Source organism: Aquipseudomonas alcaligenes (assembly GCF_003205495.1).
Taxonomy (GTDB): Bacteria; Pseudomonadota; Gammaproteobacteria; order Pseudomonadales; family Pseudomonadaceae; genus Aquipseudomonas; species Aquipseudomonas alcaligenes_B.
On sequence record NZ_QJRX01000005.1, the window covers coordinates 1 to 110,680 of the forward strand.

Here is a 110,680-nt window from a genome sequence, read left to right on the forward strand (position 1 = left end):
GCTTCGCCATCGTGTTCGGCAAGCAGCTGTATGGCGGCCTCGGGCAGAACCCCTTCAACCCGGCCATGCTCGGCTACGTGGTGGTGCTGATCTCCTTCCCCATCCCCATGACCAGCTGGCCGGCGCCGCACAGCGTCGGCGCCTGGGAGGGCGTGCAGCAGATCCTCGGCCTGGCCGCCCTGCCCGACGGCTGGAGCCAGGCCACCGCCCTGGATGCGCTGAAGGTCAACAAGAGCCTGACCATCGACGAGCTGTGGGCACAGAACCCGGCCTTCGGCAGCTTCGGCGGCAAGGCGGTGGAATGGGTCAACCTGGCCTTCCTGCTCGGCGGCCTGCTCCTGCTCTGGAAGAAGGTCATCGGCTGGCACGCCCCGGCCGGCATGCTCGGCGCCCTGTTCGTCATGAGCCTGCTGTTCTGGAACGGCTCGGGCTCGGACTCCAACGGCTCGCCGCTGTTCCACCTGCTGACCGGTGCCACCATGCTCGGCGCCTTCTTCATCGTCACCGACCCGGTCAGCGGTGCCACCAGCAACCTGGGGCGGATCATCTTCGGCGCCGGGGTCGGCATCCTGGTCTACATCATCCGCACCTGGGGTGGCTACCCGGATGGCGTGGCCTTCGCCGTGCTGCTGATGAACCTGGCCGCCCCGACCATCGACTACTACAGCCGCCCGCGCACCTACGGCCACCGCAAGGTCGAGCGCGGCTTCAAGCTGGGAGAATGAGCGTGCTGCCGGAAATCTCCCGTTCCATGCTGAAGAACGCCCTGGTGCTCGGCCTGTTCGCCGTGGCCACCGTGGGCACCGTGGCCGCCATCCAGCAGGGCACCGCCGAACGTATCGCCGCCGCCGAGCGCGAAGCCAGGGTGCAGGCCCTGGCGCAGATTCTGCCGGCCGGCAGCTACGACAACCATCTGCTCGACAGCAGCCGCCTGGTGCAGGACGAGCTGCTCGGCAACAAGAGCCCCACCCCCGCCTACCTGGCCACCCTCGGCGGCCAGCCCAGCGCGGTGATCCTGCAGGTCACTGCGCCTGACGGCTACAGCGGCTCAATCCGCCTGCTGGTCGGGGTGCAGGTCGACGGCCGCCTGGCCGGCGTGCGCACCCTGCAGCACCGCGAAACCCCCGGCCTGGGCGACAAGATCGAACTGGCCAAGAGCCCGTGGGTCCGCAGCTTCGACGGCACCTCCCTGAGCGACCCGGACGAGGCCGGCTGGGCAGTGAAGAAGGACGGCGGCCAGTTCGACCAGTTCGCCGGCGCCACCATCACCCCGCGCGCGGTGGTCAAGGCAGTACACAAGGCGCTGCAATACTTTGACAAGCACAAGGCCGAGTTGCTGGCCCCCGTGGAGACTCCGAATGGCTAGTTACCGCGAAATCGCCATCAACGGCCTGTGGAAGAACAACCCGGGCCTGGTCCAGCTGCTCGGCCTGTGCCCGCTGCTGGGGGTGAGCAACTCGGTGGTCAACGCCCTCGGCATGGCCATCGCCACCGCCCTGGTACTGGCCTGCTCGAACGCCGCGGTGGCGCTGATCCGCCGCCAGGTCACCGATGCCGTGCGCCTGCCGGCCTTCGTCATGATCATCGCCGCGCTGACCACCTGCATCGAGTTGCTGATGCAGGCCTTCACCTACGAGCTGTACCAGATCCTCGGCATCTTCATCCCGCTGATCACCACCAACTGCATCATCCTCGGCCGTGCCGAGGCTTTCGCGGCGAAGAACAGCGTGGCCCACGCCAGCTTCGACGGCCTGATGATGGGGGCCGGCTTCGGCGGCGTGCTGCTGGCCATCGGCGCGGTGCGCGAACTGCTGGGCACCGGCATGCTGTTCGCCAACATGCAGCTGCTGTTCGGCCCCATCGCCGCCGACTGGCAGCTCAACCTGCTGCCCGGTTACCAGGGCTTCCTGCTGGCCATACTGCCGCCGGGCGCCTTCCTCGTCCTCGGCCTGCTGATCGCCCTGAAGAACCGCATCGACGAGCAGCTGGCCGAGCGCGCCAAGGCCGTGGAGCCCGCGGCACCGGCCGCTAGCCGCCGCGTGCGGGTCACCGGGGTGATCGAATGAACGCCGCCAAACGCTTCGAGATCTTCAGCCGACTGCGCGAGGACAACCCGGAACCAAAAACCGAGCTGGCCTACAGCACACCCTTCGAGTTGCTGGTCGCGGTGACCCTGTCCGCCCAGGCCACCGACGTCAGCGTCAACAAGGCCACGGCCAAGCTGTTCCCGGTGGCCAACACGCCGGAGGCCATCTACGCCCTGGGCGTCGAAGGGCTGTCCGAGTACATCAAGACCATCGGTCTGTACAACAGCAAGGCGAAGAACGTCATCGAAGCCTGCCGCATCCTGATCGAAAAGCATGGCAGCGTGGTACCGGATAACCGCGAGGATCTGGAAGCGCTGCCAGGGGTCGGCCGCAAGACCGCCAACGTGGTGCTCAACACCGCCTTCCGCCAGCCGGCCATGGCGGTGGACACGCACATCTTCCGGGTCAGCAACCGCACCGGCATCGCCCCCGGCAAGAACGTGCTGGAGGTGGAGAAGAAGCTGCTCAGGTTCGTGCCCAGGGAGTTCCTGCTGGACGCCCACCACTGGCTGATCCTGCACGGCCGCTACGTGTGCCAGGCGCGCAAGCCGCGCTGTGGCAGCTGTCGCATCGAAGACCTGTGCGAATACAAGGCCAAGACTTCCGACGATTGATTGGCCATTGATCCAGCCAATATCACGATTGAAAAAATCTTTTTTACCGGCCCTGGCTTTGTCGCTATAAGGTGCGCCATCAGCATTCCGCAATCTGGAGTGGGCCCGATGAGCACAGTCAAAGAAGACCTCGAACTCGACGAAGACCTGGTCGTGGAAGAAGCCGACGACAGCGGTGAGCGCGTGGTGGAAGTCGCCAAGACCAACCTGACCAAGCGCCGCATCATCGACAACTACCTCGAAGAGCGTCGCCTGCAGAAGCAGCTCAACGACTACGACTTCGACCTCTGAACCAGCCCATGAAAAAGCCCCGCCAGTGCGGGGCTTTTGCTTTCAGCCTACCGCCTGCAAGCGGTGACGCTCGAGCTTGTTGGCATACATGGCGGCATCGGCCTGGGTGAGCAGACTGTCCAAACCCTCCCCATGCCGCAACGAGGATTCGGCCAGGCCGACACTCAGCGACAGCTGTCGACCGGTGTTGCGCTGAAACATCCGCAGCGCTGCCTGCAGGCGCTTCAGCACATCCTCGCCACTGTTGTAGTCGCTGGCCAGCACGACGAACTCGTCGCCACCCAGGCGCGCCACCACATCGGTGCTGCGGAACAGCGAGCGCAGCAGCTGGGCGGCATCGATCAGCATGGCGTCGCCAGCGGCATGACCGAAGCGATCATTGGTCAGCTTCAGATAGTCCAGATCGGCATACAGCAGCAGGCAGCGCCCCTGGCGACGACGCGCCGCCTCCAGTTCGCGCTCGGCCAGCAGGAGGAAGCCGCGCCGGTTGTACAGCCCGGTCAGTTCGTCGGTCAGCGACAGCTGGCGCACCGCCTGCTCGGCCAGCTCGCGCTCGCGGATCTCGCGCTGCAGGCGACGATTGGTCTCAGTCAGCTGCGCGGTGCGCTCCGCCACCCGCTGCTCCAGTTCGGCATAGACCTGAATGTTCTCCAGGGCGATGGAAGTGGAATCGGCCAGCGCCTGCAGCAGCTCCACCTGGGCGTCACTGGCCTGGTGCCAGCTGGCCCAGTAGGTGCCGATGGCCCCTATCGGGTCGAGGGTGCGGATCGGCACCATGACCAGGCTCTTGACGAAGGTCGGCCGGTAGGCGTCCTGGGGGACACGTGGGTCCTGGTAGATATCGGGAATGACCGTGGCCTGGCGGTGCTGCATCACCCAGCCGCTGATGCATAGCTCCAGAGGAAAGCGCTGCCCCTTCCACAGGGGCGAGATGGCATCCTCGTCGCGGTAGTGACAGCAATCGCCATCGCGCAGGACGAAAGTGGCGCCGTCGGCGCCGGTCAGCCCGCGGGCCGCCTGGCGGACGATCTCCGCCACGCGATCCACATCCCTAGCCATCGACAGCTCCTGCACCGCCCGGATCAGGCGGTAGGCATGCTTGTCAGTAGCCATGAGCAACTCCTGAGAGTCCACTCGATTGATAAGCCATTACTTGAAGCCTAGCAGTTTTCAGTCGCTGCGCTTGGGCGACAGCAGCTCGATCTTGTAGCCGTCCGGGTCCTCGACGAAGGCCAGGATGCTGGTACCGTGCTTCATCGGCCCCGGCTCGCGGGTGATCTTGCCGCCACGCGAGCGGATGTCCTCGCAGGCCTTGTAGACGTCTTCCACTTCCAGGGCGATGTGGCCGTAACCGGTGCCGAGCTCGTACTGGTCGACGCCCCAGTTGTAGGTCAGCTCGATCACGCTGTTCTCGGCCTCGTTGCCGTAGCCGACGAAGGCCAGGGTGAACTGGCCGTCCGGGTAGTCCTTGCGGCGCAGCAGGGTCATGCCCAGCACTTCGGTGTAGAAGGCGATGGAACGGTCCATGTCGCCGACGCGCAGCATGGTATGCAGCAGTCTCATCAGGTTTTACCTCTTCGTAAAAACAGAACCCCGGCTCGTGGCCGGGGTTCGTCTGGCACGGGCGTTCAGCTTATCAGAACAGCTTGCGGCCCTTGCCGGCGGCGATGCGCATGCGCAGGGCGTTGAGCTTGATGAAGCCGGCCGCGTCCGCCTGGTTGTAGGCGCCGCCGTCTTCCTCGAAGGTCGCGATGTTGGCGTCGAACAGCGAGTCGTCGGACTTGCGGCCGACCACGATGACGTTGCCCTTGTACAGCTTCAGGCGCACCACGCCGTTCACGTTGGCCTGCGAGGCGTCGATCATCTGCTGCAGCATCAGACGCTCCGGGCTCCACCAGTAGCCGGTGTAGATCAGGCTGGCGTACTTGGGCATCAGCTCGTCTTTCAGATGGGCCACTTCGCGATCCAGGGTGATCGACTCGATGGCGCGGTGGGCGCGCAACATGATGGTGCCACCGGGGGTCTCGTAACAGCCGCGCGACTTCATGCCGACGTAGCGGTTCTCGACGATATCGAGGCGGCCGATGCCGTTGGCGCCGCCGATGCGGTTCAGCTCGGTGAGCACCTGGGCCGGGGTCATTTCCTTGCCGTCGATGGCGACGATGTCGCCCTTGCGGTAGGTCAGCTCGATATAGGTCGGGGCGTCCGGGGCCTTCTCCGGGGAGACGGTCCACTTCCACATGTCTTCTTCGTGCTCGGTCCAGGTGTCTTCCAGCACGCCGCCCTCGTAGGAGATGTGCAGCAGGTTGGCGTCCATGGAGTACGGCGACTTCTTCTTGCCGTGGCGCTCGATCGGGATGGCGTGCTTCTCGGCGTAGTCCATCAGCTTCTCGCGCGACAGCAGGTCCCACTCGCGCCAGGGGGCGATCACCTTCACGCCCGGCTTCAACGCGTAAGCGCCCAGCTCGAAACGCACCTGGTCGTTACCCTTGCCGGTGGCGCCGTGGGAGATGGCGTCGGCGCCGGTCTCGTTGGCGATCTCGATCAGGCGCTTGGCGATCAGCGGGCGGGCAATGGAGGTACCCAGCAGGTACTCGCCTTCGTAGATGGTGTTGGCGCGGAACATCGGGAAGACGAAGTCGCGGACGAATTCTTCGCGCAGGTCGTCGATGTAGATTTCCTTGACGCCCATGGCCTGAGCCTTGGCGCGGGCCGGCTCGACCTCCTCGCCCTGACCGAGGTCGGCGGTGAAGGTCACCACTTCGCAGTTATAGGTGTCTTGCAGCCACTTGAGGATCACCGAGGTGTCCAGGCCACCGGAATAGGCCAGAACTACCTTCTTAACGTCCGCCATGCCAATCAACTCCACGGGGTTGTACGGAAAACCGGGGATTCTACCGGCCAGGACGGCCGATTTACAGGGGCGCGACAGACACGGGCGACAAAGCGACAGATTTGTTCGTCGGTGCGACTCAGGAGGCGGTCGTCGGTGCCGCTGGAGCGGCCGGTGCCGGCGCAGGCTCGGTGGCCGCCGGCGGGGCCGGTTCGGGAGCCGGTTCGGGCACCGGCTCGCGGGACAGGGTCATGGTCACCCGGCGGTTCTTCGCCCGGTTGGCCTCGCTGTTGTTCGGCACCAGCGGATAACGCTCGCCATGGAAGCGCACCACTATCTGCTCCGCCGGTATGCCATTGGCCTTGAGGTATTCCTCGACGGCCAGCGCCCGGCGCCGCGACAGATCACGGTTGCTCAGGCGGTTGCCGCTGTTGTCGGAGTGGCCGTCGAGCTGGATGCGATTGACGCTGGGATCGGCCTTGATGAAGTCGAGGATGATGTCCAGCTTGGCCTGGGCCAGCGGCTCCAGCGTCGCGCCACTGGGAAAGTCGAGCTGGGTCTGGCGAATCTGGTCGAAGTTGACCGGCAGCAGGCCGGCGGTGCACTTGAGGTAATCGTTGTAGGCCTGGTTGAAGCGCACAGGCAGCAGCCGTACCTCCAGGCTGTCGCCGCCCTGCAGGGTACGGTGGCGCACCAGCGGGCTACGCCCTTCCATCAGCCCGGTGAGCAGTCTTCCGGCCTGCTCCTGGCTGCTGTTGAAAGGTACCAGGCCGCTACCGACACTGAGCGCCCCCAGATTGATATCGCCGCGCCCCGGCTGCCAGGGTGCCGCCGCCGCCAGCAGGGTTGCCGAACCGGTCCCCATCCAGCGCTCGTTCATCTTGACCCGGAAGGTGGCCTGCTCGCCGGCACGGCGCACGAACTCACCACTGCCGAAGTCGGCAATCGGCTGACTCAGGCGGCATTCGAACTGGTCACCCTCGACCTTCCACTCCACCTTCTCCATGCGCGTCTGGAAGGTAATGGCCGCAGCCGGCATGCACCAGGGCAGGCAGGCGAGCAGGCTGAGCAGGAGGAAGCTGGGCTGGCGCAAGGTCGGCTCCGAGGGGAGATGCGGCTATCACAGCCCATATCGGCGGCGGCGCTGGAAACTTGAAAGGCAGAAGGGGGCGCACGAAACGGGAACAGCCACCGAGGCAAAACTGGTAGCATTCGCAGCACGTTTCACCTGCCGGGAACTCCCATGTCCGACCGCCTTACCCTGCTGCGCCCAGACGACTGGCACATCCACCTGCGCGATGGCGCCGTCCTGCAGCACACCGTCCGCGATGTCGCGCGGACCTTCGCCCGCGCCATCATCATGCCCAACCTGGTACCGCCGGTGCGCACCGCCGCCGAGGCCGAGGCCTATCGTGCACGCATCCTGGCCGCTCGCCCGGCCGGCAGCCGCTTCGAGCCGCTGATGGTGCTCTACCTCACCGACAAGACCACAGCCGCCGACGTGCAGGCCGCCAAGGCCAGCGGCTTCGTGCATGCCGCCAAACTCTACCCGGCCGGTGCCACCACCAACTCCGACTCCGGTGTGACCAGCATCGACAACATCTTCCCGGTGCTCGAAGCCATGGCCGAGGTCGGCCTGCCGCTGCTGGTACATGGCGAGGTGACCCGCGCCGAGGTCGACGTATTCGACCGCGAGAAGCGCTTCATCGACGAGCACCTGACTCGCGTGGTCGCGCGTTTCCCGAGCCTGAAGGTGGTGTTCGAGCACATCACCACCGGCGACGCGGCGCAGTTCGTGCGCGAGGCTCCGGCCAACGTCGGCGCCACCATCACCGCCCACCACCTGTTGTACAACCGCAACCACATGCTGGTCGGCGGCATCCGCCCGCACTTCTATTGCCTGCCGATCCTCAAGCGCAACACCCACCAGGATGCCCTGCTGGATGCCGCCACCAGCGGCAACCCGAAGTTCTTCCTCGGCACCGACTCGGCGCCGCACGCCAAGCACGCCAAGGAAGCCGCCTGCGGCTGCGCCGGCTGCTACACCGCGCACGCCGCCATCGAGCTGTACGCCGAAGCCTTCGAGCAGCGCAACGCGCTGGACAAGCTGGAAGGCTTCGCCAGCTGCCACGGCCCGGATTTCTACGGCCTGCCGCGCAACACCGACCGCATCACCCTGGTCCGTGAGGACTGGGTCGGCCCGACCGAACTGCCGCTGGGCGAGCAGGTCGTGATTCCCCTGCGCGCCGGCGAGAAGCTGCGCTGGCGCCTGCAGGAGGACCAGGCATGAGCGAGGAACAGTTCGACGACGAACTCGACGGCAGCCTGCCGTCCGGCCCGCGCCACCCGATGGCGGCACGCTTCCGCGGCTACCTGCCGGTGGTGGTGGACGTCGAGACCGGCGGTTTTAACTGCGCCACCGACGCCCTGCTGGAGATCGCCGCCACCACCATCGCCATGGACGAAGGTGGCTTCCTCTATCCGGACCACACCCACTTCTTCCGCATCGAGCCCTTCGAGGGCGCCAACATCGAGGCGGCGGCGCTGGAGTTCACCGGCATCAAGCTGGATCACCCGCTGCGCCAGGCGGTGAGCGAGGAGCATGCGCTGACCGAGATCTTTCGCGGCCTGCGCAAGTCGATCAAGGCCAATGGCTGCAAGCGCGCCATCCTGGTAGGCCACAACAGCAGCTTCGACTTGGGCTTCCTCAACGCCGCGGTGGCCCGTTGCGACATCAAGCGCAACCCCTTCCACCCCTTCTCCAGCTTCGACACCGCCACCCTGGCCGGCCTCGCCTACGGCCAGACCGTGCTGGCCAAGGCCTGCCAGGCCGCCGGCATCGACTTCGACGGCAAGGAGGCGCACTCGGCGCGCTACGACACCGAGAAGACCGCGGAGCTGTTCTGCGGCATCGTCAACCGCTGGAAGGAAATGGGCGGCTGGGACGAGTTCGACCAGTAGGCATCACCCGTGCAGACAAGAAACCGGCCCAGGCCGGTTTTTTGTTGCCCGCGCCTGGCCGGCCAGCGCTCGCAATCCTGCCCGGAGCGCCCAGGCGCAGTGTTTCCGGAAACAAACGCAATGCGGCAGTGAAGATTTCTCTTCAATCTTTGACAAGCATTCTCATTAACATTAGTATCCTTCGCCAACAGCCATTCCACCTCCTGACTAGAGCCTGCAGCATGTACGTTTGCCTGTGCCACGGTGTGACAGACGGTCAAATTCGCGAAGCCATCTACGAAGGTTGCTGCAGCTATCGTGACGTGCGCGACAGCCTCGGCGTCGGCACCCAGTGCGGCAAGTGCGCCTGCCTGGCCAAGCAGGTGGTGCGCGACACCCTCGGCGAGCTGCAGAGCGGCCAGGCCGCCCTCGCCTGCCAGGCCAGCTTCGTCGCCGCCTGAAGCTCGTACATACGAAAAAGCCGGACCCAGGTCCGGCTTTTTTATGCCCGCAGGAAAACCTCAGACCTGAGGCACGCCACTGTGGAAGCGGAATTCGATATCGGGCGATTCGATCAGCTCACGCTCGGCCTCGCGTACCCGCACGACGACGGCATCGACATCGCGCGCCTCGCCATACTGGTAGGCCAGCTTGAGATAGCCTTGGAAATGCCGGGCCTCGGACTTGAGCAGGCCGCCATAGAACTTGCCCAGTTCCTCGTCCAGGTGCGGCACCAGGGCCTCGAAGCGCTCGCAGCTGCGCGCCTCGATGAAAGCCCCGACCACCAGGGTATCCACCAGCTTGTGCGGCTCATGGCTGCGCACCAGCTTGCGCAGCCCCGAGGCATAGCGCGAGGCAGACACGGGGCGCAGCTCGATGCGACGCTTCTTCATGATGCGCAGCACCTGCTCGTGGTGCACCAGTTCCTCGCGGGCCAGGCGCGACATGAAGTTGATCAGGTCCAGCTGCTGGTTGTACTTGGCGATCAGCGCCATGGCGGTGGAGGCCGCCTTGAACTCGTTGTTCTTGTGGTCGATCAGCAGGGTTTCCTGGTCGGCCAGGGCCGCCTCGACCCAGGCGCCGGGCGTGGAACAGGCGAGAAATTGCGGAATATCGGGCAGAGTCACGGGGAACTATCCACTGCAGAGGATGCTGGCAGGCTGGGCCGGGGCGGGCCATTATACGGGGGAAGGCGCGCGGGGCCAGCGATGCCGTGATGCAGGTCAAGACCGCCGCCAGCGGCCGCCTCTATAGTGGGCTGCATTCAAGCACCTCAAGCACAGGGAGACGCTCATGCAAGCCATACGCAGCATTCTGGTGGTGATGGACCCGCAACATCCCGAAGTCCTGGCGATGAAACGCGCCAAGCTGATCGCCAGCGTGACCCAGTCGCACCTGCACCTGCTGGTCTGCGACAAGAAGGGCGACCACAGCGCCTTCCTCACCGAACACCAGGCGGCCCTGCAGCAGGAAGGCTTCGACGTGAGCATCCAGCAGGCCTGGCACGAGAGCCTGTATCAGACCATCATCGTGGTGCAGCAGGCCGAGGGCTGTGGCCTGGTGGTCAAGCAGCACGTGCCGGACAATCCGCTGAAGAAGGCCATCCTCACCCCCGAGGACTGGAAGCTGCTGCGCTACTGCCCGGGCCCGGTGCTGATGGTCAAGACCGACACGCCCTGGACCGGTGGCGTGATCCTGGCCGCAGTGGATGTCGGCAACAGCGATGCCGAGCACCGTACCCTGCACTCCGGCATCGTCAGCCATGGCTACGACATCGCCAACCTGGCCAAGGGCACCCTGCACGTGATCAGCGCACACCCCTCGCCCATGCTCTCGGCGGCCGACCCGACCTTCCAGCTCAAGGAGACCATCGAGGCGCGCTACCGCGAGCAGTGCAAGGCCTTCCAGGCCGAGTACGACGTCAGCGACGAGCGCCTGCACGTCGAGGAAGGCCCGGCCGATGTGCTGATTCCCTTCACCGCCAACAAGCTCAGCGCAGTGGTCACGGTGATCGGCACCGTGGCGCGCACCGGCCTGTCCGGGGCGCTGATCGGCAACACCGCCGAGGTGGTGCTGGATGCCCTGGAAAGCGATGTGCTGGTGCTCAAGCCGGATGAGATCATCGCCCACCTGGAAGAGCTGGTCGCCCAGCGCTGAGCCGCGCCCCCATGAAAAAAGCCGCCCGCGGGCGGCTTTTTTCATGGCCTCGTCTCAGACCCGGACTTCCACGCCCTCACGCAGGAAGCGCGGCGCTATGTAGCGCTCGTAGTGCGCCTCGGAGAGCAGGAAGAACTCGCGATCGATGGCCTCACGCAGCGCCGGCAGCTCCCAGTCGCGGAACTCCGGCAGCAGGACCAGGCCATAGGCATCCAGGCGGCTGATCAGGCGCGAGGCGCGGGCGATCAGCTGGTAGGCCCAGCAATACTCGGACTGCTCGGGCACGAAACGCACCTGATGCTGCTCCAGCTGGGCACGCAGGCGCTGCGGATCGAATACCTCGACCTTGCCCTGCATTACCTGCACCAGCAGCACTTCCAGGCGCCGCCAGACCGCGCGCTTCTCGTCCTCGCCATAGGCGTTCCAGTTCACCACCTCATGATGGAAACGCTTGCAGCCGCGGCATACCTGGTCGCCGTAGACGGTGGAACAGAGGCCGACGCAGGGCGTCTTGATGCGCTGATTGGACATGGGCGAGGAGAAACGGGCGCTGTGAAACGGCGGTCCATGATAGCGACTCCCCCGGGCAGGGTCACCATGACCCACCAGACCTTTGTCGACTTGCCAGACAAGCGACAAGCAGTAGCCTGGGAACCCGATCGGATCGGGGTTCGCGCTTAACTTTGGCGTCCCGTTCCAGTAGAATCGGGCCGCCTTTCTAGGCGTCGATGTCCGTCAGAAGCTGTTTTCAAAGCGTCACGAGCACAGTTATCCGCCAGGAACGATGTTGGCGCCGGGTTCAGCGGAACCCGCGCCAGCCCTCATCCCTCTCGCTTCCTGCGGCGTAAAACTTTGAAAGCAGCTTCTAGTATGAGGCTGTCGACCCGCCGGCCAGTGCGCTCACAAAGCGCAGCGGCGCGACGGGCGACGGTTTTATGGATGAGCGTTGCGGGCCACCGCGACCACTGATGAGGGTAATAACTGTGCTTGAAGCCTATCGCAAACACGTAGAAGAGCGCGCCGCACTGGGCATCGTGCCCCAGCCGCTGAACGCCGAGCAAACCGCAGGCCTGGTCGAGCTGCTGAAGAACCCGCCGGCAGGCGAAGAAGCCTTCCTCGTTGACCTGATCACCAATCGAGTTCCCGCTGGCGTGGACGAAGCCGCCTACGTCAAGGCCGGCTTCCTGTCCGCCCTGGCCAAGGGCGAAGTCAGCTCCCCGCTGCTCTCCAAGACCCGTGCCGTCGAGCTGCTGGGCACCATGCAGGGTGGCTACAACATCACCACCCTGGTCGAGCTGCTGGACAATGCCGAGCTGGCCACCGTTGCCGCCGAGCAACTCAAGCACACCCTGCTGATGTTCGACGCCTTCCACGACGTCGCCGAGCGTGCCAAGAAGGGCAACGCCGCCGCCAAGGCCGTGATGCAGTCCTGGGCCGAGGGCGAGTGGTTCCAAAACCGCCCTGCCGTTCCGGAAAAAGTCACCCTGACCGTATTCAAGGTCACCGGCGAAACCAACACCGACGACCTGTCGCCGGCCCCGGATGCCTGGTCGCGCCCGGACATCCCGCTGCACGCCCTGGCCATGCTGAAGATGGCCCGCGACGGCATCAACCCGGACCAGCCGGGTTCCGTCGGCCCCATCAAGCAGATGGAAGCGCTGAAGGCCAAGGGCTACCCGGTGGCCTACGTCGGTGACGTGGTCGGTACCGGTTCCTCGCGCAAGTCCGCCACCAACTCGGTGCTGTGGTTCTTCGGCGACGACATCCCCTTCGTGCCGAACAAGCGCGCCGGTGGTTTCTGCTTCGGCACCAAGATCGCCCCGATCTTCTACAACACCATGGAAGACGCCGGCGCCCTGCCGATCGAATTCGACTGCACCAACCTGGCCATGGGCGACGTCATCGACGTGTACCCGTACAAGGGTGAAGTGCGCCGCAACGGCAGCGACGAGCTGGTCACCACCTTCCAGCTGAAGACCGACGTGCTGCTCGACGAAGTCCGCGCCGGCGGCCGTATTCCGCTGATCATCGGCCGCGGCCTGACCGAGAAGGCCCGCGCCGAGCTGGGCCTGGCCCCGTCCACCCTGTTCAAGAAGCCGGAATCCCCGGTCGACAGCGGCAAGGGCTTCACCCTGGCGCAGAAGATGGTCGGTCGCGCCTGCGGCCTGCCGGAAGGCAAGGGCGTGCGCCCGGGCACCTACTGCGAGCCGAAGATGACCACCGTCGGCTCCCAGGACACCACCGGCCCGATGACCCGCGACGAGCTGAAGGACCTGGCCTGCCTGGGCTTCTCCGCCGACCTGGTGATGCAGTCCTTCTGCCACACCGCCGCCTATCCGAAGCCGATCGACGTCACCACCCACCACACCCTGCCGGACTTCATCATGACCCGCGGCGGCGTGTCCCTGCGTCCGGGCGACGGCATCATCCACAGCTGGCTGAACCGCATGCTGCTGCCGGACACCGTCGGTACCGGTGGCGACTCGCACACCCGCTTCCCGCTGGGCATCTCCTTCCCGGCCGGTTCCGGCCTGGTGGCCTTCGCCGCCGCCACCGGCGTGATGCCGCTGGACATGCCGGAATCCGTACTGGTGCGTTTCAAGGGCAAGCTGCAACCGGGCATCACCCTGCGTGACCTGGTCCATGCCATCCCCTACTACGCCATCCAGCAGGGCCTGCTGACCGTCGAGAAGAAGGGCAAGAAGAACATCTTCTCCGGCCGCATCCTCGAGATCGAAGGTCTCAACGAGCTGACCGTCGAGCAGGCTTTCGAGCTGTCCGACGCCTCCGCCGAGCGTTCCGCTGCCGGTTGCACCATCAAGCTGCCGGAAAGCGCCATCGCCGAGTACCTGAAGTCCAACATCACCATGCTGCGCTGGATGATCGGTGAAGGCTACGGCGATGCCCGTACCCTGGAGCGTCGCGCCCAGGCCATGGAAGCCTGGCTGGCCAAGCCGCAACTGCTGGAAGCCGACAAGGACGCCGAGTACGCCGCCGTGATCGAGATCGATCTGGCCGACGTCAAGGAGCCGATCCTGTGCGCCCCGAACGATCCGGACGACGCCCGCCTGCTGTCCAGCGTGCAGGGTCGCAAGATCGACGAAGTGTTCATCGGTTCGTGCATGACCAACATCGGTCACTTCCGCGCTGCCGGCAAGCTGCTGGACAAGGTCAAGGGCGGTATCCCGACCCGTCTGTGGCTGGCTCCGCCGACCAAGATGGACCAGCACCAGCTGACCGAGGAAGGCTACTACGGCATCTACGGCAAGGCCGGCGCGCGCATGGAAATGCCGGGTTGCTCGCTGTGCATGGGTAACCAGGCGCGCGTGCAGACCGGTGCCACTGTGGTCTCCACTTCCACCCGTAACTTCCCGAACCGCCTGGGCGACGCCACTGACGTCTTCCTGGCCTCGGCCGAGCTGGCCGCCGTTTCCTCGATCATCGGCAAGCTGCCGACCGTCGAGGAGTACATGGCCTACGCGAAGGATATCGACAGCATGGCTGCCGACATCTACCGCTACCTGAGCTTCGACCAGATCGCCGAGTACCGCGAAGCAGCGGCCAACGCGAAGATCCCGGTCATCCAGGCCTGAGCCTAGCCGAATGAAGAAGCCCCGCCCCGTGCGGGGCTTTTTCTTGACGCAGCTCAGCCGCTCGCCCCCAGGCCCGGCTAGAGTGATGGATAGCCTCTCCAGCCCAGGAGCCCGCCATGAAACGCACCCTCTGCATCACCCTGCTCTGCCTGTTTGGCCTCGTCGGCTGCGCCAGCGAGTACATCATCACCACCAGCGATGGCCAGATGCTGGTCAGCCACGGCAAACCGGAATTCGACAAGGACACCGGCATGCTCGAATTCGAGGACAGCGAAGGCCGCAAGCAGCAGATCCCCCAGGCCAACGTGAGGCAGATGCTGGAACGCTGACTCGCCCGTGCTCTGCGCAAACCCCGCTTCGGCGGGGTTTTGCGTCTCTGGCATATGGTTTGCAAAGTTGTAGTCAGCAGAACTTTCTCCAACGGCGGAGTCAGTTCACAGACAATGGCGTCGTTTCCGGCCACCGCCCCGCGGCGGCCAGGAACGGCGCCTTTTTGTTCAACGGCGGAACAAAGACATGACCGACAGCAGCACCACCCGAAGCGATGCCCTGGCCTGGGTCGCGGGCAGCGATGCCCCGGAAAAGAGCGCACTGAATCTGGGCTTCATGGCCCTGACCGACTCCGCCTCGCTGATCGTCGCCGCCACGCAGGGCTTCGCCCAGCCCTACGGCCTGACCCTCAACCTGCAGCGCCAGGCCTCCTGGGCCGGCCTGCGCGACCGCCTGCTGAGCGGCGAGCTGGATGCCGCGCAGATGCTCTACGGTCAGGTCTACGGCATCGACCAGGGGCTCGGCGGCCCGGCTACCGAGATGGCCATTCTCATGGGCCTGTGCCAGAACGGCCAGGCCATCAACCTGTCGCAGCCGCTCAAGCAGGCTGGCGTGACCAGTGCCAAGGCACTGGCCGCACGCGTGCGCCAAGGTGGTGCAAAGCTCACCTTCGCCCAGACCTTCCCCACCGGCACCCATGCCATGTGGCTGTACTACTGGCTGGCGGCCCAGGGCATCCATCCGCTGGAGGACGTCAGCACCGTGGTGGTGCCGCCCTCGCAGATGGTCGCCCACCTGCGCGCGGCCCGTATCGACGGCTTCTGCGCCGGCGGCCCCTGGGGCGCCCTGGCGGTCGAGGAAGAGCAGGGCTTCACCCTGGCCACCAGCCAGGACATCTGGGCCGACCACCCGGAAAAGGTGCTGGGCGTGACTCGCGCATTCGCCGAACAGTACCCTAACACCGCCCGCGCCCTGACCATGGCCGTGCTGGAGGCCAGCCGCTTCATCGACGAGAGCGAGGAGAACAAGCGCGGCACCGCGCAGCTGATCAGCGGCAGCGAGTACGTCGACGCCCCGCTCTCGGCCATCGCCCCGCGCTTCCTCGGCCAGTACGAGGACGGCCTCGGCCACGCCTGGCTGGACGCCCATCCGCTGCGCTTCTTCGCCGGCGGCGAAGTGAACATGCCGTGGCTGTCCGACGGCATCTGGTTCCTCACCCAGTTCCGCCGCTGGGGCCTGCTCAGGGACGATCCGGACTACCTCGGCATCGCCCGCCGCATCCACCGTCTGGACCTCTACCGCAGCGCCGCCGAGGCCCTGGGCGTGCAGGTGCCGGAACACGCGATGCGCCGCTCCACCCTGCTCGATGGCAGCACCTGGGACGGCAGCGACCCGGCCGGCTACGCCCGCTCCTTCGCCATTCATGCGCGCGCCGACAGCGCCGCCGCCATCGCCCTGTAACGGATCGAGATAGAAACCAGATGCTACGCATACTCCTGATCAACGATACGCCGAAGAAGGTCGGCCGCCTGAAGAGTGCGCTGATCGAGGCCGGTTTCGAGGTGATCGACGAATCCGGGCTGACCATCGACCTGCCCGAGCGGGTCGAGGCGGTGCGCCCCGACGTCGTGCTGATCGACACCGAGTCGCCCGGCCGCGACGTGATGGAACAGGTGGTGCTGGTGACCCGCGACCAGCCGCGACCGATCGTCATGTTCACCGACGAGCACGACCCGCAGGTGATGCGCCAGGCCATCCAGTCCGGGGTCAGCGCCTACATAGTCGAGGGCATCCAGGCCGAGCGCCTGCAGCCGATCCTCGACGTGGCCATGGCCCGCTTCGAGAGCGACCAGGCCCTGCGTGCCCAGTTGCAGGCGCGCGACGCCCAGCTGGCCGAGCGCAAGCGCATCGAACTGGCCAAGGGCCTGTTGATGAAGATGAAGAGCTGCAACGAGGAGGACGCCTACACCCTGATGCGCCGCCAGGCCATGAGCCGCCAGCAGAAGCTGATCCAGGTGGCCGAGCAGATCATCGCCATGCACGACATGCTCGGTGAATGACCGCCCGGGCGGTACAACTGTACCGCCCGAAAGCCAACTGTTACCCCCGCTGCAATGGCACAGAGACCCACTGTACGGTTACCTGCAGACAACTGTGTATCTGCTGCAACGGCCGGCCACTGGCTATCGTGAAGGCATATCCCAGCCTGTCACGGACCCGCCATGAGCCTTGATGAACGCCAGCTGCTCGCCGCAGCCGACCGCCGCGCCCTCGCCTACTTCGACGCCACCCCCGAGCGCAGGGTCTTCCCCGACGCCGCCGCCATTGCTGCGCTGGGCGCCTTCGACCAGGCGCTGCCACAGCGCGGCCAGGAGCCCGAGCAGGTACTGCGGCAGCTCGACGAAGTCGGCTCGCCGGCCACCGTGGCCAGCAACGGCCCGCGCTACTTCGGCTTTGTCATCGGCGCCACCCTGCCGGCCGCCGCTGCTGCCGAACGCCTGGTTCTGGCCTGGGACCAGTGCGCCTCCTCCTTCGACAACTCGCCGGCCGCCGACCGCCTGGAGAAAGTCGCCGGGCGCTGGGTCTGCGAAGCCCTCGGCCTACCCCGCGAGAGCGCCGTCGGTTTCGGCACCAGCGCCACCGCCTGTACCCTGGCCTGCCTCTCGGCAGCCCGCCGTACGCTGCTGGCCCGCCTGGGCTGGGACTTCGACGCCGACGGCCTGATGGGCGCGCCGGAGATCCGCGTGGTGCTCTCGGAAACCGCGCACATAACCGTGAAGAAGGCCCTGCGCATCCTCGGCTTCGGCATGAACCGCCTGCACTACGCCGCGGTCGATGCCCACGGGCGTATCGACCCGGCGCGCCTGCCGGCGCTGGACGCGCGCACCCTGCTGATCCTGCAGGCCGGCGAAGTCAACACCGGCGAGTTCGACCACTTTGCCGAGCTAATCCCCAGGGCCCGCGAGGCCGGCGCCTGGGTACATGTCGACGGCGCCTTCGGCCTGTGGGCCAGGGCTTCCTCTTCGGCGCACCTGGCCGAGGGTGTGGAGCTGGCCGATAGCTGGACCAGCGACGGCCACAAGTGGCTGAACACCCCCTATGACAGCGCCATGGCCATCTGCCGCGACGCCGACGCCCTGGCCGCGGCGATGAACAGCGATGCCGCCTACGCCACGGCGAGCAAGGATGCGCAGAAGAACCTGACCCTGGAATTCTCCCGCCGCGCCCGTGGCGTGGCGATCTGGGCGGCGCTGGCCAGCCTCGGCCGCGACGGCCTGCGCGAGATGATCGACCGCCATATCCGCCAGGCCGGCGAGCTGGCCGAGGCTCTGCGCGCCGGTGGCTACCAGGTGCTCAACCGCGTGGTGCTCAACCAGGTACTGGTGCGCGGCGACTCGGATGAGCAGACCGTCGCCATCCGCGAAGCGGCCCAGGCCAGCGGCGAGGTCTGGTTCGGCCCGACCATCTGGCAGGGCCGCCCGGCCTTCCGCCTCAGCCTGTCGTCCTGGCGCACCCGGGACGCGGACGTGCAGGCCCTGGCCGATCTGCTGCTGCGCCTGAAGCGACAGCTCTGACGCGGCAACTCCCCTCTCCCACACGTGGGAGAGGGGCTGGGGAAGAGGGAGTTGGCTCAAAGCCCCTCTCCCCAGCCCTCTTCCGTAAACGGGAGAGGGAGCAAAGCGAGCCGTACCTACCCCACTCACTGTTATGGGGATAGGTAAGAAGATCGCAACCAGGCTCTGACAACTGCTCCGCCCCATTGCCGCAGAACTGCTCTGGACAACGGCAGGCCCGCCCCCTTATCTTCGCGCCAGGCCACACGCAGGTGGCCTGCGTCGCTCGGACGGTTCCGGGCGCTTACGTACTTCGAGGACAGCATGGCCGACAACGCCAAGCGCCGCTTTGCGCGCATCGATCGTCTCCCCCCCTACGTTTTCAACATCACCGCCGAACTGAAGATGGCCGCCCGCCGCCGTGGCGAGGACATCATCGACTTCAGCATGGGCAATCCGGACGGCGCCACCCCGCCGCACATCGTCGAGAAGCTGGTGCAGGTCGCCCAGCGCGAAGACACCCACGGCTACTCCACCTCCCGCGGCATCCCTCGCCTGCGCCGCGCCATCTCGCGCTGGTACAAGGACCGCTATGACGTGGAGATCGACCCGGAAAGCGAAGCCATAGTCACCATCGGCTCCAAGGAAGGCCTGGCGCACCTGATGCTGGCCACCCTGGACCACGGCGACACCGTACTGGTGCCGAACCCCAGCTACCCCATCCACATCTACGGCGCGGTGATCGCCGGCGCCCAGGTGCGCTCGGTGCCGCTGGTGCCGGGCGTGGACTTCTTCGCCGAGCTGGAGCGGGCCATCCGCGAAGCCATTCCGAAACCGAAGATGATGATCCTCGGCTTTCCCTCCAACCCCACCGCGCAGTGCGTGGAGCTGGACTTCTTCGAGCGCGTGGTGGCCCTGGCCAAGCAGTACGACGTACTGGTGATCCACGACCTGGCCTACGCCGACATCGTCTACGACGGCTGGAAAGCCCCGTCGATCATGCAGGTGCCGGGGGCCAAGGACATCGCCGTGGAGTTCTTCACCCTGTCCAAGAGCTACAACATGGCCGGCTGGCGTATCGGCTTCATGGTCGGTAATCCGGAGCTGGTCAGCGCACTGGCGCGGATCAAGAGCTACCACGACTACGGCACCTTCACCCCGCTGCAGGTAGCGGCGATTGCCGCCCTGGAAGGTGATCAACAATGCGTACGCGATATTGCCGAGCAGTACCGGCAGCGCCGCAACATGCTGGTCAAGGGCCTGCACGAGGCCGGCTGGATGGTGGAGAAGCCCAAGGCCTCCATGTATATCTGGGCCAAGATCCCCGAGCCCTATGCCCAACTGGGCTCGCTGGAGTTCGCCAAGAAGCTGCTGCTGGAGGCTAAGGTCTGCGTCTCGCCGGGCCTGGGCTTCGGCGATTATGGCGACGACCACGTGCGCTTCGCCCTGATCGAGAACCAGGACCGTACCCGTCAGGCCATCCGCGGCATCAAGGCGATGTTCCGCGCCGATGGCCTGCTCGAGGCGCCCCCTGCCAAACCGAAACGCGCCACCGGCAAGGCCAAGCCTGCAGCGGTGTAAAAAGGCCAAGGCCCCGACACGAGTCGGGGCCTTTTCATTTCAGCCCGAGTAATCCAGCGCCGTCCAGGCCCGCGACAGGTCGCTGGCGATGCTGCAGCCAGGCCGCTCCAGGGCCTCGCCGGCGCCATGCGCCAGGCGCGTCACCTCACCCTCGCCACCGCGCTCGGTCAGCCACTGCAGGCGGCCGCAATTGGGGGTATCGATCACGTAGCTGGCGGCGATGCTCGACTCCTGCCCCGGCAGCTTGACCACGTCGAGCACCCTGCCAGCCTCCTCCACCCGCTTGCCGTCGCGCACCAGCACGGCCCAGGCCGCGCCGCCTTCGATCACCAGGTAGGCACCATTGGCCTTGGGTTGCTCCAGCTGCGGCTGGGCACAGCCGGCCAGCACGGCCAACAGCAGAATTGTCATGAGCTTGTGGTGCATATAAGCGACTCCTGTTCCGACTTCGGTTGCGATGCGCCGACGGCACTTTAGCTGTACTATTATCCAGTAGTGTTTATTTGTACAGCGCTTTTCGTTTACTCTTTTGTGGCCCTGGAACCCGAGGAGATCGACCATGCTGGACGTACTGCAGCTGAAGAACAAAGTGAACCAGATGCCGCTGGAGAGCATCCGCGCCACGGTCGACGAGCTGCGCCTGGAGGGTCTGGTCACCGGCAGCAAGACGCCCTTCAAGCGGGTGCATTTCAACACCTGCTTCGCCGAGATCGAGGCACTGCTGCAGCGCGCCGGCTATCACCGCCCGGTCGACGTGGTCGGCTACCAGGGCCAGGCCTACGCGCTGTTCGACTCCGGCCGCTGGGAAGCGGTGGAAGTGCTGCGCTGGCTCAAGGAATACGTCGAGGAGGCGCAGCGCCAGCGCGTCTGAAGCGCCAGCGTTCCGAACCAAAAGCGTTCACGCCCGTGCAGGCCAGGCTCCTGCACGGTGCAGATCCACCTCCCGCCCCTGCGCCTGCCACAGCCTCGTCCATCCCTCGCAGCATCTCCTAAGCCACTGATTCACAAGCCATCTGCAAGCCAGCGAGGCGCATGACAGGCCCTCCGTTGCCGTCGACCACAGAGCGTGCGGAAAAACTGGCAAGCCCCTTGCAAAAGCCCTGTCAGATTCCAGCGCAGCACACCAACGGCGGTGAGCCGCGGATCACGGACAACGGCGTCCGTCAGAACTCCCTCCCCCATCGGGCGTTCTGGCGTACGCCGTTTTTTATTGCCCATGACAAGGAACACCCCATGAGTGAGCGTGATTCGAAAAAACCGGTCGACAACAGCCGCCGCAATTTCCTCAAGCAGTCCATCGCCATCGCCGGCACCGTCGGCGGCATCGCCGCCATCGGCCTGTCCGCCCCTGGCTTCCTGCGCAGCGCCGCCTACGCCGCCGGCTCCGATGCCCCGGAGAAGGCAGCGCTGAACATCGGCTTCATTCCGCTGACCGACTGCGCCTCGGTAGTGGTCGCCGCCACCCAGGGCTTCGCCGCCAAGTACGGCCTGACCATCACCCCGAGCAAGGAGGCCTCCTGGGCCGGTGTGCGCGACAAGCTCAACACCGGCGAGCTGGATGCCTCGCACGTGCTCTACGGCATGATGTACGGCTCCCAGCTGGGTATCGCCGGCCCGCAGAAGGACATGGCGGTGCTCATGGGCCTGAACCAGAACGGCCAGGCCATCACCCTGTCCAAGCAGCTCAGGGACGCCGGCGTCACCACCGGCGAGCAGCTCGCCGCACACATCAAGAAAGGCGGCACGCCGCTGACCTTTGCCCAGACCTTCCCCACCAGCACCCATGCCATGTGGCTGTACTACTGGCTGGCCCACCACGGCATCAACCCCTTCACCGACGTCAAGACCATCACCGTGCCGCCGCCGCAGATGGTGGCCAACATGCGCGTCGGCAACATGGACGGCTTCTGCGTCGGCGAGCCCTGGGGCGCGCGGGCGATTCACGACAAGATCGGCTTCACCGCCGTCACCACCCAGCAGATCTGGGCCGACCACCCGGAGAAAGTGCTGGGCTGCTCGCGCGAGTTCGTCGAGCAGAACCCCAACACCGCCCGCGCCCTGGTCATGGCCCTGCTCGACGCCAGCCGCTTCATCGAGGCCAGCGCGGAAAACAAGAAGGCCACTGCCAAGCTGATTTCCGGCAAGGCCTACGTCAACGCGCCGGCCGAAGTCATCGAACAACGCTTCCTCGGCAACTACGAGGACGGCCTGGGCAACAGCTGGCAGGACCAACACGCCATGGCCTTCTGCAAGGACGGCAGCGTGAACTTCCCCTACCACTCCGATGGCATGTGGTTCCTCACCCAGTTTAAGCGCTGGGGCCTGCTCAAGGACGATCCGGACTACGCCGCCGTGGCCGCCCAGGTCAACCAGACCAAGCTCTACAGCGAGGCGGCCGGCGCCCTCGGCCTGGCCGTACCGAGCAGCCCGCTGCGCGCCAGCACGCTGATCGACGGCAAGGTCTGGGACGGCTCCAACCCGGCCGCCTACGCCGCGTCCTTCGCGATCAAGGCATGAGGAGGTAAGTGAGCATGAATGCCCCTGTCAAAGCGCCACTGCCGGTGGCCAAAGCTACCGCTCCCAGCCTGCCTCCGCGTCCGGCCTCGCCGGGCGCGGAGGCGCTCGCCGCCCTGTGCAAGGCGGCCATCCCGCCGCTGCTCGGCATCGCCCTGTTCATCGGCCTCTGGGCCCTGGTGGCGGCACGCAGCGAAGGTCTGCCGGGCCCGCTGTCGACCTGGCACGCGGCGCTGGAGCTGTTCGCCGACCCGTTCTACGACAACGGCCCGAACGACATGGGCATCGGCTGGAACATCCTCAACTCGCTCGGCCGGGTCGGCGTCGGCTTCGGCCTGGCGGCGCTGATCGGCATCCCGCTGGGCTTCGCCATCGGCCGCTTCGCCTTCCTCGCCGGCATGCTTGCGCCGATCATCAGCCTGCTGCGCCCGGTCTCGCCGCTGGCCTGGCTGCCGATCGGTCTGCTGGTGTTCGAGGCCGCCGGCCCCGCATCGATCTGGGTGATCTTCATCAGCTCGATCTGGCCGATCATCCTCAACACCGCCGCCGGCGTGGCCAGCGTGCCGCAGGACTACCTCAACGTGGCCCGCGTGCTCAAGCTGTCGGAGTTCAAGGTGCTGACGCGCATCCTGTTCCCCGCCGTGCTGCCGCACCTGATGACCGGCATCCGCCTGGCCATCGGCGTGGCCTGGCTGGTGATCGTCGCCGCGGAAATGCTCACCGGCGGCATCGGCCTGGGCTTCTGGGTGTGGGACGAGTGGAACAACCTCAACGTCGAGCACATCCTCATCGCCATCATCATCGTCGGCCTGGTCGGCCTGGCCCTGGAGCAGGCGCTCCTGCTGCTGGCCAAGCGCTTCGACTACGCGAATTAAGGAGACGCCCATGGACAAGTTCGTCGAGCTGACCGCCGTCAGCAAACACTTCGACACCAAGAAGGGGCGCTTCCAGGCCCTCAGTGACGTCAACCTGAGCATCGCCAAGGGCGAGTTCGTCTCGCTGATCGGCCACTCCGGCTGCGGCAAGTCCACCGTGCTCAACCTGATCGCCGGCCTGCTCGAGGCCAGCGAGGGCGGGCTGATCTGCAACGGCCGCGAGATCGACGGCCCCGGCCCGGAACGCGCCGTGGTGTTCCAGAACCACAGCCTGCTGCCCTGGATGACCTGCTTCGGCAACGTCCACCTGGCGGTGGAGCGGGTGTTCGGCGGCAAGGAGAGCAAGGCCCGGCTCAAGGAGCGCACGCTGGAGGCGCTGAACATGGTCGGCCTCAGCCATGCCACCCACAAGCACCCCAACGAGATCTCCGGCGGCATGAAGCAGCGCGTTGGCATCGCCCGCGCGCTGGCCATGGAACCCAAGGTGCTGCTGATGGACGAACCCTTCGGCGCCCTGGATGCCCTCACCCGCGCCCACCTGCAGGACGAGCTGCTGCGCATCGTCGGCCAGACCCACAGCACGGTGGTGATGGTCACCCACGACGTGGACGAGGCGGTGCTGCTGTCGGATCGCATCGTGATGATGACCAACGGCCCGGCAGCCACCATTGGCGACATCGTCCGCGTCGATCTGGAGCGTCCGCGCGACCGCCTGGCCCTGGCCAACGACCACCAGTACCACGAGTACCGCACGGCGGTGCTGGAATTCCTCTACCAGCGCCAGCAGCGCCCGGCGGCCTGAGTCCGACGGCACGACGAGCCCGGTCCTGTGCCGGGCTTTGTCCGATCTGCCCCTTCTCGATAGTCATGCCAAGCTCTAGGCTGGCACTGCCACAACCTCGCAAGGAAGGGAAACCATGCTCTACAGCCTGTACATCGCCGCCATCCTGGCCCTGCTGCTGATCGGCCTGTCGCTCAACGTCACTCGCCTACGCATGCGTCACCAGGTCGCCATCGGCGACGGCGGCAAGACGGATCTGCTCAAGGCCGTACGCGCCCACGGCAACAGCCTGGAACAGTCGCTGCTGTTCATCGTCCTGCTCTACCTCGGCGAGAGCAGCGGGCGCATCGAAGGCGCTTTGGTGGCCGCCCTCGGCTTCGCCTTCATCATGCTGCGCCTGCTCTACTGCACCGGCCTGTTTGCCCGCCTCCTGCTGCTGCGCCAGGTGAGCCACGGGCTGACCATGCTGGTGCTGCTAGCGGTCAGCCTGCTGCTACTGATCCCGCGCTGAGCCCCTGGCGCAGCCAGCCGTCGATCTGTTCGACCACCGTCTGCGGGGCACGCAGCCAGGCACTGTGCGGGTTCTCCCGCGGCGGCCGGGGCGAAGCCAGCTGCGCCAGCTGCGGTTCGGCCTGGATCAACCGGGCCAGGCCGAGGGTGGAAGCCGGCGGGGCGAAGTGATCGCCCTCGATCTGGATGAACAGCGAGGCCACCCGGCTGCGCGCCGGCGGTGCCAGGGCCAGCCCCAGGTGACGGTAGTCGCCGCTGAAGGCCACCCGCCCCCAGTTGCGCATCAGCGAGCGCGCCTCCTGGCCGCCGAAGGCCAGGCGCCGTCCCGGCAGGTAGCCGAGCACGCTGACGATCAGGCCGAACAGCAACGCCACGCTCGGCGTGAGCAGGCGCCGCGAGCCGGACCAGTGGCGGTAGTGGATATTGCCGCAGGCCACGCCGATCACCGGCACCGGGCTGTCCGGGTTGGCCGCCGCATAGAGGGTGGCGATGTGTCCGCCGAGGCTGTGCCCGAGCAGCACTGGCGCCGCCTCCGGAAAATGCCGGCGGGCCAGGTCGAGCAGCTTGGGCAGGAACTCCTCGACCAGCTGGCGATAACCGTAGTCGTGGCGCCAGCCCGGCCGTGGCCGGCTCTCGCCCTGCCCGGGCCAGTCGGCCACCAGCACGTTGTGGCCGGCCGCCACCAGGCGCTGGGCGAGGCCGTCGTACTTGCGCGCGGTCACCCCCAGCGCCGGCAGCACGATCAGGGTGCGGGCAGCCTGCGGGGCGGCATAGAAGCTGACCGGGCAATGGAACCGGCCAGCGGCGAACTGCAGGGCATCGACCAAGGCGAGCGCTCCTCTGACTGCTATGGCGGCGAAAATAGAGCAAATGCTCTAGCCGCGCCAGCCCCGCCGCTCAGCAGTCGCTCGCGTCGAGAAACAGCTGCGCCAGCTGCTCGATGCCGGCCTGATCCTCGGCGCTGAAACGCGCCAGGTGCGGGCTGTCCAGATCGAGCACGCCGATCAGCCGGCCGTCCTTGATCAACGGCACCACCAGCTCGCTGTTGGAAGCGCTGTCGCAGGCGATATGACCGGGAAAGGCATGCACGTCGGCCACGCGCTGGGTCTGCCGGCTGCTCGCCGCCGCACCGCACACGCCGCGGCCGAAGGGAATGCGCACGCAGGCCACCTTGCCCTGGAAGGGCCCGAGGACCAGCTGCTCGTCGCGGTTCAGGTAGAAGCCGGCCCAGTTCAGGCCCTCCAGCTCATGGAACAAGAAGGCGCAGAACTGCGCGGCGTTGGCGATGAAGTCGCGTTCGCCGGCCAGCAACGCCTCCAGCTGGGCGGCCAGCAGCGCATAGCCCGTGCGCCCGGCTCCGGCCTGCTGCAGGTCGATCATCGCGCCGCCTCCAGCAGTTGCTGGCCGACCCAGCTGCGGGCGAACTGGTAGGCGCAGCGGCCATTGCGGTTGCCCCGCCCCAGCGCCCAGCGGATGGCGAGGACTTCCAGCTCGTGGCTCCACTGCCACTGCAGGCCGGCCTGGCGCGCCAGCGCCGTGATCCAGTGGCGCACCACGGCGAGGAAGTGTTCCTGGGTGAAGGGGTAGAAGGATATCCACAGGCCGAAGCGGTCGGACAGGGCGATCTTGTCCTCGATCGCCTCGCTGGGGTGCAGCTCGCCATCGACCATGCGGCTGTCCAGGTTGTCGCTCTCCTTCTCCGGCAGCAGGTGGCGGCGGTTCGAGGTGGCGTACAGCAGCACGTTGTCCGGCGCGCGCTCCAGCGAGCCGTCCAGCACGCTCTTGAGCACCCGGTAGTCGCCCTCGCCGGACTCGAAGGAGAGGTCGTCGCAGAACAGCACGAAGCGCTGCGGCAGGCCGATCAGGGCATCCACCACCCTGGGCAGGTCGGCCAGATGGTCGCGCTCGATCTCGATCAGGCGCAGGCCGCCACGGGCATGCTCGGCCAGCAGCGCGCGTACCAGCGACGACTTGCCGGTGCCACGCGCACCCCACAGCAGCGCGTGGTTGGCCGGCAGCCCGGCGACGAACTGGCGGGTGTTGCGCGCCAGCTGCTCGCGCTGGGCATCGACGCCGACCAGGTCGTCCAGGCTCAGGTCCAGGCTGACCTTGAGCGGCTGCAGATAGCCGGCACGCCCCTCGCGCTGCCAGCGCGCGGCGATCACCTGCTGCCAGTCCAGCTCGACACGCTCGGCCGGCAGCAGCGGCTCGATGCGCTGCAGCACACCCTCGGCCCGCTGCAGAAAACTGTTCAATCGGGAATCCACGACTCACTCCTCATATCCGCCCTGCCGGCGCCCAGACACGATGGGCTATGCTTGGCAGGCACCCGCAAAGGACCAGAACGCCGCGCCCTATGGATATCTCACTCACCCACCGCCTGTCGTTCAAGCAGGCCAGTCTGACGGTGCTGGTGGCGTTTATCCTGGGAACCCTGCTGAGTCTGATCCAGGTCAGCCTGGATTATGCCAGCGAAGACGCCTCCATCGACCGGGAAATCCATTCCCTGCTGGAAATCAGTCACAACCCGGCGGCGCGCATCTCCTACAACATCGACGCCGAGCTGGCCCAGGAGCTGGTGCTCGGCCTGCTGCGCTCGCCGGCGGTGATGCGCGCCGAGATCATCGATAACAGCGGCCTGGTGCTGGCCTCGGTGGACCGCCCGCCGGAGCAGAGCCGCTACCGGGTGTTCAGCGATTTCCTGTTCGGCGAGCGGCGCCAGTTCGAGGACCCGCTGTTCGTCGACCATGCGCCCAACGAGCCGCTCGGCGTGCTGCGCCTGGAGGTCGACACCTTCGCCTTCGGCAGCGACTTCCTGCGCCGCGCCATGCTCACCCTGCTCACCGGCTTCGCCCGCAGCCTGCTGCTGTCGCTGATCCTGCTCGTGCTGTTCTACGCCATGCTGACCAAGCCGCTGATCGGGGTGATCCGCGCCCTGGCCGACCGCGATCCGCGCCGCGATTTCACTCCGGTGCCCTGCCCGAACGGCCACGAGCAGGACGAGATCGGCACCCTGGTGGCAGTGACCAACCAGCAGCTGACCAACATCCACCAGGAAATCAGCCAGCGCCGCGAGGCCGAGGACCGCCTGACCCAGTACCTGGCAGAACTGGAGAACATCGTCTCGGCACGCACCGCCGAACTGAAGGCCACCAACGCCCGCCTGACCCTGTCCAACCGCGAGCTGGAGCAGGCGCGCAGCACGGCGCTGGAAATGGCCCAGGCGCGCGCCGCCTTCCTCGCCAACATGAGCCACGAGATCCGCACGCCGCTCAACGGCCTGCTGGGCATGCTGGCGCTGTCGCTGGACGGCCCGCTGACGGCCGAACAGCGTCAGCAGCTGTCGATCGCCCACGACTCGGGCAAGGTGCTGGTCGAGCTGCTCAACGACATCCTCGACCTGTCCAAGTTCGAGGCCGGCCAGCTGGAGCTGGAGAGGATTCCCTTCGACCTCGGCGCCCTGGTGGAGGACACCGCCAGCCTGCTGTCGCAGAACGCCGGCCCCAATGTCGAGCTGACCTGCCTGATCGACCCGCTGCTGCCGGCCCAGGTGCTCGGCGATCCGACCCGGGTGCGCCAGGTGGTCAGCAACCTGCTGTCCAACGCCCTCAAGTTCACCCGCTTCGGCCGCGTCGACCTGCGCGTGGCACCGAGCCCGGGCGGCGTGCGCATCCTGGTCAGCGACACCGGCATCGGCATTCCCGAGGACGCGCAGAAACGCATCTTCCAGCCCTTCACCCAGGCCGGTGCCGGCATTGCCCGCCAGTTCGGCGGCACCGGCCTTGGCCTGGCGCTGACCCGCCGCCTGTGCGAGGCCATGCAGGGTCAGCTCGATCTGCAGTCGAAAGAAGGCTTCGGCAGCCAGTTCAGCGCCACCCTGCCGCTGCCCCAGCACAGCCCGCCGACCAGCTGGCCACAGCTGCAGGGCCGGGTCGTGGGCCTCTGCCCACCGGGCGGTGGTCTCGGCGAGCTGCTGGCCAGCTGGCTACCCAGCTGGGGCCTGGACTACCGCCGCCAGGATGACGACCTCGGCCTGAGTGGCCGACCGGCCGACCTGCTGATCTGCGACAACCCGGAGCGCCTGCCCGGCCTGCGCCAGCAGCTGGACACGCCGCTGCTGCTGGTATCGGCCTACGGTGCCTTCATCCCCTCGGCACAGGCCAGCGAGCTGATGCCCTTCGAACAACTGGCCCGGCCGCTGGCCCGTGCCGCCCTGCACCAGGCCCTGCAGCGCCTGTTGCAGCCGCATCCGGCCAGCGCCATGACCGCAACCGAGGCCAGCCAGCCGGCCACGCGCCAGGCGCGGGTACTGCTGGTGGAGGACAATCCGGTGAACCAGATGGTGGCCAAGGGCATGCTGGCCAAGCTGGGCTGCGAGGTGGCCGTGGCCACCCATGGCGGCGAGGCGCTCAACCATCTGGAGCGTCATCCCGTCGACCTGGTACTGATGGACTGCAATATGCCGGTGATGGACGGCTACGAGGCGACCCGACGCATCCGCCAGAGCGGACGCTGGCCCAATCTGCCGGTCATCGCCCTGACCGCCAACGCCCTGCCCGACGAGCGCGAGCGCTGCCAGGCGGCCGGCATGAACGACTACCTGGCCAAGCCCTTCCGCCGCGAGGACCTGGCCAGCCTGCTGGACAACTGGCTGCCGCTCACGGCTGCGACCTGACCAGGCTCAGCAACTGCCCCAGGCCCTGGCGCAGGCCCTCCAGTTGCGCCACGTCGATGCCGCTGTCGCACAGCAGGCGCTCCTTCAACGGCAACACCCGCGCCTTGAGTGCCAGCCCCTGCTCGCTCAGGGCCAGGCACAGCTCGCGCTCGTCGCTGCTGGAGCGCCGCCGCTGCACCAGGCCCAGCTGCTCCAGGCGCTTGAGCAGCGGCGTGAGGGTGCCGGAGTCGAGCATCAGGCGCTCGCCCAGGGCCTTGACCGTGGCCTGCTCGGGCGGTTCGGCCTGCCACTCCCAGAGCACCAGCATCACCAGGTACTGCGGGTAGGTCAGGCCCAGCTCGTCGAGCATCGGCTTGTAGCCACGGATCACCGCGCGCGAGGCGGCATACAGCTTGAAGCACAGCTGGTTGTCCAGCCGCAGCTGCGCTTCGCCGTCGAGGCCCTGGCTCATTTCAGCAGTGCTTCGATCTCGCTGGTGAGCTCCTCGGGCTTGGTGGTCGGCGCGAAGCGCTTGACCTGGCTGCCGTCGGCGCTGATCAGGAACTTGGTGAAGTTCCACTTGATGCCCTGGCTGCCGAGCAGGCCCGGGGCGCGTTTCTTCAGCTGCACGTAGAGCGGGTGGGCAGCGCTACCGTTGACGTCGATCTTCTTGAACAGCGGGAAGCTGACGCCGAAGTTCAGCTCGCAGAACTCGCTGATGGCGCCCTCGTCGCCCGGCTCCTGCTTGCCGAACTGGTTGCAGGGGAAGCCCAGCACCACCAGGCCCTTGTCCTTGTACTGCTGCCAGATGCTCTCCAGGCCATTGTACTGCGGGGTGAAGCCGCACTTGCTGGCGGTGTTGACCACCAGCACGGCCTTGCCGCCGAAGTCCTTGAGGGTCTTCTGCTCGCCCTTGATGGTGGTGACCGGGATGTCGAAAAGCTTGTCGCTCATGGCCTGTGGCTCCGTTGGCGGTAAAGGTGCGGCGAATGTAGCGAGCAATTGAATTGCATACAACTCAATTGCTCGCCAATAAGGCCCGCTGATGGGCGGACCTCGGCCCGGATGCCTGCCCTACCCGCGCGGCACCAGCTTCAGCGCCACCGAGTTGATGCAGTAGCGCAGCCCGGTCGGCCGCGGACCGTCGGGGAAGACATGGCCCAGGTGCGCGTCGCACTTGGCGCACTTGACCTCGATGCGGTGCATGCCGTGGCTGAAGTCCTCCTTCTCGGCGATCACCTCGCCGTTCACCGGCTGGAAATAGCTGGGCCAGCCGCTGCCGGAGTCGTACTTGGCGTCCGAGTCGAACAGCGCCTCGCCGCAGCAGGCGCAGTGATACACGCCGGGCACCTTGCTGTCGTGGTATTCGCCGGTGAAGGCACGCTCGGTGCCGCCCAGCCGGCAGACATGGAACTGGGCGTCGGAGAGCTCGTCGCGCCAGGCTTCCAGGGGTTTCTCGATCTTTTCCATGGAGTACACCTCAGGGGCAGAAAAAAGCCCGAACCCGATCTTTTCCGGGCCACGGGCCGCACGTATCATGCGTCCCTCTTTGGACGCCAGTCTGTCTGCCGCGTTACAGCCGGCCAGGCAGCGCCAGCGGCATCACACATCGGGACACAGCATCATGCAGGTCAGCAAATCGAACAAGCTCGCCAACGTCTGCTACGACATCCGCGGGCCGGTGCTCAAGCACGCCAAGCGCCTGGAAGAGGAAGGCCACCGCATCCTCAAGCTGAACATCGGCAACCCGGCGCCGTTCGGTTTCGAAGCCCCTGAGGAAATCCTCCAGGACGTCATCCGCAACCTGCCGACCGCCCAGGGCTACTGCGACTCCAAGGGTCTGTTCAGCGCGCGCAAAGCGGTGATGCAGTACTACCAGCAGAAGCAGGTGGAAGGTGTCGGTATCGAGGACATCTACCTCGGCAACGGCGTCTCCGAGCTGATCGTGATGTCCATGCAGGCACTGCTCAACAACGGTGACGAGGTGCTGATCCCGGCTCCCGACTACCCGCTGTGGACCGCTGCCGTGGCCCTCTCCGGCGGCAAGCCGGTGCACTACCTGTGCGACGAGCAGGCCGGCTGGTTCCCCGACATCGCCGACATCAAGGCCAAGATCACCCCGAACACCAAGGCCCTGGTGCTGATCAACCCGAACAACCCGACAGGCGCCGTGTACTCCAGGGCGGTGCTGGAGGAGCTGGTGGAAGTGGCGCGCCAGCACAACCTGGTGCTGTTCTCCGACGAGATCTACGACAAGATCCTCTACGACGAGGCCCAGCACATCTCCACCGCCTCGCTGGCGCCGGACGTGCTTTGCCTGACCTTCAACGGCCTGTCCAAGAGCTACCGGGTGGCCGGCTTCCGCTCCGGCTGGGTGGCCATCTCCGGCCCGAAACACCGTGCGCAGAGCTACATCGAGGGCCTGGATATCCTGGCCAACATGCGCCTGTGCGCCAACGTACCGAGCCAGCATGCGATCCAGACCGCACTGGGCGGCTACCAGAGCATCAACGACCTGGTGCTGCCCAACGGCCGCCTGCTGGAGCAGCGCAACCGCGCCTGGGAGCTGCTCAACGACATCCCGGGAGTCAGCTGCGTCAAGCCGATGGGCGCGCTATACGCCTTCCCGAAGATCGACCCCAAGGTCTGCCCGATCCACAACGACGAGAAGTTCGTCCTCGACCTGCTGCTCTCCGAGAAGCTGCTGATCGTCCAGGGCACTGCCTTCAACTGGCCCTGGCCGGACCACTTCCGCGTGGTCACCCTGCCGCGCGTCGACGACCTGGAGCAGGCCATCGGGCGCATCGGCAACTTCCTCAAGACCTACCGCCAATAAGTCCATGGACCTGCAGATCGACGAGTTCTACAAGGATGCCGCCAGCGGCATGCTGCTGCTCTACCAGGCCTTCCCGCGCAAGGTGGCGCTGTACGTGGAAGACTTGATCGGCCGCGAGGAACCCGACGAGTTCGGCCTGCCCAGCAAACGCCACCAGGCCTGCCTGGGCGCCCTGCTGTGGCTGGCCGAGGAAGGCTACATCCGCTTCGACTCGACCATCGCCTACGACGCCCTGGATCAGGCCGTGCTCACCGAGAAGGGTTTCCTGCGCCTGTCGCGCGGCATTGCCCACGCCCTGCCTCAGGGCGATGCCCTGCCGCCCAGCGTGCGGCGCGTGCACGCCACCCTCGCCTGGCAGCTGCGCGAAGCACTCGCCCAGCACAACAGCGAGAAGGTCGCGCGCCTCACTCGCCAGCTGTTCGAAAGCGCTCTAAATCAGGCCAGCGACATAGTTTGAAATAGTGCCTTGGTTGAACCCGCCACGGGCCAACCTTATATAGCTCGCATACTTAGACCGTCTCTCGCCTGAGGAGAAGCTTCACACCATGATGCGCATAGTGTTGTTCGTGGCCACCAACCTGGCGGTCCTGCTGATCGCCAGCGTCACCCTGAAAGTGCTCGGGGTCGATCGCTTCACCGGCCAGAACTACGGCAGCCTGCTGGCGTTCTGTGCCGTCTTCGGCTTCGTCGGCTCCTTCATCTCGCTGTTCCTCTCCAAGTGGATGGCGAAGATGAGCACCGGCACCGAGATCATCACCCAGCCGCGTACCCGCCACGAGCAGTGGCTGCTGCAGACCGTCGAGGAGCTGTCGCGCGAGGCCGGCATCAAGATGCCGGAAGTGGGCATCTTCCCCGCCTACGAATCCAACGCCTTTGCCACCGGTTGGAATCGCAACGACGCCCTGGTAGCCGTCAGCCAGGGCCTGCTGGAGCGTTTCTCGCCGGACGAAGTGCGCGCCGTACTGGCCCACGAGATCGGCCACGTGGCCAACGGCGACATGGTCACCCTGGCGATGATCCAGGGCGTGGTGAACACCTTCGTGATGTTCTTCGCGCGCATCTTCGGCAACTTCGTCGACAAGGTGATCCTGAAGAACGAGGAAGGCCAGGGCATCGGCTACTTCATCGCGACCATCTTCGCCGAGCTGGTTCTGGGCATCCTGGCCAGCATCATCGTCATGTGGTTCTCCCGTCGCCGCGAGTTCAAGGCCGACGACGCCGGCGCCCGCCTGGCCGGCACTGGCGCCATGATCGCCGCCCTGGAGCGCCTGCGTGCCGAACAGGGCGTGCCGGTGCACATGCCCAGCAGCATGACCGCCTTCGGCATCAACGGTGGCCTGAAGAACGGCCTGGCCGGCCTGCTGATGACCCACCCGCCGCTGGAAGACCGCATCGAGGCCCTGCGCCGCCGCGGCTGATCGCAGCCTCCACTGACAAGGGCGACCCCAGAGTCGCCCTTGTGCTTTCTGGGCCACGACCGTTCCACGGATTCGATCACTCAGGCGCAAAACCTGCGTTATTCATCGAAGCCGGACCGTAGGACAATGGTGCCAGACAGAGGAGAACGCCATGCTGCCCAGCCTGTTCATTTCCCACGGTGCCCCCATGCTCGCCCTGGAGCCAGGTGCCAGCGGCCCCGCCCTGGCCGGCCTGGCCGCGGCGCTGCCACGCCCGCGCGCGGTGCTGGTGGTGTCCGCGCACTGGGAAAGCCATGGGCTGCTGGTCGGCAGCGCGCCCCAGCCGCGCACCTGGCACGACTTCGGCGGCTTCCCCGCCGCGCTGTATGCCGTGCAGTACCCCGCACCGGGTGCACCACAGCTGGCGCAGCAGGTTCGCCAGCTGCTGGTCGACGCCGGCCTGCCGGCCGAGCTGGACGAGCAGCGCCCGCGCGATCATGGCGCCTGGGTGCCGCTCATGCTGATGTACCCCGCCGCCGACATCCCGGTCGTGCAACTGTCCCTGCCCAGTCATGCCGGCCCTGCCCAGCAGGTTCGCATCGGCCAGGCACTGCGCGCTTTGCGCGAACAGGATGTGCTGCTGGTCGGCTCCGGCAGCATCACCCACAACCTGGGCGAGCTGGACTGGCGCGCCGGCCCCGAGGTGATCACGCCCTGGGCCGGCGAGTTCCGCGACTGGATGGTGACCAGGCTGCAGCAGGACGACCGCCCCGCCCTGCTCGACTATCGCCGCCAGGCCCCGCACGCCGTACGCAACCATCCCACGGACGAGCACCTGCTGCCGCTGTTCTTCGCCCTGGGAGCCGGCGAGCGTTTCGGGCTGGTCCACAGCGGCTTCACCTACGGCGCCCTGGGGATGGATGTCTACCGTTTCGACTGAACGGCAAGCCACTGAAATAAAAAGGAAATGGCCTTCGTCTAAGCTGCCGGCAATTTTCCAGCAAGGCCGTCAGACATGCGCGCGACACGCACCCTCCGCAAGACCCTCGACCTGGTCGCCAGCCACAACGAGGACGCCGCCCTGGCCGTGATGCGCGCCGCCGAGCGCACCGGCGACGAGGTCCTGCGCCAGCAGTTGCTCAACGTCATCCATCGCCTCAACCAGGACGCCTGCGACCTGCGCAGCGTGCGCGAGCAGCTGGAACTCAGGCGCGCCTGAACGCCAAGGCGGCAACCTGTGCTTCTCCACGGGCACTGGCTAAAGTGGCGGCATGCTCACGAGAAAGGACAGTCGCCATGTTCGCCAAACTGCTGGTTACCGTCGGTATCGTCTTCTATGCCCTGGTGGTGCCGATCTTCGAGATCAATGCCAGCCACGTGTTCAACCCGCACTGGCCACCGCATGCCCGCCTGCACGAGGTCTGGCAGCTGGCCACCAACTGCGCCCTGGGCGCCTTCAGCCTTTGGCTGGTCTGGTTCAGGAGCGAGATTCGCCTGAGCAGCCTGATCACCCTGTTCGTCACCGGTGGTTTCCTCCTCGCCTACGCCCTGCGCGACTACTACGGCGGCTCCATGGTGCTGTCCGACGGCTCGGAAAAGCTGATCCTCGGCATCAACCTGGGCCTGTTCGCCTACAGCCTGGCCATTGCCCTGGCGGCCGTTGCGGTGCTGATCGATCACCGCAGACGCCACTGAGGCGAAAACAAAAAAGCCCCGCATTGCGGGGCTTTTTTCTGGCAGCGGACGATCAGTCCTCGCGATAGCGACGCAGCTTCAGGGCCTTGCCGGCGACGCGGGTATCCTTGAGCTTGCCGAGCAGGCGCTCCAGGCCGTCTTCCGGCAGCTCGACCAGGCTGAAGGTCTCGCGGATCTGGATGCGGCCGATGGCGTCGCGCTGCAGGCCGCCCTCGTTGAGGATGGCGCCCAGCAGGTTCTTCGCGGCGATGCCGTCGCGGGTACCCAGGGCGGTGCGGCAGCGCACCTTGCCTTCGCTCGGCGCGGCCATCGGGCGGCGCTGGAAGTCGCCACGCTCGCCACTGCGCTCGCCACGCTCCGGACGGTCGCCGTCACGCTCGCGACGCTCGCGCGGGGCACCGACGCCCGGCACCAGCGGCTGCTCGCGCTCGACGCTGGCCAGGTCCAGGGCCTGGCCCTTGGTGGCCAGCTTGAGCAGGGCCGCGGCCAGGGCACGCGGGCTGCAGCCGATGTCGCCGACCAGGCGGTCGAGCAGCTCGCCGTGGCTGGCCTCGGCGCCCTCGGTCAGCGGCGCCAGGTTGGCGGTGAGCTTCTTGATGCGGGCATCCAGCACCTGCTGCGGGTTGGGCAGCTTGACCTCGCCGACCTTCTGCCCGGTGACGCGCTCGATCACCTGCAGCATGCGCCGCTCGCGCGGAGTCACCAGCAGCAGGGCACGGCCTTCGCGGCCGGCACGACCGGTACGGCCGATGCGGTGCACGTAGGATTCCGGGTCATAGGGCATGTCGACGTTGAGCACATGGGTGATGCGCGGCACGTCGATGCCACGGGCGGCCACGTCGGTGGCGACCACGATGTCCAGGCGACCGTCCTTGAGCGACTCGATCACCCGCTCACGCTGGTTCTGGGCGATGTCGCCGTTCAGCGCAGCGGCCTTGTAGCCCTTGGCTTCCAGCGCGGCGGCCAGGTCCAGGGTGGCCTGCTTGGTGCGCACGAAGGCGATCAGCGCGTCGAAGTCCTCGACTTCCAGCAGACGGGTCACGGCGTTGATCTTCTGATCGGCATGGATCATCAGATGGGCCTGCTCGATGCGCGAGACGGTCTGGGTCTTGGCCGCGATCTTGACGTGCTGCGGCTCGCGCAGGTGCTTCTCGGCGATGGCGCGGATCGAGTGCGGCAGGGTGGCGGAGAACAGCACGCTCTGGCGGCTTTCCGGCATGGCCTGGAAGATCACTTCCAGGTCGTCCATGAAGCCGAGCTTGAGCATCTCGTCGGCCTCGTCCAGCACCATGTGGCGGATGGTCGAGAGCAGCTGGTCGTTGCGGCTCAGGTGGTCGACCAGGCGCCCCGGAGTGGCGACGATGATCTGCGCGCCCATGCGCAGGGACTTGAGCTGCGGGCCCATGGGCGCGCCGCCGTAGACGGCCACCACGGACACGCCGGGCAGCTGCTTGGAGTAGGTTTCGAAGGCGGTGGCCACCTGCAGGGCCAGCTCGCGGGTCGGCGCCAGGATCAGGGCCTGCGGCTCGCGCTTGGCCGGGTCGATCTTGGACAGGATCGGCAGGGCGAAGGCGGCGGTCTTGCCGGTACCGGTCTGGGCCTGGCCGATCATGTCGTGGCCGGCCAGGATCACCGGGATCGACTGGGATTGGATGGGGGACGGCTCTTCGTAACCCACCGCGGTGATGGCGGCGAGAATGGAGGGATGAAGGCCTAGCTCGGCAAAGGTGCCGGTTACTTCCTGAGTCATGGGTCTGCCTCTAAGTGCATCCGCAAAGACCCAGGAACAAAGGCTGCGCGCGCCGTGAAGGACCTTTTGGGTCACCCTGGCAGCCGATCGACGGGTTTTTGCGAAAACGCGATGGATGAAACGTCAAGGGTAGTTCGCCAGGGCGAACCAGCAGCGAAGCACAGCTTCGTGGAGTATTGACGAGGCCAGTTTTGGCCGGGCGCGAATCATACAGGAAAAGTCTTCCCGTTGGGCAGGTTTTTGCATATGGCGGCCGAACGGTAGAACGAAGGCCGCCCCTCGCCCGGGGAGAAACGGGCGAGGCACTGCGCCCGGAGAGTGGCGCGAATGAACTCCGGGCCGGCCGTTCAGCTGGCCGGGCGCAGCACGTCCAGCAGCGGCTGCAGCGAGTAGCCCAGGCGCGGCGCCAGGGCCTCGGCGCGCGCGGTCACGGCGGCCAGGTCGAGCTGCTGGTCGAGGTCGGCCGGCACCAGCAGGATGACGTTGCCCTCCTTCACCGGAATCTCCCAGTAATGGCGGTGGAACAGGCCGCGCAGCAGGGCGGCACCGAGCGGCTTGCCCTCGTCGTTGCCCCACTGGTTGATCACCAGCCAGCCGCCGGGGCTCAGGCGCTTCTGGCAGTTCTCCAGGAATTTCCAGGCCAGATGCCCGGGCGCGGGGCCGGTATCGGTGTAGAGGTCGACGAACAGCAGGTCGGTGGATTCGGCGCTGTCGAGCAGCTCCAGCGCGTCACCGATGCGCACGAACAGGCGCGGGTCATCGGCCAGTCCCAGATGCTGCATGGCCAGGCGCGGCACGTCCGGACGCAGCTCGATGGCCTCCACATCCTCCAGATCGAGGAACTTCAGGCAGGCCTGGGTCAGGGTGCCGCCGCCAAGGCCGAGGAACAGGGCGTTCTCCGGCGCCTCGTGGCACAACGCGCCGAGCAGCATGGCGCGGGTGTAGTCGTACTCCAGCCAGGCCGGGTCGCGGGTATAGGTGCAGCTCTGCTCGATGGCCTCGCCGAACTCGAGGAAACGGTAGTCGCCGACCTCCAGCACGCGGATCACGCCCCAGGCGTCGCGCACCTCCTCCAGGAGGACTTCCTCGTGCTGCAGATTCATCCTTCAACCCCCTGGCGGTACTGCCCCGGCGTCAGCCCGCTCCAACGGCGGAAGGCCTTGGCGAAGGCGCTCTCGTCGGAGAAGCCGAGCCGCTCGGCCACTTCGGCCAGGCGCGGCTCCTCGCGCAGCAGCTGCTCGGCCATGCGGTGCAGCACCTGCTCGCGCAGCAGCTTGAAGCTGGTGCCCTCCTCGGCCAGCTTACGGTTCAGATGGCGGCCGCTCAGCTCCAGCTGTTCGGCGATGCGTTCCTTGCCCCAGCGTGGCTGGGTCCGCAGCAGCTGCTGCACACGCACCGCCAGGCTGTGGCTGCCGAGGCGTTCGAGCTGGGCATCGGCCAGGGCGCGCAGGTGCTCGCGCATCGGCGCATTGGCTTGGATCAGCGGTACCTGCAGGTCCTCGGCGGCGAAGCGCAGGGCGTACTCGGCGGTGGTGAAACGCAGCGGGCAGGCCAGCAGCTCGGCGTAGCGCGCCTCGGCCTCGCGCGCGGCATGGGCGAAGTGCAGCTCACGCGGGCCGACGCGCTCGCCGGTGATCCAGCGGGTCATGTGCACCAGGCTGGCCAGCACCGCCTCGGCGCGCTCTTCGCGGCGTACCGTGTACAGCGGCCGATAGATCAGGCACACCCCGCCCGCCTCCGCCTGCAGGCTGAACTCGCCGCCCTCGCCGACGATCGGGTAGTAGTCCAGCAGGGCCTCCAGGGCCTCGCCGACGGTCTCGCAGCTCATCAGCAGGGCGCCGACCATGTCCAGGTGCCCCACCTGCAGGGCACTGCCCAGGCGCAGGCCGATCAGCGCATCGCCGGCGGCGGCGCAGAAGGCCTCCCACAGGGCGTCCTGACGGGCCAGGGCGATGCGCCCCTCGCCGCCCAGCGCGCGCAGCTCGGCGGGCAGCGGCAGGGCCAGGCGATCGGCGGCCTGGAGGATGGCCTGGGTGTAGTGAACGGTGACGGAGGGCGTGCTGCTCATGGGGTCCCGAATTAACCGGAAAAGGTCCTGATTGAGCCGTTACGGCGCATGGGCGACTGCCTATGCTGGGCTCTGATAACGAGGCTGTGCGCGACAGGCCCGCGTTGTAACACGCCCACGCAGCGCAGCCCATAGACAAGAGAGCCTTGCATGCATGCCATCATCGGAGCCGGCCCCATGGGGCTGGCCGCTGCCCGTCAGTTACAGCGCCATGGTATCCCCTTCGTCGGCTTCGAGCTGCATGCCGATGTCGGCGGCCTGTGGGACATCGCCAACCCGCACAGCACCCTGTACGAATCGGCGCACCTGATCTCGTCCAAAAGCATGACCCAGTTCGACGAGTTCCCCATGGCGGACAGCGTGCCGCCCTACCCGCACCATCGCCATATCGGCCAGTACTTCCGCGACTACGCCGAGCACTTCGGCCTACGCCAGCACTACCAGTTCGCCACCCGCGTGGTGCGCCTGGAGCGCCTCGATAAAGGTTGGCGTCTGCTCAGCGAGCACGACGGCCAGCAGCGCGAGTGGCAGTTCGACGGCGTACTGATCGCCAACGGCACCCTGCACCGGCCCAACCAGCCGGCGCTGCCGGGCCAGTTCGACGGCGAGCTGCTGCATGCCTCGACCTACAAGAACGCCGAGCTCTTCGCCGGCAAGCGCGTGCTGGTGATCGGCTGCGGCAATTCGGCCTGCGACATCGCGGTAGACGCCGTGCACCGCGCCAGGTCGGTCGACCTGGCGGTGCGCCGTGGCTACCACTTCCTGCCCAAGTTCATCCTCGGCAAGCCCACCGATACCTTCGGCGGCGCGGTCAAGCTGCCACGCCGGTTCAAGCAGCTGGTCGACGGCCTGCTGGTGCGCGCCCTGCTCGGCAAACCCTCGCAGTACGGCCTGCCCGACCCGGACTACCGCCTGTACGAGTCGCACCCGGTGATGAACTCGCTGGTGCTGCACCATATCGGCCATGGCGATATCCAGCCGCGTGGCGACATTAAAGCGGTAGACGGCAAGCACGTGACCTTTGCCAATGGCGAGCGCGCCGAGTACGACCTGATCCTGCAGGCCACGGGATACACACTCGATTACCCCTTCATCGACCGCGCCGAGCTGAACTGGCCGCCGCAAGCCGACGCCCCGCAGCTCTACCTCAACGTCTTCCACCCGCAGCACGACGACCTGTTCATGCTCGGCATGATCGAGGCCTCGGGCCTGGGCTGGCAGGGCCGCGCCGAACAGGCCGAGCTGGTGGCCCTGGCGATTCTCCAGCAGCAGCGCCGCAGCGCCTCGGCGGCGCGCCTGCGCCAGACCATCGCGCAGCGCGCCAGCCAGCGCCTGGACGGTGGCTACGCCTACCTCAAGTTGCCGCGCATGGCCTACTACGTGCACAAGAACAGCTACCGCGCGGCGATCAAGCGGCACATCGCCGAGCTGCGCCGCGACCTCGCCGCGCAGGTCGGCCCGGAGGCCGGCGCACCGCTGGCACGGGAGGTGTGAAATGGATGCCGTACAGATCCAGTTCGACCCGTCCAGCCTGCTGCTGATCAACCTGATCCTGGCGCTGATGATGTTCGGCGTGTCCCTCGACCTGCGCGCCGAGGACTTCCGCCGCATCGTCCGCGAACCCAGGGCACCGGTAATCGGCCTGCTCGCTCAGTTCCTCCTGCTGCCGGCGCTGACCTGCCTGGCCTGCTGGACGCTGGCCATCGACCCGCAACTGGCCCTGGGCATGCAGCTGGTGGCCGCCTGCCCGGGTGGCAGCTTCTCCAACATCATGACCTGGATGGCGCGCGGCAACGTCGCCGTGTCGGTGAGCATGACCGCCGTCTCCAGCCTCGCCGCCGGGGTACTGACACCACTCAACTTCGCGCTCTATTCCTGGCTCAACCCATACACCCGGCCCCTGCTCACCGATATCGCCCTCGACCCGCTCGGCCTGCTGCTGATGGTGCTGCTGGTGCTCGGCCTGCCGCTGGTGCTGGGCATGTTCATCGGCAGACGCTTCCCGCTGCTGACCCTCAAGGTGGAAAAGCCGCTGCGCATCTTCGCCCTGCTGGTGATGCTGGCCTTCGTCGGCCTGGCCTTCGGCCGCAACTGGCAGCAGTTCCTGCAGCACTTCCACCTGTTCTTCTGGCTGGTAGTGGCGCACAACGCCATGGCCCTGCTGATCGGCTACGGCAGCGCACGCCTGTCCGGGCTGCCCGTGGCCGACCGCCGCGCCATCACCCTGGAGGTCGGTATCCAGAACTCGGCGCTGGGCCTGGTGATCATCTTCACCTTCTTCCCCCAGGCCAGCGGCATGCTGCTGATCGCCGCGTTCTGGGGCTGCTGGCATCTGGTCTCCGGGCTGAGCCTGGCCTGGCTCTGGTCGCGTAGCGCGCCAGACGCCCTGCCCGCCGAGGAGGCCACGCCATGAGCGTGGTGCTGATCACCGGCGCCGCCAGCGGCCTCGGCTGGGCGCTGGCCCGGGCCTGCCACGCCCGCGGCGATGACCTGCTGCTCACCGATATCGATGCCGCCGGCCTGGCCGCGCGGGTCGCCGAACTGAGCAGCGCGCGGGTGCAGGCGCTGGCCGGCGACATCACCGACCCGGCCCTGCACGGCCAGCTGGTCGAGACCTGCCGCACGGCGTTCGGCCGCCTCGACCTGCTGATCAACAACGCCGGCATCACCCACCGCTCGCCGACCCTGCGCACCGACCCCGGCGTGTTCCGCAAGGTCATGGCGGTGGACTACCATGCACCGTTGGAGCTGACCCTGGCCGCCGCCGGCCTGCTGCGCGCGAGCCGTGGCCAGGTCGCCGCCATCGGCTCGATGGCCGGCTGGATGCCGGTGCTTGGCCGCGCCGGATACTGCGCGGCGAAGAGCGCGCTGGGCCAGGCCTTCGAGGTGCTGCGCGCTGAGCTCGCGCGCGACGGCATCGGCCTGCTGATGGTCTACCCGAGCTTCCTCGACACCCCGATCGACCGCAACGCCCTGGGCGCCGACGGCAAGCCGGCCGGCCACGCGCGCTCGACCATCGGCAGGATTCGCGGCGCCGACTGGATGGCCGGGGAAATCCTCAAGGCCCTGGAGCAGCGCCGCGAGCGCCTGTTCCCCGACCGCGGCAGCTGGCTGGCCAGCCTGCTCTGGCGCCTGGCGCCGGCGCTGTACTACCGGCAGATGAGCCGGCGTTTCGCCGGGGAGATGGGTTGATGGCCTTCGCTCCCTACGCCCTCGGCGCCTTCATCCTGCTGGCCTACACCCTGGAGGCCATCACCGGTTTCGGCAGCATCGTCATCGCCCTGTCACTCGGTGCCTTGCTGCTGCCCATCGACCAGCTGCTGCCGGTGCTGGTGCCACTGAACATCGGCATGACCGGCTACCTGGTCAGCCGCCACTGGCGCCTGATCGACCGCCGCCTGCTGCTCGGCACCATCCTGCCCGGCATGCTCGCCGGCACCCTGCTCGGCTACTGGCTGCTGCCGCACCTGGACACCCAGGCACTCAAGGCTGGCTTCGGCGCACTGATCCTGTGGTTCGCCGGGCGCGAACTGTGGCGCCTGCGCCATGCCCAGGCACTGCCGGTGCGTCCGGCCTGGCTGACGCGCCTGATCACCCTCGGCGCCGGCCTCAGCCACGGCCTGTTCGCCTCGGGCGGGCCGCTGCTGGTCTACGGCCTGGCCGGCACGGCGCTGGACAAGGCGCGCCTGCGCGCCACTCTGGTCAGCGTCTGGTTCAGCCTCAACAGCCTGCTCACCCTCGCCTTCCTGCTCGACGGCCGCCTGCTGCCAGCCCTGCCGCAGGTGGCGAGCTATGCGCCGCTGCTGCTGCTCGGCGTGTGGCTGGGCGAACGCCTGCACCGACGCTTCGACGAGCGCCACTTCCGCATCGCCATCTACTGCCTGCTGCTGCTCACCGGCACCCTGCTGCTGGCTCCCTGGAGACTCGCATGAGCTACGACATCATCATCAAGAACGGCCTGTACTTCGACGGCAGCGGCGCCCCCGGCGCGGTCCGCCATGTCGGCATCCGCGACGGCCGCATCGACGTGCTCAGCTTCAGCCCGCTGGACGAAAGCGGCTGCGCGCAGGTGATCGACGCCTCCGGCAAGTGGGTCACCCCGGGCTTTCTGGAAATCCACTCGCACTACGACGCCGAGGTGATCGCCGCGCCGGCGCTGAAGGAGTCGGTGCGCCACGGCGTCACCAGCGTGACCATCGGCTCCTGCTCGATCAGCATGGTGCTGGCCGAGCCGGAGGACTGCTCGGACCTGTTCACCCGCGTCGAGGCTGTGCCGCGCGAGTACGTGCTGCCGATCCTGCAGGAGAAGAAGAGCTGGCGCGACGCCGCCGGCTACCGTGCCTTCTACGAGCAGCTGCCGCTGGGGCCGAACGTCAATTCCTTCCTCGGCCACTCCGAGCTGCGCGTGGCGGTGATGGGCCTGGAGCGCGCCACCCAGAAGATCACGCCGAGCGAGGCCGAGCTGGCGCGCATGGAGCAATTGCTGGAGGAAGCGCTGGACGCCGGCTGCATCGGCCTGTCGGTGATGACCACGCGGCTGGACAAGATGGACGGCGACCGCGCCTGGTCCAGCCCGCTGCCCTCGACCTTCGCCAGCTGGAAGGAGTTCTCGCGCCTGTTCGCCATCCTCCGCCGCCGTGGCGCGGTGCTGCAGGGCGCGCCGAACGCGGTGACCAAGGTCAACGTGTTCGCCTTCCTCTGGCAGGCCCACGGCTGGTTCAGAAAGCCGCTCAAGTGCACCATGCTTACCGCGCTGGACCTCAAGTCGCAGCCGCTGCTGCACCGCTTCACCCGCCTCTCCGGCTGGCTGGCGAACAAAGTGCTGCGCGGCCACTTCCGCTGGCAGACCTTGCCGGCGCCCTTCACCCTGCGCCTGGAAGGGCTCAACGTGAACGCCTTCGAGGAGTTTGGCGCCGGCGAGATCCTGCGCAACATCAAGGACCCGGACGAACTCTACGCCAAGGTCAAGGAACCGGAGTTCCGCGCCCTGTTCAAGAAGCAGGTCAAGGCCATCCTCACCAAGGGCCTGTGGCACCGCGACTTCTCCGACTGCTGGGTGACCGAGTGCCCGGACGCCTCCCTGGTCGGCAAGAACTTCAAGCAACTGGGCGAGGCGCGTGGCCTGGACGCGGTGGACGCCTACTTCGAACTGGCCTGCCAGTACCGCGAGGCGCTGAAGTGGACCACCTGCTACGGCAACCAGCGCGAGCCGATCATGCGCCAGCTGCTGGCCAGCCCCTGGACCCACCCCGGCTTCGCCGACTCCGGCGCGCACCTGCGCTCCATCGCCCAGTACAACTTCCCGCTGCGCTTCCTCAAGTACGTGCGCGATGCGCAGCTGGCCGGCGCGCCCTTCATGGAACTGGGCCAGGCGGTGCGCCGCTGCAGCGGCGAGCTGGCCGACTTCATCGGCGTGGACGCCGGCTATATCCGCGTCGGCGACCGCGCCGACCTGGTGATCGTCAACCCCGAGGGCCTCACCGCCGAGCTGGACGCCATCGCCGAGGCGCCAATGGAAATGCTCGGCCTGGTGCGGGTGGTCAAGCGCAACGACGCGGCGGTCGAACTGACCCTGATCAACGGCCGCATCGCCTACCAGCGCGGCCAGGAATACCCGGACGACCTCGGCAAGTCGCAGCGCTACGGCCGCTTCCTGCCGGCCCGCGACGTGCTGCCGCGCTCGGCGCCCGCAGGCACGCTGCAGCCCGCCACCGCCTGATCTAGCCCGGATGCAATCCGGGAGCGGAGCGGCCTGCTTCCCGGATTGCATCCGGGCTACGACGCGTTGATCCGAGCCGAGGAGCCGTCAGCCAACCACGAACCATCCCCTCTCCCGTTCACGGGAGAGGGCTAGGGAGAGGGCCAAGCCCTCGTCATTCACCAGGTGCCGCCAAGAGCACCGCCTCCCGGAACGCTGCCCAGCGCACCGGTTCAGCACCCGCTCGCGGCCGCCCCGCCGGCAGCCGAGTATTCGCCGGCTGGCCGGTCGCAGCGGGTGCCCCTTCCTGTCGATTCAGCCCCTCTATCACGCTTATCGGCTGACCAGCCCCGCTGCGCGGAGTTAACATGCCGCCAGCCCGATGAATCGACCGTGAGTAATCCGATGTCCGCCTGGAGTCCCGAAAGCTGGAGAGGCAAGCCCATCCAGCAGCAGCCGCAATACCCCGATGCCGCCCACCTGGCCCGCGTGGAGCAGACCCTGGCCGGCTACCCGCCGCTGGTGTTCGCCGGCGAGGCCCGCGAACTGCGCCGCCAGTTCGCCGAAGTGACCCAGGGCCGCGCCTTCCTCCTGCAGGGCGGCGACTGTGCCGAGAGCTTCGCCGAGTTCAGCGCGGCGAAGATCCGCGACACCTTCAAGGTGCTGCTGCAGATGGCCATCGTCATGACCTTCGCCGCCGGCTGCCCGGTGGTCAAGGTCGGGCGCATGGCCGGCCAGTTCGCCAAGCCGCGTTCGGCCAACGACGAGAGCATCGGCGGCGTGACCCTGCCGGCCTACCGTGGCGATATCGTCAACGGCATCGAGTTCGACGCCGCCAGCCGCGTGCCGGACCCGGAGCGCCTGCTGCAGGCCTACCACCAGGCCACCGCCAGCCTCAACCTGCTGCGCGCCTTCGCCCAGGGCGGCTTTGCCGACGTGCACCAGGTGCACCAGTGGAACCTCGACTTTATCGCCAATTCAGCCTTGAGCGAGAAGTACCACCAGCTGGCCAACCGCATCGACGAGACCCTGGCCTTCATGCGCGCGGTCGGCATGGACAGCGCGCCGCAGCTGCGCGAAGTCAGCTTCTTCACCGCCCACGAGGCGCTGCTGCTGGGTTACGAGCAGGCCTTCGTGCGCCAGGACAGCCTCACCGGGCGCTGGTACGACTGCTCCGCACACATGCTGTGGATCGGCGACCGTACCCGCCAGCTGGACGGCGCCCACGTCGAGTTCATGCGCGGCATCGAGAACCCCATCGGGGTCAAGGTCGGCCCGAGCATGGACCCGGACGAACTGATCCGCCTGATCGACATCCTCAACCCGGACAACGACCCGGGCCGCCTCAACCTGATCGTGCGCATGGGCGCCGACAAGGTCGAGGCGCACTTCCCGCGCCTGCTGCGCAAGGTCAAGGAAGAAGGTCGCCAGGTGCTGTGGAGTTCCGACCCCATGCACGGCAACACCATCAAGGCCAGCAGCGGCTACAAGACCCGCGACTTCGCGCAGATCCTCTCGGAGGTCAAGCAGTTCTTCCAGGTGCACCGCGCCGAGGGCACCGTGGCCGGCGGCATCCATATCGAGATGACCGGGCAGAACGTCACCGAGTGCATCGGCGGCGCCCGCCCGGTCACCGAGGACGCCCTGTCCGACCGCTACCACACCCACTGCGACCCGCGCATGAACGCCGACCAGTCCCTGGAACTGGCCTTCCTGATCGCCGAGACGCTCAAGCAGGCCAGGGCCTGAGCCACGGCGCCGCCTAGCCGGCGCGGGCCTGGAACTTCTTGCGGTAGGCGGCCGGCAGCAGGCCAACGCGTTGCTGGAACAGGCGGCGGAACGAGTTGCTGTCCTCGTAGCCGACCGCGAAGGTGATGCTGTCGAGGCTCATGCGCGTGGTTTCCAGCAGCTGCTTGGCCTTCTCCAGGCGCAGCGTCTGCACATAGGCCAGCGGCGTGTAGCCGGTGGCCTCCTTGAAGCGCCGTTTGAAGTTGCGCACGCCAAAGCCGAAGCGGCCGGCCAGCTCGTCGATCAGCAGCGGCTGGCCGAAGTGCTCGTCCAGCCAGTTCTGCACCCGCAGGATGTCGGCATCACCGTGGCTCTTCGGCATCGACCACAGCACATAGGAAGACTGCTCGCTGCGCACGTTGTCGATCAGCAGGTAGCGGCTGCACAGCTGTGCCAGCTCCAGCGAGGCGAAGCGCCGCACCAGGTGCAGCAGCAGATCCACCGCCGCGCTGGCACCGCCGCTGCTGATCAGGCGGTTGTCCTCGCAGAGGATCTGCCGTTCGTCCAGCAACGCTTCCGGGTAACGCCGGCGAAATAGCTCGGCGAAGGCCCAGTGCGTGGTGGCGCGGGTGCCGCACAGCAGGCCGGCCTCGGCGAGCATGAAGGTGGCCGTGCACATGGCGGCCAGCACCGCGCCCTGGGCATGCTGGCGGCGCAGCCAGTCGCGGTAGCGATGGAAGCCGGGCAAGGCCTCGCGCAGGGTGAAGAGGAAACCGGGAATCAGCACCAGATCGGTACGCGCCACCTGATCGAGCGCCACCTCGGCCTGCAGCGCCTGGCCGCTCAGCGAAGGCACGGGCAGGCCGTCATGGGACGCCACCACCACCTCGAACAGGGGCTCGCCCCCTTCGCTGAACAGGTTGGCGGCGCGCAGCATCTCCAGGGCCATGGTGGCGCTGGCGGCGGAACAGTGGTCGGCGAGCAGAAGGGTCACGTGCATGGCGGCTTTTGCAGATTTCGCATGGATAAAGTCATTTATCCACCTACCTTAGCGCAAAGCCAGCCCCTAGAGTGCTCCGGTCATCCCGCCAACGGACGTACTCATGAATCTCTGGTTCCGCCTTCTCCTCATGCTCCTGCGCTGTCCCTGGCGCAAGCCGGTCCACGCCCTGTCCACCACCGTCGTGCGCATGCGCGCGTGGCCGCTGGACCTCGACTTCAACCGCCATGTCACCAACGGCCGCTACTTCACCCTGGCCGATGTCGGCCGCATGGACTACGTGCTGCGCAGCGGCGCCTTCCGCGTCGCCCTGCGCCACCGCGCGCTGCCCATCGTCGGCGACACCTGGGGCAAGTTCCGCCGCGAGCTGAAGCTGTTCGAGGCCTTCGAGATCCACACCCGCATGCTCGGCTGGGACGACAAGTGGAGCTTCGTCGAGCACCGCTTCGTCAGTGGCGGGCGCACGGTGGGGGTGATCGTCATCCGCGGCCTGTTCCGCTCTCCGAAAGGCACCGTGCCGCCCGGCGAATTCGCCCGTGCCCTGGGCCTGGACGAGCACTCGCCGGAGATGCCGGCCTGGCTGCGCGAGTGGTCGGCCAGCTGCGACGACATGAGCCTGCAGCTGCGCACCGAGGAAGGGCTGGCCGCCGCGCGATAGTCCGCGAGTCATGACGCGACCCGGGTCACACCCGGGACCGCCCCGCATCGCCGACAATGCGCGCCGGCCGGAGGCCGAATGCCTCAGGGCCACCAGCCCCAACCTTCAAGGACGATGACCATGAAACTGCACCTCCCCCTGTCCACCCTGGCCCTGGCCAGCCTGCTCGCCGGCTGCCAGAACATGAGCCCGGACGCGATGCTCAGCACCGGCCTGCAAGCCATGCAGGCCGCCACCCTGAGCGATGCCGAAGTGAAGAGCATGGCCGACGAGGCCTGCCTGCAGATGGACGCCGAGGCGCCCATCGCCCCGGCAGACAGCGAGTACAGCCGGCGCCTGGAGAGGATCGCCGCCAACCTCGGCGGCCAGGTGGGCGGCACCCCGGTCAACTACAAGGTCTACCTCACCGACGAAGTCAACGCCTGGGCCATGGCCAACGGCTGCGTGCGCGTGTACAGCGGCCTGATGGACCTGATGAGCGACAACGAGGTAGAAGGCGTGCTCGGCCACGAGATGGGCCACGTCGCCCTCGGCCACACCAAGAAGGCCATGCAGGCCGCCTACGCCACCTCGGTGGCCCGTGGCGCCGCGGCCTCCTCGGGCAACAGTGCGGTCTCGGCGCTGTCCGCCTCGCAACTGGGCGACCTCGGCGAGGCGCTGGTCAACGCCCAATTCTCCCAGGCCCAGGAAAGCGCCGCCGACGACTTCTCCTTCGACCTGCTGAAGCAGCGCGGCGTAGCGCTGGACGGTCTGGCCAGCGCCTTCGACAAGCTGGCCCAACTGGGCGGCGGCGACAGCAGCATGTTCGACTCCCACCCGGGCTCGGCCGACCGCGCCGCGCATATCCGCCAGCGCATCGCCGCCGAGCAATAAGCCCTCGCCCCGCTCGCGCAACGCGGGCGGGGCCTAGCCCTGCAACAGCGCTCGCAACAATCCCGCCACCGGCGAGCGGCAGTTCAGCACCACCTCGGCCAACCCCAGCCACTGCGCCAGCGCACGCAGCTGCGCGGCCAGGGCATGCAGTGCCTCCTCGCCCAGCATTACCTCCTCCAGGTGCACGGTATGCACCGCCAGGCGTCCCTGCGCCCGCTCGCTGCGCAGGTCGACGCGCGCCAGCAGGCGCTCGTGGTGCAGGAAAGGCAGCACGTAGTAGCCATACACCCGCTTGTGCGGCGGGGTGTAGATCTCCAGGCGGTAGCGGAAGCCGAACAGCCGTTCGGTGCGCTCGCGCTCCCAGATCAGCGAGTCGAAGGGCGACAGCAGCGCACTGGCCCCGATCCGCCGCGGAATGCTCGGTTCGCCGCGACAGTAGGCCGGCTGCTTCCAGCCCTGCACCGCCACCGGCAGCAGCTCGCCATCCTCCACCAGTTCGGCGAGGCGCAGCTTGGCGTCGGCCGCGTCCAGGCGGAAGTAGTCGCGCAGGTCGCGCTCACTGGCCACACCCAGGGCGTCGGCCGCGCGCAGCAGCAGCTGGCGCTGGGCCTCGGCCTCGTCGAGAGCGGGACGCTCGAGCAGCTCGGCGGGCAGCACCCGCTCTGGCAGGTCGTACAGGCGCTCGAAGCCGCGCCGGCCGGCCACGGTCACCAAGCCTGCGGCGAACAGCCACTCCAGCGCGTGCTTTTCCGCGCTCCAGTCCCACCAGGGACCGGCGCGCTCGCTGCGCGTGCTGAGGCTGCCGGCGCCCAGGGCGCCCTGCTCGCGCACCGCCTGCAGCACGCGCCGGATGAGGCCTTGCTGCTGGCGACCGAACTCGGCCAGCTGGCGGTAGATGCCCTGCCCGTCTGCCGCCCGGCGCATGCGCCAGCGCAGCAGCGGGTAGAGTTCCAGCGGCAGCAGCGAGGCCTCGTGGCCCCAGTACTCGAACAGGCTGCGGCGCTTCGGCGTGCCCCAGGCCAGCTCGTCCAGCAACGCGGGGTCGTAGTGGCCGAGGCGCGAGAAGGCCGGCAGGTAGTGCGAGCGCACCAGGGCGTTGACCGAGTCGATCTGCAGCACGGCAAGCCGCCCGACCTGCGCACGCAGCTGGCGCAGGCCGATGGCGCCACGTGGCGCGCGGGCGAAGCCCTGGGCGGCCAGGGTCAGGCGGCGGGCTTGGGCGAGGGACAATGACAGGCTCATGGCCGCCAAGCCTAGCAGGCGAGCGCTCAGTGCTGGGCGACCGGCTCATCCGGGGCGGCAAAGGCCTGGCGGAAGCTGAAGGCATGGGCCGTGGCGCCATGCTCGCGCAGATGCGCCAGGCGCGCGGCCGCCTCTTCCACGCTCGGCCGATGGCCGGCCGGTACCCACCAGAGCACCATGTGCGCCTGCTCGACCTTGGCGAACCATTCGCGGCGGCGCTTGAGCATCTCGGTGTGGGCGGACGTGTAGACGTAGTCGCTGAGCGATTGCACGTCACGCCAGAGCGACAGGTTGACCAGCACCTCGTCGCCGAAGGGGCGGATGGCGGTGGCGTCGCCGGCCTCGTCCTGCAGGCGCCAGACGTAGCCGGGCGAAGCCTCGGCCAGGGCATTGATGCGCGCCAGGTTGTTGACGAAATCGGCCATGCCGGGCGACTCCAGCGGCTCCTTCATGCTGGCGATATTGAGCTGGGCCAGGTGGTAGCGGGACATCGGAACTCCTTGTTCAGTCAATCTGCCGTACACCGGCGCGCCCGGAAAGCGGCGCCGGCGTGCGGTGCGGGGGCTTCAGCGCCTGAGCGGATCGTCCCAGAACGGCCGCTCGCTCTCCTGCAGGATATCGCCACGGCTCAGGCCGATGTCCTTGAGCGCCGCATCGTCGAGCATGGCCAGCTGCCGGCGCTGCCGGGCCAGTTCGTGCCAACGCTGCAAACGCAGCCGCAGGGCCTGCAGGCCGAGAGCCGGCCAGGCCCGTTCGAAGGATGCCGAGCGCACTAGCGCATAACCTTTCTGACCTTTCATCATCACGCCCTCCCTGTGGGGTTGGCGCCAGTTTCGGTTCGCGCTTAAGATCAATCCAACGAATGTTTCTTATGCAACGCATCTTGGAGATTGATGAATGGCCCACTACCCCAGCATCGATACCGAACTGCTGCGCAGCTTCGTCGCCATCGCCGACACCGGTGGCTTCACCCGCGCCGCCGAGGCGGTCAACCGCACCCAGTCGGCGGTGAGCATGCAGATGAAGCGCCTGGAGGATGACGTGGTGCAGCGCGCGCTGTTCGAGCGCGACGGCCGCCAGGTGCGCCTCACGCCCGAGGGCCAGGTGCTGCTGGGCTACGCGAGGCGCATCCTCAAGCTGCACGGCGAGGTGCTCAACACCCTGCGCGAGCCGCACATGGTCGGCGCCGTGCGCATCGGCACGCCGGATGACTACGTGATGCGCTTTTTGCCCGACATCCTCTCGCGCTTCGCCCAGGCTTACCCGCTGGTGCAGGTGGAGGTGCACTGCGAGACCTCCGGCCAACTGCTGCAACGCCAGGACCTGGACCTGACCATAGTCACCCGCGAGCCGGGCAAGGAGATCGGCCAGCTGCTGCGCCAGGAACGCTTCGTCTGGGCCGAGGCCCAGGGCTTCACGCCCCACGAGCAGAACCCCATGCCGCTGGCCATGTTCAATTCCGGCTGCTTCTGCCGCGCCTGGGCCTGCAACGCGCTGGACGCCATCGAGCGGCCCTACCGCATCGCCTACACCAGCCCCAGCCTGTCGGCGATCTTCGCCGTGGTCGGCGCCGGCCTGGCGGTCACCGCCCAGCTGCAGAGCCTGATCACCCCGGACATGCGCATCCTCGGCGAGGCCGAGGGGCTGCCCACCTTGCCGCTGACCAGCATCGTCCTGCTGCGCCACCCGCAGCGCCAGTCGCAGGTCATCGACACCCTGGCCGAACACATAGTCGAAGGCTTCCGGCTATAGCCCTACTCCAGCGCCAGCAGCACCGCGCAGAGCAGCAGGAAGGCGCAGAACAGCCCCTTGAGCAGGCGTTCCGGCAGCGCGTGGGCCAGCTTCACGCCCCAGCTGATGCTGAGCAGCCCACCCAGCGCCAGGGGGATGCCCATGGCCCAGTCGACATGCCCGTGCAGGGCATAGGTCAGCAAGGTCACTGCGGTACTGGGCAGCGCCAGGGCCAGCGACAGGCCTTGGGCCACCAGCTGGCTGGCGCCGAACAGGTTGGTCAGCACCGGCACCGCCAGCACCGCACCGCCCACGCCGAACAGCCCGCCCAGGGCGCCGGCCGCGCCGCCCAGCACGCCCAGCCAGGGCCAGGGCTGGCGCAACTCTCCGGTCACGGAACTGCTGCGCATAAACAGCCGCAGCAGGTTGTAGAGCGCCAGGGCGACCAGGAAGCCGACGAAGGCCTGGCGCATGCGCTCGGCCTGCAGTTCCACCGCATACAGCGAGGCCAGCCAGGCGCAGATGAAGCCGGAAGCGCTGAGCAGCAGCGCGTGCCTGAGCACGATGCGGTTGCGCTGGTGGTAGCGCCACAGCGCCAACAGCACGTTGGGCACCACCATCACCAGCGCCGTGCCCTGGGCCAGCTGCTGATCGAGGCCGAACAGCACGCCGAGGGCGGGGATCGCCACCAGACCGCCGCCGATGCCGAACAGCCCGCCAAGGGTGCCCATGGCCAGGCCGAGCAGCAGGTTCAACAGGATATCGACGGGATTCATGCGGGCCTCCGGGGCAATGGCGTGCATGCTATCCAGCGCAGCCTGGTAAGGAAACGCACAGCAGCGCACAATGGCTTTGCATTTTTCGCAAAGGCAGCCCAATGAACCCCGACGCCCTCACCCAGCAGCTCGGCCTCTACCTGGACGTGCTGGACGCCGGCAGCTTCTCCGCCGCCGCACGCCGCCAGCAGCTCACCCCGTCCGCCGTGGCCCGGCGCATGGACGGCCTGGAGCGGGCCATGGGCTGCACGCTGCTGGAGCGCAGCACCCACCTGGTGCGGGCAACGCCGGCCGGCCTGGCCTTCGCAGAACGGGCCCGGCGCGTCCTCGGCGAACTGCAGCAGGCGCGCGCCGAGGCGGTATCGCTGAGCAGCGCGCCCGAGGGGCTGATCCGCATCGACGCGCCGGCCCCCTTCGGCCGGCGCCACCTGGCCCCGGCCATCGCCGAATTCCTCACCCTCTACCCGGGCCTGGACGTGCAGCTGCGGCTGATCGACAGCTTCATCGACCTGCACGGCGAGCACCTGGGCGAAGTCGACCTGGTGCTGCGCATCGGCCCGCTGGCCGACACCCGCCTGGTCGCCACACCACTGGCGCCCCTGGTGCGGGTGCTGTGCGCCAGCCCGGACTACATCCAGCGCCGCGGCCTGCTGCGTGACGCCCGCGAGCTGCCGCAGCACGACGGCCTGGACTGGGACGCGCTGTCACCGCCGCAAGCCTGGCGTTTCGAAGTCGACGGGCGCGCGCAGCTGCTGCGCCCCGGGCGCCTGCGCATGACCGCCAACAACGCCGAGACCCTGCTGTTCGGCGCCGTGGCCGGGCTGGGCATCGCCCACCTGCCGACCTGGCTGATCAGCGACTACCTGCTGCGCGGCGAGCTACTGCCCCTGCTGTGCGAGAACGGCCTGCCGCCCGCCGAACCCAGCGGCATCTATGCCCTGCGCCTGGCCAGTGACGCCAGCACGCGCACGCGCCTGCTGCTGGATTTTCTCAGGCAGCGCTTCGCCCCCGTGCCGCCCTGGGACCTGGCCCTGCAGCGTGGCCTGCAGGCCGGCAACTAGGCCGGCACGGCCTGGCCGCGGGCAAACAGGGTGAAGTCCGCCGCCGACATGGGCCGGGCGAACAGATAGCCCTGCCCCTGGTCGCAGCCCAGATCGGCCAGGCGCTGGCGCGTGGCCTCGTCCTCGATGCCCTCGGCCGTGGTGTGCAGGCCGAGGCTGCGTGCCATCTGCACGATGGCGGTGACTATCGCCTGGTCCTGCGGGTTGGCGGTGAGCATGCGCACGAAGGACTGGTCGATCTTCAGCTTGTCCACGCGAAAGCGCTGCAGGTAAGACAGGTTGGAGTAGCCGGTACCGAAGTCATCGATGGACAGTTTCACCCCCAACGCCTTGAGGCGCTGCAGGCGTTCGATGAAGGCCGGCGAGTCCTGCAGCAGGATGGATTCGGTCAGTTCCAGCTCCAGGCAGCCCGGCGGCAGGCCGTAGCGATCCAGCGCCGCCGCCACCAGCTGCTCCAGGTTGCCGCGACGGAACTGCACCGCCGAAAGGTTCAGCGAGATCACGCAGCGCGGCAGGCCGGCGGCCTGCCAGAGCATGGCCTGGCGGCAGGCCTCATCGAGCACCCACTCGCCGATTTCGACGATCAGACCGGACTGCTCGGCGACCTGGATGAACAGATCGGGGCCGATCAGTCCCCGCCGCGGATGCTGCCAGCGCAGCAGCCCCTCGGCCGCCAGCAAGCCACCATCGTGCAGATCGACAATCGGCTGGTAGTGCAGGACGAACTCGGCGCGGCTCAGCGCCTGGTGCAGATCCTGCTCCAGGCCCAGGCGTTCACGGGTATCGGCGTTCATCTGCTCGTCGAAGAAGCAGTAGGTGTTACGCCCGGCGGCCTTGGCCTGGTACATGGCGGTGTCGGCATGCTTGAGCAGGGTGTCGAAGTCCTCGCCATCATCGGGGAACAGGGAGATACCGATGGAGCTGGAGCTGACGATCTGCATGCCCTTGAGGCTGAACGGGACGGCCAGGTGCTGCTGCAGGCGGGCGGCCAGCGCGGAGACCACCGCCAGCTCCTCGACATCGGCCAGCACCAGGAGGAACTCGTCGCCGCCCTGGCGGCTCACCGTGTCGATATCGCGCACGGCCTCGCGCAGGCGCCGCGCCACCTCCAGCAGCAGTTCGTCACCGGCGTCGTGGCCGAGGGAGTCGTTGATGGTCTTGAAGTTATCGAGGTCGAGGAACAGCAGCGCGACCCGCTTGCCGTCGCGCCGCGCATGGCCGATGGCCTGCTCCATGCGGTCGCGCACCAGCAGGCGATTGGGCAGGTTGGTCAGGGCATCGTGCTGGGCCAGGTGGGTGAAGTTGGCCTCGGAATCCTTCACCCGCAGGATTTCCTGGCGCAGGCGCAGCAGGGTGATACGCAGATCATTGGCCAGCAGCCATACCGCCACCGAGCCCAGCACCAGGAGGGCGCTGATATTGACCAGACGGCCTATGCCCAGGGGCTGCGGAGTGAAGGTCTGCAGGCCGCTCAGGGCGGCGAACGTGAGGCCGGCCACCGCCGCCAGGATGGCCAGCAGCAGGCCGATGAACAGACGCAGTGGCGCCACCATGCCGGCCACTATCAGCAGCACCGGGTAGCCCAGCAGCGCACCGCTGTACAGCCCCTGGCTGTGCCAGAGCGACAGCGTGATCACCGCCAGGTGCGTGAACAGCACCAGCACTATGGCCCTGTCCACCCGGCCGCGCCTGATCAGCACTATCCCGCTCAGCACGGCCAGCAGCGCCCCCAGCACCAGGCCGCTGTTCCACCATTGCCCGGCCACTAGGGTCTGCAGGCCGATGCACAGCAAGGCTGCGCACGATACCTGGGATATCTGCATCAGGCGGCGTGCCTGTAGCCTGCGCTCCAGTGTGTAGCCCTGGACATCCTGGTCTTGCGGAGCTTGCGCTGGGGTCATGAGGCTGCACTTTCCGATGGTCAGCTACGTGGAGTCTGGCACGCTAACGAAAACACGCCTGTCCCGACAAGGCTAAAGAGGCAGAGAGTCGCAGCCGCGCCACGGCACCGGCCCAGCGCGGCCGGACAGCCAATGACGAGAGTCTGTCCCCCTTGGCGCTTGCCAAGCTGCCCGATCCCTGAACAATAGCGGCCTGCAGAACGGACCATGAGCATCGGCATGAGCAACGAACTGAGAATCGAAGACCTGCAACTCGGCAGCGGCAAGGAAGCGGTCAAGGGCGCCCTGATCACCACCCAGTACCGCGGCTGGCTGGAAGACGGCAGCGAGTTCGACTCCTCCTACTCGCGCGGCAAGCCCTTCCAGTGCGTGATCGGCACGCGCCGCGTGATCCAGGGTTGGGACCTTGGCCTGATGGGCATGCGCGTCGGCGGCAAGCGCAAGCTCTGGGTGCCGGCCCAGCTGGGCTACGGCGAGCGCCAGGTCGGCTCGATCCCACCGAACTCCAACCTGGTGTTCGAGATCGAGCTGCTGGAAGTGCTGACCCGCGACGATTGATCCGCTACGCGGTCGCCACGCGCCGCCGGCGCAGGCTCCAGCCCTGCTGCATGCCGGCCGCGGCCAGCAGGATGGCCGCCACGCCCAGCCACTGCAGCGGGCTGAGACGGTGGCCGAAGGCCAACCAGTCGACGAAGATCGCCGCGATCGGGTAGACGAATGACAGTGCCCCGGTCAGCGCCGTCGGCAGTTTCTGGATGGCGCTGTACAGCAGCATGTACATCACCCCGGTATGAACGATGCCCAGGGTCAGCAGGCTGGCCCAGGCCTGCGCCTGCTCCGGCAGCTGGTAGCTGGCCAGCGGCGCCAGCATCAGGGTGCCGGTGAGCAGCTGGAGCAACGCGATCAGGTGCGGCGGCGTGCCAGTGAGGCGCTTGACGATCAGCGCCGCCAGGGCATAGAGCAGCGCGGCGCCCAGGGCCAGGGCGATGCCCAGCAGGTAGTTCTGCCCCGCCACCGCCCCGCTGCCGTGGGCGCTGACGATGGCCAGCATGCCGAGGAAGGCCAGGCCCAGCCAGGCCAGCTTGACCAGGGTGATGCGTTCGCCGAGAAACAGCGCCGCCAGGCCCACCAGCATGAACGGCTGGACGTTGTACACCGCCGTGCTGATGGCGATGGACGCCTGGGAATAGGCGGCGAACAGCAGCAGCCAGTTGCCGACTATGGCCACCCCGCTGAGCACGCCCAGGACCAGCACGCGACGGTTCAGCAGCTCGCGGCGCAGCAGGCCGAGTGCCGCGCACACCAGCAGCAACATGGCGCCGCCGACCACGCAGCGCCAGAACACCACGTCCACCACGGCCTGGCCGGACACCAGCACGAACCAGCCGATGGTGCCGGAAATCAGCATGGCCGCGAGCATTTCCAGCGAGCCGCGCCTGAGGGTGTTGTTCATGATCGAGCCTCCACAGTGAGTGGGTCCATTATTCGGATGCACCCCCTGCTCGCTCCAGAGCTAATCTAAGGCGTAAACATGCCTTCGCCTTTATTACGAAGGCGTTCCTCTCATTTCACCTAATGGCCCCTGCAATGACCGATGAAATCGACCAGATCCTGATCAGCGCCCTGATGGCCGACTCGCGCCGCTCGCTCAAGGCCCTGGCGCAGATCAGCGGGCTGTCCTCGCCCAGCGTCGCCGAACGCCTGCGCCGCCTGGAGGAGCGTGGGGTGATCCGCGGCTACACGGTGGAAGTCGATCCGCGCCACTTCGGCTACCAGCTGCAGGCCATCGTCCGGGTGCGCCCGCTGCCCGGCAGGCTGCACGAGGTGGAACGGCTGATCCAGTCCATCCCCGAGTTCACCGAGTGCGACAAGGTCACCGGCGAGGACTGCTTCATCGCCCGCCTGCACGTGCGCTCCATGGAGCAGCTGGACGAGCTGCTGGACCGCATCAACGCCTATGCCGAGAGCAATACCGCCATCGTCAAGAAGACCTCGGTGGCGCGCCGGTTGCCACCGATGAGTGGCGCATCCTGAACCTGGGCGCGCGGGTCTAACCTTGACAGAAATCTGCCGAAGCGCCGACAGGGCTTTATTTGTGCAAGGTTTGCAGTGTATTTTATCGATAAATATCGAATTTAAATCGAGCTGCGCCTGAGATGCGGAACTCGCCCCACCTGTAGCAGGAGTTGGCAACATGATCGAAGTCACCGAAGTGCCCATCGCCGAACTGCGCGCCGCGCTGGAGTCGGGCCGCACCACCGCCGTCGAACTGGTCCAGGCCTACTTCGCCCGCATCGATGCCTACGACGGTCCTGCCACGCCGACCCGCCTGAATGCCGTGGTGGTGCGCAACCCCGATGCGCTCAAGGAAGCCGAGGCCTCCGATGCCCGCCGCGCGCGTGGCGAGACCCTCGGCCCGCTCGATGGCATCCCCTACACCGCCAAGGACAGCTACCTGGTCAAGGGCCTCACCGCCGCCTCTGGCAGCCCGGCGTTCAAGGACCTGGTGGCCCAGCGCGACGCTTTCACCATCGAGCGCCTGCGCGCCGCCGGCGCCATCTGCCTGGGCAAGACCAACATGCCGCCCATGGCCAACGGCGGCATGCAGCGCGGCGTCTACGGCCGCGCCGAAAGCCCGTACAACGAGAAGTACCTGACCGCACCCTTCGCTTCCGGCTCGTCCAATGGCGCTGGCACCGCCACCGCCGCCAGCTTTTCCGCCTTCGGCCTGGCTGAGGAAACCTGGTCCAGCGGCCGCGGCCCGGCTTCGAACAACGGCCTGTGCGCCTACACGCCGTCGCGCGGGGTGATCTCGGTGCGCGGCAACTGGCCGCTGACGCCGACCATGGACGTGGTGGTGCCCTATGCGCGGACCATGGCCGACCTGCTGGAAGTGCTCGACGTGGTGGTGGCCGATGATCCGGACACGCGTGGCGACCTGTGGCGCCTGCAGCCCTGGGTGCCGATCCCCAAGCCTTCCGAGGTACGCCCGGCGTCCTACCTGGAACTCGCCGCCGGTGCCTCCGCGCTCAAAGGCAAGCGCCTGGGCGTGCCGCGCATGTTCATCAACAAGGACGAAGCCGCCGGCACCAGCGAGAACCCCGGCATCGGTGGCCCGACCGGCCAGCGCATCCACACCCGCGCCTCGGTGATCGCCCTGTGGGAGGCGGCGCGCCAGGCCCTGGAGGCCGCCGGCGCCGAGGTGATCGAAGTGGACTTCCCGCTGGTGTCCAACTGCGAGGGCGACCGCCCCGACGCGCCGACCGTGTTCAACCGCGGCATAGTCTCCCCCGAGTTCCTGCATGACGAGCTGTGGGAACTGTCCGGCTGGGCCTTCGACGACTTCCTGCGCGCCAATGGCGACCCCAGGCTGAACAAGCTGGCGGACGTCGACGGCCCGCAGATCTTCCCGCACGACCCGGGCACCCTGCCCAACCGCGAGGGCGACCTGGCCGCCGGCATGGACGAGTACGTCAACATGGCCAAGCGCGGCCTGAAGAGCTGGGACCAGATCGCCACCCTGCCGGACGGCCTGCGCGGCCTGGAGAAGACCCGCCGGCTCGACCTGGAAGACTGGATGGACAGCCTCGGGCTGGATGCCGTGCTGTTCCCCACCGTGGCCGACGTCGGCCCGGCGGATGCCGATATCAATCCGCAATCGGCCGATATCGCCTGGAGCAACGGCGTCTGGGTAGCCAACGGCAACCTGGCCATCCGCCACCTGGGCGTGCCGACCGTCACGGTGCCGATGGGGCTGATGGCCGATATCGGCATGCCGGTGGGCCTGACCTTCGCCGGCCGCGCCTACGACGACAACAGCCTGCTGCGCCTGGCCTCGGCCTTCGAGTCCACCGGCCAGCGGCGCCGGGTACCGCCGCGCACCCCGCCGCTGGCACGCGCCTAAATGGGCGACGCGGGGCCAAGGCCCCGCGTCGGGCGGCTCACGAGCTCAGGGCGAAGGCGCACATGTTGACCGTCGCGGCCAGGTTCAGCGACTCGATGGCGCCGCAGCCGGGGATGGTGAAGGGCCGGGCCGCGAGCGCGGCCAGCTGCTCGCGCGGCACGCCGCGCGCCTCGTTGCCGAACAGGTAGCAGTCGAAGGCCCTGAAGGCGGCCGACTGCACCGGCTCGCCCTGCATGTCGAGGCAGGCGATGCGGGGGAAGCGCGCGCCCAGGGTGTCCAGCTCAACGTCCAGTTCCAGCGGCGTGTGGAAGATGGCGCCCATGCTGGCACGCACCACCTTGGGGTTGTAGGGGTCGACGCTGCCGGGGCTGAGCAGGCAGCGCAGGCCGCCGAACCAGGCCAGGGTGCGCAGTATGGTGCCGAGGTTGCCCGGGTCCTGGATCTCGTGCAGGTAGATGGCGCGCTCGCCTGGGGCCGGCGGCGGCGGCACCAGCGCCGCGAGCGGCACCACGGCGAGGATCCCCTGCGGCGTCTGGGTGTCGGCGATCTGCGCCATCTGCCGCTCGCCGATCAGCTGCGTCTTGAACGGACTCTGCCAGTGCTCGTAGGCGGCCGTCACGTACAGCTGGCTGGCGCGCAGCGCGGGGTTGTGCACGGCGGCCTTCTGCAGCTCCAGCAGCAGGTGCTCGCCTTCCACCAGGAAATGGCCGAACTCGGCACGGTACTTCTTCTGCTGCAGCTTCTTGATGTCGTCGAGCTTCATCAGTGGCCCGCCAGGATCGACTTGGCCACCGCCTCGGCCACCTTGATGCCGTCCACCCCCGCCGAGAGGATGCCGCCAGCGTAGCCGGCGCCCTCGCCGGCCGGGTACAGGCCCTTGAGGTTTAGGCTCTGCAGGCTCTCGTTGTCGCGGGTGATACGCACCGGCGAGCTGGTGCGGGTCTCGATGCCGGTCAGCACCGCATCGTCCCGGTCGAAGCCGCGGATCTGCTTGCCGAAGGCCGGCAGCGCCTCGCGGATGGCCTCGATGGCGTAGTCCGGCAGCGAGGGGGCCAGGTCACCCAGGCGCACGCCGGGCTTGTAGGAGGGCTCCACCTCGCCGAACTCGCTGGACGGCACGCCGCGGATAAAGTCGCCAACCAGCTGGCCCGGGGCGCAGTAGTCGCGCCCGCCCAGCTCATAGGCGCGCGACTCCAGGCGCTCCTGCAGCTCCACGCCGGCCAGCGGGCCGCCGGGGAAGTCCTGCTCCGGGTTGATGCCGACGACTATGCCGGCGTTGGCATTGCGCTCGTTGCGCGAGTACTGGCTCATGCCGTTGGTGACCACCCGCTCCGGTTCGGAGGTGGCCGCCACCACGGTACCGCCCGGGCACATGCAGAAGCTGTAGACGGCGCGGCCGTTCTTGGCGTGGTGCACCAGCTTGTAGTCGGCGGCGCCCAGCTCCGGGTGGCCGGCGTACTTGCCCAGGCGCGCCTGGTCGATCAGCGATTGCGGGTGTTCGATGCGGAAGCCGATGGCGAAGGGCTTGGCCTCGATGAACACGCCCTGGCGGTGCAGCATGCGGAAGGTATCGCGCGAGCTGTGCCCCAGCGCCAGCACCACATGACGGCTGCGCAGGGTCTCGCCATTGGCCAGCACCACGCCCTCGAGCTGGCCGTCGTCGATCACAAGGTCGGTCACCTTGCTCTCGAAGCGCACTTCGCCGCCGAGGGCGATGATCTCCTCGCGCATGGCCGCCACCACGCCGGTCAGGCGGAAGGTGCCGATGTGCGGCTTGCTGACGTACATGATCTCTTCCGGCGCGCCGGCGCGGACGAACTCGCTCATCACCTTGCGCCCGTAGAACTTGGGGTCCTTGATCTGGCTGTAGAGCTTGCCGTCGGAGAACAGCCCCGCCCCGCCCTCGCCGAACTGCACGTTGGACTCGGGGGTCAGGGTCTTCTTGCGCCACAGCGCCCAGGTGTCCTTGGTGCGCCGGCGCACATCCTTGCCGCGCTCCAGCACGATCGGCTTGAAGCCCATCTGCGCCAGCAGCAGCGCGGCGAACAGGCCGCAGGGACCGAAGCCGACCACGATCGGACGCTCGGCGAGGCCGGCCGGCGCCTGGCCGACCGGGTAGTAGTGGGTGTCCGGCGCCGGGCGGATGTGCGGGTCGCCGGCGAAACGCGCCAGGATGCCCGCCTCGTCGCGCACCTCCAGATCGATGATGTAGATGAACAGGATCACGCTGTTCTTCTTGCGCGCATCGTAGCTGCGCTTGAACACGCTGAAGTTCAGCAGGTCGGCGTCGGTGATGCCCAGGCGGCGGACGATGGCCGCGCGCAGCTCATCGGCGGCATGGTCGAGGGGCAGGGACAGTTCGGTGATGCGAATCATGGCGGTATCCTGGCCGGTGACTCCGGCAAAGGAGGCAATAGAGAGGGGGTAGGCCGGCAATTGTAGCCGCCACCAGCCACCGCTGTCAGGGCCGCAGGGCCCGTGGATTTAACCTGCGCGGCACTATCGGCTTATAATCGCCGCCACTTTGCGCCCCTGCCCGCTTTGCGGCGGCGCGCATCTCACCCGATTTCCCGTGCCTGGCCCCCTCATGAAACGCTCCAAAAGCAGCAGCCGCTGGCTGAACGAACACGTCAACGATCCTTACGTCAAACGCGCACAGAAGGACGGCTACCGCTCGCGTGCCAGTTACAAGCTGATCGAGCTGAACGAGAAGGACAAGCTGATCCGTCCCGGCATGCTGGTCATGGACCTGGGTTCCGCGCCCGGCGGCTGGTCGCAGGTGGCCGGCAAGATCGTCGGCGAGCAAGGTCGGGTGATCGCCAGCGACATCCTGCCGATGGACCCGCTGGACAACGTCGACTTCATCCAGGGCGACTTCACCGAAGACAGTGTGTTCCAGCAGATCCTCGCCAAGCTGGACGGCCGCCAGCCCGACCTGATCATCTCCGACATCGCCCCCAACATCAGCGGCGTCGCCGTTGCCGACCAGGCCTCGTCGATGTACCTGGTCGAGCTCACCCTCGACATGGTGCGCCAGGTGCTCAAGCCCGGCGGCAACTATGCGGTCAAGGTGTTCCAGGGCGAAGGCTCCGAGGCCTTCCTGAAGGATGTGCGCAGCTCGTTCGAGAAGGTGATGGTGCGCAAGCCGGAAGCCTCGCGACCGCGCTCGCGGGAGGTCTACCTGGTGGCCAAGGGCTTCAAGGGCGAATAGGCCGCCGATGCACAGGCATAAAAAAGCCGCTCGAATGAGCGGCTTTTTTCATGGGGCGCGGCGCCGGCCTATTCGGCCAGGCGCCAGGTGGTGCCACCCTTGCCGTCTTCCAGCACCACGCCCATGGCGGTGAGCTGGTCGCGGATGCGGTCGCTTTCGGCCCAGTTCTTGTCGGCGCGGGCCTGCAGGCGCGCGGCAATCAGCGCGTCCACCGCAGCGGCATCGACCTTGCCGGCGGCGCCGGCCTGCAGGAAGGCCTCCGGCTCCAGCTGCAACACGCCGAGCACGCCGGCCAGCTGCTTGAGCTGGGCGGCCAGGCCGGCGGCGGCCTGTTCATCCGACTCGCGCAGGCGGTTGACCTCGCGGATCATCTCGAACAGCACGGCGCAGGCTTCCGGCGAGTTGAAGTCGTCGTCCATCGCCGCACCGAAGCGCTCGACGAATTCCGCTCCACCGGCCGGTGCCGCTTCCGGCAGGCCCTTGAGGCCGTTGTAGAAGCGTTCCAGGGCGCCCTTGGCTTCCTTGAGGCTGTCTTCGGAGTAGTTGATCGGGCTGCGGTAGTGGCTGGACACCAGCAGGTAGCGCACCACTTCCGGGTGGTACTTCTCCAGCACCTCGCGGATGGTGAAGAAGTTGCCCAGACTCTTGGACATCTTCTCACCGTCCACGCGCACCGCGCCGGCGTGCATCCAGGCCTTGGCGTAGAGTTTGCCGGTGGCCGCCTCGCTCTGCGCGATCTCGTTCTCGTGGTGCGGGAACACCAGGTCCGGGCCGCCGCCGTGGATGTCGAAGGTCTCGCCCAGGCAGCAGGTGGACATCACCGAGCACTCGATGTGCCAGCCCGGCCGGCCCTTGCCCCAGGGCGAATCCCAGCTCGGCTCGCCCGGCTTGGCGCCCTTCCACAGCACGAAGTCCAGCGGGTCTTCCTTGATCTCGTCGACCTCGATGCGCGCGCCGATCTTCAGCTCGTCGATCTTGCGACGGGACAGCTTGCCGTAGGTCTCGAACTTGGTGACGCGGTAGTACACGTCACCATTGCCCGGGGCGTAGGCAAAGCCCTTGTCGATCAGGGTCTGGATCATCTGGTGCATGCCGGCGATATGGCCGGTGGCGCGCGGCTCGATGTCCGGGCGCAGCACGGAAAGGCGCGCCTCGTCCTCGTGCATGGCGGCAATCATGCGCTCGACCAGCGCCTCGAACGGCTCGCCGTTCTCGTTGGCGCGCTTGATGATCTTGTCGTCAATGTCGGTGATGTTGCGCACATAGGTCACGTCATAGCCGCGCTGGCGCAGCCAGCGGGTGACCACGTCGAAGGCCACCATCACGCGGGCATGGCCGATGTGGCAGAAGTCGTACACGGTCATGCCGCACACGTACATGCGCACGCTGTTGCCTTCCAGCGGCTGGAAAACGTCCTTGGTCTTGCTCAGGGTGTTGTAGATGGAAAGCATCTTTAAATTTCCTCAAGAACGGCTTTCAAAGCAGCGAGCGAAGATCAGGCAAGGCGAAGCGGGGTGAGGAAGCGGAATGTACTGCAGTACATGAGCATTCCGAACCTCGCTTCAACACAGCATGATCGAGCGCAGCAATTTGACAGCCGTTATTGCCCCCAGGAGTCGCGCAGGGTGACTGTACGGTTGAACACCGGCTTGCCCGGCTGGGTGTCCTTCAGGTCGGCGACGAAGTAGCCTTCGCGCTCGAACTGGAAGCGCTCTTCCGGCGCGGCGTTGGCCAGCGAGGGCTCGGCGCGGCAGCCAGTGAGGACGACCAGCGAATCCGGGTTGATGTTGTCGAGGAAGCTGCCGCCCTCCTCGCTCTTCTCCGGGTTGGCGGAGCGGAACAGGCGGTCGTATAGGCGCACTTCGCACTCGACGCTCTCGGCGGCCGGCACCCAGTGGATCACGCCCTTGACCTTGCGGCCTTCCGGGTTCTTGCCCAGGGTGTTCTCGTCGTAGGAGCAGCGCAGCTCGACGATATTGCCGGCGGCGTCCTTCACGGCTTCATCCGCGCGGATCACGTAGCTGCCGCGCAGGCGCACTTCGCCGCCCGGGATCAGGCGCTTGAAGCCGTCCGGCGGGGTTTCCTCGAAGTCGCTGGCGTCGATGTAGATCTCGCGGCTGAACGGCAGCACGCGCACGCCCATGTCCTGCTTGGGGTGGCGCGGCAGTTCGAGGTTCTCGACCTTGCCTTCCGGGTAGTTGGTGATCACCACTTTCAGCGGCTTGAGTACGCACATGGCACGGGCAGCGTTGGCGTCCAGGTCCTCGCGGATGGCGAATTCCAGCATGCCGATGTCGACCACGCCGCCGGCGCGGTTGACGCCGATCATGTCGCAGAAGGTGCGGATCGAGGCCGGGGTGTAGCCACGGCGACGGTAGCCGGACAAGGTCGACATGCGCGGATCATCCCAGCCCTGCACATGGCCTTCATCGACCAGCTGCTTGAGCTTGCGCTTGCTGGTGACGGTGTAGTTCAGGTTGAGGCGGGCGAATTCGTACTGGCGCGGCTGGGCCGGCACCGACAGGTTGGCCAGGAACCACTCGTAGAGCGGGCGATGGTCCTCGAACTCCAAGGTGCAGATGGAGTGGGTGATGCCCTCGATGGCATCGGACTGGCCGTGGGTGAAGTCGTAGCTCGGGTAGATGCACCATTTGTCGCCGGTCTGGTGGTGATGGGCGTGGCGGATGCGGTAGAGGATCGGGTCGCGCAGGTTGATGTTCGGCGAGGCCATGTCGATCTTGGCGCGCAGCGAACGGGCGCCGTCCGGGAACTCGCCGGCCTTCATGCGCGCGAACAGGTCGAGGTTCTCTTCCACGCTGCGGTCGCGGAACGGGCTGTTCTTGCCCGGCTCGGTCAGGCTGCCGCGGTATTCGCGCATCTCGTCGGCGTTCAGGTCGCAGACGAAGGCCTTGCCGGCCTTGATCAGCTCGATGGCCCAGGCATGCAGCTGGTCGAAGTAGTTGGAGGCGTAGCGCTCCTCGCCGGCCCACTTGAAGCCCAGCCACTCGACATCGGCCTTGATCGCGTCGATGTATTCCTGGTCTTCCTTGGCCGGGTTGGTGTCGTCGAAACGCAGGTTGCACTCGCCACCGAATTCCTGGGCCAGGCCGAAGTTCAGGCAGATGCTCTTGGCGTGGCCAATGTGCAGGTAGCCGTTGGGCTCCGGCGGGAAGCGGGTGATGATCTTGCTGTGCTTGCCGCTGTCCAGGTCGGCCTGGACGATGGGGCGCAGGAAATTCGCGGCTTTTTCGACGGTGGGCTTGCTCATGATGTCCTTAGGCTGAAGGGCGGCGACGGCCGAGACAGTAGGCCGGTCAAGACAAAGCCCGTATGATACCCAACCCGTCAACCCCCTGACAGCCGCAAAGCGACCGGGCGTGGCCTTTTGGCGCAAACGCGCCACCCTGCCCCCGCCGCCTTGCCCGAATTCGAGAGTGCTACTCCATGATCAAGCTGCATACCAACCACGGCGTCATCACCCTGGAACTATTCGAAGACAAGGCCCCGGAAACCGCGGCCAACTTCAAGGAATACGTGAAGAGCGGCCACTACGACGGCACCGTGTTCCACCGCGTGATCAGCAACTTCATGATCCAGGGCGGCGGTTTCGAGCCGGGCATGAAGCAGAAGCCGACCCGCGCGCCGATCAAGAACGAGGCCAACAACGGCGTCTCCAACAAGGTCGGCACCATCGCCATGGCCCGCACCATGGACCCGCACTCGGCCTCCGCGCAGTTCTTCATCAACGTCGCCGACAACGGTTTCCTCGACCACACCGCGCCGACCATGCAGGGCTGGGGCTACGCCGTGTTCGGTCAGGTGACCGAGGGCATGGACGTGGTCGAGAAGATCAAGGGCGTGGCCACCACCATGAAGTCCGGCCACCAGGACGTGCCGGTGGAAGACGTGGTGATCGAGAAGGCCGAAATCGTCGAGTGATTCGATGATCCTGCTGATCTCCGATCTGCACTTGGAAGAGCAACGCCCGGACATCACCCGGGCGTTTGTGCATTTCCTCGAGACCCGCGCCCGCCAGGCCGAGGCGCTGTATATCCTCGGCGACTTCTTCGAGGTGTGGGTCGGCGACGACGGCATGTCGCCCTTCCAGCACGACATCGCCCGCGCCCTGCGCGAGTTGAGCGATGCCGGCACGCGCATCTACCTGATGCACGGCAACCGCGATTTCCTTATCGGCCGCGCCTTCTGCCGCGCCGCCGGCTGCACCCTGCTGCAGGACCCGAGCCTGGTGCAGTTCAATGGCGAGCCGGTGCTGCTGATGCACGGCGACAGCCTGTGCACCCTTGATGTCGGCTATATGAAGCTGCGTCGCCTGCTGCGCAACCCGCTCAGCCTGTTCATCCTGCGTAACCTGCCACTGACCACCCGCCGCAAGCTGGCGCGCAAGCTGCGCAGCGAGAGCCGCGCGCAAACGCGCATGAAGGCCCGCGAGATCATCGACGTCACCCCCGACGAAGTACCGCGCATCATGGCTGAGTATGGCGTGCGCACCCTGATCCACGGCCATACCCATCGCCCCGCCGAACACCAGCTCGAGGTGAATGGCCAGAGCGCCCGACGCATCGTCCTCGGCGACTGGGACCGCCAGGGCTGGGCCCTGCAGATCGACGAGCAGGGTTTGCACCAGGCCCCCTTCCCGCTCGCCTGAGCGACGAGAGACGCGCCACATACCGGCACGGTGCCACTTGACGCTCCCGCGGAGCCTGCGCAGCATGCGCGCACCTTTCCCGCAGTCAAGGATCGATCATGGAAATCCCCGCCACCCCCGCCCCCAAATCCCTGTTCAAGTACGTCGGCGTGCCCGTGCTGGTCGCCGCCATCGGCTTCATCGGCTTCAACGGCATTTTCTTCTACAACGAAGCCGGCTTCGCCACCCATGTGCGGACCATCTTCGGCGAAGAGAAGATCGTCGACGACGTCGGCTACGCCACCAAGTGGTTCGGCCGCGCCACGCCCTGGAAGAAGGCACTGAGCGTGCAGTCGGTGCTGATCGCCGGCAACGAGATCGACGACAGCAGCGACAACGACAGCCTGGGCGCCACCATCGAGGCTTTCCCCATCGTCTTCCTCGGCAACGTCGACGCCAAGGTCGAGTCCTCGGCGCGCTTCCGCCTGCCCGGCGGCGACCAGTTCCTGAAGATCGCCCAGGAGTACCGCAACCCGGAAAACTTCATCAAGACCGCGCTGGTGCCGGCGATCAAGGAAACCCTGCAAGCCACCGCCTCGCTGATGAGCGCCGACGACTACTACGCCGGCGCCCGCAGCGAGTTCGCCGCCGAGTTCGAGAACCAGCTCAACGACGGCCTGTACCTGATCAAGCGCAAGGAAGTGCGCGGCCCGCGCGGCCACCTGCCGAGCCAGACCGCGATCCTCCAGGCCGGCACCGAACAGGGCAACTTCGGCGACAACAACGCCAGCCAGTTCGTCACCGAGAAGGTGGTGGATGACAAGGGCATCCCGGTGCGCAAGCAGCAGCAGTTCCGCAAGTATGGCGTGGAAGTGGTCGAGGCGCGCATCACCAACGTCGACCCCAACCCGCAGTACAAGCAGCGCATGGTCAAGGTCCAGCAGGCACTGGCCGAACTGGCCGTGGCCCGGCAGAACCGCCTGAAGGAAGAGGAAGAGAAGCTGCTGGTCACCGCCCGCGGCGAGAAGGAAGTCGAGGCCCGCCGCCAGGAAACCCTGCGCGACCAGATCGAACAGACCACCCAGGCCGAGACCGAGAAGCAGCTGGCCGTGATCAACGCCGAGCGCGAGAAGCAGCGCGCCGAGATCGAGAAGCAGACCGCCGAACTGCTGCGTGACAAGGCGGCGATCACCGCCGATGCCACCAAGATCACTGCCGATGCCGAAGCCTACGCGCGCAAGGCGGTGATCGAGGCGGACGGCGCCCTGCAGCCCAAGCTCGACGCCCTGGTACAGATCAACAAGGTGTGGGCCGAGGCCGCCTCCCAGGCACCGGTGCCGGGCGTGATGATGGGCGGCGCCGGCAACGGCGCCAGTGCCAGCCGCCAGGACGAGATCGGCCAATTGATGGGCATTCTCGCCACCAAGGCCGCCCGCGACCTGTCGCTGGACATGAAGGTCAAGGAATAAGCGCCCGCCGCCTCAGCGAACGCCCCGCACCCGCGGGGCGTTTTGTTTTGCGCGGATCAGGCCGAGAACAGCAGCGCCTTGAGCGCCGCATCGGGGTCACTGTCGGCGAACTCCGGCGGATTGGCCAGGCGCTCGACAAAGCGCAGCGCCGGAGCCTCGCGGGCCATCTCGGCGATGAGGAAATCCGGCGTGATCGCCGGGTCGTTGCAGCAGGCCAGCACCCGCCCCGACGGCGTCAGCAGCTCCGGCAGACGGCGCATGATCCGGGCGTAGTCGCGGCTGAGAATGAAGCTGCCCTTCTGGAAGCTCGGCGGGTCGACGATGATCAGGTCGAAGGGGCCTTCGCGGCGCAGCTTGCCCCAGGAGTTGAACAGGTCGTGGCCGAGAAAGCTCACCCGCGAAAGCTCGTGGCCGTTCAGCCGGTGGTTGTCGCGGCCGCGGCTCAGGGCCGGGCGCGACATGTCCAGGTTGACCACCCGCGCGGCGCCGCCGGCGATGACCGCCACGGAGAAGCCGCAGGTGTAGGCGAACAGGTTGAGCACCACCTGCCCGGCTGCCTGCCGACGCACCCACTGGCGCCCCAGGCGCATGTCGAGGAACAGCCCGCTGTTCTGCTTGCGACCCAGGTCGAGGCGGTAACGCAGGCCGTCCTCGACGATCTCGCAGCCGTCGATGGCCTCGCCCTGCAGGTACTCGGTGGCGCTGTCGGCGCGGTAGCGGTGCTGCAGCAGCAGGTGCGAGGCAGCGCTGCTGCGCCAGGCCGGCGAGGCGGCGAACTCGCGCAGCATCCGCTGCAGATCGGCCAACTGCTGCGCCTGCGGCTCGCGGAACAGCGTCACCAGCAACACGCCCTGCAGCCAGTCGACGGTGAGCTGCTCCAGCCCCGGCCACTGCCGGCCACGCCCATGAAACAGGCGACGGGCCTCATGCGGCAAGTCGCCGAAGGCGACGCTCAGGTGCTGCTGCAGGGTAGCGATGGCGGCGGGAGTCATGGTGTTCGTGGCTGGCGGCTGGGCGCCGCATTCTATGCCAGGCGCCTGGCAATCGCGGGCAAAAAAAACGGCCCATCACCAGCAGGTGTGGGCCGTAAAGCACTAACGGGTCGTGCGTGGTGCCCGGCGGCGCCCGATGAGGGATGGGCGCTGCAGGGCTGAACGCGCGACTGGACGACCGGCCAGCCGCGCGGGGGGTAGCTGCCCTTAGATATGGGCGTCCTGGTATTCCTTCTCGGCTTCGTCGAAACGCTTGTGCATGGCGCTGGACGGAGCATTGCCGATGCGGCTGAAGATGACGATGGCGAGGGTGGCCAGGATGAAGCCCGGGATGATTTCGTACAGGCCCAGACCGATCCAGTTCTTCCACACCACCACGGTCACCGCACCGACGATCATGCCGGCCAGGGCACCGTTGCGGGTCATGCCCTTCCACAGCACGGAGAGGATCACCACCGGACCGAAGGCGGCACCGAAGCCTGCCCAGGCGTAGGACACCAGGCCCAGCACGCGGTTTTCCGGGTTGGAAGCCAGCAGGATGGCGATCACCGCGACCAGCAGCACCATGGCGCGACCGACCCAGACCAGCTCGCTCTGGCTGGCGCCCTTGCGCAGGAAGGCCTTGTAGAAGTCCTCGGTCAGGGCACTGGAGCAGACCAGCAGCTGGCAGCTCAGGGTGGACATCACCGCGGCCAGGATGGCGGACAGCAGAATGCCGGCGATCCACGGATTGAACAGGATCTTCGACAGCTCGATGAACACGCGCTCCGGGTTCTCGCTGACCGGGCCGGCCAGTGCCGGGTTGGCCTGGAAGTAGGCGATACCGAAGAAGCCGACGGCCACGGCGCCGCCCAGGCAGAGGATCATCCAGGTCATGGAGATGCGACGGGCAGCCGGGATCGACTTGACCGAGTCGGCGGCCATGAAGCGCGCCAGGATGTGCGGCTGGCCGAAATAGCCCAGCCCCCAGGCCATCAGCGAGATCACGCCGACGAAGGTGGCGCCCTTGAGCATGTCGAAGTTGGTGGCGTCCTTCAGCTCGATGGCGGCGAAGGTGGTGTCCATGCCGCCGGTGGCGATCATCACCATCACCGGCGTGAGGATCAGGGCGAAGATCATCAGGGTGGCCTGCACGGTGTCGGTCCAGCTCACCGCCAGGAAGCCACCGATGAAGGTGTAGGCGATGGTGGCGGCGGCGCCGGCCCACAGGGCGGTCTCGTAGCTCATGCCGAAGGTGCTTTCGAACAGGCGGGCACCGGCGACCACGCCGGAGGCGCAGTAGATGGTGAAGAACACCAGGATCACCAGGGCCGAGAAGATGCGCAGGATGCGGCTGTTGTCCTCGAAGCGGTTGGTGAAGTAGTCCGGCAGGGTCAGGGCGTTGCCGTTGTGCTCGGTCTGCACGCGCAGACGGCCGGCGACGAACAGCCAGTTGAGGTAGGCACCGACAATCAGGCCGATGGCGATCCAGCTCTCGGAGATACCGGCGACGAAGATGGCGCCCGGCAGGCCCATCAGCAGCCAGCCGCTCATGTCGGAAGCGCCGGCCGACAGCGCGGTGACGAAGCTGCCGATGCTGCGGCCACCGAGAATGTAGTCGGACAGGTTCTTGGTACGCAGGTAGGCGATGAGACCGATCAGCACCATCGCGGCGATATACACCACGAACGTGATCAGCATGGGGGTACTGGCTGTCATGGGAGGATGCCCTCTCGCTTGTTGTTATGGCCGCAGTGTTGACCGCGACGTGGTTGGCAAATGCGCCCGCTTGTGGCGGGAGCCTGAAGGCCAGGGTCGTGCGGCCCTGACTTGGAAGACTGACGCCCGCTGCCGGCGCCGCATCACGCCGCTTCCCTCCCGGAAGCGACAGCGGAGCACAGGCGCAATCCCACGGATTCGGGGGGCCGCAGCGGTGCTCCGTTCTTTCGGTGTAGCCCAGCCCCGAGGCAGCGCAAGCGCAGGCCCCGAATGCGGGATGCAGGACTCTAGTGACAGGGGGATGACCGCTTCTTGCGAAAGACTCCGGAGTTTTTGCAAAAAACTCCGGAAGCGGGAACTTTCCGCCGCGACCAGTGACGCCGCGGCAGCGCCGACCTCAGCGCAGCAGACTGTCGATGGAGCAGGCGTAGCCTTTCATCTTCGGTTGCCGCGCGGCGCTGAAGCGCCGGAAATCCAGACCGATGTCGGGGCGCTGCAGGCGATTCAGCAGCCTGCGCGCCTCCTGACCATCGACCAGCCGCAGCAGATGCGCCATCTGCTCCAGACCACCGCGCTCGGCGAAATCCAGCCCACGCGAGTGGTCATGCAGCATCACCATGGCACAGCCACCGAGGATGAAGTGTCCGGTGGCCAACACGCTGAAGCTCTCGTCGACACGCGCCTGCAGGGCACGCGGGGAGTTGTTCAGGGCCGTGTAACGCAGCTGGCGACCCTGCTCCTTGGCCGCGCGCATTACACCGAAGGCCATCTCGTCATTGGTCGACCAGACCAGCTCGACTTCCGGGTAGCGCGGCAGCAGCGCCTGTGCCTGTTCGTAGGCACGCTCCTCTTTCCACTCGCCGTACAGCAGCTGGCGCAGGCGCATCTGCGGGTGCTCGGCCAGCGCGCGGTGCAGGCCCTGTTCGCGCAGGGTGGCCGAGGGCGTGTTCTTCACCCCGGAGAACGCCACCAGGTCGGCACCACTCCTAGGTGCCAGGGCGATCAGCGCCTTGGCCATCAGGTAGCCGGCTTCCTCGTCATTCGGCACCAGGCTGCCGATCCAGTTGGCGTACTTGCCACGAGGGCCGCCGGCCAGCGCCTGCTGCTCCGGTGTCAGGGTGCTGTGCAGGGCGAACAGGCGTACCCCGCTGTCCGCGAACAGGCGCAGCAGCTCCGGGCCGACATACTGCTCGTTGACGAATACCAGATAGTCGGGCTTGCGCGGACGCTGCAGGATCTGGTGGGCATGCCGCAGGATGTTGTTCGCATCGCGTTCGCCATACAGCACCTCCAGCTGCATGCCCAGATCGCCTGCAGCATCCTGCATATATTGGGAGTAGCTGACCCAGAAGCGCTCGTGGGAGAAACCGGGGTTGAGAAACAGCACGGAGGAAGCATGCGCCAGGCCGGAAAACAGCGCCAAGGCGAGGATGCAGAGAACACGCGGGAACACGATGATGAATCCGAATTCAGTAAAGGCGCGGCGCATTATACAGAGGATGGCCTGGCACACTGCCATCAACCGATGCCTTTGAGGATTAAAAGCCAGCGCCGGTCACTCGCCGCTGGCTCGCAGCAACCCCGAACGCCCTACTGCTGACTGACCCAGAACACCGCCGTGCTCACGGCAATCAGGATCAGGGCGAAGATCGCCCAGGCGTCGACGACGCTGTCCTTGTCATCCGAACTGGAATGCTCGCTCATGCTGCCCCCTTTGTTGTGGTTATGGGTGGTTCGCCAAGGTAGTTAAGACCAGAGCGTCCCCCGTCACAAGCGGCGAGCCTTTATCACTTTTAGTGAAGTGCATATATATAAACATCACTTTTGCACATATTAATGAACTGCTATCTTCGCCCAGCTCCACCAGAGAGCGCGTTGCCGTGCGCCAAACATGCCTTTCCAGCCTGACTAAGCAGTAGCCTGAACCACAGGACGAATATGTACGTATACGACGAATACGATCAGCGGATCGTCGAGGACCGCGTCAAGCAGTTCCGCGACCAGACCCGCCGCTACCTGGCCGGCGAACTCTCCGGCGAGGAGTTCCGCCCCCTGCGCCTGCAGAACGGCCTCTACATCCAGCGCTACGCGCCTATGCTGCGCGTCGCCGTGCCCTACGGCCTGATGTCGTCCCGGCAGGTGCGCATGATGGCCAAGATCGCTCGCGACTACGACAAGGGCTATGCGCACATCAGCACCCGACAGAACGTGCAGTTCAACTGGCCGGAGCTGGAAGACGTGCCGGAGATCCTCGCCGAGCTGGCCACCGTGCAGATGCACGCGATCCAGACCAGCGGCAACTGCATCCGCAACACCACCACCGACCAGTTCGCCGGCGTGGCCAAGGACGAGATCGTCGACCCGCGCCCCTGGTGCGAGATCATCCGCCAGTGGTCGACCTTCCACCCCGAGTTCACCCACCTGCCGCGCAAGTTCAAGATCGCCGTCAACGGCGCCGTGAGCGACCGCGCCGCCATCGAGGTGCACGACATCGGCCTGGAAGCAGTGAAGAACGCGGCCGGCGAGCTGGGCTTCCGCGTCTCGGTCGGCGGCGGCCTGGGCCGTACCCCGATCGTCGGCAGCTTCATCAAGGAATTCCTGCCCTGGCAGCACCTGCTGGGCTATCTCGACGCCATTCTGCGCGTGTACAACCGCTACGGCCGTCGCGACAACAAGTACAAGGCGCGCATCAAGATCCTGGTCAAGGCGCTGACCCCGGAAGTCTTCGCCGAGAAGGTCGAGGCCGAGTTCGCCCACCTCAAGGATGGCCCGACCACCCTGACCGAAGCCGAAGTGGCGCGTGTCTCCGCCCACTTCGTCGACCCGGCGTACAAGGCCCTGAGCGACCAGGACGCTGAACTGGCCGCCCTCGACGCCCAGCACCCGGGCTTCGCCCGCTGGCGCCAGCGCAACACCTTCGCCCACAAGCAGCCGGGCTATGTCGCCGTGACCCTGTCGCTCAAGCCCACCGGCACCGCCCCGGGCGACGTCACCGACAAGCAGCTGGACGCCATCGCCGACCTGGCCGACCGCTACAGCTTCGGCGAGGTGCGCAACAGCCACAACCAGAACATCATCCTCGCCGACGTCGAGCAACAGCAGCTGTTCACCCTCTGGGGCGAGCTGCGCGAACAGGGCTTCGCCACGCCCAACGTGGGCCTGCTGACCGACATTATCTGCTGCCCGGGCGGCGACTTCTGCTCCCTGGCCAACGCCAAGTCGATCCCGGTCGCCGAAGCCATCCAGCGCCGCTTCGACGATCTGGACTACCTGTTCGACATCGGCGACATCGACCTCAACATCTCCGGCTGCATGAACGCCTGCGGTCACCACCACGTCGGCCACATCGGCATCCTCGGCGTGGACAAGAAGGGCCAGGAGTTCTACCAGGTGTCCCTCGGTGGCAGCGCCGGCCGCGAAGCCAGCCTGGCCCAGATCCTCGGCCCGTCCTTCGCCCAGGAGGAAATGGCCGACGTGATCGACAAGCTGATCAAGGTCTACGTCGAGCAGCGCACCGAGGAGGAAAGCTTCCTCGACACCTTCCGCCGTATCGGAATCGACCCGTTCAAGGAGCGCGTCTATGCAGCGAATCATTAAGAACGGCCAGGTGCTGGACGAGACCTGGCACCTGCTGCCGGCGGACGCCACCCTCGACAGCATCAGCAACAGCGACGACCTGATTGTGCCGCTGGCCCTGTGGCGCGAGCATGCGCATGCCCTGAAGGCCCGCGACGGCGGCCTGGGCGTGTGGCTGGAAGCCGGCGAGGAGATCGAGGAGATCGCCGACCAGCTGGACAACTTCCAGGTGATCGCCCTGAACTTCCCCGCCTTCACCGACGGCCGCCACTGCTCGACCGCCTACCTGCTGCGCAACCGCTACGGCTACAAGGGCGAGGTGCGCGCCATCGGCGACGTACTGCGCGACCAGCTGTTCTCCTACAAGCGGGTCGGCTTCGACGCCTTCGCCCTGCGTGCGGACAAGGACCCCTACGACGCGCTCAAGGCCTTCGAAGAGTTCTCCGAGGTCTACCAGGCCTCCACCGATCAGCCGCTGCCGCTGTTCCGCCGCCGCGCCTGATGGTTCGGCCGCATGAGAAAGCCCCGCACTGCGGGGCTTTTTCGTTTGTGGACATAGCCCGGATATAACCCGGGAGCGGAGTCGCCTGCCTCCCGGATTACATCCGGGCTACATGTGCGGCTACTGTGGCGCCCGCACCGAGTCCCAGGCCACCTGCGCCAGCAGCTCGCGGCAGTCGGCCAGCTGGGTCTGGGTCCGCCCGGCCAGCCAGTTGCGCGCGAAGTCATGGGCCGGACCGATGATCACCGAGGCGAAGCAGTCGGCCGGCATGACCTTGAACAGGCCCTGCGCGCGATAGCCGGCCAAGGCCTCGAAGATGCGCTGGAAGTGCACGCGGTTGGCTTCGCGCAGCTCCTCGCCCAGCTCGCTGGCCTCGACCCGGCCACGACTGTGCAAGATGAAGCGCGCCCAGTCCGGGTTGGCCGCCACCCAGTCGATATAGCTGGTCACCAGCAGCTTGACGCAGGCTTCGGCGCTGTCGGCCCTGGCAAAGCCGGCCTCCAGCAACGCCGCGTACTCGCCGGTGCCGGCCAGATAGAGCGCGCCGAGGATCCGCTCCTTGTTGCCGAAGTGGTGGTAGAGACTGCCGATACTGGCGCCGGAGCGGTCGCGGATCATCTCGATGGTGGTCGCGTCGACCCCGTATTCGGTGAAGCAGGCCAGGGCGGCCTGGAGGATTTCGTCCTTGCGGGAACGGCGGGCCATGGGGCCTCCGATAAGATTAGAATAATTTTCTAGAATTTAATTCTGATATTCGTATACTGCCTGGGCGCGCACTTCTCTTCAATGCCACTGTTTTCTGGAGCCCCCATGAGTCAGATGATGCAGATGTACCAGCAGGTCGGTCCCGCCCAGTTCAGCACCATGATCGGCCAGGTCGCCCCCTACTTCGCCAGCATCGCCCCGCAGTTCGTCGAGCTGCGCCCGGGCTACGCCGAAGTGACCTTCCCCAAGCGCCGCGAGGTGCTCAACCACCTCGGCACCGTGCACGCCATCGCCCTGTGCAACGCCGCAGAGCTGGCCGCCGGCACCATGACCGACGCCTCCATCCCGGCCGGCTACCGCTGGATTCCGCGCGGCATGACGGTGGAATACCTGGCCAAGGCCAAGGGCGACGTGCGCGCCGTGGCCGACGGCAGCGCCATCGACTGGAGCCAGACCGGTGACCTGAAGGTGCCGGTGGTGGCCTACGTCGAGGACACCCCGGTGTTCCGCGCCGAGATCACCATGTACGTCAGCCAGGCGTGAAACGAAAAGGCCCGGCATGTGCCGGGCCCTTTTCTCCCTCTCGACGTTTCAGCCGAGATTGACCAGCACCCGCCCGACCATCTGGCCGGCGAGGATCTGCTCGATGGCCTTGGGCAGCTGCTCTAGGCTCAGCTCCTCGGCCAGGCTCTCCAGATTGTTCAGCTTCCACTGCAGGGACAGCTTGTCCCACATGGAGGCCTTGACCACCAGCGGCAGCTCCACCGAATCCACCCCCAGCAGGTTGACCCCGCGCAGGATGAACGGGGCGACGTTGCCCTTGAAGCCCATGCCGGCGGTCAGGCCGCAGCAGGCGGCGCTGGCACCGTAGCGCAGCGACTTGACCACATTGAACAGGATCTCGCCGCCGACGGTATCCACCGCACCGGCCCAGCGCTCCTTGAGCATGGCTCTGTCGCTGCCTTCCTGCAGTTCCTCGCGCGGCACTATCTGCTGCGCGCCGAGCTGGCGCAGGAACTCGCCCTGCCCGGCCTTGCCGGTGGAGGCCGCGACGTTGTAGCCGAGGCGCGCCAGCAGGGCCACGGCGATCGAGCCAACACCACCGGTGGCGCCGGTGACCAGCACCGGGCCGGCGGCCGGGGTCAGCCCGGCCTGCTCCAGCTTGTCCACGCACAGCGCGGCGGTCAGGCCGGCGGTGCCGAGCAGCATGGCCTCGCGCAGCGACAGGCCCTTGGGTCGCTTGATCACCCAGGCGGCCGGCACGCGGATGTACTGGCCGAAGCCGCCGGCGGTATTCATGCCCAGGTCGTAGCCGGTGACTATCACCTCGTCGCCGGCAGCGAACTCGCCAGCCGAGGACTCCGCCACCACGCCGGCGGCGTCGATGCCCGGGGTATGCGGGTAGGCCTTGGTCACGCCGCGATTGCCGCTGGCGGACAGGGCGTCCTTGTAGTTGAGCGAGGAGTACTGTACGCGGATCAGCACCTCGCCGGCGGGCAGATCGGCCACGGCACGCTCGACCACACGGGGCACGAAGGTGCCGTTCTCCTCGGTGACCAGCAAAGCCTTGAAGGTGGTCATGACTTACTCCTACCAGAAACGTTGTTGATTGAAGCGGCTCCACCAGTTCAACAGCAGGCGGTCCAGCGTGACGCTGGCGGCCAGGCCGAAGCGCTCCGGCAGGCTCTTCTTCTCGGCGAAATGCAGGTGGAACAGTTCGGCCTCGCGAGCACGCTCGGCCAGGTACTCGTCGCTGGTCTTGAGCTCGTCGACCAGGTGCTTGTTCAGTGCAGAGACGCCCAGCCAGACTTCGCCCGTGGCGATTTCGTCGATATTCAGCTGCGGCCGGTAGCGGGCCACGAAGTTCTTGAACAGCTCGTGGGTGGTGTCCAGGTCTTCCTGGAACTTCTCGCGGCCCTTCTCGGTGTTCTCACCCAGTACGGTGAGCGTACGCTTGTACTCGCCGGCGGTGAGCATCTCCACATCGATGTCGTGCTTCTTCAGCAGGCGATGGATGTTCGGCAGCTGCGCCACCACACCGATGGAGCCGAGGATGGCGAAGGGCGCGGAGAGCACCTTGTCGCCGATGCAGGCCATCATGTAGCCGCCACTGGCCGCCACCTTGTCCACGCACACGGTCAGCGGCACGCCGGCCTGGCGGATACGCGCCAGCTGCGAGGCCGCCAGGCCGTAGCCATGCACCAGGCCGCCGCCGCTCTCCAGGCGCAGCACCACCTCGTCCTGGGCCGTAGCCATGGACAGCAGCGCGGTGATCTCGTGGCGCAGGCTGTCGGTGGCCGTGGCCTTGATGTCGCCATCGAAATCGAGCACGAACACCCGCGGCTTGCTCAGCCCTTCCTTGCTTTCCTTTTTCTCCTGCTTGGCCTGTTTGGCCTCGGCCTTGCGCCGTGCCTTGAGCTGGGCCTTGAGCTGGGCCTTGTCGAGCAGCTCATGCTCCAGGCGCTCGCGCAGTGTCTTGTAGAAATCGTTGAGCCTGCTCACCTGCAGCTGACCGCTGCCCTTGCCGCGGCCCTTGCCACGCAGGGCCGCCACGGTCAGCAGCACCGCGATGATGGCGATTACCACGGTCAGGGTGCGGAGCAGGAAGTCCGCGTAATCCAACAGAAACTCCACAGGTTACCCCTCGTCTATTCTGTCGCGGGTACCGATCCGGGCTCCCGCTCGTTGCCCAGCATACCGGCGCCAGAGCCTGTCGGCCAACCGCGGCAAGCCGTGCGTCGGCCATCCCGAGCATTTCAAACAAGCGTATGTTTTTTCGTTGACAGGCGCCCAGCTCTGCCAATACCCTCGCGAGAATTCAACCCGCCGGGATCTCTGCGGACGTGGGCAGCATCTACCTGATTCGACATGGCCAGGCCTCCTTCGGCGCCGACGACTACGACGTGCTGTCGCCGCTCGGCGTGCGCCAGGCGGAAGTGCTCGGCGACCACCTGGCCGAACTCGGCATTGTCTTCGATCGCTGCCTGAGCGGCGACCTGCGCCGCCAGCAGCATACCGCCAGCGCCGCCCTGCAGCGCTGCGTGGCTGCCGGGCTGAACTCACCGGAACTGGAGATCGACCCGGCCTTCAACGAATTCGACGCCGAGGCGGTGATCCGCGGCCTGCTGCCGGCCATGCTGCCAGACGAGCCGGGCGCACTGGAGATCCTGCGCAACCCCAAGGATAACCGCGCCGCCTTCCAGCACCTGTTCGCCCGTATCATCCGCCGCTGGGTCAGCGGCCAGCATGACCAGCCCGGCCACGAGACCTGGCAGGGCTTCGTCGATACCGTCGGCGACGGCCTACAGCGCCTGCTGGCACGTGCAGAGCGCGGCCAGAACATCGCCGTGTTCACCTCCGGCGGCACCATCACCGCCCTGCTCCACCTGCTGACCGGCGTACCGGCCGAGCGAGCCTTCGAGCTCAACTGGCAGATCGTCAATACTTCGCTGTCGCGCCTGCAGTTCCGCGGCAACGAGGCAACCCTGGCTTCCTTCAACAGCCGTGTGCACCTGGAGCTGTTGAAGACCCCGGAACTCATCACCTATCGCTGAGTACCGGCCCACAGCGGCCCGCAAGGCCGCCAGCAACCCTTGATAACAAAGGATAGAAACCATGAGCTCCGTTGCCGACACCATCAACAGCATGAAGTCCAAGTTCAACGCCAGCGCCGCCGCCGGCCTGGACCTGGTGTTCCAGTTCAACATCGAAGACGGCGACAACTACGCGCTGATCGTCAAGGACGGCACCTGCGACGTGCAACAGGGCGACAACCCGAACGCCAACGTCACCCTGATCATGGACAGCGCCACCCTGGCCGGCATCGCCAGCGGCGAAACCGACGGCATGCAGGCCTTCATGGGCGGCAAGCTGCGCGCCGAAGGCGACATGATGCTGGCCATGAAGCTGGCCGAACTGTTCCCGGTATAAGCCTCAGGGCACAGGCCGCGACACAGGAAAACCGGGGTCTTCGGGCCCCGGTTTTTTTTCGCCCGCAAGCAGCCGCACAGGCAATCAGGTGGCTTGATCGAAGGCCAACACGCAAATCTATAACGCTGTGCTTTGCTTAAGGGCAACATTAGATTAGCCAATGATTAGTGGCACCCATCATCAGCAGAAGGGATAAGCATGACGCTGACAGACCAGTCCACCGGCATCCGCGAAGGCGAAGAACTCGATGCCGCGCAGATCGACCCGTACCTGAAGGCGCATATCCCCGGTCTGACCGGCACGCCGCGCATCAGCCAGTTCCCCGGCGGCGCCTCCAACCTGACCTACCTGCTGGAATATCCCGAGCAGGAATTTGTCCTGCGCCGCCCGCCCTTCGGCCACAAGGCCAAGTCGGCCCACGACATGGGCCGCGAATACCGCATCCTGAACCAGCTCAACGCCGGCTTCCCGTACTGTCCGAAAGCCTACGTGCACTGCACCGACGAGTCGGTGATCGGCGCCGAGTTCTACGTGATGCAGCGGGTCAAGGGCATCATCCTGCGCAGCGACATGCCGGCCGAGCTGAACTTCAGCGCCGAGCAGACCAACGCCCTGTGCAAGAGCTTCATCGACAAGCTGGTCGACCTGCACGACGTCGACTATCAGGCCTGCGGCCTGGCCGACCTAGGCAAGCCGGAAGGCTACGTGAAGCGCCAGATCGAGGGCTGGAGCGACCGCTACGAGAAGGCCCTGACCCCCGATGCGCCGGCCTGGGAACAGGTCAAGGCCTGGCTGCGCGAGAAGATGCCGGCCGACCACCACAAGCCGGGCATCGTGCACAACGACTACCGCTTCGACAACGTGATCCTCGACCCGGCCAATCCGATGCAGATCATCGGCGTGCTGGACTGGGAGCTGACCACCATCGGCGACCCGCTGATGGACCTGGGCAACACCCTCGCCTACTGGATCGAGGCGAACGATCCGCCGCCCGTGCAGCTGATGCGCCGCCAGCCAAGCAACGCGCCGGGCATGCTGACCCGCCAGCAGTTCGTCGACTACTACGCCGAGCGTGCCGGCATCCAGATCGACAACTTCGACTTCTACTACGTGTACGGCCTGTTCCGCCTGGCCGGCATCGTCCAGCAGATCTACTACCGCTTCTTCCATGGCCAGACCAAGGACAAGCGCTTCGCCCAGTTCATCATGATGAACAAGCTGCTGGAACAGATGGCCCTGCAGGTCATCGGCAAATCCACCCTCTAACCCGGCTCAGACAAGGTAACCAGAATGTCCAAGACCCACCTGTTCGACCTCGACGGCAAGATCGCTTTCGTCTCCGGCGCCAGCCGCGGCATCGGTGAAGCCATCGCCAAGCTGCTGGCCCAGCAGGGCGCCCACGTGATCGTCTCGAGCCGCAAGATCGACGACTGCCAGAAGGTCGCCGACGCCATCGTCGCCGACGGCGGCAAGGCCACCGCCATCGCCTGCCACATCGGCGAGATGGAGCAGATCCAGAGCGTCTTCGCCTTCATCCGCGAGCAGTTCGGCCGCCTCGACATCCTGGTCAACAACGCCGCCACCAACCCGCAGTTCTGCAACGTGCTGGACACCGACCTGGGCGCCTTCCAGAAGACCGTCGACGTCAACATCCGCGGCTACTACTTCATGTCCATCGAAGGCGGCAAGCTGATGAAGGCCAACGGTGGCGGCTCGATCATCAACGTCGCCTCGATCAACGGCGTCTCGCCGGGCGAGTTTCAGGGTATCTACTCGGTGACCAAGGCCGCGGTGATCAGCATGACCAAGGTGTTCGCCAAGGAATGCGCGCAGTTCGGCATCCGCTGCAACGCCCTGCTGCCGGGCCTGACCGACACCAAGTTCGCCTCGGCCCTGACCAAGAACGACGCCATCCTCAACATGGCCTTGCAGCGCATCCCGCTCAAGCGCGTGGCCGCCCCGAGCGAGATGGCCGGCGCCGTGCTGTACCTGGCCAGCGAGGCCTCCAGCTACACCACTGGCGTGGCACTGAACGTGGACGGCGGCTTCCTCTCCTGAGGCGCAGCGACCTCCTCAAGGGCCGGGCACTTCGCCCGGCCTTTTATTTTGCGCGGCGAACGCCCGCTGCGCCTCGCGCAGGGTGGCGAAATGCAGCACCTGCGGCAGTGCCTGGATGCCGCGCGCCTCGCGCCAGCGCTGCCACTCGGAACGGCGACCGGCCATCACCGGGGTCACCCCACGCGCCGTCATCTCCTCCACCAGCTCGCGCAGCACCAGCAACCCGGTGGCATCGACATCGGTCACCGGCAGCATGTCCAGGACGAACCAGCGCAGCCCGGGCCCGGCCTGGTCCAGCGCCTGGCGCACCGCACGGCGGAAGAACTGGGCATTGAAGAACACCAGCGGCGCATTGAAGCGCAGCAGCAGGATGCCCGGCTGGCGCTCGCCGGCCGCATGCCGCTGCAACGCATGGAAACCGCGCATGCCCTCCACCCTGCCCAGCTCCTCCACCAGCGGGCGCGAAGTCGAGCGCACGAAGCGCAGTAGCGCCAGCACCACCACCAGCAGGATCGCCTGGATCGCCCCGACCGCCACCACGCCGACCGTGGCCAGCAGACACAGCGCCAGCTCGCCCCGGGAGATGCGATAGAGCTGGGCGAGGAAGCGCAGGTTGACCAGCGACAGGGCGCCGAACACCAGCACCACGCCAAGCGCCGCCACCGGCACATAGGCCAGCGGTGCGGTGAAGAACAGCAGCACCAGGGCGATGGCCAGGGCCGCGATCACGCTGGTCAGCTGGCTGCGCCCACCACTGCTGTCGGCCACCGCCGTGCGCGAGTCGGCGCCACTGATGGCAAAGCCCTGGGAGAAGGACGAGGCCATGTTGGCCAGGCCCAGGGCGACGAACTCGCGGTCGGTGTCGATGCTGTAGCGGTTCTTCTCGGCGAAGCTCTGCGCGGTCAGCATCATGCTGGAGAAGCTCACCAGGGCCAAGCCGGCGGCATCGGCCAGCAGGGTCGGCAACAATTGGGGAGAAAAGCTCGGCACATGCAGCGGCGGCAACCCGGCGGGGATCAGCCCTATGGTGGCCACACCCTGCGCCCCCAAGCCGAGCACCGCAGTGGCCACGGCGGCCAGGGTCATGGCGATCAGCGCCGCCGGCAACTTGGCCAGATAGCGCTTGGACAGGAGCATCGCCAGCACGCTCAGGGCACTCAGGGCCAGGGTCGGCCCGTGCCAGTCGGCGTGACGGGTGAAGAACTCGGCAAGCCTCGGCACTATGCCGCTGGCCTGCTGGGTGAAGCCGGCGATCTTGCCGAGCTGGCCGAGCAGGATGCTCAGCGCCACGCCATTGAGGAAGCCGACCAGGATCGGCCGCGACAGGAACTCGGCCAGCGCCCCCAGGCGCATCAACCCGGCAGCGATGCAGAACAGCCCGGTGAAGAAGGTCAGGGTCAGCGACAGCGACAGGTAGAGCGCCTCATCCCCCGCCGCCAGCGGCGCCACGGCGGCGGCGAGCAGCGCGCAGGTTGCCGCATCCGGCCCGACCACCAGCTGGCGCGAGGTACCGAACAGGGCGTAAACCAACATCGGCAGGATGCAGGCATAGAGTCCGGTGACCGGATGAAAGCCCGCCAGCTCGGCATAGGCCACCGCCACCGGCAGGGCTACCGCGGCCACCGACAGCCCGGCGCGCAGGTCATCCTTGAGATAGTCGCGGCGGTACTGCAGCAGCGCAGCGAGGCCCGGCGCCACTCGCGCCAGGCGGGTATGGTGGCGATGCGACTGCGACATGCGGCCTCCCCTGGCCGGCGGAATATGCCTGCAGCCTAGTCGCTCGGCGCGGCCCTCACCAATCCTTGAGCGCCTGCTCGGCGGCCTGGCTCAGCGGCTTGGCCAACAGGCCGGTGGGGCTGAGGCTGACCGCGAACATCGCGCCGTCGGCGATCGGCAGGTAGGTGACCCGCGCGGCCTGCGGCTCGAACAGGAACAGGTCGCGCTGGCCCAGGCGCAACCAGCGCCACAGGTCGATGCCATAGGGGCTCTGCGCCAGCTGTACCTGAGCATGGCGGGCATTCTGCTGCTGCTCGATGGCGAGGAAGCGTCCGGACAGCTTCTCCAGCCGGTAGCCGGGCTCCAGGCCAATCAGCGCGGCCAGGCCCTTCCAGCCCAGCAGGCGGGCATCCAGCTGCCACAGATCGCCCTCCAGCAGCACCTCACGCTCCTCCCCGCCTTCCAGCAGGTTGACCCGGTAGCGCTGCGGGCCGTCGGCAACGAAGCTCAGGGTCACCAGCGGCTTGTCCTGCACCTGTGCGTCGTAGCTGCGCAGGTCGTAGGCGACCACGCCGACCAGCAGCGCCAGGGCGAGAAAGGCCAGGCCGGCGGTGCCGCGCAGCCAGGCGAGGAACCAGTTGGGGGAGAACAGGATGCGGGCGGCGATGAACAGCGCCAGCAAGGCCAGCAGGCCGGTGAACCAGGCCAGGCCGTCATGCTGCATGGGAGCGATTCCTTCTGCGAATTTTTGCCGGCATTATGCGGAGCAGCCGCGCAGGGAACCAGCAACAGCCCCGCACAATTGAACCCACTTCGAGTTTTTTATGCCCTTTCCCTTCGAGCTGGGTGTCGACCCGCTCACCCTGCTGATCCTCGCCCTGGTCGCCTTCACCGCCGGCTTCATCGATGCCATCGCCGGCGGCGGCGGCCTGCTGACCATCCCCGCCCTGCTCACCGCCGGCCTGCCGCCGCACCTGGTGCTCGGCACCAACAAGCTGTGCGCCACCTTCGGCTCGGCCACCGCCAGCTACACCTTCTACCGGCGCAAACTGTTCCACCCGCGCCAGTGGCGCAATGCGCTGCTCGCCACGGCTGTCGGCGCGGCCATCGGCGCCATCATCGCCCACTGGCTGCCGGCCGCCTGGCTCAACCAGATGCTGCCGGCCGTGGTCTTCGGCTGCGGCCTCTACCTGCTGTTCGGCAAGACGCCGGAAACCCATGGCCAGCAGGACGCCCCGGTGGCCCAGGGACGCCAGTGGCCGCAGGGTTTCGGCCTGGGCTTCTACGATGGCGTGGCCGGCCCCGGCACCGGCGCCTTCTGGACGGTCAGCACCCTGCTGCTCTACCCCATGGACCTGGTACGCGCCAGCGGCGTGGCGCGCAGCATGAACTTCGTCAGCAACGCCATGGCGCTGACGGTGTTCATCATCGCCGGCCAGGTGGCCTGGCTGCTCGGCATCGCCATGGGCCTGGCGCTGATGGCCGGCGCCTTCCTCGGCGCGCGCACGGCGATCCGTGGCGGCTCGAAGTTCATCCGCCCGGTGTTCATCCTGGTGGTACTGGCGCTGACCGCGCGCCTGGCCTGGCAGCACTGGTTCTGACAGGGAGTTTCGCCATGCGACTCGGCAACAGTACCCCGACCCTGCGCATCTTCGACGAGGCCAGGGCCCGGGAGTTCTACCTAGGCTACCTGGGGTTCCGGATCGACTGGGAGCACCGTTTCGCGCCCGGCATGCCGCTCTATCTGCAGGTGTCGCGCGATGACTGCGTGCTGCACCTTTCCCAGCACCACGGCGACGCCTAGCCCGGCGCGGCGATGCGCATCGGCACGAACAACCTGGACGAACTGCACCGCGAGCTGGAGCAGAAGCACTACGGCTATGCGCACCCGGGCATCGAGGCCATGCCCTGGGGCGGCCGCGACATGAGCCTGCGCGATCCCTTCGGCAATCGCCTGACCTTAACCGACGCCGGCGGCTGAGCTCAGCGCAGCAGCTCGGGCTCCGGCTGGCCGAGGCGGCGCGCCACATAAAGGTCGATCAGGTAGCGGGCGATCGAGCGCGACATCGGCAGCGGCGGCAGCCGGTCGATGGGGAACCAGCGCGCGTCCTCGATCTCGTCGGCCTGCGGCACTATCTCGCCACTGACGTACTCGGCATGGAAGCCGAGCATCAACGAATGCGGGAAGGGCCAGCCCTGGCTGCCCAGGTACTGCAGGCGGCCGACCTCGATGCCGACCTCCTCGCGCACCTCGCGGACCACGCACTCCTCCGCCGACTCGCCGGGCTCGACGAAGCCGGCCAGGGTGCTGTAGACGCCGGAGACAAAGCGCGGTGAACGCGCCAGCAGCACTTCGTCGCCCCGGGTGACCAGCACGATCATGCTCGGCGAGATGCGCGCATAGCTGTCCAGGCCGCACTCGGGGCAGCGCAGGCAGCGCTCGCCCGGTACCAGGCGATTGCGGCTGCCACAGCGGCCGCAGAAATGGTGGTTGATATCCCAATGGGCGACCTGTTCGGCGAAGGACAGCATGCGGAAGGTCGGGTAGTCGGCCTGCAGCATGAACTGGCGCAGGCCCTGCCAGAAGCCGCCGGGCAGCTCGACGGGCTGCTCGACCTGCAGCAGCCACACCGGCTGGCCATCGAACTGGCCGAGCCCGTGCTCGGCGCTGATCGGCCAATCCTGGCGCTTGAGCCAGTCGCGCGGAAACAGCACGCCATTGGCATCGGCGAGAAAGCCCTGCGGGCCACGCACCAGGGCCCAGCCGCCGGCAGCGGCATTGTCCAGCGGCGGGGTGGTCTGCCAGCCAGCGACCATCAGGCAGCTACCGGCAGGCCTAGGGCACGCACGCTCTCCTCGGCCAGGTCGAGCACGCTGGGCGTGGTTTCGGGGCGCAGCACGGCGCCACCTTCGAGGTAGTACTCCAGGCTGCTGAGCGCATCGGCCAGGGTCTCCAGCATCTGCTCGGAGGGCATCTGCCGGGCGTCGATCATCTGCGTCTGGATGTACTCGCCGCACAGGCCGATCAGCCTGGCCGCGCGCTCCTGACCGAGGAACCAGAGGCCGCCGCGTACCGCCTGCAGGCTGACCGGCACGTTGGCCAGGTGCATGCGATCGCCGCTGGACTCCAGGTAGGAGGTGATGGCGCGCTTCGCCAGCGCCAGTCCACCCTGGGCCTCGCCGACCACCACGATGCGCGCCTCGGCCAACTGGTGAGCGGCGAAGGCCTCACCCTCGTCTCCCGGCTGCGCCGGCGCCGGTCGCTGATTGCGCTGCTCACCACGCTCCAGGCTGGCCACCATGCTTTCCACATAGAGCACGGCCTCGGCCAGCTTGTGCAGATCGGCGCTGGCGGCCGGACTGTGCTCGCCCCAGGCGCCGACCACCGCCAGCTGCACCTGCAGCGCGTTGGCCGCCGAACTGAGGCCGACCATGCCCAGGGTCTTGGCCAGCTTGCCCAACTGTGCATGCAGGGTGCCGAAGCTCTCCGGCTGCGCTGTGCCGCGCTCGATCAGATCGAGCATGTCCTTGACCCCCGCCAGCTCTTCACGAATGGCGGTGGACAACGAGCGCATCACGCCCTGACCGGGACCGGACAGACGCTGGTACTCCTCGTCGAGCAGATGATCGGTGAACGGCAGCGGGGTCAGGCCGAACACCTCGCGCACGGCGCTGGCCTGCGGGCCGCGGCTGTCGGCCAGGGCCACCAGATAGAGCAACTCCTTGAGCAGGCTGCGCGGCGCCTCGTAGCTGCCGTTGCTGACCAGGGCCTGCTTGATCTCGCGATCCAGGCGGGAGAACAGCTGCTTGCGCGACTTGCGCGGCAGCAGCTGGCCATCGAGCTGAGACTCGACGGCGGCGGCGCCGACCCAGCACAGGCGTCCGGCCGGCTTGTCGGCGAATAGCCCATCAAGGCGCACCAAGGCGCGCAGCATCAACTTGAGCCCGGCCTGCGGGTTGTCCTCACGGATGAAGCCGAGCAGGCCGACCTGGTACATCTGGCGCAGGCGACGGGTATCTTCGGCACTGGCGCTGGTCGCCGCCACGGCTGGACGCGCCTGATCCAGTCGTACGCTGAAGAAGAAACTTTCCGGCAGTGGCGGCTGGGCACCGGCCTGGCGCAGCTCGTTGATCGCCGGCAGCAGCAGCTCGGGCATTTCCAGGCGGTGGGCGTCGACGTTCTCCAGGTAGCGGCGCAGAACGTACAAGGCATTACTCAGGGCGGCCAGCTGGCCGTCGCGTTCCTCGCCGGCACCAACGGGGATGTCGGTGGCCTGCTGCAGCACTTCCTGGGCCAGCAGTTCGGCCCCGGCCAGCTCGATCAGGTTGAGGGTGCCGCGTACCTGCTGCAGGTTCTCCACGGCCTGCTGCAGCAGGCTGCCGTTGCTGCGTTCGGCGATGAACTGCTCGAGACTCTGCTCGGTCTCTTCCATGGTGGTGAACAGTTCGTCACGCACCAGGCTCAGGGATGTCGCGCCAGTGACCATGGGTCTGCTGATCCTCTCTTGGCTGGTGTCAGTCGGCGAATTCGGGCTTCTGCTTGCTCATGTGCGCGGCCATGGCCACGCGCAGGTCGGCAGACTGCAACATGGCGCCGTTCCAGTTGGCCACGTACTCCAGGCCGTCGTCGACGCGATGGTCGCGCATGTAGCGGATCATGTGCTTGGTGCCACGGATGGCGATCGGCGACTTGGCGGCGATCTCGCGGGCGATGTCGAACACGCCGGCCAGCAGCTCTTCCTGGCTGGCGAAAGTACAGTTGACCAGGTTGATGCGCTGCGCCTCGGCGCCGTCGATGGTGCGCCCGGTGTAGGCCAGCTCGCGCATCATGCCGTCACCGATGATGCGCGGCAGACGCTGCAGGGTGCCGACGTCGGCGGCCATGCCCATGTCGATCTCCTTGATGGAGAACTGCGCGTCCACGGTGGAGTAGCGCATGTCGCAGGCCGAGATCAGGTCGATGGCGCCGCCCAGGCAGTAACCCTGGATGGCGGCAAGCACCGGCTTGCGACAATTGTCGACGGCATTGAAGGAGGCCTGCAGCTGGAGGATCTTGCGCCGCAGGGCCTCGGCGTTGCGCCCGACATCCTTGCCCAGCGCACTGCCGGCCTGGGCCAGCAGCATCAGGTCGATGCCCGAGGAAAAGTGCTTGCCGGCACCGGACAGCACCACCACGCGCACTTCATCGGTGTCGTCGATCCAGCGGAAGACGTCGACTATCTCGGTCCAGAAGTCCGCGTTCATCGCGTTCACTTTTTCCGGACGGTTGATCTGCACATGGGCGATCTTGTCCTGCAGTTCGACGCGGAAGGCTTTGTAATCGGACACGCAGATCATCCTCGGCACAGGGCGCGCCGAGGCGCGCTTATAGATGTATTGTTTTGCAAGCAATCGGCCCACTATAACAAGCACGTCATAAATGTCGATGCCGGCCACTGTGACCTGGGACACGCTAGCAAAGCTAAGAAGAATTCTGACTATATACGATAAATACTTGATCTTTTTAGAGCTGAGCCGGAACGCTCGGTCTTGAAAATGGGGGATTCACCGATGCAGCGCTCACTGACCCACGCTTTCGTGGACAACTTCCTGGGTAACTCGCCGTACTGGTACAAGCTGTCGATCATCCTCTTCCTGATCGCCAACCCCATGGTCCTGTGGAGCCTGGGACCGGTGGTCACCGGCTGGCTGCTGGTGGGCGAGTTCATCTTCACCCTGGCCATGGCACTCAAGTGCTACCCGCTGCAACCCGGCGGCCTGCTGGTACTGCAGGCCATCCTGCTGCAGCTGACCAGCCCGCAGGCCCTGTACAAGGAGCTGGTGCACAACTTCCCGGTGATCCTGCTGCTGATGTTCATGGTCGCCGGCATCTACTTCATGAAAGGCCTGCTGCTGTTCCTGTTCTCCCGCCTGCTCCTCGGGGTGCGCTCCAAGCCCCTGCTGGCCTTGCTGTTCTGCCTGTTCTCGGCCTTCCTCTCGGCCTTCCTCGACGCGCTGACGGTGACCGCGGTGATCATCAGCGTCGGCGTCGGCTTCTTCTCCGTCTACCACCGGGTCGCCTCGGGCAAGAACCCGCGTGACGAGGTCGGGGTAAGCAGCGACCATGAAGTGGTGGAACTACATCGCGAGGACCTGGAGCAGTTCCGCGCCTTCCTGCGCAGCCTGCTGATGCACGGTGCCGTGGGCACCGCCCTGGGCGGCGTGTGCACCCTGGTGGGAGAGCCGCAGAACCTGTTGATCGGCCACGAGGTGGGCTGGAATTTCGGCCAGTTCTTCCTCGAAGTGGCGCCGGTGTCATTGCCGGTCTTGGCCGCCGGCCTGACCACCTGCGTGCTGCTGGAGAAGCTGCGCTGGTTCGGCTACGGCGCCCTCCTTCCGGTTGCCGTGCGCCAGGTGCTGGCCGAACACGCCCGCGAGGACGACGCCCATCGCACCCAAGCGCAGCGCGCGGCACTGGTGGTACAGGCGCTGGCGGCGCTGATCCTGATCCTCGGCCTGGCCTTCCATGTCGCCGAGGTCGGCCTGATCGGCCTGCTGGTCATCGTGCTGATCACCGCGTTTTCCGGCATCACCGACGAACACCAGATCGGCCGCGCCTTCCAGGACGCCCTGCCGTTCACCGCGCTGCTGGTGGTGTTCTTCGCCGTGGTCGCGGTGATCCACGACCAGCAGCTGTTCAGCCCGATCATCCAGTGGGTACTGGCGCTGCCGACCGAACAGCAGCCGGGCATGCTGTTCATCGCCAACGGCCTGCTCTCGGCCATCAGCGACAACGTGTTCGTCGCTACCATCTACATCACCGAGGTCAAGCAGGCCTTCCTCGATGGCAAGATGAGCCGCGAGCACTTCGACGTGCTGGCGGTGGCGATCAACACCGGCACCAACCTGCCCAGCGTGGCCACGCCCAACGGCCAGGCAGCCTTCCTGTTCCTGCTCACCTCGGCCATCGCGCCGCTGGTGCGCCTGTCCTACGGGCGCATGGTGTGGATGGCGCTGCCCTACACGGTGGTCATGGGCGGCCTGGGCTGGTGGGCGGTCAGTTACTGGCTGTGACCGACTGCAGCCGGTTGCGCCACTGCCGCCAGGTGTAGAACGGGATGCCCACCATCATCACCAGGAAGCCCCAGAACACCGCCTGCTCACCCGTGCCATAGAGCGCCCAGACCGAGTAGATGAAGGCGCAGCTGCCCACCAGCAGCTGGCGCCCGCGCTCCCGCGCACCGAAGCCGTCGGGCCTGGTCGCCAGCAGGTGCAGCAGCGCCGCGGCACACAGCACATAGGGCACCACCCCAGCCATGGTGCCGAGCAGGATGATCACGTTGAACACCTCGACCAGCTCGCCCTGGCCGTTCACCAGCACCAGCAGGGTCACCAGCACGCCCGAGATGAGCATGCCGTGGGCCGGCACGCCGCGTTGGCTGGTCCTGGCCAGGATCGCCGGGAACAGGCCGTCGCGCGCCGGTGCCATGGGGATCTGCCCCTGCAGCAGGACCCAGCCGTTGAGCGCGCCGAGGCAGGCAATCACCGCGCCGCCGGCGATGAAGTAGTAGCCCCAGTCGCCCAGCATCACCCGCGCCGCATCGGCGAAAGGCGCGCTGGAGTGGGCCAATACATCGGGCGGCAGGATGCCCTGTACCGCCGTGTTGGAGAGGATGTACACCACCGCCGCCACCACGGTGCCGAACAGGGTGGCCCGCGGAATGGTGCGGCGCGGCTCGCGCACGTGCTCGGCCGGCACGGTGGCCGACTCCAGACCGATGAAAGACCACAGGGTGAGCGCCGCCGTGGTGGCAATGGCCTGCACATAGCCGCCGCCCGGCAGCGCGGCCGGCTCGGGAATGCTCAGGTAGCCCGGATTGAAATAGAACCAGCCGAGCAGGCCGACCAGCAGCAGCGGCACCAGCTTGAGCAGGGTAAGGATGTTCTGCGCCACGGCGAAGGAGCGGATGCCGCGCAGGTTGATCAGGGTACAGAGCCAGATCGCACCGATGGCCGTGCTGACCATCAGCAGCGGGTCGCGCAGCACCGGCAGGAACACCTGCAGGTAGCCGACCAGGGTCACCGAGATCGCCGCATTGCCGATCCAGGCGGCCATCCAGTAGATCCAGGCGCACAGATAGCCGGCGAAGCTGCCGAAGGCATCGCGGGTATAGGCATAGGGCCCGCCGGCGGCCGGATCGAAACGCGCCAGGCGGGCGAAGCACAGCGCCAGCAACACCGCACCGGTGCTCGACACCAGCCAGCCGACCAGGCTCAGGCCGCCGTAGGGACTCAGGCTGGCCGGCAGCAGGAACACCCCCGAGCCCACCATGTTGCCGATCACCAGGGCGCTGCAGGTCCAGAACCCCATCTCGCCCTTGCCGCTCTGCTCCTGAGCCATGTTTCCCCCGGATTGCACAGGCCCGGCCACCTGGCCGGCGTTATTCCTTGATGCAATCCACGGTATAGCAGGCCCCGTCGCGCTGCAGGCCGTGCACATCGGCATCGAAGCCGGGGAACTGGCTGTCGAAGGTGCGGGCGAATTGCAGGTAGTCGATGATCAAGCGGGTTTCGGCAGTGAAGCGCTCGCCTGGCATGATCAGTGGAATGCCCGGCGGATAAGGCACCAGCATCACCGCCGCCAGGCGGCCTTCGAGCTGTTCGATCGGCACCGCCTCGACCTCGCCGCGCACCAGCTTGTCGTAGGCATCGGCCGGCTTGATCGCCACCTGCGGCAACACCGTGTACATGTGCTTGAGTGCCTTGGCCGTGGCATTTTCGCGGTAGCAGCCGTGCAGCTCGTCGCACAGATCGCGCAGACCCATGCCGGCGTAGCGCGCCCCGCCCTCGCGGGCGATCGACGGCAGCGCGTCGAGCAGCGGCACGTTGGCGTCGTACAGGCGCTTGAACTCCAGCAGTTCGGTGAGCAGGGTGCTCCACTTGCCCTTGGTGATGCCCATGGAGAACAGCACCAGGAAGGAATAAAGGCCGGTTTTCTCCACCACCAGGCCGCGTTCCCAGAGGAACTTGCTGACCACCGCCGCGGGAATGCCGGCCTCGGCCAGCTTGCCGTCGGCGGACAGCCCCGGCATCACCAGGGTGACCTTGATCGGGTCGAGCAGCACATAGTCCTCGGCGATATCGCCGAAGCCGTGCCAGTCGGCGTTGGGCTGCAGCAGCCAGTCGCCGGTGTGCACGCCCTCGCCGCCGGCCTGCTCCGGCTGCCAGATGCTGAACCACCAGTCATCTTGCTTCAGGTTCTGCCGCAGGTTGGCCAGGGCGCGGCGGAAGCTCAGCGCTTCGTCGAAGGTTTCCTGGATCAGCGAGCGCCCGGCAGGGCCTTCCATCATCGCCGAGGCCACGTCCAGCGAGGCGATGATGCCGTACTGCGGCGAGGTGGAGATGTGCATCATGAAGGCTTCGTTGAAGCGGTCGCGGTCCAGCTGGCGCGCGCCACCGTCCTGCACATGGATCATCGAGGCCTGGCTGAAGGCGGCCAGCAGCTTGTGCGTGGAATGGGTGGAAAACACCAGCGGCGAGTGCTCGTCACACTGGGTACCCATGCCGTAGCGCCCGGCGTAGAACTCGTGGAAGGCGGCGTAGGCGTACCAGGCCTCGTCGAAGTGCAGCACTTCCACCGAGTCACCCAGGGCCCGCTTGACCATCTCGGCGTTGTAGCACAGGCCGTCATAGGTGGAGTTGGTCACCACCGCCAGCTTGACCTTGGGTGCGCGGCCGCGCGCCAGCGGGCTGGCATCGATCTTGGCCTGGATCGACTCCTTGCTGAACTCGCTGATCGGGATCGGCCCGATGATGCCCAGCTCGTTGCGCTCCGGGCACAGGTACAGCGGGATGGCGCCGGTCATGATGATCGAATGGAGGATCGACTTGTGGCAGTTGCGGTCCACCAGCACCAGGTCATCGCGGCCGACCATGGAGTGCCAGACGATCTTGTTCGCCGTCGAGGTGCCGTTGATCACGAAGAAGGTGTGGTCGGCGCCGAAGTTGCGCGCGGCGCGCGCCTCGGCCTCGGCCAGCGGGCCGGTATGGTCGAGCAGCGAGCCCAGTTCGGGCACCGACACGGACAAGTCGGAACGCAGCGTGTTCTCGCCGAAGAACTGATGGAAGGCCTGCCCCACCGGGCTCTTGCGGTAGGCCACGCCACCGCCGTGGCCGGGCGTGTGCCAGGAATAGTTGGACTGCGCGGTGTGCTGCACCAGCGCCTTGAAGAACGGCGGCAGCAGGCCGTCGAGGTAGTTGTGCGCGGCGCGCGCCACCTGGCGGGCGAGGAAGGACACCGTGTCCTCGTACAGGTAGAGGATGCCGCGCAGGTGGTTGAGGTCGGCCATGGCGTCGGCCGGGGCGTTCTCGATGGTCACCTGCTCGCCGAGGGCGAAGATCGGCAGCTGCGGCGCGCGCACGCGGGCGATGCGGATCAGCTCGACCATGTCCTGCAGCAGGCGCTGGTTTTCCCCCGCCCCCTCGGCGGCCACCAGGATGCAGGCCAGGCCGTGGTGAGTGGAGGCGACGATGCGCCCCTCGGCGGAGCTGGCGGTGGAGAGGATGGTGAAGCCATCCTTGCCCAGTTCCTCGGCGATGGCGCGGACGCGTTCGCCGGCGACGGTGTCGGCCTTGATGTCGCGATGGACGATGAGGATGGGGAAGTTCAGGTCTTTATACATTGTGCCTTCCTGAGGGAGTGGTGCTCTGGGGCACCTATCCCCTCAGGTTAGAAGTTCGCCGATGGCGGCGGAACCCCCTGTGCGGAAGGCTGTAAGAAAAGGTCGCATTGGCCGTACGACTGCGGCTCCTCAACTCGCCGGCTCTTCCGCTGGCGCCTCCATCTTGGCCCACAGCGACGGGCCGCCTGCAGACTTCTCGATGATGGCCAGGCGCGCGGCATGCGCGGCCAGCTCTTCCTCGCTGGCGCGCAACACGCGAATGGGCGCGCGGTTCGGGTCGAGGCGGCGAATCGGGCTGGGCAGCACGCGGCCGGAGCCGTCGCCGCCGTCACCGGCCAGCGACAGGTGGGTCTGGCCACCGGTCATGGTCAGGTAGACGTCGGCGAGGATCTCGGCGTCGAGCAGTGCGCCGTGCAGGTCGCGACCGGAGTTGTCGACGCCGTAGCGCTTGCACAGGGCGTCGAGGTTGTTGCGCTGGCCCGGGTGGCGCTCGCGCGCCATCAGTAGGGTGTCGAGGATCGAGCAGTAGTCGCTGACGTCGCTGCGCTCGCTCTGCCCGAGCAGGGCGAACTCGTTGTTGATGAAGCCGACGTCGAACGCTGCGTTGTGGATGATCAGCTGGGCGCCTTCGATGAAGGCAAAGAACTCGTCGGCCACGTCCTTGAAACGCGGCTTGTCGGCCACGAACTCGTTGGTGATGCCGTGTACCGCGATCGCGCCCTCGTCGATCTCGCGATCGGGGTTGAGGTAGACATGGAAGTGGCGCCCGGTCAGGCGTCGGCCTTCCAGTTCGACACAGCCGATCTCGATGATGCGGTGACCATCGGTCACCGGCATGCCGGTGGTTTCGGTATCCAGTACGACGCTACGCACGCTTCATTCCCCTTGCTTCTTCGACGCCACGGTTGGCCAGCTGGTCGGCCTTCTCGTTGCCCGGATGGCCGGTATGGCCGCGCACCCACTGCCATTCGACCTGATGACGGTTGACCTGCTCGTCCAGCGTCTGCCACAGGTCGGCGTTCTTCACCGGCTCCTTGCTGGCGGTCTTCCAGCCGCGCTTCTTCCAGTTCGGCAGCCATTCCTGGATGCCCTTCATCACGTACTGCGAGTCGGTGGTCAGGCGCACCTGGCAGGAACGGGTCAGCGCCATCAGCGCGCAGATCGCCGCCATCAGCTCCATGCGATTGTTGGTGGTGTTGGGCTCGCCGCCCCACAACTCCTTCTCCGCGCCCTTGTAGACCATCAGCGCACCCCAGCCACCGGGGCCGGGATTGCCCTTGCAGGCGCCGTCGGTATAGATCTCGACTTTGTCTTCGCTCATCGAATGCTCTAGTTCTCGGAATCGCGCCGGCTGACCTTGGCCACCGGCAACGGCAACAGCTTGCCCATGCTGGCGCGTGGCACCGGGCGCAGCGGACGCAGCCCGACCACCAGCTTGCGCGCCACCAGCAGGTAGAACCCCGCTCCGGGTGCATGCAGGCTCGCGCCCCAGCGCTCCAGCCCGGCCAGCCGCGCCTGCCAGGCCGGCGCGGAAAGCGGCGGACGATAGCACCCGAAGCGGCGTTTCTCCAGCGCGAAGCCGAGCAGGCTGAGCCAGTCCGCCAGGCGGTTGGGCGAGATACAGCGGGCCTGGCGGAAGCCGTCACGAGCGAAGTAGTGGCGCAGGCCCCAGGTGCTCCAGGGATTGACCCCGCAGATCAGCAGGTAACCACCCGGCCGCACGCTGCGCGCCGCCTCGCGCAGCAGGCCATGAGGCGACAGGCAGAAATCCAGGCCATGCTGCAGCACCACCACGTCGGCAGCGTGTTCGCCCAGCGGCCAGGCCTGCTCCTCGCAGGCGATGTGCACGCCGGCCAGCGGCGCGCCCAGGCGCACGTTACAGCGGATCTGCGGCGCCTTCGGCGGCTCGGCCTCGGCCGGCCCGTAGTGCACCAGGTAACCGCCGAAGTAGCGCGCCAGTTCCTCGTCCAGGGCCTTGCGCTCCTCGCCCAGCAGCTGCTCGCCGAGCGGCGAAGCCAGCCACTGGCGGGCGGCCTGGGTCAGGCTCAGCCAGTCGGCGTCGGCCTGGGCAAAAGGTTGTTCGCTCATCGGGACCTCCCGTGACACAAGCAGCTCTTTGCCGCTTAAGATGCGCCATTGTGATTCGATTGGCGACCCCGAGCATGTTTCAGATCGACGCCCTGCCCGCCTTCAGCGACAACTACATCTGGCTCATCCAGGACAACCAGCAGCACCGCTGCGCCGTGGTCGACCCGGGCGATGCCGCCCCCGTGCTGGCCTGGCTGGAGGCGCATGGCGACTGGCAGCTCAGCGACATCCTGATCACCCATCACCATCCCGACCATATCGGCGGAATCGCCCGTCTCAAGCAGGCGACCGGCGCCCGCGTGTGCGGCCCTGCGCGGGAAAACATCCCGGCCCGCGACCTGGCGCTGGACGAGGGCGCGCGCGTCGAGGTGCTGGGCCGCAGCTTCCTTATATATGCGGTGCCCGGCCATACCCTGGGCCATATCGCCTACCACCAGGCCGAGGAAGGCTGGCTGTTCTGCGGCGACACCCTGTTCGCCGCCGGCTGCGGCCGCCTGTTCGAAGGCACCCCGCAGCAGATGCACGACTCCCTGCAGCGCCTGGCAGCCCTGCCCGGCGCCACACAGGTGTACTGCACCCACGAATACACCCTGAGCAACCTGCACTTCGCCCACGCCGTGGAGCCCGCCAACCCCGCCATCGCCGCGCGCCTGGCCGAAGTCGCCGCCTGGCGCGCCGCCGGGCGCATCAGCCTGCCATCGACCATCGCCCTGGAGCTGGCCACCAACCCCTTCCTGCGCTGCCTGGAAACATCCGTTAAAGAAAAACTCGACGAGCGGGACGGCCCCCGCCAGCGCAGGGCCGACGAGGTATTCAGCGCACTGCGCAGCTGGAAGGACAACTTCAAGGCTGGTTAAGAATCGACCAGCGGACTGGTGAAAACTTGACCACCCCCGGGGCCATTCCTAGAATCCCCGAACTTTTTTGCGCCGGCAGGTACTACCGACCGATGTTCTTATTACCTTTCGGAACCCTTGATTCAGCGGCATTGGCACGAGGAGCAAGGGCTCTGGCGGTGATCCTGTGCATGGGTCTGGCAGGCTGCCAGAGCACCGGCCGCAGCGACAATCCGGGCCAGGACACCGATCGCGCCGTAGGCCTGCAGCAGGAACCGGAGTGGCTCGACGAGGCCGCCAAGGAGCAAGCCCCCAAAGACATCTGGGAGCGCATGCGCGATGGCTTCAAGCTGCAGGACGAGATCGGCGTCAACCCGCGCATCGAGAACCAGCGCCTGTGGTTCGTCAGCAACCCCTCCTTCCTGGAGAACGCCTCCGAGCGCGGCAGCCGCTACATCCACTACGTGGTCGAGCGCCTGGAAGAACGCGACATGCCGATGGAGCTGGCCCTGCTGCCGGTGATCGAGAGCGCCTACAACCCCTTCGCCTACTCGCGCAGCCATGCAGTCGGCATCTGGCAGTTCATCCCCTCCACCGGCCGCCATTTCAACCTGCGCCAGACCAACTGGTACGACGGCCGCCGCGACATCACCGCCTCCACCAATGCCGCGCTGAACTACCTGAGCCGCCTGCACGACATGTTCAACGGCGACTGGCTGCTGGCCCTGGCCGCTTACAACGCCGGAGAAGGCACGGTGAGCCGTGCAATCGAGCGCAACCAGAAGCTCGGCCTGCCGACCGACTACTGGAACCTGCCGCTGCCGCAGGAAACCCAGAACTACGTGCCCAAGCTGCTGGCCCTGTCGCAGATCGTCCTGTCGCCCGAAGCCTATGGCGTGCGCCTCGACCCGATCGCCAACGAACCCTACTTCGAGCAGGTGGCGAGCAAGCCGGGCCTGGACCTGGCCCGGGTGGCGGCCCTGGTCGACATGGAAGAAGAGGAGCTGGAAAGCCTCAACCCGGCCTTCAAGAAGGGCATCACCATGGATGGCCCGCAGCACCTGCTGGTGCCCATCGACAAGGCCGAACTGTTCAATGCCAACCTGGCCCTGATCAAGACCCAGGCGCCGGTGCAGTGGCAGGAGTACCGGGTACGCTCGGGCGACAACCTGCACAGCATCGCCAACCGCTACCACCTGACGGTCAACACCCTGAAGGACGTCAACCGCCTTTCCAGCAATCACCTGCGCGTCGGCCAGATCCTCAGCATTCCCGCCGAGGCCGGCAGCGAGCGGGCCCCGGCCCTGCACCAGCAGGTGGCCAAGGCCCCGAGCAGCCAGCCGCAGCGCTACAAGGTCAAGCGTGGCGATACCCTGTGGCAGATCGCCAACAGCCACCGCGTTTCGCTCCAGGACCTGCAACGCTGGAACGGCCTGAATGCCCGCAGCAAGCTGAGTCTGGGCCAGGTCCTGGAGATCCGCGGCGGTAACGGTGGCAAGGCGGTGGCGGCGGCCAGCGACGGCAAGCGGCAGAAGGTCACCTACTACCGGGTCAAGCAGGGTGACTCGCTGTACCTGATCGCCCAGCGCTTCAAGGTCGACGTCAAGCGCCTGCAGAGCTGGAACCCACGCAGCGACGCGCGCTCGCTCAAGCCCGGGCAGACCCTGACGCTCTACACCAACTGAAGCCTCAGCGCTTGCTCAGCGCTTCCAGACAGCGTCCGGTCAGCTGGGTGAAACGCTGGAAGGCGACGAACTGCTCGTGCTTGAGCGCCCGCCCGGACACCCGACTGTCGGCGTAGAGCACGCCGATCTCGCGGCTGCCGGCGATCAGCGGGGCGATGAAGAACATGCCCTGACCGAGTAGCTGGCGCATCGGCAGGGTCACCAGCTCGGCCAGGTTGTAGCTGGCCGGGACACCCATCCAGATCGCCTCGCGGTTGCGCAGCGCATAACTGAAGATGTGCGGCTGCTCGGCCTGCTTGGCCGGCAGCTGGAAATCCGCCAGCCACTGCTCGGTACCCTCGCCCACCGCGCGCTTGGCGCGGAAGCAGGTCTGCCCGTCGGCCAGCACCGCCAGCATCACCCGCTCCAGCCCGGCGCCCTGATGCAGCCCCTTGAGCAGGGTGTCGAGGACCAGGCCGACATCGGCCTTCTGGTTGACCATCATGCCGAGGTCCTGCAGCGCCTGCTGCAGCACCAGCAGGTCCGGTTGCAGCAGGCGTGCCTTGCGCTCCTGCTGCTGTAGCTTGATCTGCTCCGGGTCGGTATTGGGAATCAGCCGGCACAGCTGGCTGGCGCCGAAGGTGGCGGCAACCTGGACGGCCTCGTCGGCGCTCTCCAGCACCTGCTTGAGGGCGTCCTCGGGACTGACCCCGGTGAAGTCCGCCAGCTGCTGCACCAGCTTCTCCATCGCCGGCGAGTCCCAGCCTTCCAGGGCCGCCTCGCTGATCTTCACACCCAGGTTGACGGCGCGCACGGCGGGGTCATGCTGGTTGCCGCTGCCGTGGGCGAAGCTGGCCAGCTCGCCCAGGTTCCAGCTCTTCACCAGGCCCTGGGTGAGCTGGCGGAAGCTGGTGCCGAGCACCTGGCGCACCACCTCGTCGGCGTCCACGCCCGGCTGCTCCAGAGCGTCGGCCAGCTCGTCGGCCTGCTCGCCGCCACAGGCCCAGAAGGCCAGCTCACCCACTGTGTGCAGCAGGGCGGCGATGAACACCTCCTCCTGGTTCTTGGTCAGCACGTAGCCGGCGATGTTGCGCGCCTGCACGGCGGCGTGGAAGGAGCGCGCCAGGAGCATCTGCAGCTGCTCGCGCGGCACCCGGGTGAGCAGGCTGTCGATCAGGCTGACCGACATGCCGATCAGCCGCACGTTGTCGAAGCCGATCAGCACTATGGCCCGCGAGATGGTGCGGATGCTTTCCTGCGAGGGGTTGTAGTAGACGCTGTTGCCGACCCGCAGCACCTTGGCGGTGAGCGAGGCGTCACGCAGCAGCAGGTCTGCCAGCTGCTGCACCGAGGCCTTGTCGGCCTGCGATAGGCGATGCAGGTCCTGCACCACGGCGGCGAGGGCAGGCAACTCGGCCTGATTGAGTCGATCTATCCATGACTGCAAACCGATACTGCGTTCCGCCAAGTCAGCAACCTCATTTCAATTTGTTTCAGTGTAATCAAATTGATGGCACATGCTGTGAAAAAGGCACTCTTTTTCCTGCGGATACAAGCTGTTACTGTACCGAGCAAACAAACGCACGGCAGGCACCGCAGCTACGACGGCAACGCCCCGCCTAGCGTCAGAAAGCCCCATGGACTGGACCCTGCACCCGATGCGTCCTCTGCTCTCGCTGATTTTCGGCCTGGCCATGAGCTTTCCCGCTTTCGCCAACCTGATCGAAAGCCATGGCTATGCCCAGTTCGGGACCCTCAAGTACCCGGCCAGCTTCACCCACTTCGACTGGGTCAACCCCGACGCGCCCAAGGGCGGCACGCTGCGGGTGATGGCCTACGGCACCTTCGACACCCTCAATCCCTACAGCTTCAAGGGCAGCAGCCCCTCGGCGGCGCCCAACTTCCTGCAGTATGGGGTCAGCGAGTTCAACGAGCCGCTGATGGTCGGCACCGGTGCCTACGACCCTTCCGGCGACGAGCCCGCCTCGGCCTACGGGCTGATCGCCAGGAGCGTGGAATACAGCGAGGACCGCAGCTGGGTGGTGTTCAACCTGCGCCCGGAGGCGCGCTTCCACGACGGCCAGCCGATCACCGCCTACGATGTGGCCTTCTCCTACCGCACCCTGGTCAAGGACGGTCATCCGCAATACCGCACCACCCTGCAGGAAGTGCAGCGGGTCGACATCCTCAATCGCCACCGCATCCGCTTCATCTTCAAGCGCGGCGGCAACCCGCTGCTGATCCTGCGCCTCGGTGAACTGCCGGTGCTGGCCCAGCACTACTGGAAGAACCGCGACTTCAAGGCCACCAGCTTCGAGGTGCCGCTGGGCAGCGGCCCCTACCGCATCACCCAGGTCGAGCCCGGCCGGCGCCTGGTGTTCGAGCGGGTCAAGGACTGGTGGGGAGCACAGCTGCCGGTCAACCGCGGCAAGTACAACTTCGACCGCGTCGAGTTCGAGTTCTACCGCGACAGCAGCGTGGCCTTCGAGGCGTTCAAGGCCGGCGAGTTCGATTTCTACATCGAGCACCAGGCGAAGAACTGGGCCAACGGCTACCGCTTCCCCGCCATCGCCCGCGGCGAGGTGATCCGCGCCGAGATCCCGCACCAGATCCCCACCCAGACCCAGGCGCTGTTCATGAACACGCGCCGCGCCACCTTCGCCGAGCGCAAGGTCCGCGAGGCCCTGGGCCTGATGTTCGACTTCGAGTGGACCAACCGCGCCCTGTTCAACAGCGCCTACACACGCAGCGGCAGCTACTACCCCAACAGCGAGTTCGCCGCCACCGGCAAGCCGGAAGGCCAGGAGTGGCTGCTGCTGTCGCCCTACCGCAAGCAACTGCCGGCCCGCCTGTTCAGCCAATCTTTCGCCCTGCCCGCCACCGACGGCCGCGGCATCCCGCGCGAGACCCTGCGCAAGGCCCTAGGCCTGCTCGCCGAGGCCGGCTGGAAACCTTCTGGCCAGCATCTGGTCAACGCCAAGGGCCAGCGCCTGCGTTTCGAGATCCTGCTGGTCAACCCCAACCTGGAACGCATACTCCAGCCCTATACCGAGAACCTCGCCAGCATCGGCATCCGGGCCGAGCTGCGCACCGTGGACCGGGCCCAGTACAAGCAGCGCCTCGACCAGTTCGACTACGACATGATCCTCATGACCCTGCCGCAGAGCCTCAGCCCGGGCCTGGAGCAATGGCTGTACTTCCACTCCAGCCAGGCCGGCGTGAAGGGCAGCAAGAACTACGCGGGCGTGCGCCACCCGGTGGTCGACAGCCTGCTCGACAAGCTGCTGGCGGCGCAGACCCGCGAGGAACAGGTCGCCGCCACCCGCGCCCTGGACCGCGTCCTGCTCTGGCAGCACTACAGCATTCCCAACTGGTACGTCAGCCATCACCGCCTGGCCTACCGCAACCGCTTCGCCTTCCTCACCACCCCGCCCTACACCCTGGGGCTGCGGGCCTGGTGGCTGAAGTCCTCGGAGATCGCTCGATGAAACATGCCCTGCGCACCCTGGGCGCCACGCTGCTCCTGCTAGCCGGCGCCACCCAGGCCGAACCGCGGCACGCCATCACCCTGTACGGCGAGCCACCCAAGTACCCGGCGAACTTCCAGCACTTCGACTTCGTCAATCCGGACGCGCCCAAGGGCGGCATCCTGCGCCAGCGCGACATCGGCGGCTTCGACAGCCTCAACCCCTTCATCCCCAAGGGCAATGCGGTGAATGTCGGGCTGATCTACGACAGCCTCACCTACCACTCGCCGGACGAGCCCTTCACCGAATACGGCCTGCTGGCCGAGAAGATCGACAGGGCCGCCGACAACAGCTACGTGCGCTTCATCCTCAATCCCAGGGCGCGCTTCCACGACGGCACCCCGGTGACCGCCGAGGACGTGATCTTCACCTTCAACACGCTGCTGGAAAAAGGCGATCCCATGTACCGCCACTACTATGGCGACGTGGCCCAGGTGGTGGCGGAGGACAAGCTCAGGGTGCGCTTCGACTTCAAGCACAAGGACAACCGCGAGCTGCCGCTGATCCTCGGCCAGATCCAGGTGCTGCCCAAGCACTGGTGGGCCAGCCGCGACTTCGCCAAAGGCGACCTGGAGCCGCCGCTGGGCAGCGGCCCCTACCGCATCAGCAAGGTCTCGCCCGGCAGCAGCGTGCGCTTCGAGCGGGTCAAGGACTGGTGGGCCAAGGACCTGCCGGTGACCCGCGGCATGTACAACTTCGACAGCATCCTGGTCGACTACTACCGCGACACCCAGGTCGCCCTGGAGGCTTTCAAGGCCGGCCAGTTCGACTTCAACCTGGAATATTCGGCCAAGGACTGGGCCACCGGCTACGACTGCCCTGCCCTGCGTGCCGGGCGATTCGTCCAGGAGTCGATCCACAACGAGAATCCGGCCGGCATGCAGGGCTACGTGTTCAACCTGCGCCGGCCGATGTTCCAGGATCGCCGGGTGCGCGAGGCCATCGCCCTGCTGTTCGACTTCGAATGGGCCAACAAGCAGCTGTTCTACGGCGCCTACAAGCGCACCCAGAGCTACTTCGCCAACTCCGAGCTGGCCTCCAGCGGCCTGCCCGACGCCGCCGAACTGCAACTGCTGGAGCCGCTGCGCGACCAGCTGCCACCGGAGGTGTTCAACCAGGAATTCAAGCTACCGGTCAGCGACGGCAGCGGCATGATCCGCGAGCAGAGCCGGCGCGCCTACCAGCTGCTCACCGAGGCCGGCTACCGCATCGAAAACGACCAGATGATCGGCCCCGACGGCAAGCCCCTGGCCTTCGAGTTCCTCAACTTCCAGGCCAACCTGGAGCGCGTGGTGCTGCCGTTCAAGCGCAACCTGGCCGAGCTGGGCATCGACCTGCAGATCCGCCGGGTCGATGTCTCCCAGTACATCAACCGCCTGCGCTCGCGTGACTTCGACATGACCTCGGCGATCTGGCCGCAATCCAGCTCGCCGGGCAATGAGCAGCGCGAGTTCTGGCACTCCAGCAGCGCCGACAACCCCGGCAGCCGCAACCTGATGGGCCTGCGCGACCCGGCCATCGACCAGCTGGTGGAAGGCCTGATCCGCGCCGACTCGCGCCAGGCGCTGGTCACCCATGCCCGCGCCCTCGACCGGGCCCTGCTCTGGGGCCACTACGTGGTGCCCAACTACTACGTGGACAGCTGGCGCATCGCCTACTGGAAGCGTTTCGGCCGCCCGGCCGTGACGCCCAAGTACGACCTGGGCCTGATGACCTGGTGGGAAACCGAACCCCTGCACCGCGCACCGGCCGCCGCCGTCGACAAGGAAGCCAACTGAATGCTGGCCTATATCGTTCGCCGCCTGCTGCTGATCATCCCCACCCTGCTGGGCATCCTGCTGATCAACTTCATCATCGTCCAGGCCGCGCCCGGCGGCCCGGTGGAGCAGATGATCGCCAAGCTGGAAGGCTTCGACGCCGCCTCCGGCGGCGCCACCGGACGTGTCTCCGGTGGCGGCGGCGAGGTCTCGGTGGCCGGCTCCAACTACCGCGGCGCCCAGGGCCTGGACCCGGAGCTGGTGGCCGAGATCGAGAAGATGTACGGCTTCGACAAGTCCGCCCCCGAGCGCTTCTGGCTGATGATCAGCAGCTACGCCCAACTGGACTTCGGCGAGAGCTTCTTCCGCGACGCCACGGTGATCGAGCTGATCCTGGAGAAGATGCCGGTGTCCATCTCCCTTGGCCTGTGGAGCACCCTGATCACCTACCTGATCTCCATCCCCCTGGGGATCGCCAAGGCCACCCGACACGGCAGCGCCTTCGATGTCTGGACCAGCTCGGCGATCATCGTCGGCTACGCCATCCCGGCCTTCCTCTTCGCCATCCTGCTGATCGTGCTGTTCGCCGGCGGCAGCTACTGGGACTGGTTCCCCTTGCGCGGGCTGACCTCGGGCAACTTCGACGAACTCAGCCTGGGCGGCAAGATCCTCGACTACTTCTGGCACCTGGCCCTGCCGGTGACCGCTCTGGTGATCGGCAGCTTCGCCACCCTGACCCTGCTGACCAAGAACAGCTTCCTCGACGAGATCGGCAAGCAGTACGTGGTCACTGCCCGCGCCAAGGGCCTGACCGACCGCCGCGTGCTCTACGGCCACGTGTTCCGCAACGCCATGCTGATCGTGGTGGCCGGCTTCCCCAGCGCCGTGCTGGGCATCTTCTTCGCCGGCTCCATGCTGATCGAGGTGATCTTCTCCCTCGACGGCCTCGGCCTGCTGGGCTTCGAGTCGATCGTCAACCGCGACTACCCGGTGGTATTCGGCACCCTGTTCATCTTTTCCCTGTTCGGCCTGGTGGCCAAGCTGCTGAGCGACCTGATGTACACCCTGATCGATCCACGCATCGACTTCGAAAGCCGGGAGAACTGATCGATGAAGCTCTCCCCGCTCAATCAACGCCGCTTCGCCCTGTTCAAGGCCCACCGCCGTGGCTGGTGGTCGCTGTGGCTGTTCCTCGCCCTGTTCGTGCTGAGCCTGGGCGCCGAACTGATCGCCAACGACAAGCCGCTGGCCGTGCGCTACGACGGCGAATTCTACTTCCCGGTATTCAAGCGCTACCCGGAGACCACCTTCGGCGGCGAGTTCCCGCTGCAGGCCAACTACAAGAGCCCCTACATCCAGGAGCTGATCGCGGCCAAGGACGGCTGGATGCTCTGGCCGCCGATCCCCTTCAGCTACTCCAGCATCAACTACGAACTGCAGGTGCCGGCCCCCGCGCCGCCCTCGGCGCAGAACTGGCTGGGCACCGACGACCAGGGCCGCGACGTGCTGGCGCGGGTGATCTACGGCTTCCGCGTGTCGGTGCTGTTCGCCCTGGCGCTGACCCTCTTCAGCTCGCTGATCGGGGTACTGGCCGGCGCCCTGCAGGGCTACTACGGCGGCTGGGTCGACCTGGCCGGGCAGCGCTTCCTCGAAGTCTGGTCCGGCCTGCCGGTGCTCTACCTGCTGATCATCCTGGCCAGCTTCGTGCAACCCAACTTCTGGTGGCTGCTGGGCATCATGCTGCTGTTCTCCTGGATGAGCCTGGTCGACGTGGTACGCGCCGAGTTCCTCCGTGGCCGCAACCTGGAGTACGTGCGCGCGGCCCGCGCCCTGGGCATGGGCAACGGCGGCATCATGTTCCACCACATCCTGCCCAACGCCATGGTCTCGACCATGACCTTCATGCCCTTCATCCTCACCGGCGCCATCGGCACCCTGACCTCGCTGGACTTCCTCGGCTTCGGCCTGCCGGCCGGCGAGCCCTCGCTGGGCGAGCTGGTGGCCCAGGGCAAGGCCAACCTGCAGGCGCCCTGGCTCGGCATAAGCGCCTTCGCCGTGCTGGCGCTGATGCTCAGCCTGCTGGTGTTCATCGGCGAAGCCGCCCGCGATGCCTTCGACCCGAGGAAATGAGATGAGCGATGCGAACAACCTGATCGAAGTGCGCGACCTGGCCGTCGAGTTCGTCATCGGCAGCCAGGCCCAGCGGGTGATCGAAGGCGTCAGCTTCGATATCCGCAAGGGCGAGACCCTGGCCCTGGTCGGCGAGAGCGGCTCCGGCAAGTCGGTCACCGCCCATTCCATCCTGCGCCTGCTGCCCTACCCGCTGGCCCGCCATCCCGCCGGCAGCATCCGCTACGGTGGCCAGGACCTGCTGCAGCTGCCCCAGGACAAGCTGCGCGGCATCCGCGGCAACCGCATCGCCATGGTGTTCCAGGAGCCGATGACCTCGCTCAACCCGCTGCACAGCATCGGCAAGCAGATCGGCGAAGTGCTGGCCTGGCACAAGGGCCTCACCGGCGAGGCGGCCCAGGCGCGGATCATCGAACTGCTCGAGCTGGTCGGCATCCCCGAGCCGGCCAAGCGCCTCAAGGCCTACCCGCACGAGCTGTCCGGCGGCCAGCGCCAGCGGGTGATGATCGCCATGGCCCTGGCCAACGAGCCGGAGCTGCTGATCGCCGACGAGCCGACCACCGCGCTGGACGTCACCGTGCAGCTGAAGATCCTCGAACTGCTCAAGGAACTGCAGGCGCGCCTGGGCATGGCCATGCTGCTGATCACCCACGATCTCAACCTGGTTCGACGAATCGCCCATCGCGTATGTGTCATGCAGCGCGGTCGCATCGTCGAACAGGCGTCGTGTGACGAATTGTTCCGCGCTCCGCAGCATCCCTATACCCAGGAGCTGCTCGGCGCCGAGCCCAGCGGTGAACCGGCGGCCAACCCCGCCGGTCCGCCGCTGCTGGAGGTGGACGACCTGCGCGTGTGGTTCCCGATCAAGAAAGGGCTGCTGCGGCGCACGGTGGACCATGTGAAGGCGGTGGACGGTATCGACTTCAGCCTGCCCCAGGGCCAGACCCTGGGCATAGTCGGCGAGAGCGGTTCCGGCAAGTCCACCCTCGGCATGGCGATCCTGCGGCTGCTGGCCAGCCGCGGCGCCATCCGCTTCCAGGGCCAGACGCTGGACGGCCTGTCGCAAAAAGCCGTAAGGCCGCTGCGGCGGCAGATGCAGGTGGTCTTCCAGGACCCCTTCGGCAGTCTCAGCCCGCGCATGTGCGTGGGCCAGATCGTCGGCGAGGGCCTGCGCATCCACGGCATGGGCAGCGAGGAGGAGCAGGAGCAGGCCGTCATCGACGCGCTCAAGGAGGTGGGACTGGATCCGGAGACCCGGCATCGCTACCCCCATGAGTTTTCCGGCGGGCAACGGCAGCGGATTGCCATTGCCCGGGCACTGGTGCTGAAACCGGCGCTGATACTGCTGGACGAGCCCACTTCGGCGCTCGACCGCACGGTACAGCGCCAGGTGGTGGAACTCCTGCGCTCGTTGCAGGCCAAGTACAACCTGACGTACCTGTTCATCAGCCATGACCTGGCGGTGGTCAGGGCCCTGAGCCACCAGCTGATGGTGGTCAAGCAGGGCAAGGTGGTTGAACAGGGGCCGGCCGAGCAGGTGTTCGCCGCGCCACAGCACCCCTATACCCGGCAGCTGCTGGAAGCCGCGTTCATGGCTCCGGCAACCGCCGACTAACTGAAAGAGGAATGACGCACATGGGTTTTCTCGCCGGTAAGCGCGTACTGATCGTTGGCGTGGCCAGCAAACTGTCGATCGCCTCGGGCATCGCCGCCGCCATGCACCGCGAGGGCGCCGAGCTCGCCTTCACCTACCAGAACGACAAGCTCAAGGGTCGCGTCGAGGAGTTCGCCGAGGGCTGGGGCTCCAGCGCCGAGCTGTGCTTCCCCTGCGACGTAGCCAGCGACGAGGAGATCGCCAAGGTCTTCGAGGCCCTGAGCCAGAAGTGGGACGGCCTGGACTGCATCGTCCATTCCGTCGGCTTCGCCCCGGGCGACCAGCTGGATGGCGACTTCACCGAAGTGACCACCCGCGAGGGCTTCAGGATCGCCCACGACATCAGCGCCTACAGCCTGGTGGCCCTGGCCAAGGCCGGTCGCCCGCTGATGCAGGGTCGCAACGGCAGCATCCTCACCCTCTCCTACCTGGGTGCCGAGCGCACCATGCCCAACTACAACGTGATGGGCATGGCCAAGGCCAGCCTGGAGGCCGGCGTACGCTACCTGGCCGGCAGCCTCGGCCCGGAAGGCACCCGCGTCAACGCCATCTCCGCCGGTCCGATCCGCACCCTGGCCGCTTCCGGCATCAAGAGCTTCCGCAAGATGCTCGCCGCCAACGAGAAGCAGACCCCGCTGCGCCGCAACGTGACCATCGAGGAAGTCGGCAACGCCGGCGCCTTCCTCTGCTCCGACCTGGCCTCGGGCATCAGCGGCGAGATCCTCTACGTCGACGGCGGCTTCAACACCACCGCCATGGGCGCCATCGAAGACTGATAGCAACCCCGGAAACGAAAAAGCCCGCTTTCAGCGGGCTTTTTCATGGGCTGGAATCGGCGTCAGAAACGCTCGATGTCGGCCTGTTCCTTGAGTTGCTCGCGGTAGGCGGCGAAATCCTGCTGGCCCGCGCGCGAGGCGAGGAAGCGACGGTAGCTGGTCTTCTCCTCGGCACTCAGCTCGGCCTTGGCCTGACCGACACCATCCAGGCGCAGTACCACGTAGTCGCCATTGTTCAGCGTCACGCCGGCATAGCTGGGCTTGCCATCGGCCGGCTTGGCCATGCGGAACAGCGCCTGCAGCACCACGGGCTCGACACCCTCCTGGCTGCGGGTGGCGGCTTCCACCACCTTCCACTCCTTGCCACTGGCGCCACCTTCACGCAGCTGGGCCAGCAGGGCCTCGCCCTCGGCCTTGGCCGCCTCGCCAGCCTTCTTGCGCGCCAGGGTGTCGCGGATGCCCGCGGCAACCGTCTCCAGCGGCAGCAGCGTCGGCTTCTTGTGCTCCTTCACGCGCAGCACCAGGGTAGTGTCCGGATCCAGCTCGATGGCGCCGCTGTTGGCGCCGTCTTCCAGCACCTCGGGGCTGAACGCGGCCTGTACCACCTGGCGATTGGCAGCCACACCCTCGCCGCCCTCGCGGCCGAAGGCGCCGCTGGTCTGCACCTGCAGTCCCAGCTCCTGAGCCGGCTGCGCCAGGTCGGAGGCCTCGAAGCTGGCCTCCTCCAGGTCTTTGGCCGCCTCGACGAAACGCTGCTCGACCTGCTGCGCCTTGATCTCGCGCTCCAGCTTGGCCTTGAGGCTGTCGAAGCTCGGCACCTCGGGCGCCTGGACATCCAGCAGCTTGATCAGGTGCCAGCCGAACTCGCTGCGTACGGGGGCGGAGACTTCGCCCTTGTTCAGCGCATACAGGGCCTTCTCGAACTCGGGGTCATACACGCCGGGGCCGGCGAAGCCCAGATCACCGCCGTTGTCGGCCGAACCCGGGTCCTGGGAGAGCTCCTTGGCCAGTACGGCGAAGTCTTCGCCCGCCTGCAGGCGCTTGGCGGCCTCTTCCAGCTTGGCCTTGGCCTGCTCGTCGGACTGCTTGTCGTTCACTTCCAGGAGGATGTGCGCCGCGTGGCGCTGTTCGGCCAGGTTGGCGATTTCCTTCTGGTACAGCGCCTGCAGCTCTTCGTCGCTGGCCTCGGCCTGGGCGAAGAAGGCCTCCTTCTTCAGCTCGACGTACTCGATCACCACCTGCTCGACGCTCATGAACTGATCGGCATGCTCGTCGTAGTAGGCCTTGACCTCTTCGTCCGTCAGCTCGATGGCCTGGCTGTCGGCCGGCAGGGTCAGGCTGGCGAAGTCGCGGGTCTGCTTGTCCAGACGGACGAAGGCGTCCAGCTCGGCGTCGGTGACGAAGTTGCTGCCGGCCAGGGCAGCCTGCAGCTGGCTGATCAGCACGTCCTGCTTGAGGCGCTCGCGGAACTGCATGCGGGTGAATCCCTGCTGCTGCAGGACCTGATCGAAGC

At 66.9% G+C, this 110,680-nt stretch carries 106 protein-coding genes and 1 pseudogene (1 of these 107 cut by a window edge); 62 read left to right on the forward strand and 45 right to left on the reverse strand.

The window, feature by feature from the left end; translation table 11 throughout:
- The 5 genes from DMO17_RS10095 to DMO17_RS10115 all read left to right on the forward strand — a co-directional run.
- Positions 1-725 (forward strand): RnfABCDGE type electron transport complex subunit D (locus DMO17_RS10095; RefSeq protein ID WP_110682371.1); only part of this gene is annotated, 725 nt, incomplete at its 5' end.
- A gap of 2 nt (positions 726-727) precedes the next feature.
- The gene (gene rsxG, locus DMO17_RS10100; RefSeq protein WP_181418777.1) at positions 728-1,366 is read left to right on the forward strand and encodes an electron transport complex subunit RsxG; all 639 of its coding nucleotides are present in this window, start codon (positions 728-730) and stop codon (positions 1,364-1,366) included.
- Positions 1,359-2,066, forward strand: coding sequence for an electron transport complex subunit E (locus DMO17_RS10105; RefSeq protein ID WP_110682372.1), 708 nt, complete (start codon positions 1,359-1,361; stop codon positions 2,064-2,066). Before rsxG ends, DMO17_RS10105 begins: the two co-directional genes overlap by 8 nt.
- A complete protein-coding gene (gene nth, locus DMO17_RS10110; RefSeq protein WP_110682373.1) occupies positions 2,063-2,701 on the forward strand; it encodes an endonuclease III in 639 nt (212 codons plus the stop codon). The genes DMO17_RS10105 and nth overlap by 4 nt, the downstream gene beginning before the upstream one ends.
- A 108-nt stretch (positions 2,702-2,809) precedes the next feature.
- Positions 2,810-2,992: a PA3496 family putative envelope integrity protein gene (locus DMO17_RS10115; protein ID WP_110682374.1), complete on the forward strand. Its 183-nt coding sequence runs from the start codon at positions 2,810-2,812 to the stop codon at positions 2,990-2,992.
- A 42-nt stretch (positions 2,993-3,034) separates the two neighbouring features.
- Here DMO17_RS10115 and DMO17_RS10120 read toward each other — a convergent pair whose 3' ends face one another.
- From DMO17_RS10120 to DMO17_RS10135, 4 genes are all read right to left on the reverse strand, one after another.
- Positions 3,035-4,105, reverse strand: coding sequence for a GGDEF domain-containing protein (locus tag DMO17_RS10120; protein ID WP_181418770.1), 1,071 nt, complete (start codon positions 4,103-4,105; stop codon positions 3,035-3,037).
- A gap of 57 nt (positions 4,106-4,162) precedes the next feature.
- Positions 4,163-4,555: a lactoylglutathione lyase gene (gene gloA / locus DMO17_RS10125; protein WP_110682375.1), complete on the reverse strand. Its 393-nt coding sequence runs from the start codon at positions 4,553-4,555 to the stop codon at positions 4,163-4,165.
- A 73-nt stretch (positions 4,556-4,628) separates the two neighbouring features.
- Positions 4,629-5,846 carry an argininosuccinate synthase gene (locus DMO17_RS10130; RefSeq protein ID WP_110682376.1) on the reverse strand — a complete coding sequence of 406 codons (1,218 nt, stop codon included), beginning with the start codon at positions 5,844-5,846 and terminating at the stop codon, positions 4,629-4,631.
- A 118-nt stretch (positions 5,847-5,964) separates the two neighbouring features.
- Positions 5,965-6,864, reverse strand: coding sequence for a flagellar protein MotY (locus DMO17_RS10135; RefSeq protein ID WP_146224918.1), 900 nt, complete (start codon positions 6,862-6,864; stop codon positions 5,965-5,967).
- 204 nt (positions 6,865-7,068) lie between these two features.
- Here DMO17_RS10135 and pyrC point away from each other — a divergent pair, with 204 nt between their 5' ends.
- The 3 genes from pyrC to DMO17_RS10150 all read left to right on the forward strand — a co-directional run bounded on the left by pyrC (position 7,069) and on the right by DMO17_RS10150 (position 9,226).
- On the forward strand, positions 7,069-8,115 hold the full coding sequence (gene pyrC / locus DMO17_RS10140; RefSeq protein ID WP_110682378.1) for a dihydroorotase: 1,047 nt from the start codon (positions 7,069-7,071) through the stop codon (positions 8,113-8,115).
- Entirely contained in the window at positions 8,112-8,786 is a 675-nt protein-coding gene (gene rnt / locus DMO17_RS10145; RefSeq protein ID WP_110682379.1) for a ribonuclease T, read from the forward strand. The genes pyrC and rnt overlap by 4 nt, the downstream gene beginning before the upstream one ends.
- 221 nt (positions 8,787-9,007) lie before the next feature.
- Positions 9,008-9,226, forward strand: coding sequence for a bacterioferritin-associated ferredoxin (locus DMO17_RS10150; RefSeq protein WP_110682380.1), 219 nt, complete (start codon positions 9,008-9,010; stop codon positions 9,224-9,226).
- A 60-nt stretch (positions 9,227-9,286) separates the two neighbouring features.
- On the opposite strand, the gene DMO17_RS10155 is transcribed toward DMO17_RS10150, so the two are convergent.
- Positions 9,287-9,892, reverse strand: coding sequence for a MiaE family protein (locus DMO17_RS10155; protein WP_110682381.1), 606 nt, complete (start codon positions 9,890-9,892; stop codon positions 9,287-9,289).
- Between the two features lie 166 nt (positions 9,893-10,058).
- On the opposite strand from DMO17_RS10155, the gene DMO17_RS10160 reads away from it, so the two are divergent.
- Entirely contained in the window at positions 10,059-10,922 is an 864-nt protein-coding gene (locus DMO17_RS10160) for a universal stress protein (RefSeq protein WP_110682382.1), read from the forward strand.
- Positions 10,923-10,976: 54 nt separating this feature from the next.
- Here DMO17_RS10160 and DMO17_RS10165 read toward each other — a convergent pair whose 3' ends face one another.
- Entirely contained in the window at positions 10,977-11,453 is a 477-nt protein-coding gene (locus DMO17_RS10165; protein WP_110682383.1) for a DUF1289 domain-containing protein, read from the reverse strand.
- 452 nt (positions 11,454-11,905) lie between these two features.
- On the opposite strand from DMO17_RS10165, the gene acnB reads away from it, so the two are divergent.
- From acnB to alaC, 6 genes are all read left to right on the forward strand, one after another.
- Positions 11,906-14,515 (forward strand): bifunctional aconitate hydratase 2/2-methylisocitrate dehydratase, encoded by a 2,610-nt coding sequence (gene acnB, locus DMO17_RS10170; RefSeq protein WP_110682384.1) that lies wholly within the window; start codon positions 11,906-11,908, stop codon positions 14,513-14,515.
- A 116-nt stretch (positions 14,516-14,631) separates the two neighbouring features.
- Positions 14,632-14,844 (forward strand): YgdI/YgdR family lipoprotein, encoded by a 213-nt coding sequence (locus tag DMO17_RS10175; RefSeq protein ID WP_110682385.1) that lies wholly within the window; start codon positions 14,632-14,634, stop codon positions 14,842-14,844.
- 187 nt (positions 14,845-15,031) lie between these two features.
- A complete protein-coding gene (locus DMO17_RS10180; RefSeq protein ID WP_110682386.1) occupies positions 15,032-16,246 on the forward strand; it encodes a CmpA/NrtA family ABC transporter substrate-binding protein in 1,215 nt (404 codons plus the stop codon).
- A gap of 20 nt (positions 16,247-16,266) precedes the next feature.
- Entirely contained in the window at positions 16,267-16,845 is a 579-nt protein-coding gene (locus DMO17_RS10185; protein ID WP_110682387.1) for an ANTAR domain-containing response regulator, read from the forward strand.
- Between the two features lie 162 nt (positions 16,846-17,007).
- Positions 17,008-18,360 (forward strand): pyridoxal phosphate-dependent decarboxylase family protein, encoded by a 1,353-nt coding sequence (locus DMO17_RS10190; RefSeq protein ID WP_110682388.1) that lies wholly within the window; start codon positions 17,008-17,010, stop codon positions 18,358-18,360.
- A gap of 303 nt (positions 18,361-18,663) precedes the next feature.
- Positions 18,664-19,920 carry an alanine transaminase gene (alaC, locus tag DMO17_RS10195; protein WP_110682389.1) on the forward strand — a complete coding sequence of 419 codons (1,257 nt, stop codon included), beginning with the start codon at positions 18,664-18,666 and terminating at the stop codon, positions 19,918-19,920.
- Positions 19,921-19,959: 39 nt separating this feature from the next.
- On the opposite strand, the gene DMO17_RS10200 is transcribed toward alaC, so the two are convergent.
- On the reverse strand, positions 19,960-20,346 hold the full coding sequence (locus DMO17_RS10200; RefSeq protein ID WP_110682390.1) for a hypothetical protein: 387 nt from the start codon (positions 20,344-20,346) through the stop codon (positions 19,960-19,962).
- A gap of 133 nt (positions 20,347-20,479) precedes the next feature.
- Here DMO17_RS10200 and DMO17_RS10205 point away from each other — a divergent pair, with 133 nt between their 5' ends.
- The 5 genes from DMO17_RS10205 (at position 20,480) to DMO17_RS10225 (ending at position 24,601) form a co-directional block, all read left to right on the forward strand.
- Positions 20,480-20,791, forward strand: coding sequence for a transcriptional regulator (locus DMO17_RS10205; protein ID WP_110682391.1), 312 nt, complete (start codon positions 20,480-20,482; stop codon positions 20,789-20,791).
- 362 nt (positions 20,792-21,153) lie between these two features.
- A complete protein-coding gene (locus DMO17_RS10210; RefSeq protein ID WP_110682392.1) occupies positions 21,154-22,437 on the forward strand; it encodes a CmpA/NrtA family ABC transporter substrate-binding protein in 1,284 nt (427 codons plus the stop codon).
- A gap of 14 nt (positions 22,438-22,451) precedes the next feature.
- Complete coding sequence (gene ntrB, locus DMO17_RS10215; protein WP_110682393.1) at positions 22,452-23,309, forward strand: nitrate ABC transporter permease; 858 nt, start codon at positions 22,452-22,454, stop codon at positions 23,307-23,309.
- Positions 23,310-23,319: 10 nt separating this feature from the next.
- Entirely contained in the window at positions 23,320-24,111 is a 792-nt protein-coding gene (locus DMO17_RS10220; protein WP_110682394.1) for an ABC transporter ATP-binding protein, read from the forward strand.
- 115 nt (positions 24,112-24,226) lie between these two features.
- Positions 24,227-24,601, forward strand: coding sequence for an MAPEG family protein (locus tag DMO17_RS10225; RefSeq protein ID WP_110682395.1), 375 nt, complete (start codon positions 24,227-24,229; stop codon positions 24,599-24,601).
- Here the strand turns inward: DMO17_RS10225 and DMO17_RS10230 are convergent.
- The 3 genes from DMO17_RS10230 to DMO17_RS10240 all read right to left on the reverse strand — a co-directional run bounded on the left by DMO17_RS10230 (position 24,573) and on the right by DMO17_RS10240 (position 26,867).
- Positions 24,573-25,427 carry an alpha/beta fold hydrolase gene (locus DMO17_RS10230; protein ID WP_181418771.1) on the reverse strand — a complete coding sequence of 285 codons (855 nt, stop codon included), beginning with the start codon at positions 25,425-25,427 and terminating at the stop codon, positions 24,573-24,575. The two genes, DMO17_RS10225 and DMO17_RS10230, sit on opposite strands and share 29 nt — an antisense overlap.
- Positions 25,428-25,497: 70 nt before the next feature.
- On the reverse strand, positions 25,498-25,980 hold the full coding sequence (locus tag DMO17_RS10235) for a GAF domain-containing protein (protein ID WP_110682397.1): 483 nt from the start codon (positions 25,978-25,980) through the stop codon (positions 25,498-25,500).
- Positions 25,977-26,867, reverse strand: a complete 891-nt coding sequence (locus DMO17_RS10240) for an ATP-binding protein (RefSeq protein ID WP_110682398.1) — start codon at positions 26,865-26,867, stop codon at positions 25,977-25,979. Before DMO17_RS10240 ends, DMO17_RS10235 begins: the two co-directional genes overlap by 4 nt.
- Before the next feature lie 89 nt (positions 26,868-26,956).
- Between DMO17_RS10240 and DMO17_RS10245 the strand changes: the two genes are divergently transcribed.
- Positions 26,957-29,275: a response regulator gene (locus DMO17_RS10245; RefSeq protein WP_110682399.1), complete on the forward strand. Its 2,319-nt coding sequence runs from the start codon at positions 26,957-26,959 to the stop codon at positions 29,273-29,275.
- On the opposite strand, the gene DMO17_RS10250 is transcribed toward DMO17_RS10245, so the two are convergent.
- The 3 genes from DMO17_RS10250 to msrB all read right to left on the reverse strand — a co-directional run bounded on the left by DMO17_RS10250 (position 29,259) and on the right by msrB (position 30,724).
- Positions 29,259-29,726, reverse strand: a complete 468-nt coding sequence (locus tag DMO17_RS10250; RefSeq protein WP_110682400.1) for a MarR family winged helix-turn-helix transcriptional regulator — start codon at positions 29,724-29,726, stop codon at positions 29,259-29,261. The two genes, DMO17_RS10245 and DMO17_RS10250, sit on opposite strands and share 17 nt — an antisense overlap.
- On the reverse strand, positions 29,723-30,208 hold the full coding sequence (locus DMO17_RS10255; protein ID WP_110682401.1) for a glutathione peroxidase: 486 nt from the start codon (positions 30,206-30,208) through the stop codon (positions 29,723-29,725). Before DMO17_RS10255 ends, DMO17_RS10250 begins: the two co-directional genes overlap by 4 nt.
- A 120-nt stretch (positions 30,209-30,328) precedes the next feature.
- Positions 30,329-30,724, reverse strand: a complete 396-nt coding sequence (gene msrB / locus DMO17_RS10260; RefSeq protein ID WP_110682402.1) for a peptide-methionine (R)-S-oxide reductase MsrB — start codon at positions 30,722-30,724, stop codon at positions 30,329-30,331.
- A 154-nt stretch (positions 30,725-30,878) separates the two neighbouring features.
- Between msrB and DMO17_RS10265 the strand changes: the two genes are divergently transcribed.
- From DMO17_RS10265 to DMO17_RS10290, 6 genes are all read left to right on the forward strand, one after another.
- The gene (locus DMO17_RS10265; protein WP_110682403.1) at positions 30,879-32,090 is read left to right on the forward strand and encodes a pyridoxal phosphate-dependent aminotransferase; all 1,212 of its coding nucleotides are present in this window, start codon (positions 30,879-30,881) and stop codon (positions 32,088-32,090) included.
- Positions 32,091-32,094: 4 nt separating this feature from the next.
- Complete coding sequence (locus DMO17_RS10270) at positions 32,095-32,547, forward strand: hypothetical protein (protein ID WP_110682404.1); 453 nt, start codon at positions 32,095-32,097, stop codon at positions 32,545-32,547.
- A gap of 88 nt (positions 32,548-32,635) precedes the next feature.
- Positions 32,636-33,508 carry a protease HtpX gene (htpX, locus tag DMO17_RS10275; RefSeq protein ID WP_110682405.1) on the forward strand — a complete coding sequence of 291 codons (873 nt, stop codon included), beginning with the start codon at positions 32,636-32,638 and terminating at the stop codon, positions 33,506-33,508.
- Between the two features lie 151 nt (positions 33,509-33,659).
- Positions 33,660-34,427 (forward strand): DODA-type extradiol aromatic ring-opening family dioxygenase, encoded by a 768-nt coding sequence (locus tag DMO17_RS10280; protein WP_110682406.1) that lies wholly within the window; start codon positions 33,660-33,662, stop codon positions 34,425-34,427.
- A 75-nt stretch (positions 34,428-34,502) separates the two neighbouring features.
- Positions 34,503-34,706, forward strand: coding sequence for a hypothetical protein (locus DMO17_RS10285; RefSeq protein ID WP_110682407.1), 204 nt, complete (start codon positions 34,503-34,505; stop codon positions 34,704-34,706).
- Between the two features lie 77 nt (positions 34,707-34,783).
- Complete coding sequence (locus tag DMO17_RS10290) at positions 34,784-35,182, forward strand: hypothetical protein (protein WP_110682408.1); 399 nt, start codon at positions 34,784-34,786, stop codon at positions 35,180-35,182.
- Positions 35,183-35,234: 52 nt separating this feature from the next.
- Here DMO17_RS10290 and DMO17_RS10295 read toward each other — a convergent pair whose 3' ends face one another.
- The 3 genes from DMO17_RS10295 to DMO17_RS10305 all read right to left on the reverse strand — a co-directional run bounded on the left by DMO17_RS10295 (position 35,235) and on the right by DMO17_RS10305 (position 39,000).
- Positions 35,235-36,932 carry a DEAD/DEAH box helicase gene (locus tag DMO17_RS10295; RefSeq protein ID WP_110682409.1) on the reverse strand — a complete coding sequence of 566 codons (1,698 nt, stop codon included), beginning with the start codon at positions 36,930-36,932 and terminating at the stop codon, positions 35,235-35,237.
- Positions 36,933-37,279: 347 nt separating this feature from the next.
- Positions 37,280-38,035: a spermidine synthase gene (locus tag DMO17_RS10300; protein ID WP_110682410.1), complete on the reverse strand. Its 756-nt coding sequence runs from the start codon at positions 38,033-38,035 to the stop codon at positions 37,280-37,282.
- A complete protein-coding gene (locus DMO17_RS10305; protein ID WP_110682411.1) occupies positions 38,032-39,000 on the reverse strand; it encodes an AraC family transcriptional regulator in 969 nt (322 codons plus the stop codon). Before DMO17_RS10305 ends, DMO17_RS10300 begins: the two co-directional genes overlap by 4 nt.
- Before the next feature lie 150 nt (positions 39,001-39,150).
- Between DMO17_RS10305 and DMO17_RS10310 the strand changes: the two genes are divergently transcribed.
- The 6 genes from DMO17_RS10310 (at position 39,151) to DMO17_RS10335 (ending at position 46,447) form a co-directional block, all read left to right on the forward strand.
- Complete coding sequence (locus tag DMO17_RS10310; RefSeq protein ID WP_110682412.1) at positions 39,151-40,494, forward strand: flavin-containing monooxygenase; 1,344 nt, start codon at positions 39,151-39,153, stop codon at positions 40,492-40,494.
- A gap of 1 nt (position 40,495) precedes the next feature.
- Positions 40,496-41,413 carry a bile acid:sodium symporter family protein gene (locus DMO17_RS10315; protein ID WP_110682413.1) on the forward strand — a complete coding sequence of 306 codons (918 nt, stop codon included), beginning with the start codon at positions 40,496-40,498 and terminating at the stop codon, positions 41,411-41,413.
- Positions 41,410-42,192, forward strand: coding sequence for an SDR family NAD(P)-dependent oxidoreductase (locus DMO17_RS10320; RefSeq protein WP_110682414.1), 783 nt, complete (start codon positions 41,410-41,412; stop codon positions 42,190-42,192). The genes DMO17_RS10315 and DMO17_RS10320 overlap by 4 nt, the downstream gene beginning before the upstream one ends.
- Positions 42,192-42,932, forward strand: coding sequence for a sulfite exporter TauE/SafE family protein (locus tag DMO17_RS10325; RefSeq protein ID WP_021701623.1), 741 nt, complete (start codon positions 42,192-42,194; stop codon positions 42,930-42,932). Before DMO17_RS10320 ends, DMO17_RS10325 begins: the two co-directional genes overlap by 1 nt.
- Positions 42,929-44,719: an N-acyl-D-amino-acid deacylase family protein gene (locus DMO17_RS10330; protein WP_110682415.1), complete on the forward strand. Its 1,791-nt coding sequence runs from the start codon at positions 42,929-42,931 to the stop codon at positions 44,717-44,719. Before DMO17_RS10325 ends, DMO17_RS10330 begins: the two co-directional genes overlap by 4 nt.
- Positions 44,720-45,103: 384 nt before the next feature.
- The gene (locus tag DMO17_RS10335; protein WP_110682416.1) at positions 45,104-46,447 is read left to right on the forward strand and encodes a class II 3-deoxy-7-phosphoheptulonate synthase; all 1,344 of its coding nucleotides are present in this window, start codon (positions 45,104-45,106) and stop codon (positions 46,445-46,447) included.
- A gap of 13 nt (positions 46,448-46,460) precedes the next feature.
- On the opposite strand, the gene DMO17_RS10340 is transcribed toward DMO17_RS10335, so the two are convergent.
- Entirely contained in the window at positions 46,461-47,426 is a 966-nt protein-coding gene (locus DMO17_RS10340; protein WP_110682417.1) for a GlxA family transcriptional regulator, read from the reverse strand.
- A gap of 103 nt (positions 47,427-47,529) precedes the next feature.
- Here DMO17_RS10340 and DMO17_RS10345 point away from each other — a divergent pair, with 103 nt between their 5' ends.
- Together DMO17_RS10345 and loiP are read left to right on the forward strand one after the other, a co-directional pair.
- Positions 47,530-48,084: a thioesterase family protein gene (locus DMO17_RS10345; RefSeq protein ID WP_110682418.1), complete on the forward strand. Its 555-nt coding sequence runs from the start codon at positions 47,530-47,532 to the stop codon at positions 48,082-48,084.
- 120 nt (positions 48,085-48,204) lie between these two features.
- Positions 48,205-48,957 carry a metalloprotease LoiP gene (gene loiP, locus DMO17_RS10350; RefSeq protein WP_110682419.1) on the forward strand — a complete coding sequence of 251 codons (753 nt, stop codon included), beginning with the start codon at positions 48,205-48,207 and terminating at the stop codon, positions 48,955-48,957.
- A gap of 33 nt (positions 48,958-48,990) precedes the next feature.
- Here loiP and DMO17_RS10355 read toward each other — a convergent pair whose 3' ends face one another.
- From DMO17_RS10355 to DMO17_RS10365, 3 genes are all read right to left on the reverse strand, one after another.
- On the reverse strand, positions 48,991-50,199 hold the full coding sequence (locus DMO17_RS10355; RefSeq protein ID WP_110682420.1) for a winged helix-turn-helix domain-containing protein: 1,209 nt from the start codon (positions 50,197-50,199) through the stop codon (positions 48,991-48,993).
- Positions 50,200-50,225: 26 nt separating this feature from the next.
- Positions 50,226-50,690: a DUF3291 domain-containing protein gene (locus DMO17_RS10360; RefSeq protein ID WP_110682421.1), complete on the reverse strand. Its 465-nt coding sequence runs from the start codon at positions 50,688-50,690 to the stop codon at positions 50,226-50,228.
- 75 nt (positions 50,691-50,765) lie between these two features.
- Positions 50,766-51,002 carry a DUF1127 domain-containing protein gene (locus DMO17_RS10365; RefSeq protein WP_373388473.1) on the reverse strand — a complete coding sequence of 79 codons (237 nt, stop codon included), beginning with the start codon at positions 51,000-51,002 and terminating at the stop codon, positions 50,766-50,768.
- A 94-nt stretch (positions 51,003-51,096) separates the two neighbouring features.
- Between DMO17_RS10365 and DMO17_RS10370 the strand changes: the two genes are divergently transcribed.
- A complete protein-coding gene (locus DMO17_RS10370) occupies positions 51,097-51,951 on the forward strand; it encodes a LysR family transcriptional regulator (protein WP_110682422.1) in 855 nt (284 codons plus the stop codon).
- Between the two features lie 2 nt (positions 51,952-51,953).
- Here DMO17_RS10370 and DMO17_RS10375 read toward each other — a convergent pair whose 3' ends face one another.
- Positions 51,954-52,706 carry a sulfite exporter TauE/SafE family protein gene (locus tag DMO17_RS10375; protein WP_110682423.1) on the reverse strand — a complete coding sequence of 251 codons (753 nt, stop codon included), beginning with the start codon at positions 52,704-52,706 and terminating at the stop codon, positions 51,954-51,956.
- Between the two features lie 101 nt (positions 52,707-52,807).
- On the opposite strand from DMO17_RS10375, the gene DMO17_RS10380 reads away from it, so the two are divergent.
- On the forward strand, positions 52,808-53,767 hold the full coding sequence (locus DMO17_RS10380) for a LysR family transcriptional regulator (protein WP_110682424.1): 960 nt from the start codon (positions 52,808-52,810) through the stop codon (positions 53,765-53,767).
- On the opposite strand, the gene DMO17_RS10385 is transcribed toward DMO17_RS10380, so the two are convergent.
- Complete coding sequence (locus DMO17_RS10385) at positions 53,764-55,668, reverse strand: putative bifunctional diguanylate cyclase/phosphodiesterase (protein WP_110682425.1); 1,905 nt, start codon at positions 55,666-55,668, stop codon at positions 53,764-53,766. The genes DMO17_RS10380 and DMO17_RS10385 overlap by 4 nt on opposite strands.
- Positions 55,669-55,887: 219 nt before the next feature.
- On the opposite strand from DMO17_RS10385, the gene DMO17_RS10390 reads away from it, so the two are divergent.
- Positions 55,888-56,226, forward strand: a complete 339-nt coding sequence (locus tag DMO17_RS10390; protein ID WP_110682704.1) for an FKBP-type peptidyl-prolyl cis-trans isomerase — start codon at positions 55,888-55,890, stop codon at positions 56,224-56,226.
- 4 nt (positions 56,227-56,230) lie between these two features.
- Here DMO17_RS10390 and DMO17_RS10395 read toward each other — a convergent pair whose 3' ends face one another.
- Positions 56,231-57,121 (reverse strand): DMT family transporter, encoded by an 891-nt coding sequence (locus DMO17_RS10395; RefSeq protein WP_110682426.1) that lies wholly within the window; start codon positions 57,119-57,121, stop codon positions 56,231-56,233.
- Between the two features lie 134 nt (positions 57,122-57,255).
- Between DMO17_RS10395 and DMO17_RS10400 the strand changes: the two genes are divergently transcribed.
- Positions 57,256-57,702, forward strand: coding sequence for an Lrp/AsnC family transcriptional regulator (locus DMO17_RS10400; protein WP_110682427.1), 447 nt, complete (start codon positions 57,256-57,258; stop codon positions 57,700-57,702).
- 160 nt (positions 57,703-57,862) lie between these two features.
- The gene (locus tag DMO17_RS10405; RefSeq protein WP_110682428.1) at positions 57,863-59,572 is read left to right on the forward strand and encodes an amidase; all 1,710 of its coding nucleotides are present in this window, start codon (positions 57,863-57,865) and stop codon (positions 59,570-59,572) included.
- 37 nt (positions 59,573-59,609) lie between these two features.
- Here the strand turns inward: DMO17_RS10405 and DMO17_RS10410 are convergent, their stop codons facing one another.
- The gene (locus DMO17_RS10410) at positions 59,610-60,335 is read right to left on the reverse strand and encodes an RNA methyltransferase (RefSeq protein ID WP_110682429.1); all 726 of its coding nucleotides are present in this window, start codon (positions 60,333-60,335) and stop codon (positions 59,610-59,612) included.
- The gene (locus tag DMO17_RS10415) at positions 60,335-61,948 is read right to left on the reverse strand and encodes an NAD(P)/FAD-dependent oxidoreductase (RefSeq protein ID WP_110682430.1); all 1,614 of its coding nucleotides are present in this window, start codon (positions 61,946-61,948) and stop codon (positions 60,335-60,337) included. Before DMO17_RS10415 ends, DMO17_RS10410 begins: the two co-directional genes overlap by 1 nt.
- Positions 61,949-62,159: 211 nt before the next feature.
- Here DMO17_RS10415 and rlmE point away from each other — a divergent pair, with 211 nt between their 5' ends.
- Entirely contained in the window at positions 62,160-62,783 is a 624-nt protein-coding gene (gene rlmE, locus DMO17_RS10420) for a 23S rRNA (uridine(2552)-2'-O)-methyltransferase RlmE (protein WP_110682431.1), read from the forward strand.
- A 68-nt stretch (positions 62,784-62,851) separates the two neighbouring features.
- On the opposite strand, the gene cysS is transcribed toward rlmE, so the two are convergent.
- Both cysS and DMO17_RS10430 read right to left on the reverse strand, forming a co-directional pair.
- The gene (cysS, locus tag DMO17_RS10425; RefSeq protein ID WP_110682432.1) at positions 62,852-64,234 is read right to left on the reverse strand and encodes a cysteine--tRNA ligase; all 1,383 of its coding nucleotides are present in this window, start codon (positions 64,232-64,234) and stop codon (positions 62,852-62,854) included.
- Between the two features lie 149 nt (positions 64,235-64,383).
- A complete protein-coding gene (locus tag DMO17_RS10430) occupies positions 64,384-66,051 on the reverse strand; it encodes a glutamine--tRNA ligase/YqeY domain fusion protein (RefSeq protein WP_110682433.1) in 1,668 nt (555 codons plus the stop codon).
- A gap of 176 nt (positions 66,052-66,227) precedes the next feature.
- Between DMO17_RS10430 and DMO17_RS10435 the strand changes: the two genes are divergently transcribed.
- From DMO17_RS10435 to DMO17_RS10445, 3 genes are all read left to right on the forward strand, one after another.
- A complete protein-coding gene (locus DMO17_RS10435; protein WP_110682434.1) occupies positions 66,228-66,722 on the forward strand; it encodes a peptidylprolyl isomerase in 495 nt (164 codons plus the stop codon).
- 4 nt (positions 66,723-66,726) lie between these two features.
- Positions 66,727-67,449 carry a UDP-2,3-diacylglucosamine diphosphatase gene (gene lpxH, locus DMO17_RS10440; RefSeq protein ID WP_110682435.1) on the forward strand — a complete coding sequence of 241 codons (723 nt, stop codon included), beginning with the start codon at positions 66,727-66,729 and terminating at the stop codon, positions 67,447-67,449.
- Between the two features lie 98 nt (positions 67,450-67,547).
- Positions 67,548-68,897 carry an SPFH domain-containing protein gene (locus DMO17_RS10445; RefSeq protein WP_110682436.1) on the forward strand — a complete coding sequence of 450 codons (1,350 nt, stop codon included), beginning with the start codon at positions 67,548-67,550 and terminating at the stop codon, positions 68,895-68,897.
- A 56-nt stretch (positions 68,898-68,953) separates the two neighbouring features.
- Here the strand turns inward: DMO17_RS10445 and DMO17_RS10450 are convergent, their stop codons facing one another.
- The 3 genes from DMO17_RS10450 to DMO17_RS10460 all read right to left on the reverse strand — a co-directional run bounded on the left by DMO17_RS10450 (position 68,954) and on the right by DMO17_RS10460 (position 73,076).
- Entirely contained in the window at positions 68,954-69,889 is a 936-nt protein-coding gene (locus DMO17_RS10450) for a class I SAM-dependent methyltransferase (protein WP_110682437.1), read from the reverse strand.
- Between the two features lie 207 nt (positions 69,890-70,096).
- Positions 70,097-71,587: a sodium/proline symporter PutP gene (putP, locus tag DMO17_RS10455; RefSeq protein WP_110682438.1), complete on the reverse strand. Its 1,491-nt coding sequence runs from the start codon at positions 71,585-71,587 to the stop codon at positions 70,097-70,099.
- Between the two features lie 397 nt (positions 71,588-71,984).
- Positions 71,985-73,076 (reverse strand): ABC transporter substrate-binding protein, encoded by a 1,092-nt coding sequence (locus tag DMO17_RS10460; protein ID WP_110682705.1) that lies wholly within the window; start codon positions 73,074-73,076, stop codon positions 71,985-71,987.
- A 449-nt stretch (positions 73,077-73,525) separates the two neighbouring features.
- On the opposite strand from DMO17_RS10460, the gene DMO17_RS10465 reads away from it, so the two are divergent.
- Both DMO17_RS10465 and DMO17_RS10470 read left to right on the forward strand, forming a co-directional pair.
- Positions 73,526-75,184: a nitrite/sulfite reductase gene (locus DMO17_RS10465; RefSeq protein WP_110682439.1), complete on the forward strand. Its 1,659-nt coding sequence runs from the start codon at positions 73,526-73,528 to the stop codon at positions 75,182-75,184.
- Positions 75,168-75,665, forward strand: a complete 498-nt coding sequence (locus DMO17_RS10470) for a DUF934 domain-containing protein (protein ID WP_110682440.1) — start codon at positions 75,168-75,170, stop codon at positions 75,663-75,665. The genes DMO17_RS10465 and DMO17_RS10470 overlap by 17 nt, the downstream gene beginning before the upstream one ends.
- 120 nt (positions 75,666-75,785) lie before the next feature.
- Here DMO17_RS10470 and DMO17_RS10475 read toward each other — a convergent pair whose 3' ends face one another.
- Positions 75,786-76,370: a TetR/AcrR family transcriptional regulator gene (locus DMO17_RS10475; RefSeq protein WP_110682441.1), complete on the reverse strand. Its 585-nt coding sequence runs from the start codon at positions 76,368-76,370 to the stop codon at positions 75,786-75,788.
- Between the two features lie 105 nt (positions 76,371-76,475).
- Here DMO17_RS10475 and DMO17_RS10480 point away from each other — a divergent pair, with 105 nt between their 5' ends.
- Positions 76,476-76,913: a hotdog fold domain-containing protein gene (locus tag DMO17_RS10480; protein ID WP_110682442.1), complete on the forward strand. Its 438-nt coding sequence runs from the start codon at positions 76,476-76,478 to the stop codon at positions 76,911-76,913.
- Positions 76,914-76,961: 48 nt separating this feature from the next.
- Here the strand turns inward: DMO17_RS10480 and DMO17_RS10485 are convergent, their stop codons facing one another.
- Together DMO17_RS10485 and sohB are read right to left on the reverse strand one after the other, a co-directional pair.
- On the reverse strand, positions 76,962-77,951 hold the full coding sequence (locus DMO17_RS10485) for a YhdH/YhfP family quinone oxidoreductase (protein ID WP_110682443.1): 990 nt from the start codon (positions 77,949-77,951) through the stop codon (positions 76,962-76,964).
- Between the two features lie 9 nt (positions 77,952-77,960).
- Positions 77,961-79,004 (reverse strand): protease SohB, encoded by a 1,044-nt coding sequence (gene sohB / locus DMO17_RS10490; protein ID WP_110682444.1) that lies wholly within the window; start codon positions 79,002-79,004, stop codon positions 77,961-77,963.
- 209 nt (positions 79,005-79,213) lie between these two features.
- On the opposite strand from sohB, the gene DMO17_RS10495 reads away from it, so the two are divergent.
- The 4 genes from DMO17_RS10495 to DMO17_RS10510 all read left to right on the forward strand — a co-directional run bounded on the left by DMO17_RS10495 (position 79,214) and on the right by DMO17_RS10510 (position 82,358).
- The gene (locus DMO17_RS10495; protein WP_110682445.1) at positions 79,214-79,924 is read left to right on the forward strand and encodes a histidine phosphatase family protein; all 711 of its coding nucleotides are present in this window, start codon (positions 79,214-79,216) and stop codon (positions 79,922-79,924) included.
- Positions 79,925-79,985: 61 nt separating this feature from the next.
- Complete coding sequence (locus DMO17_RS10500; protein WP_110682446.1) at positions 79,986-80,300, forward strand: SCP2 sterol-binding domain-containing protein; 315 nt, start codon at positions 79,986-79,988, stop codon at positions 80,298-80,300.
- A gap of 198 nt (positions 80,301-80,498) precedes the next feature.
- On the forward strand, positions 80,499-81,566 hold the full coding sequence (locus tag DMO17_RS10505; protein WP_110682447.1) for a phosphotransferase family protein: 1,068 nt from the start codon (positions 80,499-80,501) through the stop codon (positions 81,564-81,566).
- Positions 81,567-81,590: 24 nt separating this feature from the next.
- Positions 81,591-82,358, forward strand: a complete 768-nt coding sequence (locus DMO17_RS10510; RefSeq protein ID WP_021699567.1) for an SDR family oxidoreductase — start codon at positions 81,591-81,593, stop codon at positions 82,356-82,358.
- A gap of 15 nt (positions 82,359-82,373) precedes the next feature.
- Here DMO17_RS10510 and DMO17_RS10515 read toward each other — a convergent pair whose 3' ends face one another.
- Positions 82,374-84,095, reverse strand: coding sequence for a SulP family inorganic anion transporter (locus DMO17_RS10515; protein WP_110682448.1), 1,722 nt, complete (start codon positions 84,093-84,095; stop codon positions 82,374-82,376).
- 55 nt (positions 84,096-84,150) lie between these two features.
- On the reverse strand, positions 84,151-84,798 hold the full coding sequence (locus DMO17_RS10520) for a hypothetical protein (RefSeq protein WP_110682449.1): 648 nt from the start codon (positions 84,796-84,798) through the stop codon (positions 84,151-84,153).
- A 100-nt stretch (positions 84,799-84,898) separates the two neighbouring features.
- Between DMO17_RS10520 and DMO17_RS10525 the strand changes: the two genes are divergently transcribed.
- Positions 84,899-85,675, forward strand: coding sequence for a TSUP family transporter (locus DMO17_RS10525; RefSeq protein ID WP_110682450.1), 777 nt, complete (start codon positions 84,899-84,901; stop codon positions 85,673-85,675).
- Positions 85,676-85,689: 14 nt separating this feature from the next.
- Positions 85,690-86,055 (forward strand): annotated as a pseudogene (locus DMO17_RS10530) (glyoxalase superfamily protein).
- 2 nt (positions 86,056-86,057) lie between these two features.
- Here the strand turns inward: DMO17_RS10530 and nudC are convergent.
- The 3 genes from nudC to DMO17_RS10545 are packed head-to-tail and all read right to left on the reverse strand — an operon-like array spanning position 86,058 to position 89,402.
- Positions 86,058-86,891 (reverse strand): NAD(+) diphosphatase, encoded by an 834-nt coding sequence (gene nudC, locus DMO17_RS10535; protein ID WP_110682451.1) that lies wholly within the window; start codon positions 86,889-86,891, stop codon positions 86,058-86,060.
- Positions 86,891-88,561: a ferrous iron transporter B gene (locus DMO17_RS10540; RefSeq protein ID WP_110682452.1), complete on the reverse strand. Its 1,671-nt coding sequence runs from the start codon at positions 88,559-88,561 to the stop codon at positions 86,891-86,893. The genes nudC and DMO17_RS10540 overlap by 1 nt, the downstream gene beginning before the upstream one ends.
- Before the next feature lie 28 nt (positions 88,562-88,589).
- Complete coding sequence (locus DMO17_RS10545) at positions 88,590-89,402, reverse strand: crotonase/enoyl-CoA hydratase family protein (RefSeq protein ID WP_110682706.1); 813 nt, start codon at positions 89,400-89,402, stop codon at positions 88,590-88,592.
- A 222-nt stretch (positions 89,403-89,624) separates the two neighbouring features.
- Here DMO17_RS10545 and nhaB point away from each other — a divergent pair, with 222 nt between their 5' ends.
- Positions 89,625-91,127 carry a sodium/proton antiporter NhaB gene (gene nhaB, locus DMO17_RS10550; protein ID WP_110682453.1) on the forward strand — a complete coding sequence of 501 codons (1,503 nt, stop codon included), beginning with the start codon at positions 89,625-89,627 and terminating at the stop codon, positions 91,125-91,127.
- Here the strand turns inward: nhaB and DMO17_RS10555 are convergent.
- The 5 genes from DMO17_RS10555 to DMO17_RS10575 all read right to left on the reverse strand — a co-directional run bounded on the left by DMO17_RS10555 (position 91,111) and on the right by DMO17_RS10575 (position 96,823).
- A complete protein-coding gene (locus DMO17_RS10555; RefSeq protein ID WP_258371520.1) occupies positions 91,111-92,454 on the reverse strand; it encodes an amino acid permease in 1,344 nt (447 codons plus the stop codon). The genes nhaB and DMO17_RS10555 overlap by 17 nt on opposite strands.
- Before the next feature lie 40 nt (positions 92,455-92,494).
- Positions 92,495-94,735, reverse strand: coding sequence for an Orn/Lys/Arg family decarboxylase (locus DMO17_RS10560; RefSeq protein WP_110682454.1), 2,241 nt, complete (start codon positions 94,733-94,735; stop codon positions 92,495-92,497).
- A 129-nt stretch (positions 94,736-94,864) separates the two neighbouring features.
- Positions 94,865-95,608, reverse strand: a complete 744-nt coding sequence (gene dnaQ, locus DMO17_RS10565; RefSeq protein ID WP_021699578.1) for a DNA polymerase III subunit epsilon — start codon at positions 95,606-95,608, stop codon at positions 94,865-94,867.
- Complete coding sequence (rnhA, locus tag DMO17_RS10570) at positions 95,601-96,056, reverse strand: ribonuclease HI (protein ID WP_110682455.1); 456 nt, start codon at positions 96,054-96,056, stop codon at positions 95,601-95,603. The genes dnaQ and rnhA overlap by 8 nt, the downstream gene beginning before the upstream one ends.
- An 8-nt stretch (positions 96,057-96,064) precedes the next feature.
- Entirely contained in the window at positions 96,065-96,823 is a 759-nt protein-coding gene (locus tag DMO17_RS10575) for a class I SAM-dependent methyltransferase (protein WP_110682456.1), read from the reverse strand.
- A 74-nt stretch (positions 96,824-96,897) separates the two neighbouring features.
- Here DMO17_RS10575 and gloB point away from each other — a divergent pair, with 74 nt between their 5' ends.
- The gene (gene gloB, locus DMO17_RS10580) at positions 96,898-97,680 is read left to right on the forward strand and encodes a hydroxyacylglutathione hydrolase (RefSeq protein ID WP_110682457.1); all 783 of its coding nucleotides are present in this window, start codon (positions 96,898-96,900) and stop codon (positions 97,678-97,680) included.
- A gap of 92 nt (positions 97,681-97,772) precedes the next feature.
- Complete coding sequence (locus tag DMO17_RS10585) at positions 97,773-99,344, forward strand: lytic transglycosylase (protein WP_181418772.1); 1,572 nt, start codon at positions 97,773-97,775, stop codon at positions 99,342-99,344.
- Positions 99,345-99,348: 4 nt separating this feature from the next.
- Here the strand turns inward: DMO17_RS10585 and DMO17_RS10590 are convergent, their stop codons facing one another.
- On the reverse strand, positions 99,349-100,770 hold the full coding sequence (locus DMO17_RS10590) for an HDOD domain-containing protein (protein WP_375538015.1): 1,422 nt from the start codon (positions 100,768-100,770) through the stop codon (positions 99,349-99,351).
- 211 nt (positions 100,771-100,981) lie between these two features.
- On the opposite strand from DMO17_RS10590, the gene DMO17_RS10595 reads away from it, so the two are divergent.
- The 6 genes from DMO17_RS10595 to fabI are packed head-to-tail and all read left to right on the forward strand — an operon-like array spanning position 100,982 to position 109,167.
- Positions 100,982-102,811: an extracellular solute-binding protein gene (locus DMO17_RS10595; protein ID WP_110682708.1), complete on the forward strand. Its 1,830-nt coding sequence runs from the start codon at positions 100,982-100,984 to the stop codon at positions 102,809-102,811.
- Positions 102,808-104,628 carry an extracellular solute-binding protein gene (locus tag DMO17_RS10600; RefSeq protein WP_110682460.1) on the forward strand — a complete coding sequence of 607 codons (1,821 nt, stop codon included), beginning with the start codon at positions 102,808-102,810 and terminating at the stop codon, positions 104,626-104,628. Before DMO17_RS10595 ends, DMO17_RS10600 begins: the two co-directional genes overlap by 4 nt.
- Positions 104,629-105,714 (forward strand): microcin C ABC transporter permease YejB, encoded by a 1,086-nt coding sequence (locus DMO17_RS10605; RefSeq protein WP_110682461.1) that lies wholly within the window; start codon positions 104,629-104,631, stop codon positions 105,712-105,714. It begins immediately after the preceding gene.
- A gap of 3 nt (positions 105,715-105,717) precedes the next feature.
- Entirely contained in the window at positions 105,718-106,737 is a 1,020-nt protein-coding gene (locus DMO17_RS10610) for an ABC transporter permease (protein ID WP_110682462.1), read from the forward strand.
- Position 106,738: 1 nt separating this feature from the next.
- Entirely contained in the window at positions 106,739-108,352 is a 1,614-nt protein-coding gene (locus tag DMO17_RS10615; protein WP_110682463.1) for an ABC transporter ATP-binding protein, read from the forward strand.
- A gap of 20 nt (positions 108,353-108,372) precedes the next feature.
- Positions 108,373-109,167, forward strand: coding sequence for an enoyl-ACP reductase FabI (gene fabI / locus DMO17_RS10620; RefSeq protein WP_110682464.1), 795 nt, complete (start codon positions 108,373-108,375; stop codon positions 109,165-109,167).
- Positions 109,168-109,229: 62 nt separating this feature from the next.
- Here fabI and DMO17_RS10625 read toward each other — a convergent pair whose 3' ends face one another.
- Positions 109,230-110,680: the 3' portion of a SurA N-terminal domain-containing protein gene (locus tag DMO17_RS10625; RefSeq protein ID WP_110682465.1), read on the reverse strand. Its footprint extends 403 nt past the window's final position; the window shows 1,451 of its 1,854 coding nt (coding positions 404-1,854); the start codon falls outside the window, past its right edge — the gene reads right to left on this strand; it ends in the stop codon at positions 109,230-109,232.

Excerpts from the sequence above, each read along its gene's own strand:
- DMO17_RS10105 (WP_110682372.1), top strand. The coding sequence starts at position 1,359 with ATGGCTAGTTACCGCGAAATCGCCATCAACGGCCTGTGGAAGAACAAC.
- nth (WP_110682373.1), top strand. The coding sequence starts at position 2,063 with ATGAACGCCGCCAAACGCTTCGAGATCTTCAGCCGACTGCGCGAGGAC.
- DMO17_RS10115 (WP_110682374.1), top strand. The coding sequence starts at position 2,810 with ATGAGCACAGTCAAAGAAGACCTCGAACTCGACGAAGACCTGGTCGTG.
- DMO17_RS10120 (WP_181418770.1), bottom strand. The coding sequence starts at position 4,105 with ATGGCTACTGACAAGCATGCCTACCGCCTGATCCGGGCGGTGCAGGAG.
- gloA (WP_110682375.1), bottom strand. The coding sequence starts at position 4,555 with ATGAGACTGCTGCATACCATGCTGCGCGTCGGCGACATGGACCGTTCC.
- DMO17_RS10130 (WP_110682376.1), bottom strand. The coding sequence starts at position 5,846 with ATGGCGGACGTTAAGAAGGTAGTTCTGGCCTATTCCGGTGGCCTGGAC.
- DMO17_RS10135 (WP_146224918.1), bottom strand. The coding sequence starts at position 6,864 with ATGCCGGCTGCGGCCATTACCTTCCAGACGCGCATGGAGAAGGTGGAG.
- pyrC (WP_110682378.1), top strand. The coding sequence starts at position 7,069 with ATGTCCGACCGCCTTACCCTGCTGCGCCCAGACGACTGGCACATCCAC.
- rnt (WP_110682379.1), top strand. The coding sequence starts at position 8,112 with ATGAGCGAGGAACAGTTCGACGACGAACTCGACGGCAGCCTGCCGTCC.
- DMO17_RS10150 (WP_110682380.1), top strand. The coding sequence starts at position 9,008 with ATGTACGTTTGCCTGTGCCACGGTGTGACAGACGGTCAAATTCGCGAA.
- DMO17_RS10160 (WP_110682382.1), top strand. The coding sequence starts at position 10,059 with ATGCAAGCCATACGCAGCATTCTGGTGGTGATGGACCCGCAACATCCC.
- DMO17_RS10165 (WP_110682383.1), bottom strand. The coding sequence starts at position 11,453 with ATGTCCAATCAGCGCATCAAGACGCCCTGCGTCGGCCTCTGTTCCACC.
- DMO17_RS10175 (WP_110682385.1), top strand. The coding sequence starts at position 14,632 with ATGAAACGCACCCTCTGCATCACCCTGCTCTGCCTGTTTGGCCTCGTC.
- DMO17_RS10180 (WP_110682386.1), top strand. The coding sequence starts at position 15,032 with ATGACCGACAGCAGCACCACCCGAAGCGATGCCCTGGCCTGGGTCGCG.
- DMO17_RS10185 (WP_110682387.1), top strand. The coding sequence starts at position 16,267 with ATGCTACGCATACTCCTGATCAACGATACGCCGAAGAAGGTCGGCCGC.
- DMO17_RS10190 (WP_110682388.1), top strand. The coding sequence starts at position 17,008 with ATGAGCCTTGATGAACGCCAGCTGCTCGCCGCAGCCGACCGCCGCGCC.
- alaC (WP_110682389.1), top strand. The coding sequence starts at position 18,664 with ATGGCCGACAACGCCAAGCGCCGCTTTGCGCGCATCGATCGTCTCCCC.
- DMO17_RS10200 (WP_110682390.1), bottom strand. The coding sequence starts at position 20,346 with ATGCACCACAAGCTCATGACAATTCTGCTGTTGGCCGTGCTGGCCGGC.
- DMO17_RS10205 (WP_110682391.1), top strand. The coding sequence starts at position 20,480 with ATGCTGGACGTACTGCAGCTGAAGAACAAAGTGAACCAGATGCCGCTG.
- DMO17_RS10210 (WP_110682392.1), top strand. The coding sequence starts at position 21,154 with ATGAGTGAGCGTGATTCGAAAAAACCGGTCGACAACAGCCGCCGCAAT.
- ntrB (WP_110682393.1), top strand. The coding sequence starts at position 22,452 with ATGAATGCCCCTGTCAAAGCGCCACTGCCGGTGGCCAAAGCTACCGCT.
- DMO17_RS10220 (WP_110682394.1), top strand. The coding sequence starts at position 23,320 with ATGGACAAGTTCGTCGAGCTGACCGCCGTCAGCAAACACTTCGACACC.
- DMO17_RS10225 (WP_110682395.1), top strand. The coding sequence starts at position 24,227 with ATGCTCTACAGCCTGTACATCGCCGCCATCCTGGCCCTGCTGCTGATC.
- DMO17_RS10235 (WP_110682397.1), bottom strand. The coding sequence starts at position 25,980 with ATGATCGACCTGCAGCAGGCCGGAGCCGGGCGCACGGGCTATGCGCTG.
- DMO17_RS10245 (WP_110682399.1), top strand. The coding sequence starts at position 26,957 with ATGGATATCTCACTCACCCACCGCCTGTCGTTCAAGCAGGCCAGTCTG.
- DMO17_RS10250 (WP_110682400.1), bottom strand. The coding sequence starts at position 29,726 with ATGAGCCAGGGCCTCGACGGCGAAGCGCAGCTGCGGCTGGACAACCAG.
- DMO17_RS10255 (WP_110682401.1), bottom strand. The coding sequence starts at position 30,208 with ATGAGCGACAAGCTTTTCGACATCCCGGTCACCACCATCAAGGGCGAG.
- msrB (WP_110682402.1), bottom strand. The coding sequence starts at position 30,724 with ATGGAAAAGATCGAGAAACCCCTGGAAGCCTGGCGCGACGAGCTCTCC.
- DMO17_RS10265 (WP_110682403.1), top strand. The coding sequence starts at position 30,879 with ATGCAGGTCAGCAAATCGAACAAGCTCGCCAACGTCTGCTACGACATC.
- DMO17_RS10270 (WP_110682404.1), top strand. The coding sequence starts at position 32,095 with ATGGACCTGCAGATCGACGAGTTCTACAAGGATGCCGCCAGCGGCATG.
- htpX (WP_110682405.1), top strand. The coding sequence starts at position 32,636 with ATGATGCGCATAGTGTTGTTCGTGGCCACCAACCTGGCGGTCCTGCTG.
- DMO17_RS10280 (WP_110682406.1), top strand. The coding sequence starts at position 33,660 with ATGCTGCCCAGCCTGTTCATTTCCCACGGTGCCCCCATGCTCGCCCTG.
- DMO17_RS10285 (WP_110682407.1), top strand. The coding sequence starts at position 34,503 with ATGCGCGCGACACGCACCCTCCGCAAGACCCTCGACCTGGTCGCCAGC.
- DMO17_RS10290 (WP_110682408.1), top strand. The coding sequence starts at position 34,784 with ATGTTCGCCAAACTGCTGGTTACCGTCGGTATCGTCTTCTATGCCCTG.
- DMO17_RS10295 (WP_110682409.1), bottom strand. The coding sequence starts at position 36,932 with ATGACTCAGGAAGTAACCGGCACCTTTGCCGAGCTAGGCCTTCATCCC.
- DMO17_RS10300 (WP_110682410.1), bottom strand. The coding sequence starts at position 38,035 with ATGAATCTGCAGCACGAGGAAGTCCTCCTGGAGGAGGTGCGCGACGCC.
- DMO17_RS10305 (WP_110682411.1), bottom strand. The coding sequence starts at position 39,000 with ATGAGCAGCACGCCCTCCGTCACCGTTCACTACACCCAGGCCATCCTC.
- DMO17_RS10310 (WP_110682412.1), top strand. The coding sequence starts at position 39,151 with ATGCATGCCATCATCGGAGCCGGCCCCATGGGGCTGGCCGCTGCCCGT.
- DMO17_RS10315 (WP_110682413.1), top strand. The coding sequence starts at position 40,496 with ATGGATGCCGTACAGATCCAGTTCGACCCGTCCAGCCTGCTGCTGATC.
- DMO17_RS10320 (WP_110682414.1), top strand. The coding sequence starts at position 41,410 with ATGAGCGTGGTGCTGATCACCGGCGCCGCCAGCGGCCTCGGCTGGGCG.
- DMO17_RS10325 (WP_021701623.1), top strand. The coding sequence starts at position 42,192 with ATGGCCTTCGCTCCCTACGCCCTCGGCGCCTTCATCCTGCTGGCCTAC.
- DMO17_RS10330 (WP_110682415.1), top strand. The coding sequence starts at position 42,929 with ATGAGCTACGACATCATCATCAAGAACGGCCTGTACTTCGACGGCAGC.
- DMO17_RS10335 (WP_110682416.1), top strand. The coding sequence starts at position 45,104 with ATGTCCGCCTGGAGTCCCGAAAGCTGGAGAGGCAAGCCCATCCAGCAG.
- DMO17_RS10340 (WP_110682417.1), bottom strand. The coding sequence starts at position 47,426 with ATGCACGTGACCCTTCTGCTCGCCGACCACTGTTCCGCCGCCAGCGCC.
- DMO17_RS10345 (WP_110682418.1), top strand. The coding sequence starts at position 47,530 with ATGAATCTCTGGTTCCGCCTTCTCCTCATGCTCCTGCGCTGTCCCTGG.
- loiP (WP_110682419.1), top strand. The coding sequence starts at position 48,205 with ATGAAACTGCACCTCCCCCTGTCCACCCTGGCCCTGGCCAGCCTGCTC.
- DMO17_RS10355 (WP_110682420.1), bottom strand. The coding sequence starts at position 50,199 with ATGAGCCTGTCATTGTCCCTCGCCCAAGCCCGCCGCCTGACCCTGGCC.
- DMO17_RS10360 (WP_110682421.1), bottom strand. The coding sequence starts at position 50,690 with ATGTCCCGCTACCACCTGGCCCAGCTCAATATCGCCAGCATGAAGGAG.
- DMO17_RS10365 (WP_373388473.1), bottom strand. The coding sequence starts at position 51,002 with ATGATGAAAGGTCAGAAAGGTTATGCGCTAGTGCGCTCGGCATCCTTC.
- DMO17_RS10370 (WP_110682422.1), top strand. The coding sequence starts at position 51,097 with ATGGCCCACTACCCCAGCATCGATACCGAACTGCTGCGCAGCTTCGTC.
- DMO17_RS10375 (WP_110682423.1), bottom strand. The coding sequence starts at position 52,706 with ATGAATCCCGTCGATATCCTGTTGAACCTGCTGCTCGGCCTGGCCATG.
- DMO17_RS10380 (WP_110682424.1), top strand. The coding sequence starts at position 52,808 with ATGAACCCCGACGCCCTCACCCAGCAGCTCGGCCTCTACCTGGACGTG.
- DMO17_RS10385 (WP_110682425.1), bottom strand. The coding sequence starts at position 55,668 with ATGACCCCAGCGCAAGCTCCGCAAGACCAGGATGTCCAGGGCTACACA.
- DMO17_RS10390 (WP_110682704.1), top strand. The coding sequence starts at position 55,888 with ATGAGCAACGAACTGAGAATCGAAGACCTGCAACTCGGCAGCGGCAAG.
- DMO17_RS10395 (WP_110682426.1), bottom strand. The coding sequence starts at position 57,121 with ATGAACAACACCCTCAGGCGCGGCTCGCTGGAAATGCTCGCGGCCATG.
- DMO17_RS10400 (WP_110682427.1), top strand. The coding sequence starts at position 57,256 with ATGACCGATGAAATCGACCAGATCCTGATCAGCGCCCTGATGGCCGAC.
- DMO17_RS10405 (WP_110682428.1), top strand. The coding sequence starts at position 57,863 with ATGATCGAAGTCACCGAAGTGCCCATCGCCGAACTGCGCGCCGCGCTG.
- DMO17_RS10410 (WP_110682429.1), bottom strand. The coding sequence starts at position 60,335 with ATGAAGCTCGACGACATCAAGAAGCTGCAGCAGAAGAAGTACCGTGCC.
- DMO17_RS10415 (WP_110682430.1), bottom strand. The coding sequence starts at position 61,948 with ATGATTCGCATCACCGAACTGTCCCTGCCCCTCGACCATGCCGCCGAT.
- rlmE (WP_110682431.1), top strand. The coding sequence starts at position 62,160 with ATGAAACGCTCCAAAAGCAGCAGCCGCTGGCTGAACGAACACGTCAAC.
- cysS (WP_110682432.1), bottom strand. The coding sequence starts at position 64,234 with ATGCTTTCCATCTACAACACCCTGAGCAAGACCAAGGACGTTTTCCAG.
- DMO17_RS10430 (WP_110682433.1), bottom strand. The coding sequence starts at position 66,051 with ATGAGCAAGCCCACCGTCGAAAAAGCCGCGAATTTCCTGCGCCCCATC.
- DMO17_RS10435 (WP_110682434.1), top strand. The coding sequence starts at position 66,228 with ATGATCAAGCTGCATACCAACCACGGCGTCATCACCCTGGAACTATTC.
- lpxH (WP_110682435.1), top strand. The coding sequence starts at position 66,727 with ATGATCCTGCTGATCTCCGATCTGCACTTGGAAGAGCAACGCCCGGAC.
- DMO17_RS10445 (WP_110682436.1), top strand. The coding sequence starts at position 67,548 with ATGGAAATCCCCGCCACCCCCGCCCCCAAATCCCTGTTCAAGTACGTC.
- DMO17_RS10450 (WP_110682437.1), bottom strand. The coding sequence starts at position 69,889 with ATGACTCCCGCCGCCATCGCTACCCTGCAGCAGCACCTGAGCGTCGCC.
- putP (WP_110682438.1), bottom strand. The coding sequence starts at position 71,587 with ATGACAGCCAGTACCCCCATGCTGATCACGTTCGTGGTGTATATCGCC.
- DMO17_RS10460 (WP_110682705.1), bottom strand. The coding sequence starts at position 73,076 with ATGCGCCGCGCCTTTACTGAATTCGGATTCATCATCGTGTTCCCGCGT.
- DMO17_RS10465 (WP_110682439.1), top strand. The coding sequence starts at position 73,526 with ATGTACGTATACGACGAATACGATCAGCGGATCGTCGAGGACCGCGTC.
- DMO17_RS10470 (WP_110682440.1), top strand. The coding sequence starts at position 75,168 with ATGCAGCGAATCATTAAGAACGGCCAGGTGCTGGACGAGACCTGGCAC.
- DMO17_RS10475 (WP_110682441.1), bottom strand. The coding sequence starts at position 76,370 with ATGGCCCGCCGTTCCCGCAAGGACGAAATCCTCCAGGCCGCCCTGGCC.
- DMO17_RS10480 (WP_110682442.1), top strand. The coding sequence starts at position 76,476 with ATGAGTCAGATGATGCAGATGTACCAGCAGGTCGGTCCCGCCCAGTTC.
- DMO17_RS10485 (WP_110682443.1), bottom strand. The coding sequence starts at position 77,951 with ATGACCACCTTCAAGGCTTTGCTGGTCACCGAGGAGAACGGCACCTTC.
- DMO17_RS10500 (WP_110682446.1), top strand. The coding sequence starts at position 79,986 with ATGAGCTCCGTTGCCGACACCATCAACAGCATGAAGTCCAAGTTCAAC.
- DMO17_RS10505 (WP_110682447.1), top strand. The coding sequence starts at position 80,499 with ATGACGCTGACAGACCAGTCCACCGGCATCCGCGAAGGCGAAGAACTC.
- DMO17_RS10510 (WP_021699567.1), top strand. The coding sequence starts at position 81,591 with ATGTCCAAGACCCACCTGTTCGACCTCGACGGCAAGATCGCTTTCGTC.
- DMO17_RS10515 (WP_110682448.1), bottom strand. The coding sequence starts at position 84,095 with ATGTCGCAGTCGCATCGCCACCATACCCGCCTGGCGCGAGTGGCGCCG.
- DMO17_RS10520 (WP_110682449.1), bottom strand. The coding sequence starts at position 84,798 with ATGCAGCATGACGGCCTGGCCTGGTTCACCGGCCTGCTGGCCTTGCTG.
- DMO17_RS10525 (WP_110682450.1), top strand. The coding sequence starts at position 84,899 with ATGCCCTTTCCCTTCGAGCTGGGTGTCGACCCGCTCACCCTGCTGATC.
- nudC (WP_110682451.1), bottom strand. The coding sequence starts at position 86,891 with ATGGTCGCTGGCTGGCAGACCACCCCGCCGCTGGACAATGCCGCTGCC.
- DMO17_RS10540 (WP_110682452.1), bottom strand. The coding sequence starts at position 88,561 with ATGGTCACTGGCGCGACATCCCTGAGCCTGGTGCGTGACGAACTGTTC.
- nhaB (WP_110682453.1), top strand. The coding sequence starts at position 89,625 with ATGCAGCGCTCACTGACCCACGCTTTCGTGGACAACTTCCTGGGTAAC.
- DMO17_RS10555 (WP_258371520.1), bottom strand. The coding sequence starts at position 92,454 with ATGGCTCAGGAGCAGAGCGGCAAGGGCGAGATGGGGTTCTGGACCTGC.
- DMO17_RS10560 (WP_110682454.1), bottom strand. The coding sequence starts at position 94,735 with ATGTATAAAGACCTGAACTTCCCCATCCTCATCGTCCATCGCGACATC.
- rnhA (WP_110682455.1), bottom strand. The coding sequence starts at position 96,056 with ATGAGCGAAGACAAAGTCGAGATCTATACCGACGGCGCCTGCAAGGGC.
- DMO17_RS10575 (WP_110682456.1), bottom strand. The coding sequence starts at position 96,823 with ATGAGCGAACAACCTTTTGCCCAGGCCGACGCCGACTGGCTGAGCCTG.
- gloB (WP_110682457.1), top strand. The coding sequence starts at position 96,898 with ATGTTTCAGATCGACGCCCTGCCCGCCTTCAGCGACAACTACATCTGG.
- DMO17_RS10585 (WP_181418772.1), top strand. The coding sequence starts at position 97,773 with ATGTTCTTATTACCTTTCGGAACCCTTGATTCAGCGGCATTGGCACGA.
- DMO17_RS10595 (WP_110682708.1), top strand. The coding sequence starts at position 100,982 with ATGCGTCCTCTGCTCTCGCTGATTTTCGGCCTGGCCATGAGCTTTCCC.
- DMO17_RS10600 (WP_110682460.1), top strand. The coding sequence starts at position 102,808 with ATGAAACATGCCCTGCGCACCCTGGGCGCCACGCTGCTCCTGCTAGCC.
- DMO17_RS10605 (WP_110682461.1), top strand. The coding sequence starts at position 104,629 with ATGCTGGCCTATATCGTTCGCCGCCTGCTGCTGATCATCCCCACCCTG.
- DMO17_RS10610 (WP_110682462.1), top strand. The coding sequence starts at position 105,718 with ATGAAGCTCTCCCCGCTCAATCAACGCCGCTTCGCCCTGTTCAAGGCC.
- DMO17_RS10615 (WP_110682463.1), top strand. The coding sequence starts at position 106,739 with ATGAGCGATGCGAACAACCTGATCGAAGTGCGCGACCTGGCCGTCGAG.
- fabI (WP_110682464.1), top strand. The coding sequence starts at position 108,373 with ATGGGTTTTCTCGCCGGTAAGCGCGTACTGATCGTTGGCGTGGCCAGC.